This window comes from Collinsella sp. 4_8_47FAA, from assembly GCF_000763055.1.
Taxonomy (GTDB): domain Bacteria; phylum Actinomycetota; class Coriobacteriia; order Coriobacteriales; family Coriobacteriaceae; genus Collinsella.
Genome location: NZ_KN214139.1, coordinates 1 through 99669, shown reverse-complemented (window position 1 = coordinate 99669; position 99669 = coordinate 1). Strand labels below are relative to the sequence as shown.

The 99669-nt window shown below is 58.7% G+C and carries 86 protein-coding genes, 6 tRNA genes and 2 rRNA genes; 72 read left to right on the top strand and 22 right to left on the bottom strand.

Annotated elements, in window-relative coordinates:
* The 5 genes from HMPREF9463_RS10000 to uvrB form a co-directional block, all read left to right on the top strand.
* Positions 1-210, top strand: a 23S ribosomal RNA gene (locus HMPREF9463_RS10000); the annotation flags it as partial.
* Between the two features lie 150 nt (positions 211-360).
* Positions 361-476, top strand: a 5S ribosomal RNA gene (gene rrf, locus HMPREF9463_RS09995).
* Between the two features lie 190 nt (positions 477-666).
* Positions 667-1308 (top strand): dephospho-CoA kinase, encoded by a 642-nt coding sequence (gene coaE / locus HMPREF9463_RS09990; RefSeq protein ID WP_035138906.1) that lies wholly within the window; start codon positions 667-669, stop codon positions 1306-1308.
* Positions 1301-1882: a lytic transglycosylase domain-containing protein gene (locus HMPREF9463_RS09985; protein ID WP_035138905.1), complete on the top strand. Its 582-nt coding sequence runs from the start codon at positions 1301-1303 to the stop codon at positions 1880-1882. Before coaE ends, HMPREF9463_RS09985 begins: the two co-directional genes overlap by 8 nt.
* A 51-nt stretch (positions 1883-1933) precedes the next feature.
* A complete protein-coding gene (uvrB, locus tag HMPREF9463_RS09980; protein ID WP_035138903.1) occupies positions 1934-4174 on the top strand; it encodes an excinuclease ABC subunit UvrB in 2241 nt (746 codons plus the stop codon).
* A gap of 65 nt (positions 4175-4239) precedes the next feature.
* Here uvrB and HMPREF9463_RS09975 read toward each other — a convergent pair whose 3' ends face one another.
* The 4 genes from HMPREF9463_RS09975 to HMPREF9463_RS09960 all read right to left on the bottom strand — a co-directional run bounded on the left by HMPREF9463_RS09975 (position 4240) and on the right by HMPREF9463_RS09960 (position 10362).
* Positions 4240-5880 (bottom strand): NAD(P)/FAD-dependent oxidoreductase, encoded by a 1641-nt coding sequence (locus HMPREF9463_RS09975; protein WP_035138902.1) that lies wholly within the window; start codon positions 5878-5880, stop codon positions 4240-4242.
* 80 nt (positions 5881-5960) lie between these two features.
* Positions 5961-7232 (bottom strand): NAD(P)/FAD-dependent oxidoreductase, encoded by a 1272-nt coding sequence (locus tag HMPREF9463_RS09970; protein ID WP_035138900.1) that lies wholly within the window; start codon positions 7230-7232, stop codon positions 5961-5963.
* Complete coding sequence (locus HMPREF9463_RS09965; protein WP_022094864.1) at positions 7233-8063, bottom strand: Mrp/NBP35 family ATP-binding protein; 831 nt, start codon at positions 8061-8063, stop codon at positions 7233-7235.
* A 145-nt stretch (positions 8064-8208) separates the two neighbouring features.
* Entirely contained in the window at positions 8209-10362 is a 2154-nt protein-coding gene (locus HMPREF9463_RS09960) for an LTA synthase family protein (protein WP_052044237.1), read from the bottom strand.
* A gap of 193 nt (positions 10363-10555) precedes the next feature.
* Between HMPREF9463_RS09960 and uvrA the strand changes: the two genes are divergently transcribed.
* The 39 genes from uvrA to folB all read left to right on the top strand — a co-directional run bounded on the left by uvrA (position 10556) and on the right by folB (position 54098).
* A complete protein-coding gene (uvrA, locus tag HMPREF9463_RS09955) occupies positions 10556-13435 on the top strand; it encodes an excinuclease ABC subunit UvrA (protein ID WP_035138899.1) in 2880 nt (959 codons plus the stop codon).
* 132 nt (positions 13436-13567) lie between these two features.
* Positions 13568-14068: a Cys-tRNA(Pro) deacylase gene (gene ybaK, locus HMPREF9463_RS09950; protein WP_006236166.1), complete on the top strand. Its 501-nt coding sequence runs from the start codon at positions 13568-13570 to the stop codon at positions 14066-14068.
* Between the two features lie 105 nt (positions 14069-14173).
* Positions 14174-15754, top strand: a complete 1581-nt coding sequence (gene murJ, locus HMPREF9463_RS09945) for a murein biosynthesis integral membrane protein MurJ (RefSeq protein ID WP_035138898.1) — start codon at positions 14174-14176, stop codon at positions 15752-15754.
* Between the two features lie 6 nt (positions 15755-15760).
* A complete protein-coding gene (gene uvrC / locus HMPREF9463_RS09940; RefSeq protein ID WP_369796811.1) occupies positions 15761-17701 on the top strand; it encodes an excinuclease ABC subunit UvrC in 1941 nt (646 codons plus the stop codon).
* A gap of 365 nt (positions 17702-18066) precedes the next feature.
* Entirely contained in the window at positions 18067-19680 is a 1614-nt protein-coding gene (locus tag HMPREF9463_RS09935) for an ABC transporter substrate-binding protein (RefSeq protein WP_035138897.1), read from the top strand.
* A 157-nt stretch (positions 19681-19837) separates the two neighbouring features.
* Positions 19838-20794, top strand: coding sequence for an ABC transporter permease (locus HMPREF9463_RS09930; protein WP_035138896.1), 957 nt, complete (start codon positions 19838-19840; stop codon positions 20792-20794).
* 3 nt (positions 20795-20797) lie between these two features.
* Positions 20798-22813, top strand: coding sequence for a dipeptide/oligopeptide/nickel ABC transporter permease/ATP-binding protein (locus HMPREF9463_RS09925; protein ID WP_035138893.1), 2016 nt, complete (start codon positions 20798-20800; stop codon positions 22811-22813).
* Positions 22814-23641 (top strand): ABC transporter ATP-binding protein, encoded by an 828-nt coding sequence (locus HMPREF9463_RS09920; protein WP_035138891.1) that lies wholly within the window; start codon positions 22814-22816, stop codon positions 23639-23641. It begins immediately after the preceding gene.
* A gap of 80 nt (positions 23642-23721) precedes the next feature.
* Complete coding sequence (locus HMPREF9463_RS09915) at positions 23722-24699, top strand: acetylxylan esterase (RefSeq protein WP_035138890.1); 978 nt, start codon at positions 23722-23724, stop codon at positions 24697-24699.
* Positions 24692-25543, top strand: coding sequence for an acetylxylan esterase (locus tag HMPREF9463_RS09910; protein ID WP_035138889.1), 852 nt, complete (start codon positions 24692-24694; stop codon positions 25541-25543). The genes HMPREF9463_RS09915 and HMPREF9463_RS09910 overlap by 8 nt, the downstream gene beginning before the upstream one ends.
* A 68-nt stretch (positions 25544-25611) precedes the next feature.
* Entirely contained in the window at positions 25612-26532 is a 921-nt protein-coding gene (locus HMPREF9463_RS09905) for a dihydrodipicolinate synthase family protein (protein ID WP_035138887.1), read from the top strand.
* 170 nt (positions 26533-26702) lie between these two features.
* Positions 26703-27668 carry an ROK family protein gene (locus HMPREF9463_RS09900; protein WP_022094876.1) on the top strand — a complete coding sequence of 322 codons (966 nt, stop codon included), beginning with the start codon at positions 26703-26705 and terminating at the stop codon, positions 27666-27668.
* Between the two features lie 140 nt (positions 27669-27808).
* Positions 27809-28495, top strand: coding sequence for an N-acetylmannosamine-6-phosphate 2-epimerase (locus tag HMPREF9463_RS09895; RefSeq protein ID WP_022094877.1), 687 nt, complete (start codon positions 27809-27811; stop codon positions 28493-28495).
* A 98-nt stretch (positions 28496-28593) separates the two neighbouring features.
* Positions 28594-29514 (top strand): RNase adapter RapZ, encoded by a 921-nt coding sequence (gene rapZ, locus HMPREF9463_RS09890; RefSeq protein WP_022094878.1) that lies wholly within the window; start codon positions 28594-28596, stop codon positions 29512-29514.
* Positions 29515-29520: 6 nt separating this feature from the next.
* Positions 29521-30450, top strand: a complete 930-nt coding sequence (gene whiA / locus HMPREF9463_RS09885; RefSeq protein ID WP_035138886.1) for a DNA-binding protein WhiA — start codon at positions 29521-29523, stop codon at positions 30448-30450.
* A gap of 193 nt (positions 30451-30643) precedes the next feature.
* Complete coding sequence (gap, locus tag HMPREF9463_RS09880; protein WP_022094880.1) at positions 30644-31669, top strand: type I glyceraldehyde-3-phosphate dehydrogenase; 1026 nt, start codon at positions 30644-30646, stop codon at positions 31667-31669.
* Positions 31670-31809: 140 nt separating this feature from the next.
* On the top strand, positions 31810-33000 hold the full coding sequence (gene pgk / locus HMPREF9463_RS09875) for a phosphoglycerate kinase (RefSeq protein WP_035138885.1): 1191 nt from the start codon (positions 31810-31812) through the stop codon (positions 32998-33000).
* A complete protein-coding gene (gene tpiA, locus HMPREF9463_RS09870) occupies positions 32993-33760 on the top strand; it encodes a triose-phosphate isomerase (RefSeq protein WP_035138884.1) in 768 nt (255 codons plus the stop codon). The genes pgk and tpiA overlap by 8 nt, the downstream gene beginning before the upstream one ends.
* 5 nt (positions 33761-33765) lie before the next feature.
* The gene (gpmI, locus tag HMPREF9463_RS09865) at positions 33766-35319 is read left to right on the top strand and encodes a 2,3-bisphosphoglycerate-independent phosphoglycerate mutase (protein WP_035138883.1); all 1554 of its coding nucleotides are present in this window, start codon (positions 33766-33768) and stop codon (positions 35317-35319) included.
* 164 nt (positions 35320-35483) lie between these two features.
* Positions 35484-35738, top strand: a complete 255-nt coding sequence (gene secG, locus HMPREF9463_RS09860) for a preprotein translocase subunit SecG (RefSeq protein ID WP_006236144.1) — start codon at positions 35484-35486, stop codon at positions 35736-35738.
* A 291-nt stretch (positions 35739-36029) separates the two neighbouring features.
* Positions 36030-37706, top strand: a complete 1677-nt coding sequence (locus HMPREF9463_RS09855; protein WP_035138882.1) for a peptide ABC transporter substrate-binding protein — start codon at positions 36030-36032, stop codon at positions 37704-37706.
* Positions 37707-37862: 156 nt separating this feature from the next.
* Positions 37863-38900 (top strand): ABC transporter permease, encoded by a 1038-nt coding sequence (locus tag HMPREF9463_RS09850; RefSeq protein ID WP_022094885.1) that lies wholly within the window; start codon positions 37863-37865, stop codon positions 38898-38900.
* 14 nt (positions 38901-38914) lie between these two features.
* The gene (locus HMPREF9463_RS09845; RefSeq protein WP_035138881.1) at positions 38915-39850 is read left to right on the top strand and encodes an ABC transporter permease; all 936 of its coding nucleotides are present in this window, start codon (positions 38915-38917) and stop codon (positions 39848-39850) included.
* Positions 39851-39852: 2 nt separating this feature from the next.
* Positions 39853-40944: an ABC transporter ATP-binding protein gene (locus HMPREF9463_RS09840; protein ID WP_022094887.1), complete on the top strand. Its 1092-nt coding sequence runs from the start codon at positions 39853-39855 to the stop codon at positions 40942-40944.
* Positions 40944-41972 carry an ABC transporter ATP-binding protein gene (locus HMPREF9463_RS09835; protein WP_022094888.1) on the top strand — a complete coding sequence of 343 codons (1029 nt, stop codon included), beginning with the start codon at positions 40944-40946 and terminating at the stop codon, positions 41970-41972. The genes HMPREF9463_RS09840 and HMPREF9463_RS09835 overlap by 1 nt, the downstream gene beginning before the upstream one ends.
* A 593-nt stretch (positions 41973-42565) precedes the next feature.
* Positions 42566-42655: transfer RNA gene (locus HMPREF9463_RS09830), tRNA-Leu, on the top strand.
* A gap of 59 nt (positions 42656-42714) precedes the next feature.
* Positions 42715-45060: a GAF domain-containing SpoIIE family protein phosphatase gene (locus HMPREF9463_RS09825; RefSeq protein WP_035138880.1), complete on the top strand. Its 2346-nt coding sequence runs from the start codon at positions 42715-42717 to the stop codon at positions 45058-45060.
* 77 nt (positions 45061-45137) lie between these two features.
* The gene (locus tag HMPREF9463_RS09820) at positions 45138-45884 is read left to right on the top strand and encodes an anti-sigma factor antagonist (RefSeq protein WP_035138879.1); all 747 of its coding nucleotides are present in this window, start codon (positions 45138-45140) and stop codon (positions 45882-45884) included.
* 105 nt (positions 45885-45989) lie between these two features.
* Positions 45990-46065, top strand: a tRNA-Gly gene (locus HMPREF9463_RS09815).
* Positions 46066-46099: 34 nt separating this feature from the next.
* A tRNA-Cys gene (locus tag HMPREF9463_RS09810) sits at positions 46100-46173 on the top strand.
* A gap of 42 nt (positions 46174-46215) precedes the next feature.
* A tRNA-Gly gene (locus tag HMPREF9463_RS09805) sits at positions 46216-46291 on the top strand.
* 178 nt (positions 46292-46469) lie between these two features.
* A complete protein-coding gene (locus HMPREF9463_RS09800; RefSeq protein WP_148334235.1) occupies positions 46470-48203 on the top strand; it encodes a glycoside hydrolase family 13 protein in 1734 nt (577 codons plus the stop codon).
* 141 nt (positions 48204-48344) lie between these two features.
* Positions 48345-48420 (top strand) — tRNA-Gly (locus tag HMPREF9463_RS09795).
* Between the two features lie 3 nt (positions 48421-48423).
* A tRNA-Val gene (locus HMPREF9463_RS09790) sits at positions 48424-48498 on the top strand.
* Between the two features lie 633 nt (positions 48499-49131).
* Positions 49132-51354 carry an anaerobic ribonucleoside-triphosphate reductase gene (nrdD, locus tag HMPREF9463_RS09785; RefSeq protein ID WP_022094397.1) on the top strand — a complete coding sequence of 741 codons (2223 nt, stop codon included), beginning with the start codon at positions 49132-49134 and terminating at the stop codon, positions 51352-51354.
* Positions 51355-51780: 426 nt separating this feature from the next.
* Positions 51781-52362 carry an anaerobic ribonucleoside-triphosphate reductase activating protein gene (gene nrdG, locus HMPREF9463_RS09780; RefSeq protein WP_035138878.1) on the top strand — a complete coding sequence of 194 codons (582 nt, stop codon included), beginning with the start codon at positions 51781-51783 and terminating at the stop codon, positions 52360-52362.
* A gap of 66 nt (positions 52363-52428) precedes the next feature.
* Positions 52429-52986 carry a GTP cyclohydrolase I FolE gene (gene folE / locus HMPREF9463_RS09775; protein ID WP_035138877.1) on the top strand — a complete coding sequence of 186 codons (558 nt, stop codon included), beginning with the start codon at positions 52429-52431 and terminating at the stop codon, positions 52984-52986.
* A 1-nt stretch (position 52987) separates the two neighbouring features.
* Entirely contained in the window at positions 52988-53569 is a 582-nt protein-coding gene (locus tag HMPREF9463_RS09770; RefSeq protein WP_172676340.1) for an HD domain-containing protein, read from the top strand.
* A gap of 43 nt (positions 53570-53612) precedes the next feature.
* Entirely contained in the window at positions 53613-54098 is a 486-nt protein-coding gene (gene folB, locus HMPREF9463_RS09765) for a dihydroneopterin aldolase (RefSeq protein ID WP_035138876.1), read from the top strand.
* A gap of 6 nt (positions 54099-54104) precedes the next feature.
* Here the strand turns inward: folB and HMPREF9463_RS09760 are convergent, their stop codons facing one another.
* The gene (locus HMPREF9463_RS09760; protein ID WP_232219799.1) at positions 54105-54881 is read right to left on the bottom strand and encodes a M48 family metallopeptidase; all 777 of its coding nucleotides are present in this window, start codon (positions 54879-54881) and stop codon (positions 54105-54107) included.
* A 74-nt stretch (positions 54882-54955) separates the two neighbouring features.
* Positions 54956-55969, bottom strand: coding sequence for a dipeptidase (locus tag HMPREF9463_RS09755; RefSeq protein WP_035138875.1), 1014 nt, complete (start codon positions 55967-55969; stop codon positions 54956-54958).
* Positions 55970-56089: 120 nt separating this feature from the next.
* Between HMPREF9463_RS09755 and HMPREF9463_RS09750 the strand changes: the two genes are divergently transcribed.
* From HMPREF9463_RS09750 to HMPREF9463_RS09740, 3 genes are all read left to right on the top strand, one after another.
* Positions 56090-56518, top strand: a complete 429-nt coding sequence (locus HMPREF9463_RS09750) for an FKBP-type peptidyl-prolyl cis-trans isomerase (protein ID WP_035138874.1) — start codon at positions 56090-56092, stop codon at positions 56516-56518.
* Positions 56519-56521: 3 nt separating this feature from the next.
* Positions 56522-57100 carry an urease accessory protein UreE gene (locus HMPREF9463_RS10570; RefSeq protein WP_052044235.1) on the top strand — a complete coding sequence of 193 codons (579 nt, stop codon included), beginning with the start codon at positions 56522-56524 and terminating at the stop codon, positions 57098-57100.
* A gap of 83 nt (positions 57101-57183) precedes the next feature.
* A complete protein-coding gene (locus tag HMPREF9463_RS09740) occupies positions 57184-57981 on the top strand; it encodes an HAD-IIB family hydrolase (RefSeq protein WP_198019974.1) in 798 nt (265 codons plus the stop codon).
* Positions 57982-58058: 77 nt separating this feature from the next.
* On the opposite strand, the gene HMPREF9463_RS09735 is transcribed toward HMPREF9463_RS09740, so the two are convergent.
* The 5 genes from HMPREF9463_RS09735 to HMPREF9463_RS09715 all read right to left on the bottom strand — a co-directional run bounded on the left by HMPREF9463_RS09735 (position 58059) and on the right by HMPREF9463_RS09715 (position 61583).
* On the bottom strand, positions 58059-58439 hold the full coding sequence (locus HMPREF9463_RS09735) for a Fur family transcriptional regulator (protein WP_192919574.1): 381 nt from the start codon (positions 58437-58439) through the stop codon (positions 58059-58061).
* A 61-nt stretch (positions 58440-58500) separates the two neighbouring features.
* Positions 58501-58911 carry an acylphosphatase gene (locus tag HMPREF9463_RS10565; RefSeq protein ID WP_052044233.1) on the bottom strand — a complete coding sequence of 137 codons (411 nt, stop codon included), beginning with the start codon at positions 58909-58911 and terminating at the stop codon, positions 58501-58503.
* A gap of 2 nt (positions 58912-58913) precedes the next feature.
* Positions 58914-60020 carry a Gfo/Idh/MocA family protein gene (locus HMPREF9463_RS09725; protein WP_035138873.1) on the bottom strand — a complete coding sequence of 369 codons (1107 nt, stop codon included), beginning with the start codon at positions 60018-60020 and terminating at the stop codon, positions 58914-58916.
* Between the two features lie 75 nt (positions 60021-60095).
* Positions 60096-60632, bottom strand: a complete 537-nt coding sequence (gene rnhA / locus HMPREF9463_RS09720; RefSeq protein WP_084591882.1) for a ribonuclease HI — start codon at positions 60630-60632, stop codon at positions 60096-60098.
* A 48-nt stretch (positions 60633-60680) separates the two neighbouring features.
* Positions 60681-61583: a LysR family transcriptional regulator gene (locus HMPREF9463_RS09715; RefSeq protein ID WP_035138871.1), complete on the bottom strand. Its 903-nt coding sequence runs from the start codon at positions 61581-61583 to the stop codon at positions 60681-60683.
* 274 nt (positions 61584-61857) lie between these two features.
* Here HMPREF9463_RS09715 and HMPREF9463_RS09710 point away from each other — a divergent pair, with 274 nt between their 5' ends.
* The 3 genes from HMPREF9463_RS09710 (at position 61858) to HMPREF9463_RS09700 (ending at position 64651) form a co-directional block, all read left to right on the top strand.
* A complete protein-coding gene (locus HMPREF9463_RS09710; protein WP_035138914.1) occupies positions 61858-63168 on the top strand; it encodes an O-acetylhomoserine aminocarboxypropyltransferase/cysteine synthase family protein in 1311 nt (436 codons plus the stop codon).
* 313 nt (positions 63169-63481) lie between these two features.
* Positions 63482-64258, top strand: a complete 777-nt coding sequence (locus tag HMPREF9463_RS10560) for a hypothetical protein (RefSeq protein ID WP_052044232.1) — start codon at positions 63482-63484, stop codon at positions 64256-64258.
* A gap of 186 nt (positions 64259-64444) precedes the next feature.
* Positions 64445-64651: a hypothetical protein gene (locus HMPREF9463_RS09700; RefSeq protein ID WP_035138870.1), complete on the top strand. Its 207-nt coding sequence runs from the start codon at positions 64445-64447 to the stop codon at positions 64649-64651.
* A gap of 108 nt (positions 64652-64759) precedes the next feature.
* Here HMPREF9463_RS09700 and HMPREF9463_RS09695 read toward each other — a convergent pair whose 3' ends face one another.
* Entirely contained in the window at positions 64760-65674 is a 915-nt protein-coding gene (locus HMPREF9463_RS09695; RefSeq protein ID WP_035138869.1) for a ketopantoate reductase family protein, read from the bottom strand.
* 325 nt (positions 65675-65999) lie between these two features.
* Between HMPREF9463_RS09695 and HMPREF9463_RS09690 the strand changes: the two genes are divergently transcribed.
* From HMPREF9463_RS09690 to HMPREF9463_RS09665, 6 genes are all read left to right on the top strand, one after another.
* Positions 66000-67190, top strand: coding sequence for an aldo/keto reductase (locus HMPREF9463_RS09690; RefSeq protein WP_035138911.1), 1191 nt, complete (start codon positions 66000-66002; stop codon positions 67188-67190).
* A gap of 91 nt (positions 67191-67281) precedes the next feature.
* A complete protein-coding gene (locus HMPREF9463_RS09685; protein ID WP_052044231.1) occupies positions 67282-68301 on the top strand; it encodes a Gfo/Idh/MocA family protein in 1020 nt (339 codons plus the stop codon).
* Between the two features lie 152 nt (positions 68302-68453).
* The gene (locus HMPREF9463_RS09680; protein ID WP_035138868.1) at positions 68454-69320 is read left to right on the top strand and encodes a deoxyribonuclease IV; all 867 of its coding nucleotides are present in this window, start codon (positions 68454-68456) and stop codon (positions 69318-69320) included.
* A gap of 147 nt (positions 69321-69467) precedes the next feature.
* Entirely contained in the window at positions 69468-70328 is an 861-nt protein-coding gene (locus tag HMPREF9463_RS09675) for an ABC transporter substrate-binding protein (RefSeq protein ID WP_035138867.1), read from the top strand.
* Positions 70329-70446: 118 nt separating this feature from the next.
* Complete coding sequence (locus HMPREF9463_RS09670; RefSeq protein WP_232219798.1) at positions 70447-71808, top strand: ABC transporter permease subunit; 1362 nt, start codon at positions 70447-70449, stop codon at positions 71806-71808.
* Positions 71809-71820: 12 nt separating this feature from the next.
* A complete protein-coding gene (locus HMPREF9463_RS09665) occupies positions 71821-72573 on the top strand; it encodes an amino acid ABC transporter ATP-binding protein (protein WP_035138865.1) in 753 nt (250 codons plus the stop codon).
* Positions 72574-72690: 117 nt separating this feature from the next.
* Here the strand turns inward: HMPREF9463_RS09665 and HMPREF9463_RS09660 are convergent, their stop codons facing one another.
* A complete protein-coding gene (locus HMPREF9463_RS09660) occupies positions 72691-73110 on the bottom strand; it encodes a flavodoxin (protein WP_035138864.1) in 420 nt (139 codons plus the stop codon).
* A gap of 46 nt (positions 73111-73156) precedes the next feature.
* Positions 73157-73861, bottom strand: a complete 705-nt coding sequence (locus HMPREF9463_RS09655) for a DUF3793 family protein (protein WP_035138863.1) — start codon at positions 73859-73861, stop codon at positions 73157-73159.
* 175 nt (positions 73862-74036) lie between these two features.
* Here HMPREF9463_RS09655 and HMPREF9463_RS09650 point away from each other — a divergent pair, with 175 nt between their 5' ends.
* From HMPREF9463_RS09650 to HMPREF9463_RS11205, 3 genes are all read left to right on the top strand, one after another.
* Positions 74037-74420 (top strand): heavy-metal-associated domain-containing protein, encoded by a 384-nt coding sequence (locus HMPREF9463_RS09650; protein ID WP_035138862.1) that lies wholly within the window; start codon positions 74037-74039, stop codon positions 74418-74420.
* Between the two features lie 272 nt (positions 74421-74692).
* Positions 74693-74959, top strand: coding sequence for a hypothetical protein (locus HMPREF9463_RS10555; RefSeq protein ID WP_148334234.1), 267 nt, complete (start codon positions 74693-74695; stop codon positions 74957-74959).
* A 30-nt stretch (positions 74960-74989) separates the two neighbouring features.
* Positions 74990-77245, top strand: coding sequence for a hypothetical protein (locus tag HMPREF9463_RS11205; RefSeq protein ID WP_052044228.1), 2256 nt, complete (start codon positions 74990-74992; stop codon positions 77243-77245).
* Here HMPREF9463_RS11205 and HMPREF9463_RS09640 read toward each other — a convergent pair.
* On the bottom strand, positions 77242-77667 hold the full coding sequence (locus HMPREF9463_RS09640) for a hypothetical protein (protein WP_227790077.1): 426 nt from the start codon (positions 77665-77667) through the stop codon (positions 77242-77244). The two genes, HMPREF9463_RS11205 and HMPREF9463_RS09640, sit on opposite strands and share 4 nt — an antisense overlap.
* Positions 77660-79165, bottom strand: a complete 1506-nt coding sequence (locus HMPREF9463_RS09635) for a Y-family DNA polymerase (RefSeq protein WP_052044227.1) — start codon at positions 79163-79165, stop codon at positions 77660-77662. The genes HMPREF9463_RS09640 and HMPREF9463_RS09635 overlap by 8 nt, the downstream gene beginning before the upstream one ends.
* A 224-nt stretch (positions 79166-79389) precedes the next feature.
* Between HMPREF9463_RS09635 and HMPREF9463_RS09630 the strand changes: the two genes are divergently transcribed.
* The gene (locus HMPREF9463_RS09630) at positions 79390-79914 is read left to right on the top strand and encodes an iron-containing alcohol dehydrogenase (RefSeq protein WP_035138860.1); all 525 of its coding nucleotides are present in this window, start codon (positions 79390-79392) and stop codon (positions 79912-79914) included.
* Positions 79915-80113: 199 nt separating this feature from the next.
* Positions 80114-81808 (top strand): glucose-6-phosphate isomerase, encoded by a 1695-nt coding sequence (gene pgi, locus HMPREF9463_RS09625; protein WP_035138859.1) that lies wholly within the window; start codon positions 80114-80116, stop codon positions 81806-81808.
* Between the two features lie 141 nt (positions 81809-81949).
* On the opposite strand, the gene HMPREF9463_RS09620 is transcribed toward pgi, so the two are convergent.
* The 3 genes from HMPREF9463_RS09620 to HMPREF9463_RS09610 all read right to left on the bottom strand — a co-directional run bounded on the left by HMPREF9463_RS09620 (position 81950) and on the right by HMPREF9463_RS09610 (position 84974).
* Positions 81950-83254, bottom strand: a complete 1305-nt coding sequence (locus tag HMPREF9463_RS09620) for a VirD4-like conjugal transfer protein, CD1115 family (protein WP_035138858.1) — start codon at positions 83252-83254, stop codon at positions 81950-81952.
* On the bottom strand, positions 83247-83864 hold the full coding sequence (locus HMPREF9463_RS09615; RefSeq protein ID WP_035138857.1) for an ATP-dependent Clp protease proteolytic subunit: 618 nt from the start codon (positions 83862-83864) through the stop codon (positions 83247-83249). Before HMPREF9463_RS09615 ends, HMPREF9463_RS09620 begins: the two co-directional genes overlap by 8 nt.
* Before the next feature lie 63 nt (positions 83865-83927).
* Complete coding sequence (locus tag HMPREF9463_RS09610) at positions 83928-84974, bottom strand: hypothetical protein (protein WP_148334232.1); 1047 nt, start codon at positions 84972-84974, stop codon at positions 83928-83930.
* A 333-nt stretch (positions 84975-85307) separates the two neighbouring features.
* On the opposite strand from HMPREF9463_RS09610, the gene HMPREF9463_RS09605 reads away from it, so the two are divergent.
* The 8 genes from HMPREF9463_RS09605 (at position 85308) to HMPREF9463_RS09570 (ending at position 93804) form a co-directional block, all read left to right on the top strand.
* Positions 85308-86150, top strand: a complete 843-nt coding sequence (locus HMPREF9463_RS09605) for a Cof-type HAD-IIB family hydrolase (RefSeq protein WP_035138855.1) — start codon at positions 85308-85310, stop codon at positions 86148-86150.
* A gap of 63 nt (positions 86151-86213) precedes the next feature.
* The gene (locus HMPREF9463_RS09600) at positions 86214-86873 is read left to right on the top strand and encodes an HAD family hydrolase (RefSeq protein ID WP_035138853.1); all 660 of its coding nucleotides are present in this window, start codon (positions 86214-86216) and stop codon (positions 86871-86873) included.
* Positions 86874-87023: 150 nt separating this feature from the next.
* Positions 87024-87767 carry a GntR family transcriptional regulator gene (locus HMPREF9463_RS09595; RefSeq protein WP_035138851.1) on the top strand — a complete coding sequence of 248 codons (744 nt, stop codon included), beginning with the start codon at positions 87024-87026 and terminating at the stop codon, positions 87765-87767.
* A 218-nt stretch (positions 87768-87985) separates the two neighbouring features.
* Positions 87986-89449: a YfcC family protein gene (locus HMPREF9463_RS09590; protein WP_035138850.1), complete on the top strand. Its 1464-nt coding sequence runs from the start codon at positions 87986-87988 to the stop codon at positions 89447-89449.
* A gap of 9 nt (positions 89450-89458) precedes the next feature.
* The gene (locus tag HMPREF9463_RS09585; protein ID WP_035138849.1) at positions 89459-91042 is read left to right on the top strand and encodes an amidohydrolase; all 1584 of its coding nucleotides are present in this window, start codon (positions 89459-89461) and stop codon (positions 91040-91042) included.
* 1 nt (position 91043) lies between these two features.
* Positions 91044-91895: a sugar phosphate isomerase/epimerase family protein gene (locus HMPREF9463_RS09580; protein WP_035138848.1), complete on the top strand. Its 852-nt coding sequence runs from the start codon at positions 91044-91046 to the stop codon at positions 91893-91895.
* A gap of 62 nt (positions 91896-91957) precedes the next feature.
* A complete protein-coding gene (locus HMPREF9463_RS09575) occupies positions 91958-92926 on the top strand; it encodes an SIS domain-containing protein (RefSeq protein ID WP_022094440.1) in 969 nt (322 codons plus the stop codon).
* 14 nt (positions 92927-92940) lie between these two features.
* Positions 92941-93804, top strand: a complete 864-nt coding sequence (locus tag HMPREF9463_RS09570; protein WP_035138847.1) for a PfkB family carbohydrate kinase — start codon at positions 92941-92943, stop codon at positions 93802-93804.
* 278 nt (positions 93805-94082) lie between these two features.
* Here HMPREF9463_RS09570 and HMPREF9463_RS09565 read toward each other — a convergent pair whose 3' ends face one another.
* Together HMPREF9463_RS09565 and HMPREF9463_RS09560 are read right to left on the bottom strand one after the other, a co-directional pair.
* Positions 94083-94865, bottom strand: coding sequence for a TatD family hydrolase (locus HMPREF9463_RS09565; protein ID WP_035138846.1), 783 nt, complete (start codon positions 94863-94865; stop codon positions 94083-94085).
* Positions 94866-94879: 14 nt separating this feature from the next.
* Entirely contained in the window at positions 94880-95677 is a 798-nt protein-coding gene (locus tag HMPREF9463_RS09560; protein WP_035138845.1) for a tRNA threonylcarbamoyladenosine dehydratase, read from the bottom strand.
* 179 nt (positions 95678-95856) lie between these two features.
* Between HMPREF9463_RS09560 and HMPREF9463_RS09555 the strand changes: the two genes are divergently transcribed.
* From HMPREF9463_RS09555 to ettA, 3 genes are all read left to right on the top strand, one after another.
* A complete protein-coding gene (locus HMPREF9463_RS09555) occupies positions 95857-96135 on the top strand; it encodes an autorepressor SdpR family transcription factor (RefSeq protein WP_035138844.1) in 279 nt (92 codons plus the stop codon).
* Positions 96128-96832 carry an SdpI family protein gene (locus tag HMPREF9463_RS09550; RefSeq protein WP_035138843.1) on the top strand — a complete coding sequence of 235 codons (705 nt, stop codon included), beginning with the start codon at positions 96128-96130 and terminating at the stop codon, positions 96830-96832. The genes HMPREF9463_RS09555 and HMPREF9463_RS09550 overlap by 8 nt, the downstream gene beginning before the upstream one ends.
* 184 nt (positions 96833-97016) lie before the next feature.
* Positions 97017-98696, top strand: a complete 1680-nt coding sequence (gene ettA / locus HMPREF9463_RS09545) for an energy-dependent translational throttle protein EttA (RefSeq protein ID WP_035138842.1) — start codon at positions 97017-97019, stop codon at positions 98694-98696.
* 214 nt (positions 98697-98910) lie between these two features.
* Here the strand turns inward: ettA and HMPREF9463_RS10545 are convergent, their stop codons facing one another.
* On the bottom strand, positions 98911-99339 hold the full coding sequence (locus tag HMPREF9463_RS10545; protein WP_148334231.1) for a hypothetical protein: 429 nt from the start codon (positions 99337-99339) through the stop codon (positions 98911-98913).
* Positions 99340-99669 lie beyond the last annotated feature (330 nt).

The window sequence follows — 99669 nt, the reverse complement described above, 5'->3', positions numbered from 1 at the left end:
CCTCCGGTGAACCGGTTGTCGACCAACGGCACGGCCGGGTAGCCGCGTGCGGCGCGGATAACCGCTGAAGGCATCTAAGCGGGAAGCCGTTCCAGGGATTAGTTCTCCTTCCGGTAAGGGCCCAGGTAGACTACCTGGTCGATAGACGGCAGGTGCAAGGACGGCGACGTCCTCAGCCGAGCCGCACTAATCGCCCGAGCTCTTCCGGAACCGCACCTCGCGGCCCGCGGGACATGCGCTCTTAGGCGCGGTCCGGGCACGAGGATGCCCCCGAGTCAGTTCCCTTTCCTATACGCCATGCGGCCCCCAGGGCACGCGAGAGAGACACCCGGACACCGTAACGGTGGGCGCCGCCCACCGGTCAGCGGCCAGAGCATGGGGGGCACGCCCGGTCCCGTTCCGAACCCGGAAGCTAAGCCCCATCGCGCCGAGAGTACTGCGGGGTCAGCCCGTGGGAGGCCAGGGCGCCGCTGACCGGTGGACGGCACCGAGCCGTCATCGAACTGAGAAGGGGGAGGCCTCGCGGCCTCCCCCTTTTTTGAGTTGTATATACGTTGTACTTTGGGACCTAGCTCCCCCGTATGTGCTCTTACTGTTTGGCTGTATTTTGAGTCCATCTAGTGTATTTGAGCGATAATTACTCGCATTGGCGTTAGGGAGGGCTTGATGTTTACCGTATTTGTCTTGGGCAATATTGCTTCGGGTAAGTCGACTGCCTGCCGCTATTTCGAATCTCGTGGCGCTATGCTTATCGATCTGGATGAGCTTGCAAAATCGCTGTATGTGCCGGGCTCTGATATCGTCAATACACTCGCGGATGAATTCGGTTGGGACATTTTGGATGAGGAAGGCGGCATTCGCCGCGGCATCCTCGCTTCTCGAGCTTTCGCTTCTCCTGATTCGGTCGCACGGCTCAATGACATCGTGCATCCCATTCTGATTGAACAGCTTTCGCTTAGGATTCTCGATCCGGTTTGTTGTACGGTTTCATCTCCCCGTTATCCTTTTGCGGTGGTCGAGGTTTCTGCTCCGACTGGTTTTGAGGATGCATTTGGCTTGGCTGATGAAATTTTGGTCATCAGCGCCCCTTTGTCAGTTCGTCGCGAGCGCGCTATTCAACGTGGCATGGAGCCATCTGATTTCGATGCCCGTTCTGCTTGCCAGCCCGAAGAGTCTGCGCTGTGCAATCTCGCTACAACTGTGATTGACAATGCGGCAGACGATAACTCGCTCTTTGAACAACTGGACGCATGGCTTTCGCGCCATGGGTTCGGGGATGTAGTGGATAAGGAGGAGGCCGATGCTTAAGACACGTTTCCTTACGTGGTATCGCCTTATACCGCTGGCTGCCGTTTTTGCCTTCGGCCTTATCTCATTCGTTTACTCGTATGCTCCTGCCGCTTTCTTTAAGCCGCTGTATCCGATTGACTACGAGGCGTATGTAAAGCAATCCAGCATTTCGCATAATCTGGATCCGTATCTGGTGTGCGCTGTCATTAAGTCTGAATCGAATTGGGATCCCGAGGCCGAGTCGAATCAGGGTGCTCAGGGATTGATGCAGCTGATGCCCGAGACTGCCCAGGATATGATCGCCAAGGGCCTTGTCGACGGTGGCGAGTATTCGGCCGACAATCTTAACGATCCGGCTACGAATATCGAGTTTGGCTGCGCATATCTTTCGTATCTTCTAGCGTATTTTAACGGGTCGACGGATAGCGCCATCGCCGCCTATAACGCCGGCATGGGCAATGTCGACGGATGGGCGCAGCAGGGTACGTCGCTTCATAATGCAATCACCTTTCCCGAGACGCAGGCGTATCTGATTCGTGTCAATAATGCCTGGGCTCGCTACAAGACCATCTATCCCGATCGGTTCGTATAGGACTATGCCTGCCGCCTGCGTATACTGCAGATGTATGAGTTAGGAGTATCCATGGCGGAATTTGAAGTAGAACGCGTTGGTGGTGAACTTAAGCGCTTTGGCGTTGAAGGCTCTGACGTGCCGTTTAAGGTCGTGTCTCCCTATGAGCCTGCCGGTTCCCAGCCTAAGGCCATTGAGTCGCTTGTGCAGGGCGTGAGGGACGGAGACCGCTATCAGGTTTTGCTGGGCGTGACTGGTTCGGGCAAGACCTTCACGATGGCAAAGACTATTGAGGCCCTGGGAAAGCCGACGCTGGTCATGGCTCCGAATAAAACGCTCGCCGCTCAGCTTGCGAGCGAGCTCAAAGAGTTCTTTCCCAACAACGCTGTGGTCTACTTCGTCTCGTACTACGACTACTATCAGCCCGAGGCGTATGTGCCGCAAAGCGATACATATATCGAGAAAGACTCCTCGATTAACGAAGAGGTCGAGATGCTGCGCCATCAGGCGACCGCGTCACTGCTCTCTCGACGCGATGTGATCGTTGTCGCATCGGTCTCGTGTATCTATGGCATTGGCTCTCCTGAGGACTATGCGGGTCTGGCTCCAAACGTCGACAAGAAGGTGCCGCTCGAGCGCGATGACTTTATCCATGCACTTATCGACATTCAATATGATCGCAATGACTATGACCTGGCACGCGGCACGTTCCGCGTGCGCGGCGATGTTGTCGACGTGTATCCGCCTTATGCCGAGCATCCGTTGCGGTTTGAGTTCTTTGGCGACGAGGTCGAGCTGATTGCCGAGATCGATGAGGTCACCGGTGAGATGCTTCGTGAGTACGAGGCCATCCCCGTATGGCCGGCATCGCACTACGTGACCGAGAAGCCGAAGGTCAAGGCGGCTCTGAAATCGATCAGCGAAGAGTGCGAGAAGCGCGTGGCGGAGCTCAAGGCGACCGACAAGTTGCTCGAGGCGCAGCGTCTGCAGCAGCGCACCGATTATGATCTTGAGATGCTCGAGACGATGGGCTTTTGCAACGGCATCGAGAACTACTCGCGTCATCTGGACGGTCGCAAACCGGGTGAGCCGCCGTTTACCTTGATCGACTACTTTCCCAAGGACATGCTTTGCATCATCGACGAGAGCCATGTGACGGTGCCGCAGATTCGCGGCATGCACGAAGGTGACCGTTCGCGTAAGGTGACCCTGGTGGAGCATGGTTTTCGCCTGCCCTCGGCGCTCGACAACCGTCCGCTTCGCTTCGATGAGTTTGAGGCAAGGATTCCGCAGTTCATCTACGTCTCGGCCACGCCGGGCGACTATGAGTTGCGCGTGAGTCAAAACGATGTTGAACAGATTATTCGTCCGACCGGCCTGCTCGACCCCAAGATCGATGTGCGTCCGGTTCGTGGGCAGATTGACGATCTTGAGGATGAGATTCGCGAGCGCGTTGCCCGCAAAGAGCGCGTGCTGGTGACCACGCTCACCAAGCGCATGGCCGAGGACCTGACCGACCACCTGCTTGATGCCGGCATTAAGGTCAACTACATGCACTCCGATACAGCGACGATGGACCGTGTCGAGATCCTGCGAACGCTGCGCGAGGGAAAGATTGATGTTCTCGTTGGCATCAACCTGCTCCGTGAGGGTCTAGACCTTCCTGAGGTCTCGCTGGTGGCAATTCTCGACGCTGACAAGGAAGGCTTCTTGCGCAACCGCCGTTCGTTGATTCAGACGATTGGTCGTGCGGCCCGTAATGCCGACGGCGAGGTCATCATGTATGCAGACGTTGTGACCGATTCGATGAAAGAAGCCATCGAGGAGACGCAACGCCGTCGCGAGATTCAGATGGCATATAACGAAGAGCATGGCATTGTGCCCAAGACAGTGCGCAAGGCCATCAACGACATCTCAAGTTTTATTGCCGAGGCCGAAAAAACCGTGGGTTCCAAGGGGCGCTCGAAGGGCGACTCTCTTGGCCATGGCGCATTCTATACGCCCGATGAGTCGGGCGAGGGCGGCGTGCCGGAAACGGTGGCGCCCGAGCAGACACTTGCGGAGCAGTTGGAAGAACTGCCGCATGACGAGCTTGTGCGGATTGTCGAAACCATGGAAGAGGATATGCGTAACGCTTCTGCCGCCATGGACTTTGAGGAGGCGGCGCGCCTGCGCGATGCCGTCGTTCAGATTCGGGCGATGCTCGAGGGCGCGTCTGAGGACGAGACGATCGAGCGCTTACGTTCACAGGCCCGCAAGGGTTCCACGTTCGCATCGGGCAGAAAACGCCAGGGTGCACGGTTTAAGAAATAGCGAACAGGCCCCGAGTTCCCTGTGGAGCTCGGGGCCTGTGTCTTTTGCGCACTGGAATTCGTGCGTTAGAGGTCTGCAATCAGGGCTTCGGCACAACGGATGCCGTCGGTGGCCGCGCTCATGATGCCGCCAGCATATCCAGCTCCCTCACCACAAGGGTAGAGGCCCGGGGTCGACACGGCATGGCACGTTCGGTCTCGGGTGACAGTGACAGGTGAGCTCGAACGAGTCTCCACGCCGGTAAGAACGGCATCGGGGCGGTCGTAGCCTCGTAGCTTTTTTCCGAGTAGGGGAAGTCCCAGGCGGAGCGACTCGACGATATGCTGCGGCAGGGCTTCGTCAATTGCCGTCCAGGTCACACCGAGCGGATAGGTGGGCTTTACCTTTCCGGGCGCCTTGCTGGCGCGTCCTGCGAGGAAATCTCCGACGAGTTGTGCCGGTGCGTTCCAGTTGGAACCGCCTAGGCGATAGGCGGCCGCCTCGCAGGCGCGCTGGAGCTCGATGCCGGCGAGCGGGTCATCGTTGGGAAGGTCCTCAGGCGTGACGTTAACGAGCAGGGCGGCGTTTGCGTTGCGTCCGTCGCGGGCATTGAGGCTGGCGCCGTTGACGCACAGGTGGCCCTGCTCGGAAGAGGCGGCGACAACCTGCCCGCCGGGGCACATGCAAAACGAGAACACGCTGCGGCCGTTGGGAAGATGGGCGACGAGCTTGTAGGGGGCTGCTCCGAGGGCAGGATGTCCCGCCAAGGCTCCATATTGGGCTCGGTCGATGTCGCGCTGCGGATGCTCGATGCGAACGCCCATGGCAAAGGTCTTTTGTGCGAGGGCCACGTTGTGGTCCTTAAGGAGCTCAAAAATATCGCGAGCAGAATGCCCGCAGGCGAGGATGAGGTGCTTTGTTTCGATTGGCTCGTAAGCGGCGTCTTGGGACGATTGGACATCAATACCGGTGATGGCGCCAGACGCGTCGGTGCGAATGTCGACGAGCTTCGTTCGATAACGGACGACACCTCCGAGCTGCTCGATGCGCTGGGATATAGCGGTGACAACCGTGGGAAGGATGTCGGAGCCAATGTGCGGCTTGGCATCCCACAGAATATCGCGGGGCGCACCTGCCTCGACGAAGGTTTCGAGGATAAGGCGATGGGCGGGATTTTTTGTTCCCGTATTGAGCTTGCCGTCCGAGAAGGTCCCCGCGCCGCCCAGACCAAACTGAATATTGCTCTCGGGGTCGAGGATGCGCTCCTTTAGAAAGAGGTCGATCGCCTGCGAGCGGCGAAATGCCGGGTCGCCGCGCTCGATAAGCAAGGGCTTAAGACCTGCTTCGGCGAGCGTGAGCGCAGCGAAAAGGCCGGCGCATCCGGCGCCGACAACGACGGGGCGCTCTTTGGATGCGTCGGAAATGGGGGAGGGGAATGAAGGCTCATCGTCTTCTATCGCGCGTACGCGCGAGCGGTCACGTTCGGAAACGCTGCCGACCGCTTCTCGCTCGAGGTGGGGACTGGTCAGCTCAACACGAAAGCTCAGGATAAAATGGACGTCTCGTTTTTTGCGAGCGTCGATTGACTTGCGGTGGAGCTCGATGGACTTGATCTCGGAGTCCTTGCAACGTAGGACGCGCTTGGCGACTCGCTTGCCAACAATGAGGCAGGCATTTTCATCGCCGGCTTCATCGAGCGAAGCGTTGACTTGGGTGATTTCGATCATCGAGGTCTCCTTAGAGGCAAGAAAGAGGCCGTCCGGTATCCCAGACGGCCCGAATGCGTTTTTGATTATAGACTGCGCGGCTACAGGCTACTTGCAGCGCGAATGCCCGAGAGCCATGCCCACGCAAGGTTAAAGCCTCCGCAATCGGCGTCGATGTCGAGCGCTTCGCCGCAGACGTAAAGCGGGGCGTCGACAACGCTGCGCGCGCGTAGACTGGGTGTTGAGATACTCTCGACAGATACGCCACCACGCGTGACCTGCGCCGAGCGCTCCTCGGCTGTTCCCTCGACGAGCAACTTAAAGTGCTTGAGGATCGAGACCAGGTGGATGACATCGTTGGAGCCTGGATGGCACTGCTCGAACGCCGTGCAGACGACGCGGGAGAGTTGCGGGGCGAGCATGCCGTCGAGCCAACGGGGACCGCGGGGCGAAAAGCCGCCGAGCAGCTCAACGCGCCGGTTGAGCATATCGAGCAGCTCGTCTTTGGAGAGGTCGGGGAAAACGTCGAGCAGGATCGTATCACCGCGCTGGATACGACGGGAGAGGTTGAAGACAGCGACGCCCGAGATGCCGAAGGCTCGAAACAGTACTTCACCGTCTTCGTGCCAGAGCTCACTATGGTTACGGGTGAGCGTCAAGCGGGCGCGGACGCGCAGACCATCCAACGTCTTGAGTGCCGCCCGATCGCCAACGACCGTTGCCGATACGGGGCAGAGGATGGGGCGCAGCGAGGTGAGGGGGAGGCCAAACGTATCGGCTATACCGGTGGGGTTGCCGCCCGTGGCGATAATTACGGCATGTGCCTCCAGGGCCTCGTTCTTGCGAGGGACATCGGCGAGCGCTTTCCGAAGCGAGCGGAGCTCCGATTTTCGGTCGTCGTGCTTCTTTGCCTTGAGTGCCCGCGCTGGACGGTCTATTTGGAGTGTCCAGCCTTCGGAAGCTTTGTGCGCCGAGGCAACGTTGGCTCCGCAGATTAAGGTGATACCTAGGCGGTCGCAAACGTTGAGAAGCGCGTCGCGCACCGATTCGGCGCGAAGGGAGCGCGGGTACAGCCGGCCTTCCTCGGAGGTTGTCATGATGCCCAGCGAGGAGAAGAAACCCATAAGCTCTTGTTCGGGCCGGGGGCCCATAACGGATTCAACGAATGCGGGGTGGTTATACCGCTGTGGATCAATCGATTCGTTGGAGAGGTTGCAGCGGCCGTTGCCGGTCGCAAGGAGCTTAAGGCCGCAGGCGACATCGCGCTCAACGATGCAGACGCTTTTGCCAGCTCGTGCGGCCGTAATGGCGGCGGCGAGGCCTGAAGCCCCGCCGCCGATTACCAGGACGTCATAGAAGGCGCTCGCGTTCACTTAGGCCTCGTCGGTCTCGTGCGGGGTAATGGCCTCGACGGCAGAGACTGCCTTGGGCAACATGCCATCGGGCAGTGCGGTCTCGACCTCGCCCTTATCGCAGGCCTCGGCGAGTGCCGGATTAATGGGAAGCTGGCCCAAGATGTCGAGGTTATAGCGCTCTGCGACCTCGGGGAGCTTGCTCTTGCCAAAGACCTCGATCTTCTTGCCGCAGTCGGGGCACTCAATATAGCTCATGTTCTCGACAATGCCCAGAATGGGGACGTTCATCTTCTCGGCCATGTTGACCGCCTTGGCGACGATCATCGAGACCAGATCCTGCGGGCTCGTGACGATGACGATGCCGTCGACGGGCAGTGACTGGAAGACGGTGAGAGCGACGTCGCCTGTTCCCGGAGGCATGTCGACCAGCAGGTAGTCGATGGGGCCCCACGAGGTCTCGCTCCAGAACTGCCTAATGGCGCCTGCGATGACCGGACCGCGCCAAAGGACGGGGTCGGTCTCGTTTTGGAGCAGCAGGTTGGAGCTCATGACCTTGACGCCGTGCTCGGAGATTTCGGGCAGCATAAGGTTGCCAAGGGCATGGACGTGGCGTCCGCTCATACCGAACATCTTGGGGATAGAGGGACCGGTGATGTCGGCATCGAGGACGCCGACCTTGTGGCCGTGACGGGCAAGCTCGGTGGCGATGGCACCGGTGACAAACGACTTGCCGACACCGCCCTTGCCGGAAAGCACGGCGATGACGCGTTTGACCTCGGACAGCGTATTCTCCTCAAATTGCGACGGCGACGTTTGTCCGCCGGCGGCCTGTGCGTGCTCGCAACCCATGTATGACTCCTTTGTATATGTTGGGGCCGGGGCCCCGTGATGTGACACGAGCGTCATTGTACCCTCGTTTGCGAGCGGGAGTCATTTACGATGCATTTGGGCCGAGCGTGCTTGCAATACGATGGGTCCAAGCGAATGGGCGGGCTTACTGAACTTTGCTGGCGAACTCAAGGTATTGCATGCGCTGCAGCTTGTCGATCGTCGAGGCGTATGGGCTGTCTTCAGATTCCAAGTCGTAGCGCAGCCCGTCGGCACCAAGGTAGCCGGCGACATTGATGGTGGGCACATCTGACCTTGTTGCAAGCAGAGCCTTTTGATAGTCGGTGAGCGGGGCGCCGATCTTATTAAGGGTAATGGCTGCAATCTCGTTTGCCCCGACGGTGTCGTAGACGTTGAGCTCGGTATTGCCGGCGATTTCATAGTTAGCCCAGACAAAATATGTCGACTGATAGATACGGAAAGCGTGGCTTGCCGTATCTTCCTGAGGGTACAGCTCGTCGTTGAGAGTTGTTGCGGCGCTCGGCTGATGGTCGCCAAAAAAGACAAGGACAACCGGTCTGCCGATATTGCGGAGCTCGTTGATAAAGTACTCGAGGTCCCGGTCGGATGCGTTGATGCAGGTAAGATAGGTGTTGAGCGCGCTATTGGCACCCTCGCTGGCTCCCTCGACCCAATAGTTTGTCAGCTCCTCGGCGGGAACGGTGCCATAGTCGTAGCCGCCGTGATTTTGCATCGTGACGTCAAAGATGAACTGCGGGGCTTCGTCGGTTCTAAGCAGGTCGAGTATCTTGTCGTAGGTGGCGTAGTCGCATACGCCGGCATGGTAACAGGGCGCACCTTCGAAATCGCCGATTGAAAGAAAGTCTCCAAAGCCCAGCTGCTGATAGATTTTATCTCGATGGTAGTTGACGGGGTTTTGCGGGTGCATGGCGGTAGCGGTATACCCAAGCTCCTTAAGGTCCTTTGCCAGGCTGTTGACGCCATTCATCTGATACAGCTGATAGGGGATTTTGCCTAATCCGACAAAGGCCGTTGTCGCTCCGGTCAAAAATTCGAATTCGGAGTTCGCCGTTCCGCCACCGGCGACCGAAGCGAGCATGGTGCCGCGAACAAGTGTGTCGGGAAGCGAGTTGTAGAATGCGGGGCCGGTGTACCCGGCCGCCTGGAGTTGCTCAAAGCACGAAAGATCGCTAAAACTCTCATTCATGACGGCAACAATCGTCGGCTTGATTTCATTGAACTGGGCAACGGCCGCCGCGCGCTGCTCGCTCGAGCCATACGTGCTGTCGTAGGCGGCGGCGAGCTCCTGCTCGATGCTCTGCGCCTCATCGGGCGTATAGTCTTCGGGCTTCTCAATGGGCAACTCGTTGACCATTTCGGTGAACGAAGTGATAAAACCCTGAGACGCATACGTGGTGATGGGCTGCCAACGGTCAAATCCAAAATTCAGCGCCTGCTCCAAGTCGATGCTGGAAAAGCCCGAGAGCCCCACAACGGTCACTAGCAGAAAAGCGCAGAGGTTAGCGGCGATTGCGGGGAAGACATGGGTTGGCGTACGGAGCTTTCTCGGTCGGATAAGCGAAAGAAGCCCTAGGGAAATCTCCAGCAGGGCTAGAGAGGTTACGATTCCGGCGGTAAAGGTAAACTCGTATCCCTCGCTCACTTCCATTGCGGTGCCAAGGGCCAAGATATCGCTTGGCAGGATGGCCTCGCCTTTAAACGTTATGACGAAGTGCTCGGCAATGCCAAGGATGCAACAGGCGACGGGCACGAGGGCCATGACGCCTCCATGACGCTGTCCCAGCAAATAAAGGGAGAGCAGAACCGTCGCGAGCAGCCCGACGGAAAACCCGAATGAGTTGGCGGGAATGCGATAGAACGTTTCGTTACAGGCAATTTCGAGTGAAACGAACGAGAGCGCTGAAACAGCGGCGATGACAAGGATGTCACGGCAAATACAGGCAACCGTTCCCGTCGCAAGATCGGTTTGGTCGATAAGTCCCGAAACCAAGGGCTCGACAAGAAGTATGACGGCGGTAGCACCGAGCGCCGAATAAGAAAGGACCCATAGGGAATTGTCCTCATTTACGAGCAATTGATTCGTAATCCATGCAGCTACCATGCCGAGCGGGATGAGGAGCGTCGCGCACCAAAAGACGCGGGCAATGGGCGGCTTTTCATTGTGTTTGATTGAAAAATATACGCGCACCACGACGATGGCCACGATAAGGACGGCGATGAATATGGGCAGATTGGCCATGTCGCTCGAAGTGATTTCAAGGGGGATATCTTCGGTCATGGACGTTCCTCTGTTACGGCAAATTAAGTTCAGTATTAGATTACTGTAACCTTTCCACGGCATTTCGAGAAACAAAGCGCCCGATACGCAAAGCTAAAGGTCTGCGAATCTTGTATTACGAACATCTGTGCACGTCGAGTGCGCTAAACTCATCGACAGTATGATTCGATGCAATAGGAGGCAAGGAGCTTCCATGTCTGATTCTTCTATCGTTATTCGCGGCGCTCGTGAGCACAACCTCCGTGATATCGATGTTTCCATTCCGCGTGACCAACTCGTGGTCATTACCGGTCTTTCTGGCTCGGGCAAGAGTTCGCTGGCATTTGACACTATCTATGCCGAGGGCCAGCGTCGATACGTCGAGAGTCTTTCGAGCTATGCGCGCCAGTTCTTGGGCCAGATGGACAAGCCCGACTTGGATTCAATCGACGGCCTTTCGCCGGCGGTGTCGATCGACCAAAAGACGACGTCTAAAAACCCTCGCTCGACGGTTGGCACCGTAACCGAGATTTATGACTATCTGCGCCTGCTGTTCGCCCGTGTGGGCACCCCGCACTGTCCCGAATGCGGCCGCGTCATTGAGCGCCAGACGACCGACCAGGTTGCCGACAAGGTCTTGGCGGCGGGGGAGGGCCGCCGCGCGTTTGTGCTGGCGCCGGTGGTGCGCGGGCGAAAAGGCGAGTACACCAAACTGTTTGAGGATCTTCGCGCCGAGGGCTTTAGCCGCGTGCGTGTCGACGGTGAAGTGCGCTCGCTCGACGACCCGATCGATCTGGACAAGAAGTTCAAGCACGATATCGAGGTCGTGGTCGATCGCATCGTGATCCGTGAGAACTCTCTTGGCCGTATCGCCGAGTCTGTTGAGCAGGCGACCGCGCTGGCTCACGGCAATGTAAACGTGTACATGCTGCCCGATCGTGATGCTCCCGAGGGGACCGAGGGCGAGCTTCTGGAGTATTCGTTGGCCTTGGCGTGCCCGGAGCATGGACACTCCATTGACGATCTTCAGCCGCGTGATTTTTCGTTCAACGCTCCCTATGGCGCATGTCCTGAGTGCGACGGCCTGGGCTTTAAGAAAACCGTTGATGCCGAGGCGCTGATTGAGGATCCCTCGAAGTCCATTGCCGACGGAGTCTTTGGTAGCCTGTTTGGCAATTCGAACTACTATCCGCAGATTTTTGCTGCGGTCTGCAAACACTTTAAGGTGAGCGCCGATACGCCGTGGGAGGACTTGCCCCCTCGCGTGCGTCGTGCATTCTTGGATGGCCTGGGCGATACGAAGATCTCGGTCGACTACCAAAAGCTCGACGGACGTCGCAGCCAGTGGGATACCAAGTTTTCGGGCGTTCGCAACATCCTGTACGAACGCTATACCGAGACGACGAACGAGAACACCAAGACGCGCCTGGAGAAGTACATTCGCGAGGAACCGTGCTCGAGCTGCCACGGCGCTCGTTTGCGCCCTGAGATGCTCGCCGTCACCGTGGGCGGCAAGTCCATTTACGAAGTTTGTTGCCTGTCGTGCCGTGAATCGCTCGAGTTTTTTGAGGGCCTGGAACTCACCGAGCGCCAACAGTTTATCGGCGGCCGTATCGTCAAGGAAATTCTGGAGCGCCTGCGTTTTCTGGTCGATGTTGGACTCGACTATCTGACACTCGATCGCGCCTCGGCGACGCTTTCCGGTGGCGAGGCACAGCGTATTCGCTTGGCAACGCAGATCGGCGCGGGTCTCATGGGCGTGCTCTATATTCTGGACGAGCCCTCGATCGGTCTTCATCAGCGTGACAACGAGCGCCTGATCAAGACGCTCGAGCGCCTGCGCGATATCGGCAATACCGTTATCGTTGTCGAACACGACGAGGATACAATCCGTGCCGCCGACTACGTGATCGACATGGGGCCCGGCGCCGGTGTCAACGGCGGGCACGTAGTCGCGGCGGGAACGCCTGCCGATATCATGGCGTGTCCTGAGTCGATGACGGGCGCTTATCTGACCGGCAAACGAATGATCCGGGTGCCTGATGAACGGCGCAAGCCCGGTCGCGGCTGCCTTAAAATTACGGGCGCTCGAGCCAACAACCTCAAAAACGTTACCGCCAAGATCGAGTTTGGTACGCTTACGGTTGTTACCGGCGTGTCGGGATCGGGCAAGAGCTCCCTGGTTACCGACACCATTGCGCCTGCCCTTACGAATGCCATTCACCGCTCGACGCGCCCCGTGGGTCCGTATAAGAAAATCGAGGGCATCGAGTGTATCGATAAGGTTATCGATATCGACCAGTCGCCGATTGGCCGCACGCCGCGTTCCAACCCTGCTACCTATATCGGCCTGTGGGATGATCTTCGCGCGCTGTTTGCGAGTACGCCGGAGTCGAAGGCGCGCGGCTACTCGCCGGGTCGTTTCTCCTTTAATGTGAGTGGCGGGCGCTGTGAGGCGTGCAAGGGCGACGGGCAGATGAAGATCGAGATGCACTTCCTTCCCGATATCTACGTTCCCTGCGAAGTTTGCGGCGGTAAACGCTACAACCGCGAGACACTCGAGGTCACCTACCGTGGCAAGACCATCTCGGACGTGCTCGACATGAGCGTCACCGAGGCGCTGGCCTTCTTTGGGAATATCCCGCAGATTAAGCGCAAGCTCCAGACGCTGTACGATGTAGGCTTAGGCTACGTGAGCCTGGGCCAGCCCGCCACGACGCTCTCGGGCGGCGAGGCGCAGCGTGTGAAGCTCGCCAAGGAGCTTCATCGACGCCAGACGGGCAAGACGTTCTATATTTTGGACGAGCCGACGACCGGCCTTCATTTTGAGGACGTCCGCCAGCTGCTCGATGTGCTGCAGCGCTTGGTCGATGCGGGCAACACGGTGCTGGTGATTGAGCACAACCTTGATGTCATCAAGGTTGCCGACCGCCTGATCGATATGGGTCCCGAAGGCGGTAACGGCGGCGGAACCGTCGTGGTTTCGGGCACACCGGAGCAGGTTGCGGACTGTCCACAGAGTTATACGGGCAAGTTTTTGGCGCCGTTGCTCAGGCGTGACCGGGAGCGTCAGGCTCAACTTGATGCTCAATAAATAGACGATTCAGTTTATGGGCGCCATCGACTCCTTGTGATTCGATGGCGCTTGCTGTGCCGAAGTGACGTATGCAGCCGAATTGGACATATACTTAATCCTTGCGTCCGAATGCGAGGGAAAGGATATGTCATGGCAAAGGCTGTAAAGACGCCAAAAACCAATGCGATGCGCGAGCTGGAAAGTGCCGGCATTTCCTATGTTCTACATACGTACGAAGACGATGGTGATGAGTCGGTGGGCCTGGGGGTCGCGATTTCGGAGCAGCTTGGCGAGGAGCCCGGTCAAGGATTTAAGACTTTGGTCTGTGTGACGCCGTCCAACGACTATGTCGTGTGCTGCATCCCTGTTGCCGACGAGCTCGATTTAAAGTCCGCCGCGCGTGCCGCGGGGGAAAAGTCCTTGGCCATGATGCATGTGAAGGATTTGCTTGCGGCGACTGGCTACGTTCGCGGCGGCTGCAGCCCGGTCGGTATGAAAAAACGCTACCGGACGCTCATTGATGAGACGTGTGTCCTTTGGGATACCATTTTTATTTCGGGAGGCAAGCGTGGTTATCAGCTCGAGCTTGCACCCGATGATTTAATTGCATTTTGCGGGGCGACGGTTGCCGCGATTACGAGAGAGGACTGAGCGATGCCGCAGGAAGAATTGAAGCGCGGAGCTCATTTTGCAAAAGAATCTGCGCCTCAGACACCCTCATCCGAAGCTCCTTCGTCGCGAGATGACACTGACGACATGGGCTCGTCGGACTACTCCACGGTTGGTCGTTCCGCTGGGCTTATGACCATCCTGACCATCGTGTCTCGCGTTACCGGTTTTATCCGCACGTGGGCAATGGCGGCCGCTATCGGCATGTCGCTACTCTCGTCCTCCTATCAGGTCGCCAACAACCTGCCCAATATGCTCTACGAACTCGTGATGGGCGGCATGCTCGTGACGGCGTTTTTGCCCGTGTACATGGGCGTGAGGCGTGAGCAGGGTCGCGAGGCCTCGAACGAGTACGTGGGCAACCTGCTCGGCATTCTGCTTTTGGTGCTGGGTGGCATTTCGTTGCTGGGGACCGTGTTCGCCCCGGGCTTTATCTGGACGCAATCGTTCCTTTCGGGTGACGGCGGCAGCATGGATACCGCTGCGTTCATGTTCCGTTTCTTTGCCATCCAGATTCTGTTCTATGGTTTGGGCTCGGTGTTTTCGGGCGTTCTCAACGCACACCGCGACTACTTCTGGTCGACGTTTGCCCCGGTCCTCAACAATGTGATCGTCATTGCGAGCTTTATGGGTTTTGCGCCCGTGTCCGCACAGTTTGGCGAACGTGCCGGCATCATCTTAATTGCGGCCGGTACGACCCTCGGTGTCTTTGTTCAGATGGCATGTCAGATCCCCGCGCTTGGCAAGCACGGCGTGCATCCCCATATCCATATCGACTTTAAGGACCCCGCGCTGCGCCAGACGATTGCGCTCGGTATCCCGACGCTGCTCGCCACGGTGTGCATGTTTGTCTCGACTTCTATCACCAACGCTGCCGCGCTGGTGGTCCAGCCCGAGACCGGTCCTTCTGTCATCGCCTATGCGCGCCTGTGGTACACGCTGCCCTACGCGCTGATTGCCGCCTCGCTTTCGACGGCGCTCTATACCGAGCTCTCTCACGACGCACAGGAGAAGGATTACGACAGCGTTCGCACGGGCATTTCGCGTGGCGTCGCCCAGATGCTGTTCTTCCTGATTCCGTTCGCGCTGTACCTGATTGTCTTCGCGCGTCCGCTCAACATGATTTACTGTGCCGGCAAGTTTGATGAGTCCGGCGTGGCGCTGGTGTCCGAGTTCCTTGTCTACCTGGCGTTCTCGCTGCCGCTCTACGGCGTGGTCGTGTTGATGCAGAAGAGCTTCTCTGCCTTGCTCGACATGAAGCCCTATAGCCGCTATTGCCTGTATTCCGCCATCGGCCAGGCCGGCTCGGTTCTGCTGTTTGGCGTTGTGCTGGGCTTCGGTATGCCGGCAATCGCGCTTTCGTATGTCGTCGACTACGTGATCTTGGTCGGTTGTTCGCTGTGGTGGCTGCGTCGTCGTCTGCGTGGTCTTCAGGTCAAATCTATCCTGCATGGCGGTTTCTTTGGCCTTTTGCTCGGTGGCCTGGGTGCTGCCACAGGCGCCGGCGTTATGTGGGCGCTTGAGCACTTTGTCGGCGCACTTGGCGGCTCGATTCTGTTTACTCTTGGCTACGTTTGCGTTGCCGGTGTCGTCTCGCTTGCTGTTACCTTTGGCCTTGCCGTCGTCCTTAAGATGCCCGAGGTCTCGGCGCTGCTTCGTCGCAAGTAGGTGCGTGTGGCCGGTCACGACAACATTCCAACACTCGCCGAGCAGGTTTCGCGCGTTCCCACGCAGCCCGGATGCTACCTTTGGAAGGATGCCAAGGGCGATGTCATCTACGTTGGCAAGGCGAAAAACCTGCGTTCCCGTATGCGCCAGTACGTGACGCTGCAGGATGAGCGTCAAAAGATCCCGCTGATGATGCAGCTGGTGGCGAGCTTTGACTACATCGTTGTCGAAACCGAGCATGAGGCGCTTGTACTCGAGCGCAACCTGATCGGCCAGTACCATCCGTACTTTAACGTCGACCTCAAGGATGACAAGAGCTACCCCTTTATCGCCATTACAAAGGGCGACCTGTATCCCGCTATCAAATACACGCGTGAGCGTCATAAGCCGGGAACGCGCTATTTTGGACCCTATACCGATAGCCGTGCGGCACGTGAGACGATAGATACGCTGCGCAAGGTTATCCCCATCTGCTCTGCATCCTGTGCGGAGTGGCGTCGTTGTCGCCGTATCATCGAGTCCCACAAGGGCGAGGAAGACATCGTCAATATGATTTGCGCGCAAAACGGGCGCCCCTGCTTTGACTACCATGTCGGGCGCGGCCCGGGTGCGTGTGTCGGCGCGATTTCCCCGGCAGACTATGCCAAGAACGTCAAGCGCGTCGAGCGCTTTTTGTCGGGCCATCGCAAGGATGTCGTCGACGAGCTGACTTCCGAGATGGCGGATGCCGCCGAGGCACTCGATTTTGAGCGCGCGGCACGCGTCAAGCGTCGTTTGGAGGTCATCAGGGGTCTGGACGACCGTCAGCAAGTCGTTTTTCCCTCCAGTGTCGATATCGATGTCATCGGTTTCTACCGCGAGGAGACCATCTCTGCCGCTTGCGTCTTTGTCGTGCGTGAGGGCCGAACAGTTCGCACCTGCGAGTTCATTCTCGACAAGGGTCTTGATGTTGACGAGGAAGAGCTCCAGTCGGGCTTTCTTAAGCGCTATTACGACGAGACGGCTGATATTCCAGCTGAGATAAACCTCTCTGTCGAGCTTGAGGATGCGGAGGCGCTGGGGGAGTGGCTTGCAGGCAAGCGCGAGCGTTCCTGCCATCTCCATAGGCCGCAGCGTGGCGAAAAGCACCGTTTGCTCGATATGGCATCCAAAAATGCGCGCCATGCCCTCATGCGCTACATGATGCGAACGGGGTACGCTGACGACCGCACCAATCAAGCGCTCTTGGAGCTCGAAAGCGCGCTGGCGCTGCCGGCGCCGCCGATGCGTATCGAGTGCTTCGATATCTCGACGCTGCACGGAACCTTTACCGTCGCCTCGATGGTGGTGTTTACCAACGGGCGCGCTGACAAGAGCCAGTACCGTCGTTTTAAAATTCAGGCCGAATTGGACGAGGCGAACGACTTCGTATCGATGTCCGAGGTTCTGGGGCGTCGCTATGCTCCCGAGCGCATGGCGGACGAGCGCTTTGGCTCGCGCCCCGATTTGCTCGTTGTCGATGGCGGCAAGCCGCAATTGACCGCTGCAATTAAGCAACTTGAGGCGCTCGGCCTCGATATACCAGTTTGTGGCTTGGCAAAGGCCGATGAGGAGGTTTTCGTGCCGTGGGACGAGACTCCCGTCGTGCTGCCGACCGGCTCCGCTTCGCTTTACCTGATCAAGCAGGTTCGCGATGAATCCCACCGATTTGCGATTACGTTCCACCGCGAGTTGCGCGATAAGGCTATGACGGTTTCGGTGCTTGACGACGTTCCGGGCGTGGGACCCACTAGAAAACGTGCCATCATGCGCCATTTTGGCTCGATGAAGCGCTTGCGCGCGGCAAGCGAGCAGGAGATTGCGGAAGTTCGAGGCGTTCCGGCCGATGTCGCCAAAGCAGTCCACGAGGCGCTCGTTGCGTGGAATGCCGAGCGCGCCGAGGCGGCGGCTGGCCATTCCGATAGCTAAACACGAGCCTAAACTACTGATATACATGATTGCGTGATTTTCAACCATTTATTTCGCCATGATTGCCTGCTGGTTTCGGGTTTTATTAACGCTAAAACGTTTGACTAGTCATGGTGAACAACCCTGCTATCCTGCGGGTTGACGAAGACTGATATCTCACCTCGCCGATACATACTGTCTGGCGAATCGTTTGTCAACGAATTCGGTGAACGGTAGTAAATACCGTTCAAGCGGATGTATGTATCGGTCGCCGAGCGCGGCACCTCAGTTGGGTTCGTCGGTAGGTAAGGTATATATCGTCCGCAAGTTGCGCGGGGGCAAGTCTAGGTGCTCCCGAGTAAGATTCTCTATTGATAGGAGAAGACATGGCCATCATCAACAAGGGTATGTCCAGGCGTTCGTTCCTCGGCCTCACCGGCAGCGTCGCTGCTGTCGCAGGGCTTGGTCTCACCGGCTGCGGTGGCAGCTCTAGCGACGAGGGTTCCGCTTCCGGTTCCACCGATTCCGCCAACCGTGGCGGCGGCGTGATCACCGCTGGTTCCGCTTACGCTCCGTCCAGCTTCGATCCCGCCAGCACCGGCTCTGCTGTGGGCCTGGGTGCTAACTGGCACGTCGTCGAGGGCCTCTACGGCATCGATTACCACGACTACAGCACCTTCAACGAGCTCGCCACCGACGATCCCAAGTCTGTGGACGACACCACTTTCGAGGTCACCATCCGCAAGGGCGCCAAGTTCTCCGATGGCACCGAGGTCACCGCTGACGATGTCGTCGCCTCCTACACCGCTTGCGCCGCTTCCGCTACCTATGCTCCGTTCTTCCAGCCCTTCGAGTCCATCGAGGCCAAGGACGCCAGTACCGTGACGGTCAAGACCAAGGTCCCCAACTTCTCCCTGCTCAAGGATCGTCTGGCCATCGTCCGCGTTACCCCGGCCACTCAGACCGAGGAAGATCGCGCCAAGCAGCCGATCGGCTCCGGCCCCTGGATGTACGACTCTATCTCCGATACCGAGATCACCCTGGTTCCCAACCCCGAGTACAACGGTGAGTATGCTGCCGAGGATAAGAAGATCCAGTACAGCATCCTGACCGACCCCACCGCTCGCGTTACCGCTCAGCAGGAGGGCTCCACGCTCGTTATGGAGCTCGTTACCGCTGACGCCGTCGACCAGCTCGAGAGCGCCGGCTGCAAGATCGATAACGTTCAGGGTTTCGGCACCCGCTTCATCATGTTCAACGTCGCCAAGGAGCCTTGGAACAACGTCAAGGTCCGTCAGGCCGTCATGTATGCGCTCGACACCGAGAAGATGGTCAGCAACACCTTCGCCGGCCTTGCCACCGCTGCCAGCTGCTACCTGCCCAAGAGCTTCACCAACTATCATGAGGCTTCCACGGTGTACAAGACTGACGCCAAGAAGGCTAAGAAGCTCATCGAGGAGTCTGGCATCACCCCGGGTGCCATCACCCTGCGCACCACCGACAACGAGCAGATTAAGGGCATGGCCGCCCAGGTCAAGAACGACCTCGACGCTCTCGGCTTCGATGTGACCATCCAGACCGATACCTCGCCGGCTACCTACGCTGCCATTGACGGCGGCGAGGCCTACGATATCCTCCTTGCCCCTGGCGATCCTTCCTGCTTCGGCGCTGATCCCGACCTGCTGCTCAACTGGTGGTACGGCGACAACGTCTGGATGCAGACCCGTTGCCCGTGGAAGGAGTCCGCTGAGTGGCAGAAGCTCCACGGTCTCATGGACGAGGCTCTTGCCGCCGAGGGCGACGAGCAGCAGAAGAAGTGGAACGAGTGCTTCGACATCATTGCCGACAACGCCGTTCTGTACCCCGTTGTCCACGTCAAGACCGTCTCCGCTTCCTGGGACGATCCGTCCACTGCGCCCAACGGCGAGGCCCTCGATGGCTTCAAGGGCATCGGCACGACGAGCATGTCCTTCAGGGGCGTTGCGACCGTCAAGGCGTAAGACTCGCTTGAGTCTGTATGCAGGATGTCGGTCGTTGGGACCGTATCCTCATAGTTGAAACAAAGACCCGGGCGGCAACAATGTCGCTCGGGTCTTGTAATGAGTATCCGTACTCATATACCAGTTGGTCCTACCGACAAAAGAAAGGGGAGAGAACGTGAACAACTTGCTACGTTTGATTGGAAGGCGTCTTGTGGCGCTGCCGATCATGGCATTGGGCGTCACCGTCCTGGTGTTCTTCCTTATGTCGTTCTCCAAGACCGACCCCGCCTACACGGCGTTGGGTGACGGTGCCTCGCCCGAGGCGGTTGCCGAGTACCATGAGAAGTATGGTCTGGACGACCCCTGGCCCGTGCGCTACGTGCGCTATATGGGCGATTTGATCCATGGCGACATGGGCACCTATGGTGCTGCTCGCAACTCCGTTGCCAAGCGCATCTCCACGGCCCTGCCCGTCACGATGCAGCTGACCTTCATCGGCCTTGCCATCGGTGCGGTCGTTTCGTTTTTGCTCGGCGTCATCGCGGCACTGTATCGCGACAAATGGCCGGACCAAGTGATCCGCGTCTTTTCCATCGCCGGCTTGGCAACCCCGTCGTTCTGGCTTGCCGTTCTGTTGATCCTGCTGTTCTCTTCCTACCTTAAGGTGCTCCCGGCATCGGGTGCTCTGCCTCACTTCACCACGAATCCGGTTGGCTATCTGGGACGTATGATCATGCCCGCTATCGCCTTGGCATTTCCGCTGACGGGCCAGATGACTCGTATCGTGCGTACCGCCATGGTCGAGGAGCTCGACAAGGACTATGTCCGTATGGCTCGCGGCGCCGGCGTTCCCGAGAAGGTCGTCGTCGGCATCAACGTTCTTCGCAATGCGCTGATTACCCCGGTCACCACCCTCGGTCTTAAGATCGGTTACCTCATGGGCGGCGCCGTCGTCATCGAGGTTATCTTCAACCTCCCCGGCATGGGCACCGCGATTCTGCAGGGCGTTCAGGGCAACGAGGCGAACCTGGTTCAGGGCGTCGTTATCGTCGTTGCTCTTGCCTTCATCATCATCAACATCGTGGTTGACATGCTCTACCTGCTCATCAACCCGCGCATCAGGACGGTGTAGATTATGGTAAAGATTCGAGAGAAGCAAACCGAGCAGCTCGAGAAGGCTGCCTCCAAGGGGCTCAAGCTCGGTGGCTGGAAGAAGATGACGTTGTCTTCTAAGATTGCCGCCGTCGTGCTGGTGCTGGTCGCCCTGACTGCGATTCTGGCGCCCCTTCTTGCCCCCTATAGCCCGGTCGAGATCTTTACGGCTCGCCAGGCTCCCGGCAACGGATTTATCTTCGGTACCGACGATAAGGGTCGCGACATTCTGTCGCGTATGCTCTACGGTGGTCGTTACTCGCTGATTATCGGCTTTGGCGCCACTGCCATGGCTCTGGTCTGCGGCTCAGTCGTGGGCGCCCTTGCAGCGGTTTCGCGCAAGGCCGTCTCCGAGACGATCATGCGTATCCTGGACATCATCATGTCCATCCCGGGCATCGCCCTCGCGGCCGTCTTTGTCTCCATCCTGGGCAACTCCGTGCCGTCGATCATCTTCGCCATCGGCTTTATGTACACTCCGCAGATTGCCCGTATCGTGCGCGCCAACATCGTGTCCGAGTACGGCGAGGACTATGTCCGCGCGGTCATCGTTTCCGGCGCCAAGGCTCCGTGGATTTTGATCAAGCATGTTCTGCGTAACTGCATCGCCCCGATCATGGTCTTCACCGTTACCCTGGTCGCCGACGCCATCATCTTCGAGGCCTCGCTGACCTTCATCGGCGCTGGTATCCAGGAGCCCACCGCTACCTGGGGCAACATCCTCGCCGACGCCCGCGGCGGCGTGCTCGCCGGCCGTTGGTGGCAGGCGCTGTTCCCGGGCCTGGCCATCATGATCACCTGCCTGGCGCTCAACATCCTCTCCGAGGGCATTACCGACGCCATGGCCGCCGCTCCCTCCGCTGCCCTGGATCCTACCGATTCCTCCAAGCGTCGCGAGGCCGACCTGCTGGTCTCCGACCCCGTTCGCGCCTACAAGGAGCAGGCCCAGTCCCTCTCCGCTCGCCTTGGCGCCCTGCGCGATGTCGAGCTCAAGCGTGACGATCGCCACGTGCCCGACGAGTCCGTTGAGCCGATTCTCTCGGTCCGTGACTTCTGCATCCAGTTTGAGCATCACGGTGATATCAACGTCGTCGACCATGTCAACTTTGACGTTCGTCCTGGTCAGACCATGGGCCTGGTGGGCGAGTCCGGTTGCGGTAAGTCCATCACCACGCTGGCCATCATGGGCCTGACCGACGATGACGAGCATCTTTCCGGCGAGGTTCTTTGGGAGGGCCGTGACCTGCTCAAGATGAGCAAGAAGGAGTGGTTCGGCCTGCGCGGTACCGATATCGCTATGGTCTATCAGGACGCCCTGTCCTCGCTTAATCCCTCCATGCTCATCTCTGCCCAGATGAAGCAGCTCACCAAGCGCGGCGGAACCCGCAGCGCCGAGGAGCTCCTGGAGCTCGTCGGCCTCGATCCCAAGCGCACGCTCGAGAGCTATCCGCACGAGCTTTCCGGCGGCCAGCGTCAGCGTGTCCTGATCGCTATGGCCCTTACCCGCGACCCCAAGCTGGTCATCTGCGACGAGCCCACGACCGCTCTGGACGTTACCGTCCAGAAGCAGGTCATCAAGCTGCTCAACGATCTTCAGGCCAAGCTCGGCTTTGCCATGATCTTCGTTTCGCATGACCTGGCTCTGGTCGCCGAGGTTGCCCATAACATCACGGTTATGTACGCTGGCCAGGTTATCGAGCAGGCACCCACCAAGGAGCTGCTCACCAACCCGATCCACGAGTACACCCGCGGTCTTCTGGGTTCCGTTCTGTCCATCGAGAGCGGTTCGGGTCGCCTGCACCAGGTGCCCGGCGCCGTTCCGAGCCCGCGCGATTTCCCCAAGGGCGATCGCTTCGCGCCCCGCTCGAGCCATCCGCGTATTGGCCTGGACACCCGTCCGGTCTTCAAGCGCGTGCCCGGTACCGAGCACTTCTATTCCGAGCTCCCCGACGAGGTGCTCAAGGCAAATGGTTTGACCCCTCACGCGGAGGTGATGTAGATGAGCGAGACCGCAGTCAACGGCGTCGAGCCGATCATCTTCCTTGATGACGTCCACGTCACCTTTAGGACCCGTACCGGCTCGATTCTGCACCCCAACCTGGTTCACGCCGTCCAGGGTGTAACGATTAAGCTCATGCCCGGACAGACCATCGGCATCGTCGGCGAGTCCGGTTGCGGTAAGTCCACCACCGCCAACGTCATGTGCGGCCTGCAGGCCCCTACGAGCGGCAAGGTCTACTTTAAGGGCAAGGACGTTACCAAACGTACCGCCGAGGACCGTCGCCACATGGGTCGCGTCATCTCGGTCGTGTTCCAGAACCCGGCCACGGCGCTCAATCCCCGCATGGTCGTTCGCGAGCAGCTGCTCGACCCCATGCGCGTCCACAACCTGGGTACCGAGGCCGAGCAGGAGAAGCGCGTCAAGGAGCTCCTGGAGCTCACCGGTCTGCCCAGCTCCGCCGCCGAGGTTCTTCCCGGTCAGCTTTCGGGCGGCCAGCGTCAGCGCGTCGCAATTGCCCGTGCCCTGTCGCTGAACCCCGATGCCATCATCGCCGACGAGCCCACCTCGGCTCTGGACGTTTCGGTCCGCGCACAGATTCTGAACCTGTTGACCGACCTTAAGAAGGAGCTCGGCCTGGCCATGGTGTTCATCAGCCATGACATCCAGACGGTCCGCTATATCTCTGACGACATCATCGTTATGAATGGCGGCAAGATCGTCGAGCATGGCGAGGCCAAGCAGGTCTTCCAGCACCCTCAGGACCCCTACACCAAGATGCTGCTCGGCGCTGCGCCGTCGCTGCTGCATCCCAAGCTCGGCGAGTAGCCTCGCTTTCCCTCCCGTGCGCCCGGTTCCCTTGCCGGGCGCACCTCCGTTGCGATTTCGAAAGGTTGGGTTCACGAGCCATGCCAAGTGCTCAAGAGCTACAACAGCAATTTGGTGAATATCGAGGCGCTATGCCCCGTCCATCGGATTTCGATCTCTTTTGGAAGGATCGTATGGCCGAGGCCGACACCGTCGAGCTCGACTACGCGATCGAGGCGGCTTCGGTTGCGGATTCCGCGACCTGTCGGTTTTTCGACCTCTGGTATACCGGCATGTGTGGTGCACGCCTGCATGCCAAGTACCTCAAGCCGGTCTCGGAGGAGCCCATGCCGCTGGTGCTTCAGTTCCATGGATATCCGGGTGCGAGCCGCAGCTGGTTTGAGCAGGCGTCGTTTGCGGGCATGGGCATGGCGCTCATTGCTCTCGACTGCCCCGGCCAGGGTGGCCCCTCCGAGGATATTGGTGGATTTGAGGGCACGACGGTCGCGGGCCATATCGCCGCCGGTATCGACGGCGACCCGGCCAATCTCTACTATGTCCGCTTGCACCAGGATATCCGCATTCTGTGCCGTATCGTTCGCGAGCTCGAGGGCATCGATCTTACCCGCGTGTATGTGAACGGCGCATCGCAGGGCGGCGGTTTGGGTATTGCGACCTGCGCGCTCAATAGCGATTTGGTTGACCGCGCGGCCATCCTCTACCCCTTCTTATCGGACTTCCGCCTGGTTTGGGATCTGGACGCCGACGATATTGCCTACGAGGGTCTGCGCTATTGGTCGCGTTGGTTTGACGAGGACTCGACTCGTATCGAGGAAGCCTATGCCAAGCTGGCGTACTTCGATTCCAAGAACTTTGCCCCCATGGTCAAATGCCCCGTTCTGTTTGGCACGGGCACAGCCGATATCGTCTGTCCGCCGGCGACGCAGTTTGCGGTCTACAACAACCTGACCTGTGAAAAGCGTCATGAGTTCTTTGAAGGTTTTGGCCACGAGGAGATTCAGGACTTTGATGATCTGATCATTTCGTTTTTCTGCGAGGGAGGGGAGGATCATGTCTAAGTGCGAGAGCAATGTTGACGAGCTGATAGTCCCCGGGCTCGTGGGAATTCCTGGAACGGTTTCGTCAAGGCTCGCAGAATATCGGGACTGGCACGGTGATGTCCAAGCAGATATTTCTGATTTAGAGACATGCGCTTCGAATCTTGAGATTCAAGGCCTGGCCATTACGGCGATTGACTTTGTTAACCTCTGCGCCCGTTACTCGGAGGTTTCCTTTGAACTCGGTGACGATGCGGTCCACGCTCGTTTGATTGAGCCTGTTGGTCGTGCCCGAGTATCTGAGCGTGTGCCGCTGTGCCTGATGTTCCACGACATCGATCGGCCTGTGCGCGGCTGGCATCACATGACGAGATTTGCCGCCATGGGGTATGCCGTCCTCGCGCTGGATGACGATGTTGCTGGTGCGGACGACCTGCAGCGGGGGATTGCTTCGCCCGCTTTTGTCAGGCGCGTCCGTTGGGGCTGCGCGCTGGCGAAGGTCGCGCGCAATCTTGATGGCATGGACCCCGACCGCATCTTTGCATGGGGCGAGGGCCTTGGCGGTGGAGTCGCGCTGGCGGTTTCTGCTCTGGACGAGCGGGGCCTTGCCTGCACGGCGGTTGCCAATCCAATTCCCGGTGGCCTCGAGGCTCTGTCGTCTCGGGTGCGCGGATCGGTGCTCATGGGCACATCGCTCATGGATGCCGTGAGCGATCCCAAGGGCCAGCTTGCCGTATTCAACGGTCTTGAGTGTGACCGGAGGCATATCATTTATGCCAAATACGCTCATGAGCGCATCAATGCGTTCGAAAACGAAGTCGTCGACTTCTTTAACCAAACGTTCTACCCGTGTTCTTTGGCCTAGACGGCCTGGACACTGCCAACAAGAGTGGGCGGCATAGGGCCGCCCGCCAGACAACTAAGGAGATTCTTGTGGCAACTCAGAAATTCACCGGCGTTATCCCTCCCGTCGTTGTTCCCGATACCGAAGACCACCAGCTCGATGTTGCCTCCTTTGAGCGCAGCATCAACCGCATGATCGATGCCGGCGTCGATGGCCTGTTCTTCCTGGGCTCTTCGGGCGAGGTCGTCTTCTCCACCGACGAGCGCCGCCGTCAGATCATCGCCGAGGCCGTGCGCATCGTCGACCACCGCGTTCCTGTTCTGGTCGGCATCATCGACACCGAGACCGAGCGCATGATCGAGCACGGTAAGGTCGCTCAGGAGCTGGGTGCCGACGCGCTTGTCGCCACCTGCCCGTTCTATGCCCTGCAGGGCATGACCGAGGTCGAGGAGCACTTCCGCATCCTTCACGAGGAGCTCGACCTGCCCATCTTTGCCTATGATATTCCCGTCTGCGTCCACACCAAGCTCCCCTGGAAGCTCCTTGCCAAGCTCGGTGCCGAGGGCGTCCTGGCCGGCGTCAAGGATTCCTCGGGCGATGACATCTCGTTCCGCTACCTCGTTCAGGAGAACGAGAAGAACGGCCATCCGATGAGCATCCTCACCGGTCACGAGGTTGTTGTCGACGGCGCTTACCTCGGTGGCGCCGACGGTTCCGTCCCGGGTCTCGCTAACGTTGAGCCCGAGGGCTACGTGCGTCAGTGGAAGGCCGCTCAGGCTGGTGACTGGGCTACCGTCAAGGCTGAGCAGGATCGTCTCAATGAGATTTCGCACATCTGGGACGTCACCTCGGGCGTCCAGGGCTATGCCGGTGGCGTCGGCGCCTTCAAGACCGCTATGAACCTCATGGGCATCTTCGACAGCCCGACCATGCCGCGCCCGGTGAAGGCCATGACCGGCGAGAATGTCGAGGCGATTAAGAAGGTCCTCCAGGACAACGGTCTCCTGTAAAGATTCCCCAGGCACCCGATCTTGGGGCTCAAGTGGTCGGGCGTGACCCATTAGGTCAACGCCCGACCACTTTCACCCCAACCTCGGGCACCTGGGAAACCTTTATCATGCTGCGGCGATAACACCGCCTTCATTTCCTGTAGTTGTTTTTATCTCCTAAGGAGAACGACATGGAGAACAAGTACGTCTGCTCTGTCGACATCGGCGGAACTAAGATCGCGACCGCCATTATGGAGTACCCGGCTGACGGCAGCGTGCCCCATCCCGTATTTGAGGCCGAGGTTCCTACTGAGGCCCAGGAGGGCGGCGAGGCCGTCTTCCAGCGTATCGAGGCGTCCATCAAGGCCGCTCTTGAGGCGAATCCCGATGTCGAGGTTCTCGGTGTCGGTATCGGTGCCGCAGGCGTCGTCGATCCCAAGACGGGCGCCATCGCGTATGCCAACGAGATCATGCCCGGCTGGTCCGGCGTTCAGTTGGGGCCGCGTCTGCGCGAGGACCTTGGTCTCCCCGTTGCCGTGGTGGGCGACGTGCAGGCTCATGCTCTGGGCGAGGCCCACTGGGGCGTCGGCAAAGGCAAGTTCTCCGTTTTGTGCTTGGGCATCGGCACGGGCATCGGCGGCGCATATGTCGAGAACGGCCGTGTGATGCAGGGCTTCCATGGTGCTGCCGGTCATATGGGCCACATCGAGTGCTCGGCTGCCGCTGGCATTCCCTGCGCCTGTGGACGTTCCGGTCATCTTGAGTCGGTTGCTTCCGGCACTTCCATTGGTCGTATGTACGATGAGCGCTTTGGTCGCGTCGACCCCAGCCGTCCTTCGGTCGGTCGCGACGTGAACGACCTGTGCCGTGCGGGCGACGCAAAGGCGACCGAGGTCATCCATGACGCCGGCTTTGCGCTGGGCGCCAGCTTGGGCTCGCTTGCCAACATCTTGGATCCCGAGGTCATCGTGCTTTCGGGCGGCGTGATTCACCAGGGTCCCGATTGGCGTTCGCAGACGTGGAAGGATTCGGTGCACGAGGGCTATGCCAGCCAGGCGCTCGATCCGCTTCAAGACACGCCGATTCTCATCGGGTCTCTGGAGGGCGACGCGCCGCTCATCGGTGCCGCCGAACACCTTCTTGCGTCGTTGAAGTAAACATAACTACCAAGTGGGCCTTCTGAGGTGCCGCAGATTGACGTGAAAGAGGAGCGAAGCGTAGTTCGGTACGCGAGCGACGGTTTGAACGTCAAGGTGCGGTGTCTCAGAAGGCTGTTTTGAGAAAGGTTGAGTCGAACATGACCGTTGATCCTTTGATCCAGTCCCTGAAGGGCAAGCTCGTCGTGAGCGTTCAGGCCTATATGGGCGAGCCGCTTCGTACGCCCGAGACCATGGCTCAAATGTCTCGCGCCTGCGAGCTTGGCGGCGCCGCCGCCATTCGCTGCCAAGGCCTTGCCGACATTGCCGCCATTAAGGGTCGCTGTGAGGTTCCTGTTATCGGCCTGTGGAAGGATGGGCACGAGGGCGTCTACATCACGCCGACGCTGCGCCATGCTCGCGCCTGCGTTGCCGCCGGTGCCGATATCGTGGCAATTGATGCCACTGATCGCCCACGTCCCGATGGCAAGACCGTCGAGGACACCTTCCGTCCGCTGCACGAGGAGGGCGTGCTCCTGATGGCGGATTGTGCCACCATCGAGGACATTCGCCGTGCGGTTGATATGGGCTTTGACCTGGTATCCACTACGCTTTCTCACGGTGTCGCCGCCATCGACTGCACCATGGCCGATGGCCCTGATCTGCCGCTCCTGCGTCAGGCGACCGAGGAATTCCCCGGTCTTCCCATCATCTGCGAGGGCCGCGTGCACACGCCCGAGGAGGCCCGCGCCGCGATCGATGCGGGCGCCTGGGCAGTTGTCGTAGGCACTGCCATTACGCACCCCACGAGTATTACAAGTTGGTTCAAGGCTGCGCTTGAGGCGTAAGACAGGCCTCGTATCCGCTTGGGGCGGTATACTCAATAAAGGCAATTGATCGCGCGGGATCCGCTGGCCGGGTCCCGCGCTTGTTTTAGGAGGCACACATGCAAAAGGGAGATGCCATGGATGCGGCGGAGCGCTCGGAGCGCATCCCCGATATCGTCATCATCACCGGAATGTCCGGATCGGGCCGAACGCAGGCCATGCATGTGTTTGAGGACATGGGCTACTTTTGCATCGACAACTTGCCTCCACGTCTCATCGCCCAGCTTGCCGAACTCGTCGGCATCAATACGGGCGTGGGCAGACATCTTGCCGTCACCTGCGACCTGCGCAGCCAGGGTTTGTTCGATGAACTGCTCGATGCCGTTGCCGCGCTCGAGGAGCGCGAGATGAGCTGTGACATCGTGTTTCTCGAGGCCTCTGACGAGGTGCTGATCCGTCGTTATAGCGAAAACCGCCGCCGCCACCCCATTGCCAAGCCGGGAGAGACTACGGCCGATGCGATTCAGCGCGAGCGCCTGCAGCTGCAGGGCGTGCGCGATCGAGCCGATATGATCATCGACACGAGCCGCCTGCGCACCTCTGCCCTGCGCAACAAATTGCGCATGGCGTTCTCCGAGCTGTCCGACCAGCAGCTCATGGACGTTCACGTGTTCTCGTTTGGCTTTAAGCACGGCATGCCCGTCGAGGCGGACATTATGATCGACGTCCGCTTCCTGCCCAATCCGTTCTACGATCCCGAGATGCGCACCATGACCGGTCTCGATAAGAAAGTCTCCGACTTTGTTCTGGACCATCCTAAGACCCAGGAGTTCTGGAAGGCCTGGACGCAGCTGCTCGATACGGTCATGCCCGGCTATATCGCGGAGGGCAAGCCACAGCTTTCTATTGCCATCGGCTGCACGGGCGGTCAACACCGCAGCGTTGCCATCGCCGAGGCCACGGCACGTTATTTAGAAGGTGCCCAGTATCACGTGAGTATTTCCCATCGCGACCTGTCGCGCGCCAACACGAAAGCATAGGTCTGCATGTCGTTTACCGCCGAGGTGCGTGACGAGCTCGCGCGCTGCGAACCCGAATGTGAATACTGCGATTTGTCGACGCTTGCCGCCCTGACGCGTGTGAGCGGTACACTTTCGCTGGCCGGCTCCGGGCGGTATCGTTTGACGGTCGCGACCGAGACGGGTGCCGTCGCGCGCACGATGATCACACTGACGCATCGCATCCTTAAGCTCAAAACGGAATTCACCGTTCGTAAATCGGTCTTGCATAAGGTCCGTAACTATCTCATTACCCTGCCCGATCAGCCCGACCTGGACAAGGCTCTGGTGCTGCTGGGCATTCTCGACCGCAGGGGAGGGCTCGTCGCTGGTGTTCCCCGGCACATCGTTGCCCGTCCCTGCTGCAGGCTTGCCTACATCCGCGGCGCGCTCATCGCCGGCGGTTTCGTGGCCGATCCACGCGGCGATTTTCATTTGGAGATTGCGGTGCAGGGCGAGCAGTATGCCCGGGGGCTTTGCGATCTATTGGAGCAGATTGGGGTCCATGCGCGCGTTAACGCGCGGCGCGGATCCTTTGCCGTCTACATTAAGAGCGCCGAGGAGATCGAGCAGCTTCTAAAGCTGGTCGGCGCCAAGCGCAGCGTTGCCGAGATCGAGGAAGCGCGCGCGGTCAAATTGGTTAAGAACGACGTAAACCGTCGCGTGAATGCCGAGCTGGCCAATCAGACCAGAAGTGCGGGTGCCGCCCAGCATCAGCTTGCGTTGATCGATGAGCTCGAACAGCGGGGTTTGCGCGACACGCTTCCGGACGCCTTGGCGGTCTTTTGCGACCTGCGCGAGCGCTATCCTGATCTGTCACTGCGCGATCTGGGGGAGATGGCTGACCCTCCCTTGTCGAAGTCGGCCCTCTACCATCGAGTTTTGAGGCTTGAAAAGCTCATTGAAGCAAACAGGTAGTTGAGCGAAACTGCTTATATAGGGATTGAACTGCTGTTTTACTCTTTAAAACGTTTTAACGTAAATTTGATTTTCAATTTCGAGCATTCTCGTGAAATTCAAGTCAAAAAAAAGGTATATTAGGCGAGTGGTTAGTTTGTGGGCCTCAACGGCGGGCGCTGTAGCTCGCGGGGGCCTTACGAAAGGAGACACAATGGCAGTAAAGGTTGCTATTAACGGCTTCGGTCGCATCGGTCGTCTGGCTTTCCGTCAGATGTTCGGTCATGAGGGCTCCGAGATCGTCGCTATCAACGACCTCACCTCTCCCGATATGCTCGCTTACCTGCTGAAGTACGACTCCACGCAGGGCAACTACGCTCGCGATCACGAGGTCGTTGCTGGCGAGGATTCCATCACCGTTGACGGCAAGGAGATCAAGATCTACAAGGAGGCCGACGCCAACAACCTGCCTTGGGGCGACCTCGACGTCGACGTCGTTCTCGAGTGCACCGGCTTCTACACCAGCAAGGCTAAGGCTCAGGCCCACATCAACGCTGGCGCCAAGAAGGTCGTCATCTCCGCTCCGGCCGGCAGCGATCTGCCCACCATCGTGTACAACGTCAACCATGAGACGCTGACCGCTGAGGACAACATCATCTCCGCTGCTTCCTGCACCACCAACTGCCTCGCCCCGATGGCCAAGGGTCTGAACGACTTCGCTCCCATCGTGTCCGGCATCATGACCACCATTCACGCCTGGACCGGCGACCAGATGCCGCTCGACGGCCCGCAGCGCAAGGGCAACAAGCGTCGTAGCCGCGCCTGCGCCGTCAACATCGTCCCCAACACCACCGGTGCTGCCAAGGCCATCGGCCTGGTTCTCCCCGAGCTCAACGGTAAGCTCATCGGTGCCGCCCAGCGCGTCCCGACGCCGACCGGCTCTATCACCAACCTCTACGCTGTCGTTGACAAGAAGGTCACCGTCGACGAGGTTAACGCCGCTATGAAGGCCTACGCTGCCACCATCTCCGAGACCTTCGGTTACAACGAGGACGACATCGTCTCCACCGACATCATCGGCGAGACCCACGGCTCCATCTTCGACGCCACTCAGACCATGTGCTCTGACCTCGGCAACGGCCAGACCCTCGTTCAGGTCACCTCTTGGTACGACAACGAGAACTCTTACACCTCTCAGATGGTCCGCACCATCAAGTACTTCGAGAAGTTCGTTGCTTAATTTAGCTTTTAGCGAATAGCTCGTTGAGCGTCTAAAGAAGGGCGCGGCCTTATAGGGCTTACACCCTAGGGTCGCGCCCTTTTTATAGGAAATCGTCTGCCGTAATGGGAGGCAGACACGTACGAAAGGTAGAAGCAAACATGGCCTTTACCAAGAAGACCGTCCGCGACATCGATGTCGACGGCAAGCGCGTTCTCGTCCGCGTTGACTTCAACGTGCCTATCAAGGATGGCGTCGTTGGCGACACCACCCGTATCAAGGCTGCCCTGCCCACCATCAACTATCTCGTTGAGCACAACGCCCGCGTCATCCTCATGAGCCACCTCGGCCGTCCCGAGGGCACTGGCTTCCAGCCTGAGCTCTCCCTTGAGCCTGTCGCCAAGAAGCTCGCTGAGCTCTCTGGTCTGGACGTTGCCTTTGTCGCCGACACTTACGGCGAGAAGGCTGCCGAGGCTGTCGCTGCCGTCGAGCCGGGCAAGGTTCTCGTTCTCGAGAACGTCCGTTTCGACAAGCGTGAGAAGAAGAACGATCCCGAGATCGCCAAGAAGCTCGCTTCCTATGGTGACGTCTTCGTTCTCGACGCCTTTGGCACCGCTCACCGCGCCCAGGGTTCCGTCGTGGGCCCCGCCGCTTACCTGCCCGCAGTCGCCGGCTTCCTTCTCGAGAAGGAGGTCGACACGCTGACCGGTATCTTCGCCGAGCCCGAGCGTCCCTTCGTCGCTATCGTCGGCGGTTCCAAGGTTTCCTCCAAGATCGGCGTTCTCGATCACCTCATCGACTCCGCTGACACCCTGATCATCGGTGGCGGCATGGCCTACACCTTCTTCCTGGCTCAGGGCCTGTCCGTTGGTCAGTCCCTCAAGGAAGAGGACTGGGTCGAGCGCGCCGGCGAGATGCTCAAGAAGGCCGAGGAGAAGGGTGTCAAGATCCTACTCCCCATCGACAACCGTGTTGCCGATCACTTTGGCGAGGACGCTGTCCCCGAGGTTGTTGCTTCCGACGCTATCCCCGACGATCGTGAGGGTATGGACATCGGTCCCAAGACCGAGGAGCTCTATGCCGAGGCTGTCAAGGGCGCCAAGACCGTGTTCTGGAACGGCCCCATGGGCGTCTTCGAGTTTGACAACTTTGCTCACGGCACCCAGGCTATCGCCGAGGCTCTCGCCGAGGCTGACTGCACCTCGATCATCGGCGGTGGTGACTCTGTCGCAGCTGTCAACAAGTTCAACCTGGCCGACAAGATGAGCTGGATCTCCACCGGTGGTGGCGCTTCCATGGAGCTCGTCGAGGGTAAGGCCCTGCCCGGAGTGGAGGCGCTTCTCGATGCCTAATCGCACCCTTCTTATCGCTGGTAACTGGAAGATGAACAACGACGTCGCCGAGGCCGCCAAGCTCGCCGACGAGCTGGCTCAGGCTCTGCCCGAGGTTCCGGCTGGCGTCGAGGTGCTCGTCTGCCCTCCGACCATCGACATCACCACGGTTCATGACCGCATTCAGGCTGCCCCCATCGCCCTCGGTGCACAGAACGTGTACTGGGAGGCCAAGGGTGCCTTCACCGGTGAGTCTTCTTGCGACATGCTCAAGTCCGCTGGCTGCACCTACTGCATCATCGGTCACTCCGAGCGTCGCGACTACTTCCACGAGACCGACGAGGATCAGAACAAGAAGGCTAAGGCTCTCGTTTCCGCCGGTCTTGTTCCCGTCTTCTGCTGCGGCGAGTCCCTCGAGGTCCGCGAGGCTGGCACCTATGTCGAGCACGTCGTGAACCAGGTCAAGGCTGGCCTTGCTGGCCTTGAGATCACCTGCCCCAAGCAGGTCGTCGTCGCCTACGAGCCCATCTGGGCCATCGGCACAGGCAAGACCGCTACCGCCGAGGACGCTCAGGAGGTCTGCGGCGCTATCCGTGAGACCCTCAAGGAGATGTTCGGCGAGGAGCTCGCCAACGGCATCCGCGTGCTGTATGGCGGTTCCGCCAAGCCCGGCAACATCGCCGAGCTCGTCGCCAAGCCCGACGTTGACGGCGCCCTCGTGGGCGGCGCTTCGCTCAAGGCTGCCGACTTCGCCTCTATGGTCGTCAAGGCAGGCGAGTAGGACATATGGCACAACGTCATCTTCCTGCACTCCTGATCATCATGGATGGTTGCGGCCTTGCTCCGGCCGATGGCGAGAACGCCGTCGCCGCTGCCAAGACGCCCTTCCTTGATAGCCTGTACGAGAAGTACCCCCACACCACGCTCGGCGCTTCGGGCGAGGACGTGGGCCTTCCCGACGGCCAGATGGGCAACTCCGAGGTGGGTCACCTCAATATCGGTGCCGGCCGCATCGTGTTCCAGGAGCTTTCGCGCATCAACAATGCCATCAAGGACGGCTCCATCGCCAAGAACGAGGTTTTTGTCAAGGCTATGGACGATGTCAAGGCTGACGGCAAGACTCTCCACCTCATGGGCCTTATGAGCCCTGGCGGTGTTCATTCTCATATGAACCACGTTGAGGCTCTGGTCAAGATGGCTGCCGAGCATGGCGTCAAGACCGTTCGTGTCCACGCCTTCATGGATGGCCGCGACGTCGACCCGCAGTCCGGTGCTGGCTACATGAGCGAGTTCTGCGCCTTCCTTGCCAAGATTTCCGAGGAGACCGGTTGCGACGCTCGCGTTGCCACCGTCTCGGGTCGTTATTGGGCGATGGACCGCGACAACCGTTGGGAGCGCATCCAGCGTGCCTACGACGTCATGGTCAATGCGTCCGATGCCGATACCGACCCCGTTGCCGGCATCAAGGCCTACTACGAGAAGGATCCGCGCGGCGACGAGTTCGTCGAGCCCTTCGCTGCCCACAATGAGGGCATCCACGAGGGCGACGCGGCCATCTTCTTCAACTTCCGTCCCGACCGCGCCCGTCAGATGACCCGCGTGTTCACGGACAAGGAGTTCGACGGCTTTGAGCGCGAGCAGATCAAGCTCTCGCACTTTGTGACGATGACTGAGTACGATCCGACGTTTGACGTCGAGGTCGCCTTCCCCAAGACGTTCCCCGAGAACGTCCTGGCCGACGTTATCGCCGCCAATGGCCTGAAGCAGCTGCACACTGCCGAGACCGAGAAGTACGCCCACGTGACGTTCTTCCTCAACGGCGGCATCGAGGAGCCCAAGGAGGGCGAGGAGCGCGTGCTCGTCGCTTCCCCCAAGGTTGCTACCTACGATCTGCAGCCCGAGATGAGCGCTCCCGAGGTTACCGAGAAGCTCGTCGCCGCCATCAACGAGGATCGCGCTGATTTCTACATCGTGAACTTCGCGAACTGCGACATGGTTGGCCACACCGGTGTCTTCGACGCTGCCGTTAAGGCTGTCGAGGCTGTTGACGATGCCCTGTCCAAGGTTGTCCCGGCGATTCTCGCCAAGGGCGGCTTTGCGCTGATTACCGCCGACCACGGCAACGCCGATCACATGTTTGACGTTGCTTCCGACGGTTCCAAGCATCCGTTTACGGCTCACACCACCAACCGCGTGCCGTTCATCATCGTTGATGAGAAGGCACAGCTCACCGGTATCGAGGACGGTCGTCTTTCCGATATCGCCCCGACTATGCTCACCATGGCTGGTCTGGAGCCTTCCGCCGAGATGACGGGCCGCGTGCTCGCCACCGAGGCCTAAGAGAAAACTCCAAGCGTTTTCATGCAAGGGGGTTGCCCATATTCGGGCAACCCCCATTTTGGTATTTCTGCCATTTCTACCCCGTCCCCGAGTGGCAGGTAGGGGAGAGCGGGGGATTGTGGTACAGTACTGGAGTTTGAATTGTTCTATTAAGGAGCTTATCTATGGGTCCGTTCCAGATTCTTCTGTTTGTCGTTTGGGCTGTCTCTGCCGTGGCGCTGACGATTCTCGTCCTGATGCATTCCGGTAAGGGTACCGGCGTTTCGGATATGATTGCCAGCTCGCTGTATAACTCCAGCTCAGCCACAGGCGTTATGGAGCAGAACCTTGACCGCCTGACCGTCATTATGGCTGTCGTGTTTGCCGTGTGCGTCGTGCTGTGCATGTTCTTCTTCCCGCAGGGCATCGTGGGCTACTAAGCTCGAACCACATAAATATTTGAAAAGGGTTCCGCAAGTGCGGAACCCTTTTTGTTTACATATTTGTAACAGAGTCAAAATATCCTCATATACTTCGCCCAACTAAAGAAAATCTCGACCGTTAACCGGAATTAGCCCCAAATCGTGCATAAAATGCGCTACTATATTGCAATACGTTGGCCCGCTTTGTATAACCAGCCAAAACGGCGGACCGCGTTTGAATGGTTCGATTGGGCTGTCTTGACGTTGCCCGACCGAACTTACTTTGTCCTATCTCATAAGGAGGATGGCATGGCTGATTCTATGTTCCACCAGCCCGTTATGGGTCGTCGCGCCTTTGTCGGCGGCACCCTTGCTGCGAGCTCTATGGCTTTTCTTGCCGCATGCGGCAAGAAGGGCGGCGACACTTCCGGTTCTGAGTCCGGTTCGACGCTGAACTTCTACATCAACAACCCGGTCTGCATCGACCCCTACAATGTTCAGGAAGATCAGGGTACTCAGGTCGAGTACCAGCTCTTTGACGCTTTGACCTCTTACGACGCCGAGAAGGGCGAGATCGTTCCGCTGGCTTGCGAGTCCTTCGAGGCCAACGACGACGCCACCGAGTTTACCTTCAAGATCAAGAAGGCCAAGTTCCACAACGGTGACGACGTTACCTCCAAGTCCTTCAAGCTCGGTTGGGAGCGTCTGGTCAACACCAAGTCGGCCATCGCTACCGAGTACGGCCCTTCCGAGGTCTCCTATCACCTTTCTATGGTCGAGGGCTATGACGACCTGCTTGCCGGTAACGCTACCGAGCTCAGCGGTGTTACTTGCCCCGACGATGAGACCCTCGTCGTCAAGCTGTCTTCCGCTTACGCCGACTTCCCCTTCGTCGCCTCTCACCCGGCTCTGGCCCCGGTTCCCGAGTGCGCCGAGTCCGATGTCAAGAGCTTCTACCTTGCACCGGTCGGTAACGGCCCGTTCATGATGGACGGCAAGTGGGAGGATGGTCAGGAGATCAACCTCAAGAAGTTCGACGATTACTATGGCGACAAGGCCAAGATCGATAGCATCCACTTCCAGGTCATCAAGGACATGGAGACTGCTTACAAGGAGTTCCAGGCCGGTAACCTCGATGTCTGCGACGTTCCCGTTGCTCAGATCGATGCCGCCAAGAAGGATCGCGGCGTGTCCAAGGACGGCTACACCATGGGTGACGGCGAGCGCATGCTGCTCGGCGCCGAGCCTTCCACGTACTATCTGACCTGCAACACCACGGCCGAGCCGTTCAACAACGCCGACCTGCGTAGGGGCATCTCCCTGGCCATCAACCGTGAGGCCATCTGCAAGACCATCTTCAAGGGTACCCGTACCCCTGCCGACGGCATTGTTCCTCCGGGCATCGATGGCTACAAGGAGGGCGCATGGGAGTTCTGCGCCTACGATGTCGACAAGGCTAACGAGTACCTCGACAAGGTTGCTCCCGCTGGCGCTAACGGGGATCGTGGCATTAGCGTGACCCTTTCCTACAACCAGGACGGCGGTCACAAGGAGATCATGGAGTCCATCATCGGCGACCTCGCCAAGGTTGGCGTTACCGCTGTCTCCGATACCCCTGAGTGGTCTGCCCTGCTCGAGCAGTATCAGAACTTTAACTATCAGTTCGGTCGTCTGGGTTGGATTGCCGACTACCCGATCATGGACAACTTCCTGTATCCGCTGTTCCATTCCGACTCCCTCGGTGGCGACAACCGCTCTGGTTACAGCAACCCCGAGTTCGACGCCAAGGTCGACGAGGCTCGTGCTATTGTTGACGACAAGGAGCGCGTCGCTAAGATGCAGGAGGCCGACGCAATGGTCGCTGCCGACTGCCCGGTCATCCCTGTGATGTTCTACACGCACACCATCGTCGGTTCCGATCGCATCAAGCACCTCTATGTCGATCCGCAGAAGCATGCCGAGCTGGGTACCGCTGAGCTCGCCTAAGAGTTTGCAGCTTCCGTGAGGGTCAAGTATTTACGTAGACCTCATGGGAAACATACAGTTCTCCCTAACCTGGGGTAAACTGGCTGATGGTAATTTTGGGATGCCGGTCTGGCGATCGGCATCCCATTTAGGTTAATCCCTAGATAGGGGAGTGGTATGGGTAAGTACATCGTTAAACGTGTGCTTCAGTTCATCCCGGTGTTTTTGGGCGTTACGCTGATTCTGTTCGCCCTCCAGAATATCGTGCCGGGAGATCCGATCAAGCTGATCGGTGGAGACAAGGCTCTGTCCCCCGAGGTGGAGCTTCAGCTTCGCGTCCGCTATCACCTAGTCCAGTCGGACGAGGACGGCAACGCGATTCTTGACGAGAACGGCGATCCCGTTCAAACGTCGCTCGTGGACCGTTACTTGTATTACATGAACGGCCTGCTTCATGGCGATCTGGGCAATTCGTATCAGCGCAAGCTGCCGGTTACGGAAATCTTTGCCCAGAAGTATCCGTATACGGTCAAACTTGCCGCGTGCGCCATCGTGCTCGAGGCAATTATGGGTATCGGTGCGGGTATCATTTCGGCGGTAAAGCGGTATTCCTTCTGGGATATTTTGGTAACGCTTACCACGTCGATCCTCGTTGCGGTCCCGGCCTTCTGGCTCGGTATGTTGCTGCAGCTGTTCTTTGGCGTCATCCTCAAGGACGCCACGGGCGGTGCAATCTCCATGCCGATCTCGGGTGCCGGCGGTTCCAGCTCTCAGTATCAGGATTGGATGCACTATGTGCTTCCGACCATTACGCTGGCTTCGGTTTCGACCGCTTACGCCGCCCGCATTATGCGCTCGCAGCTGCTTGACGTCATGAACCAGGATTACATCCGTACGGCAAAGGCCAAGGGTCTCTCCAATCGCGCGATCATCGTCAAGCATGCGCTTAAGAATGCACTCATCCCCGTCGTTACCTATATTGGTGTCGACTTTGGTGGCATGCTTTCGGGCGCCATCCTGACCGAGACGGTCTTTAACTGGCCCGGTATCGGCTATGAGGTCTATCGCGCCATTAGCATGCGTGACTGGCCCATCGTTATGGGCGGCGTTACGCTCATCGTTGTCGTCGTCATGGTGATCAACCTGCTCGTCGACATTAGCTATGCATTCCTCGACCCGCGCATCCGCCTTGGCGGTCCGTCGGATAAGGCCTAAGGGAGGTACGTCTCATGCAGGAAACTGATTCTCAGTCTCAGGAGCAGGCTACCGCCACCAAGGCCGCATCTGCTCCCGCCAAGTCCCGCACGCTGTGGGGCGACGCTTTTAAGCGTCTTCGTAAGAACAAACTCGCCGTTATCGGTGTCTGTTGGATCATCATCGTCGTTGTGGTTGCCCTGACCGCAGATCTGTGGGCTAAGCCCTGGCTCGGTTCTCCGACGGCTTCCGACTCGACCACCATGGCCGAGACGTCGCTGCTGGCTCCGTGTGCCGAGCACCCGTTTGGCACCGACGCCCTTGGTCGTGACATTCTCGTCCGCGTTATCTACGGTGCGCGCGTTTCGCTGTCTGTCGGAATTATGGCCACCGCGATCTCCACGCTGATCGGTCTGGTCATGGGTGCTCTGGCCGGTTTCTACGGCGGCATCTGGGATACGATCATCATGCGCTGTGCGGACATCTTCCTGGCGTTCCCGTACGTGCTGTTCGTTGTCGCCATGATCGCCGTTATCGGCCGTGGTCTTCAGAACGTCTTTATCGCCATCGGCATTCTTGGCTGGCCTTCGATTGCGCGCGTCTTTCGCTCTGCAATCTTGACGGTCAAGGAAAACGATTATGTTGACGCTGCGCGCGCGATGGGTGCATCTGATGCTCGTATCGTCGTGCGTCACATCTTCCCGAACTCCGTCGCCTCCATTGTGGTCTACGCGACCATGAACATTGGTGGCGCCATTCTGACCGAGTCCGCTCTGTCCTTCCTCGGCATGGGCGTTATTCCGCCTACGCCTTCGTGGGGCTCCATGATTCAGGACGGTCAGCAGTATCTTCTGACTGCTCCCTGGATGATGATCATGCCCGGTCTGGCAATTCTCTCGACGGTGCTCGCCTTCACCCTGCTGGGTGACGGTCTGCGCGACGCCCTCGACGTCAAGATGAAGGACGCATAAGGATGAAGAAGAACAAGAACTATGTGGACCTGAAGGACCAGCCGGTTCCCGAGGGCCAGCATCTGCTCGAGGTCGATGACCTTAAGATGTATTTCCACACCGAGGATGGCGTTGTTCGCGCTGTCGACGGTGTCTCCTACACGCTCGATCGCGGCGAGACCCTGGGTGTCGTCGGTGAGTCCGGCTCCGGTAAGTCCGTGACCGCCATGACCATCATGGGTCTTATCTCGATGCCTCCGGGAAAGATCGAGGGCGGCGACGTTCGCTATCGCGGTCGTTCTATCCTCGAGATGACCGAGGAAGAGATGCAGCACATTCGCGGTAACGACATCGCGATGATCTTCCAGGATCCTATGACCTCCTTGAACCCGGTCTATAAGATCGGCAAGCAGGTGGGCGAGGGTCTTCGTCTGCACCGCGGCTACTCCAAGCAGGAGGCGCTCAAGCGTGCCACCGAGCTTTTGGACCTCGTTGGTATTCCCGAGCCCGAGAAGCGCGTCAATGAGTATCCGCACCAGTTCTCTGGCGGTATGCGTCAGCGCGTCATGATCGCTATGGCTCTTGCCTGCGATCCCGATATCCTGATTGCCGACGAGCCCACGACGGCTCTGGACGTTACCATTCAGGCTCAGATTATCGAGCTCATGCAGGAGATGCAGGAGAAGAACGGCAACGCCATTATCATGATTACCCATGACCTGGGCGTCGTTGCCGATATGGCCGATAAGATCATGGTTATGTATGCAGGCCGTCCCGTCGAGTTCGGTACTGCTGAGGAAATCTTCTACGAGAGCCGCCACCCCTACACCTGGGGCCTTATCCGCTCCATCCCGGAGCAGGCCATCGAAGAGAAGAAGCCGCTTACGCCGATTCACGGCAACCCGCCTTCGCTCATGAACCTGCCTGAGGGCTGCGTCTTCTCGCCTCGTTGTCCCTATGCGACGGACAAGTGCCGCAAGCAGCGCCCCGAGCGCGTTGTCACCGAGTCTGGTCATTACTCTGCGTGCCACTACTCCGGTGACCCCGAGTTCCTCAAGAACGCTCCTGAGACGTCCCGTACGCGCAAGGATTCCAAGAAGGGAGGCGAGGCGTAATGGCAGATACCAACGAGCGCACTCCGCTGCTGAAGGTCGAGCACCTCTCTAAGGAGTTTCCCGCTGAGTCCGGCATGTTCGCCAAGCGCTTCTCCAAGCGTGTCGTCTCTGCTGTGAATGACATTTCATTCGAGATTTATCCGGGGGAGACCTTTGGTCTGGTTGGTGAGTCTGGTTGCGGTAAGTCCACGACGGGTCGCACCATCATGCGCCTGACCAAGCCGACCGCCGGTAAGGTGTTCTTCCAGGGTAAAGATGTTGCCGAGATGAGCAAGCATGAGATCAAGGACATGCGTCGCGAGATGCAGTTCATCTTCCAGGATCCCTATGCTTCGCTCAATCCCCGTATGACCATCGGCGAGATCGTCTCCGAGCCCATGACCATTCATGGCGTGGGTACCAAGGAGGAGCGTATCGAGCGCGTCCGCGAGCTGCTGGACGTCGTCGGTCTGAATCCCGAGCACATCAACCGTTATCCGCACGAGTTCTCGGGCGGCCAGCGCCAGCGTGTCGGCATCGCCCGCGCGTTCGCTCTGAAGCCCAAGCTGATTATCTGCGACGAGCCTGTCTCTGCACTTGACGTATCCATTCAGGCCCAGGTTCTGAACCTTCTTAAGGAGCTCCAGGACAAGTTCGGTACCGCGTATCTGTTTATCGCTCACGACCTGTCCGTCGTGCAGCACATCTCCGATCGCGTTGCCGTTATGTATCTGGGTAAGATGGTTGAGGTTTCGGACTGGAAGACGCTCTATAGCGAGCCTCACCATCCGTACACGCAGTCGCTGCTGTCTGCCGTGCCGGTTCCCGATCCGGATATCCAGAAGACCCGTAAGCGCATCATCCTCGCCGGCGATCCGCCGTCACCGCTGGATCCGCCGACCGGCTGCCGTTTCCACACTCGCTGCCCGATCGCGCAGGGCATCTGCTCTGAGAAGCTTCCCGAGTTTAAGGAAGTCGCACCGGGTCACTGCTGCGCGTGCCACTTCGCGGAGCCGTTCCCGATCAAGGAATCGCACATCGACCTGTAGTCGGTTGTTATCGTCCGGGCCCGCCCTGAAGTTACTTTTCAGAACGTCCTCGGACATGCAAGAAACCCCCGCTGCGCACTTCGTGCGGCGGGGGTTTCTTGCGTCCTGTGGAGTGTTCTGAAAAGTAACTTCAGGGCGGGCCCTGCGGTAACTCGGCAGGGGGAGTGCGATTCCTCGATCGCTCACTTAATCTGATGAGAAATTGAGTGAGGCCGGAGCTTTGGCTCCGGCCTCCTTATATAAGGGCTCGGCTTTGCCGAGCCACCAAATTTGCATCAGCCCCCAGAACATGTTTGAGAACTGTGCCTGAAGTATGTATTTGCAGGCCCCGAATCGGTGTTGCCTCCCGGCGCATTCCGCAGGGGGAGCGATATTTTGCAGCACGAAGTGCGCAGCAAAATATCGCTCATGCCCGAGGACGCGCCGGGAGGCAACACCGATTCGGGGCCGGACACACGGATTTACCTGCGCATTTACAAATTCGTAAACTTTTTTGAAAAAAGTGCTTGCACAGTTCTCGAATCATAGGTTATTATCTTCCTCGTTGAACGCGCGGGTCCAACAAAACGAACTGCGAATCAACAACATAGCATGTCGGAGTGGCGGAATTGGCAGACGCGCTAGCTTGAGGTGCTAGTGACCGCTTTTTGGTCATGCGGGTTCAAGTCCCGCCTCCGACACCATCGCATTTGAGAAGCCTCTTCGGAGGCTTTTTTGTTACCGATAGACGGTGGGGTCCACGATGGAAACGCTTGAACGCAACGAGTGGGCAGACGTTGCCCAACTAGTCGAGATCACGAGCGATGCTGTCATCATCTGTGAGCTCGACGGAACCATTCTGCATGTGAATAATCGCTTACTTGGTTTGATGTGCGAGGAACGCGCCGACGTCATCGGTGGAGATGTTAAAGACGTCCTGTACTCATCAGCTTTTGAACGTGCGACGGAACATCGTCTGCCATTTGAAACTGATGGCTCCGAGAACGAACTGATGCTCAAGCTGAGTGACGGCTCCTTTATGCCCGTCTTGGTTCGTGCGGGCTCCGTAACGCCTCCACGCATCTTTGGGCGCCGCGCGCCACGTGTCCTGGTGGCGCTCCATAGCATCGAAGAACAGTATTCGCACGACCGTCAGCTCAAGCGTGCGTTATCGGAGCTTAGAGTGGCGAACAAGCGCCTCTCTGGCACGCTCTCGGTCATTATGAGTACCGTGGGCTCCGATGAGCTGCCCAGCCTACTTGATACCGTTTTGAACCAGCTTGTAGGAACGCTCGATGCTTCGGGTGCCGCTATCTATTTTTCTGAGAGCGGCGGTTTTAAGCTACGCGGTGTTTCCAAGGAGCTGTACGACAGCTACCTGCCCGAGTTTTTGCCGTATGGCGCTGGCATTCCGACGTATGTTCTTCGCGAGTCGCGTGCCTGTCGCTTGTCGATTCAACAGGTCCTTGAGGGTGATAAGGCCGCCTCCGGTATGTTTATGGACCTGGACAATCGTTCTAAGCACCTGTTGCGCATGCAGGATATGCCTCCGTACCGCAACGAGATCTGTCTTCCCGTTTTTTACGGTACGCAGATTCTTGGCGTGCTGGAAGTTGGTTGGAAACGCCCCCAGGCACCGCTCGCCTATGACGTTAATGTGCTCGAGGTCATTTGCGATTACCTGTCTATCCAGCTGGTCGGCATGGCATCGAGCCTTCGCTCCCGTCGCACGGCCGAGCTTGGCCGCTCGCTCAATGTCTTGCGTGATGAGTTGTTTGCCTTTCTAGACGATTCCGCCGCGGCTACCCAGGCGGTATCGTCCGAGATCTGCAATATGCTTAACTGCCATTTTTGCCCTGTTGAGTATGACGCCAGTCTGGATTCCTACGTCATAGATTTTGAAGGTGGCAGTCGCGTTGCTTTGCCGGACGATCCCGAGAAGCTTTTCTTTTCCACGACGGCGCCAGCGGCACGTCTGGGGGCTGGCCCTGATGGCTTTGAGGCATCTGTTTTGGGCGGTACGAGTGCCGAGGACCTTAAACACGTCCGTATAACTCGCGTTGACGAATCGATGCCTATGGGAGGCTGGCTTAGGGCGCACGGTCTGCCTTGTCAAGGTCTCTACGTTGACTCCGGCATCGAGGCGGGGCGCCCGCGCTCTGAGGGTGATGGCAGGCACAGTAACGACGCGATTGTTCCTGCTTCTGTTGCGAAGAGCCCGACGACGCGCGCGCTGCTGCTTCGTGATGGTAGCCAAGAGCCGATTGATGATCTTGAATATGACTACTTGGTGCACTTGGCGCATGACTTTGAACTGATCTACGAAGGCGAATCTCAAAAGCGCGAGGAGCGCCATATCGCTCAGACCCTTCAGATCGGCATGAGAAATTCCCTGGGGGATGTTCCGGGTATCGCAACCGATTCGGTGTACCTGTCGGCCACGAACTCGGCGTTGGTCGGCGGCGATTTCTATACGCTCATCCGTCTTCCCGACGACTGCGCCGTCATGATTCTGGGTGATGTGTCTGGCAAAGGCATTGAGGCCGCATCGATGTCCGCGCTCGTCAAGACGGCCCTGACGGCATATGCCTGGGAGGGCGCTGGACCGGCCCGCATGGCACGCTCCCTTAACAGCATGCTCATGGGCTTTTCGAGGGTCGAGACGTTCGTGACGGCCTTTATCGCCAAGATTGACCTTAAGGCCGGACGCGCAACGTATTGTTCGGCGGGCCATCCTCCGACCATGGTCATCAGGCCAGAGTCGATGCCGCTGGGTGGCGGTGAGGCACGTGGGGGAGAGGTTGAGCTGCTTGGATGCCAATCGGGCGTAATCGGTGCCTTTGAGAGCATGGTGTACGAGACAGGCGTGTTTACGTTCGCCCCCGGCGACATGCTCTTCATGTATACGGATGGAACGATTGAGGCCCGCGACCGCACCGGAGCGTTCTTTGGCGAGCAGCGCTTGCGCGACCTTCTGCTTTCTGTTTCGGGGGAGGGCGTGTCGGGCATTTGCGGCAAGGTCTTGGGCGAGCTTGACCGATTTACCGAATCGGCGCTGGACGATGACATTGCATTGGTGTCCCTTGAGTTTTTACGGGGTCGTTCATAGACGACGCTGGGCGGGCTGAATCCGCACGGTTGGGGAAACGAATGCATCGAGTGGGCTTTTTTGGGAACCATGGTCGTATGAATGAGTGGAATGACATAGCGGTTTTGACGCCACCGGGCGATATCGACATCGCCACGGTGCCTGCGCTGCGTCGGCGGCTGGATGCTTTGATTGGCCGCGGCGTGCGTCGTGTCGTCATCAACTGTCAGGCTGTTAGCTTTATCGATTCGACGGGCTTGGCATTCCTGCTTACGCGCGCTCGTGAGCTCATGAGGCGAGAAGGCCTGCTTTCGCTCGTCAATGCATCAGGTGAAGTTGTTCGCTTTTTGGAGATTGCTCGTCTTGTCGATATCCTTCATGTCGCGGGGCCGGCACGGGAGTCTATTCCCGCCATTCCGGTGGGGGAGCTGCCTCGCTGGAGTAAGAGTGTCGAGGTCCGTCAGGGTATCGAGAATCTTCCATACTACCGACATCGCATCGCTGAACTCCTTGAATCGCTTCCGTTGCGCCGTGACGAGCGCTACGATGTCGCATTGGCGTCGGGGGAGGCGCTGGGTAATGCCTATGACCATGCGGGCGGTATCGGGTGCGTCCTGACGGTTCAGGCCTATGGCGATCGCGTTGTGGTTGAGGTGCTTGATCGAGGTGTCGGCTATTCTATCGATGAAACGAGCGAACCGGTCGCATCTGAGGAGCGCGGCCGTGGCATCAAGCTTATGCGTATGCTCGTCGATAACGTGGAGGTTGCTCGTCGTACGGACGGCGCCGGCACGCGCGTGCAGATGGTGAAGCTGTTTAGCGGAGCGCTGGAATCGTGTGCCTAGCCAATCGCTTTAGCGCGTTTAGCTACTAAGAACATGCGGCAGACAAGTTTTTTGAAAAAAGTACTTGCGTCTTTTGGACAACTCGCGTAAATTAATAACCCGCAAGCGGACATGGCTCAGTTGGTAGAGCACAACCTTGCCAAGGTTGGGGTCGCGGGTTCGAGCCCCGTTGTCCGCTCCATTGCATTTCCGGACCGTTTAGGCGGTCCTTTTTCGGCGAAGTGGCCAAGTGGTAAGGCAGAGGCCTGCAAAGCCTTTACCCCCGGTTCGAATCCGGGCTTCGCCTCCAGGCAACATCCGGGCGCTCCGGCGCCCGTTTTGTTTTACATATGCGGACATGGCTCAGTTGGTAGAGCACAACCTTGCCAAGGTTGGGGTCGCGGGTTCGAGCCCCGTTGTCCGCTCCAAACGCAACAACCCGGCTACTACGGTAGCCGGGCTTTTTTGTATCCATCGCATGGGCTCGAACCCGAGAGGGAGCGAGCGTTTTGGGGCGTGGCTGTGGCGTTGTTTGCTGCGAATGTGCGCTTTGGGCGTATCATCGTGGGCATCTCGCATAACCTCGTTGCAAGGGAGATACGCCCCGTGGCTACAGAAAAGTCTTCTTCGCGCTCATGGATGTCCGATGCCGCGATCTATCAGATCTACCCGCGCTCGTTTAAGGATTCGACTGGTTCGGGTCTGGGCGATATCGCGGGCATTACCCAGCAGATGGACTATCTTGAGCGGCTGGGTATCGAGGCCATCTGGCTGAGCCCGTTTTACCCATCGCCTCTTGTCGATGGTGGCTATGATGTGGCGGACTACTGCGATGTCGATCCACGTCTCGGCTCGCTTGACGACTTCGATGATATGATCGCTGCGGCTCACGCGCGCGGCATCAAGGTCATCGTCGACATCGTGCCCAACCATTCATCCAGCCAGCACCCCTGGTTCAAAGCCGCTCTTGCCGCCGGCCCCGGATCGCCCGAGCGCGCCCGTTATATCTTCCGCGATGGTCGCGGCGAGCATGGCGAGCTGCCTCCCACCAATTGGAATGCCAACTTTGGCGGCCCCGCATGGACGCGTGTTGCGGACGGTCAGTGGTATCTGCACATGTTTACGCCCGAGCAGCCGGACTTTGACTGGTCATGCCCTGAGGTTCACGCGCTCTTTTGCGACGTCCTGGCGTTTTGGAGCGATCGAGGCGTCGACGGCTTTCGCATTGATGTGGCGCAGGGTCTCGCCAAGGATCTCGACCGCGATGACCTCGACCGGTGGCATCTCGCCGAGGGCGATGACATGGTTGACGACGGCACCCATCCGCTGTGGGACCGCAACGAGGTCCACGAGATCTATCGAGAGTGGCGCCGCGTGTTCGACCGCTATAATCCGCCACGCAGCGCCGTTGCCGAGGCGTGGGTGCTGCCCGAGCGCCAGTATCTCTACGCGCGTCCCAGCGAGCTTGGCCAGACATTCAACTTTGAGTTTGCCAAGGCCACTTGGACCTATGATGACATGCACACTGCAATCGAGAAGGGCTTGAAGGCAGCCGTCGAATCCGATTCCGCCTCGACCTGGGTACTCTCCAACCACGACGTGCCGCGCGTGGCGACACGCTATGCCCTGCCGCAAATCAAGGCGACGCGCTACCACCAGATTGCGCTCGACTGGCTCTTGCGCGACGGGTCGTCTTATGATGAGGACCGTGAACTCGGCGAGCGCCGCGCGCGGGCGGCCCTTTTGCTTGAGCTGGCGCTTCCGGGCTCGGCATACGTGTATCAGGGTGAGGAGCTCGGCCTTTTTGAGGTGGCTGATATTCCGTGGGATGCACTCGAAGATCCCACTGCAACCAATACGCACGGACCGAAGCGTGAGAAGGGGCGCGACGGCTGTCGTGTGCCCCTGCCGTGGGTGGCGGCGGACGATCCCGCGCAGGGCGGATCGTTTGGGTTTTCGCCGGCGGACGCCGATGCGGCGCCCCATCTGCCGCAACCTGCATGGTTTTCCGATTACGCTGTCGATAGGGAAGAAGCGGACCCGACATCGATGCTTGCGCTCTATCGTGACGCCCTCTGGCTGCGGCGCAAGCTGCGCGGGTGCGCCAACGATCTTGCGTGGCTCGATCTTGACGGGCGCACCGGTCTTGCGGATGGCGCCGAGGGCGCCGAGGGCGGCGTCATCGCCTATCGCCGCGACAACGGCTGGGCGTGTGTGACGAACTTCGGTGCAGCACCCGTGGAGTTGCCGGCGGGCAGGGTCCTGCTCACCTCATCACCGCTTGCAGACGGCAGGCTCGCGCAGGACAGCTCTGCCTGGATCATGCTCGGTGAGATGTAAGGGCCTCTTGCGGCGAGTTTGCGTTTGCCTACACCTTCCGTGGCGGCTGATGTCTTCGCGAGGTTCGCGAGGGCGTTGCAAAACTTTTCAAAAAAAGTTCTTGCATAGGATGCGGGCATCACGTAAGATTAATCCCCGTAAGCGGACATGGCTCAGTTGGTAGAGCACAACCTTGCCAAGGTTGGGGTCGCGGGTTCGAGCCCCGTTGTCCGCTCCATTTGGGCGTTTAGCTCAGGGGGAGAGCGCTTCCCTGACACGGAAGAGGTCAGAAGTTCAAATCTTCTAACGCCCACCAAATGTTCGCAGCTCAGAGGCTATGTCCTCTGGGCTGTTTTGTTTTGCCACCAAGCACGCCGCCAAATAAGCCACCAAATATTGATCCAAGGTCTGTACGCGATGGTCTTCGCATCCCGTAGAGGTGCCGGCAGATTGCATACGTCCTGGCCGATCGTGACCGCAACATGTTGGTCAAGCATAATCTTTTGGATTCTTTTGGCGTGAGCGGCTTGGTTTTGGTAGGATTTGTCAGCGGCTTGACTAAGGGGGTTTTATAACTGCCATGCAGGTAGCCGTGTTGGTAACGTTTTACCGACTTGCCAAGAACCCCTCATAATTAATGCGTCTGGAAAATGACCAATTGCTTTGACCTGCTGAAACACTATATGTTGTGTTTGAACTAAAAAAAGAATACAGGATATAGATGTGTCTTTGTCGTATGATAGATGGCGGACAGAGAACGAAGACCTTAACTGCCTCTTTCGAACGTGTCCTTGAGCCGCTTGATTGGCTCTAGGGAATGTCCGCATGGAGGCTTATGGTTTATCGAGAACACAGATTGCGCGACGGCGCCGCAAGACAGGGGCAAGCCCTGCCGGGCATCGTTTGGCTCTGAAGCGCAATGAGGCTACGACGCGAAAGAGGCAAGAGGATGAAGATCATCAAGCGCAGCGGCACCGAGGTTGTCTTTGACATCGATAAGATCGTCAATGCCATCCGCGCCGCCAACTTGGAGGTCGAGGAGAGCTCTCGTCTAACCGACCGCCAGGTGGTTTATGCGGCGCAAAACGTCGCCGAGGCATGCGAGAACGCGGGCCACACCGTTTCGGTCGAGGAGATCCAGGATTTGGTCGAGGACGAGATCATGCGTCTCGACTGCTACGAGGTTGCCCGCCACTACATCATCTATCGCTATGTTCAGAGCCTGAAGCGCCAGAAGAACACGACCGATGACAAGATCCTGTCGTTGATTGAGTGCAATAACGAAGAGGTCAAGCAGGAGAACTCCAACAAGAACCCGACCGTCAACTCCGTTCAGCGCGACTATATGGCCGGCGAGATTTCCAAGGACCTGACCCAGCGCGTGCTGCTGCCCCAGGAGATCGTGGACGCCCATAATGAGGGCCTGATCCACTTCCATGATTCGGATTACTTTGCTCAGCACATGCACAACTGCGACCTGGTGAACCTGGAGGACATGCTCCAGAACGGCACCGTTATCTCGGGCACGCTGATCGAGAAGCCGCACAGCTTCTCGACCGCCTGCAACATCGCGACGCAGATTATCGCTCAGGTTGCTTCCTCCCAGTACGGCGGCCAGTCGATTTCGCTGACCCATCTTGCTCCGTTTGTTGAGGTGAGCCGTCAGAAGATTCGCGGCGAGGTCGCCCGCGAGCTCGAGGAGCTCGGCGTTTCCGCATCTCCCGAAAAGGTCCGCGAGGTTGTTGAGGACCGCCTGCGTGACGAGATCCGTCGCGGCGTTCAGACGATTCAGTATCAGGTCGTAACTCTTATGACCACCAACGGCCAGGCGCCGTTCGTGACGGTCTTTATGTATCTTAACGAGGCCCGTACGCCTCAGGAGAAGCACGACCTTGCCATGATCGTGGAGGAGACGCTTCGCCAGCGCTACGAGGGCGTTAAGAACGAGGCCGGCGTATGGATTACCCCGGCATTCCCCAAGCTCATCTATGTGCTCGAGGACGATAACGTTCACGAGAATTCCCCGTACTTCTACCTGACCCAGCTGGCCGCTAAGTGCACCGCCAAGCGCATGGTGCCCGACTACATCTCCGAGAAGAAGATGCGCGAGCTCAAGCTGTCGAAGGGCGAGACCGCGGGCAACGGCGACTGCTATACCTGCATGGGCTGCCGCAGCTTCCTGACGCCCGACCGCTCCGGTAACGGATTTAACAACGTGGCCAACGCGCTGAACTATGACCCAAACAAGCCCAAGTACTATGGCCGCTTTAACCAGGGCGTTGTGACCATTAACCTGCCTGATGTCGCGCTGAGCTCGCATCAGGACATGGACAAGTTCTGGAAGATCTTCGACGAGCGCCTTGAGCTATGCCACCGCGCCCTGCTGTGCCGTCATGAGCGTCTGATGGGTACGCTTTCGGATGCCGCGCCGATTCTTTGGCAGTACGGTGCCCTCGCCCGCCTGAAGAAGGGCGAGACGATCGACAAGCTGCTCGTGGGCGGTTACTCCACCATTAGTCTGGGTTATGCCGGCCTGTATGAGTGCGTCAAGTACATGACGGGCCACAGCCACACCGAGAAGGAGGGCACGCCCTTTGCCATGGCCGTCATGCAGCGCATGAACGACAAGTGCGCGGAGTGGAAGGCCGAAAGCGATATTGACTTCTCGCTGTACGGTACCCCGCTTGAGTCGACGACCTACAAGTTCGCCAAGTGCCTGCAGCGTCGTTTTGGCATCATCCCGGGCGTGACGGACAAGGGCTACATCACCAACAGCTACCACGTCCACGTGTCCGAGGAGATCGACGCATTCGACAAGCTCAAATTCGAGGGTATGTTCCAGCAGCTTTCGCCGGGCGGTGCCATCTCCTACGTCGAGGTTCCCAACATGCAGGACAACCTCAAGGCTGTCATCCGCGTGATGCAGTACATCTACGACAACATCATGTACGCCGAGCTCAACACCAAGAGCGATTACTGCCAGGTGTGCGGCTACGACGGTGAGATCAAGATTGTCGAGGATGACGGCAAGCTGGTGTGGGAGTGCCCCAACTGTGGCAATCGTGACCAGGAGAAGATGAACGTCGCCCGTCGTACGTGCGGCTACATCGGTACCCAGTTCTGGAACCAGGGTCGAACCGAGGAGATCCGCGACCGCGTGCTGCATCTCTAATAACCATCCCAGGCCGCCCCGTAGCGAGGCCCCGGACCTTTACTCGCTATTTCGGACAGTCCTGGCTCACGACGGAGGCGCCACTGGCGCCTCCTGTTCGTGCGGAACTCATATCGAGCAAAGGTCCGGGGCCTCGCTACGGGGCGGCCAAGTTGACGTAGCTGAGATGCAGCTCGCGGTCTGCTCACTCCTCGAAGTTTTTAGCGGAAATAATTCGAGCTGCAGCAGCGATTGATTTGCAATGGCGGTTGAGCTGCAACAAAGTTTTTATTGGACCTCGAACCCTATACTCGATGTTCGCTTCGTTCATTGAGTTACCCTTTGCATGAGGTCGGGACATATCGTCCCGCCCGCAGTTTCGCAGGCCGAAGGCCGAGAATGTTTGAGGACGGGATGATATGTCCCGACCTCCCGGGAGAGTTACCTATGAACTACGCGAACATTAAGTATTTCGACATTGCTGATGGGGAAGGCGTTCGTACTTCTCTGTTTGTGAGCGGGTGCCGTCGTGGGTGCAAGAATTGCTTTAACTCTGTCGCGTGGGACTTTGCTGCGGGTGAGCCGTTCGATCGTGCCGTCGAGGACAAGATTATCGAGAGCCTCGACCACCCCTTTATCGATGGTCTGACGATTCTGGGCGGCGAGCCTATGGAGCCCGAGAATCAGGTGGGGCTTGTTGACTTTATCGAACGCGTGCGTGCGGCCTATCCCGCGGGGTCGGGCAAGACCATTTGGTGCTTTACCGGCGACGTGCTCGAGGAGCTTATGCCGGGTGGCCGTCATCATACCGAGGTGACGAACCGTATCCTGGCCCGCCTCGACATGTTGGTGGACGGCCCGTTTGTTCAGGATCTGTACGATATCTCATTGCGTTTTAGAGGCTCGAGTAACCAGCGTGTGATCGATATGAACGCTACGCGCGACCGTGCTGAGCGCGAGGGTGTTGCGCTTTGTGATGCGGTTGAACTTTGGCGGGACGATCCAGTCTATTCGACCCATACTATGTAGCTTGTGGCCGATGCCAAAGGGCGTGGTACCATAGCGCGAACGCAAAATCGGAAAAGTGAGGCCCAGATGATCGATCAGGAAAAAGTCGAGGCCGCCATTAAGCTGTTGCTTGAGGGCATAGGCGAGGACCCAACTCGTGAGGGCCTGCTGGAGACCCCGGCGCGCGTTGCCCGTATGTATGGTGAGATCGCCGGCGGTATGGACCAGAGTGCCGAGGAGCACCTGTCCAAAACCTTTGCCGTCGCTTCGAACGATTTGGTTATCGAGCGCGACATCACGTTCTACTCGCTGTGCGAACATCATCTGCTGCCGTTTTATGGCAAGGCCGCCATTGGTTATATCCCCAACGGCCGTGTCGCAGGGCTCTCTAAGCTTGCCCGCACGGTTGAGGTCTACGCCCGTCGTCTGCAGCTGCAGGAGCAGCTGTGCGCACAGGTTGCCGATGCCCTCCTGGAGTATCTCGCTCCCCAGGGAGCGATTGTGCTCATGGAGGCTGAGCATATGTGCATGACCATGCGCGGCGTGCAAAAGCCTGGCACCAAGACCGTGACGCTCGCTCGCCGCGGCGTCTTTGAGACCGATCCGTCGCTCGAGGAGCGGTTCTTTAGGATGCTGGGCCGTTAGCATGAGGGTCGTCAATGACTTTACATCGAAGACCGATGGGGGGACGCCGCGTCGCGGCTTCATGGCTTCGGGCCTGGCCCCCTTTGATGCCATGCCTCGCATTGATTACATCTGTGCCAACGGTCTGTTCCGGCGGCACCTGGGCAACATTGCACAGTTGGAATCGGGGCGCATCTTCTGCCGCCACGGTATTGACCACCTGCTGGATGTCGCTCGCATTATGTGGATCAAGAATCTCGAGGAACAGCTCGAATTTGACCGCGAGGTCATCTACGCCACGGCACTTCTTCACGATATCGGCAAAGATGAACAGTATGAATCGGGTATATCCCATGATGTTGCAAGCGAACGCGTCGCTGATGCAATTCTCGGCGGTATGCCCGATGACGTAGCGTTTGAGCCGGCCGATGCCGCAGCCATTAAGACGGCCATTCTGGGCCATCGAAAGCTGCGCGTGAACAGCCAACCGCTCGAGCGCCTGCTCTATGCAGCCGACAAAGCGTCGCGCGCCTGCTTTGCATGCCCCGCGCGCAATGCTTGCAACTGGAGCGATGATAAAAAGAACCTGTCGATTCGCGTGTAGTTAGTTTACGCGGTCGGGGTTCTAAACGAAGGAGACGATCGCGATGAGCAACAAGAAACTGCCCGAGAATGCAACCAAGACTGAAGTCGCCGAGCTCGCCCGCCGTGGAAGGGGCGAAATATCCACCGCAACGGCGGTGCCCCACGTGAACTATGACGATCTGCGCCATGCCGACCGCATCACCGTTGAAGGTCTTGAGGTTTTTGCTAACCACGGCGTGTATCCCGAAGAGAACGCGCTGGGCCAGAAATTCATCGTGTCCTTGGTACTCTATGCTGACCTGCGTGCAGCGGGAGAGCACGATAACTTGGACGCCTCGATTGACTACGGCTCGGTGTGCCACGATGTCGATGGCTATCTGCGCGAGCATACGTTTAAGCTCATCGAGGCGGCAGCTGAAGGTACGGCCCAGATGCTGCTGCGCCGTTATCCCTCGCTGCTTGGTGTGCGCATCAAGCTCGATAAGCCGTGGGCGCCTGTTGGCCTGCCCTTGGCAAGCTGTGGCGTCGAGATCGAGCGTGTGCGCTAACCGGTTCTAATACGTCTCTATGGGTGGCTGCTTGAGCCGCTGCGACAGAGCCCTGTTGTTGGGGCAGTACGTGTCGAGCAGCGCGTGAAACCGATGATTGTGGCTCGGCTCGAGCAGGTGGACGAGCTCGTGGGCGACAACCATGTCAAGGCACTCGACGGGGTAGGCGGCAAGTTCTCGTGCGATGCGAATGGCGCCGGTTTTGGGCGTGCATGATCCCCAGCGCGTTTTCATGCTGCGCACGGAAACGCGGGAAACGGCGACACCCATTGCGATTTCGTATGCGTGCACCATATCACGCAGCGCCGATGTGACTTCGGACGTATAGAGCTGGTCAATATGGGCTTGGATCTCACTGGGCGTTAAGCCGTCGAGGGTCGCATTCCACTTGGCCTGCGGACGTTCGTCTGGCTCGTCGGCACCCATAAAACTTGCGAAGGTGGCCTGCTTGGGCCGCGGTGCGGGTGATGCAAAGTTGTGATCGAGTGCGTCCTGTACCGTGATGGGCTTGCCCCAAAGCGCAATGATGGACGAGGGGCTGAGCGGCTCTCGTGCCGTCGCCTGACGTTGCTCGCGCTGGGCAAGCCGGCTGATAATCCAGGCGCTGTTGCGCTTCACAAACGCTTCGATGCGCTCGCGACTGGCGCCGAGCGGTGCGCTGGCGTGGACCTCACCGCTCGATGTGACGCGTAGGTTGAAGTTCTTGACGCGCTTTTTGGTAACGACGACGGGGATGGGCGTCCCATCCGGTCGGGATACGGAAATCGTAAACTGCTGCGTCAAAAGCGGTCCTTCAGATTGGGGACGGGCCGGCATGTCAACCGTTCGGCATGCCGACCTGCTCAAGGAATGTGAAATTAATAACGCTCAAAGAAGGCAAGCGCGTTGTCGCTGCAGAGCTTTTGCATCACGGTCTTGCCAAAATGCTTGGAAAGCATGTTCTGGAACTCGGGCATCTTGCTGGCATCGGAGAGGAAAGCGGGCACCGTGGCACCGTCCCAGTCGCCGCCGAGTGCGATGACGTCCTCGCCGCCCAGGTCGAGCCAGTGCTCGATATGTGCCGCTAGCTGGTCGAAGGTGACGTCTGCGGCGGTCTTGTCGGTTGCGTCGTTGGAAAGGAACTCGCTGCAGTAGTTGAGGCCGACGATACCGCCCATGTCGCGAATGGTGCGGAACTGGTCGTCGGTAAGGTTGCGTTTGACGCCGCAAACCGCACGGGAGTTGGAGTGGCTGGCGACGAAGGGACGCGTGGCGTGGGCGACAACCTCGTCAAAGCACTCATCGTTGAGGTGGGAGACGTCGAGTACCATGCCGGCGTGCTCCATCTGCGTAAGTGCCTCGATGCCGGCGCCGGTGAGGCCGGCGTGGGTGTCGTGGCCGCTCGCGAGCGGCCCCTGCGCATTCCAGCTGAGTGACGACATAAGCACGCCCAAGCTCTTGAGCACTTCGATCAGCGCGGGGTCCTCGGCAAAGAACGTGGCGTTTTCGATGGTGTGGATGCAAGCGACCTTGCCGTCCTTGAGCGCGGGGCGAATGTCTGCGGCGCTGCGCACGTTGACCATACGGTCGTGGTTGAGCATTGCCTGGCCGCTCATATGCGCCATGATCTGCGCCTGGAAGCGCGCGGCGTGGGCGGTGGGAATCTCGTCGGGGACAAACGTGGCGAAGCACTGTGCCCACGGCGTGTTGCCGATCTTTGCGAGCGAGATGGCACAGGCGTTACCCTCGATGAGGTCGAAATCTTGCGGATGCGTTTCGTCGCCGGGGAAATAACCGTCGGTGCCGGCGGTAAAGCGCAGGTCGAGATCGAGCGTGGCCCAGCCGATGCGGTCGGCGGTGTCGCAGTGTAGGTCAAATACGGGATATGCCATGGTTCCTCCGGTTGCAGCGTTTCTTTGCAAACTGTCTTCAAATTGTATGACTAGGGTATAGTTAACGCCATATGTTCATGGCGGCCCGTGTTGTGCGCCGCCCTTATCACGGAGGTTTCCATGTCCAACCAGGGCAAGAAGGTCAAGACTCATTATCGCGGCACGCTCGACGACGGCACGCAGTTCGATAGCTCCTACGATCGCGGTGAGCCGCTGGAGTTCACCTGCGGCGCCGGCCAGATGATCAAGGGCTTCGACGCCGCTGTTGTCGACATGCAGGTGGGTGAGAAGAAGACCGTGCACATTCCTGCTGCCGATGCCTACGGCGAGCACAATCCCGAGATGGTTCTGACCTTCCCGGCCGAACAGGTTCCCAACATCGAGCAGATTGAGAAGGGCATGAAGCTCTTCTTGTCCACGCCGAGCGGTATGCCCGTCCCCGCCGTGGTCATCGATGTAACGCCCGAGGCCGTGACGCTCGACGCCAACCACGAGCTGGCCGGTAAGGACCTCAACTTTGATATCGAGCTCGTCGAGGTCGAGGGTTAGAGTATGCCTGAACGCTTGGTTTCGACGACATGCTTGGGAAATCTCAACGATCCGTCCTATGAACTCCTGCTTCGCCGGAAGTTGGGCGGCGTCTTTGAAGTTGACGATCTGCTGCTCGATTGGGACCAGGCTGATGTATACGCGTTTGTGGGCGTGACGGAGCTGGGGCGCACGGTCGATGTTCGGCTGGATACTGCCGACGGCGGTCGTCTTGCCGACGGCGACGTGCTCGCCATTGACCGTTCGGGCATGGTGCCCGTGGCGGTTGTCGTGCGCTTGCGCAGCGCCGAGGTTTATTTGGTCGAAGTTGACCGCATGGACCCGATTGCGCTCGCGCATTCGTGCTGGGAGATCGGCAACATGCATGCGCCGCTCTTCCGGGGCGACTCGGACGAGCATACTGTGCGCATGTATACGCCGGTGCAGCCTGTTTTGGGCCGCATGCTCCGGGGTGTCGAGGGTGTTCGGCTCTCGCTGGTTACCCGTGAACTCGATGCGGACCGGCGCTTTGCGTCGAGTGCGGCGGAGGTCGTCGTGAGCATGGCTCCCGACTTTACCATCGTAAAAAAGGCGCGCGGCTAAGCGCGCGTATGCGCAAGACGGGCTTTGAGGGGCGACCGATCAAGGTCCGTCTTGCTGTTGATATGAGGCTTTGGGGGAAGCATATGGGTCTTGAGGGAATCAAACTGATTGCATGCGATTTGGACGGCACGTTGCTGCATCCGGGGGAGCGCGAGCTGCGTTCCGAGGCCTTTGAGCTTATCGATGAGCTGCATCGTCGTGGTATCGTGTTTATGCCGGCGAGTGGCCGTCAATATGCGAGCTTGCGCTACCTGTTTGCCCCGGTGGCCGATGAGCTCGCCTATGTATGCGAAAACGGAACCCTGGTGATGAGCGAGGGGCGTGCCGTCGTCAAGCGTTCCATGGAGCGTAGCCTTGCTATGGTTATCGCGAATACCGTGGTTGCGTATCCCCATACCGACATGACCCTTTCGTGTGAGGGGCACATCTACACCATGAGCGGCAACGATGCGTTCGTCGACCATTTGCGCTATGTGGTCCACTGCGATGTGGCGGTGGTCGACCGTCCCGAGGACATCGACGAGGATGTCATTAAGATTGGCTTCCAGACGCCCGAGGTGGATTATCCGGCGGCCCGGGAGTATTTCGAGCGCCTCTTTGGCGACCGTGTCGATGTGATGACGTCAGGAACCGCATGGACGGACCTTATCGGTTTCGGTTCGGGCAAGGGCTCCGCGCTTGTCGATTACGGTCGTATCCTGGGGATTTCGCCCGATGAGATGATGGCATTTGGCGACAATGAGAACGATCGCGACATGCTCAACGTCGTGGGCCATCCCTATCTGATGGAGAGCTGCAACCCCACCATGCGCGGTATCAACGATCGCGTCCGTTACGTGCACACGGTCGAAGAAGAACTGCACCGCCTGCTCGCCGAGTAGGTTTTCGGGACATGCCTAGAAATGTACTGTTTGCTGCAAAGCGCGGAAAGGTGGATTTTAAGGCATGTCCCGAACATCTACCGGCAGTCGGGGCAGAGACCCTCGAAGATGGTGTAGTGCGACGTGACGTGCCAGCCGATTTGCTCGGACGCTTTGGCGTCGAGCTGGGCATCGAAGGGGAGCGGTACGTCGATGACGCGGCTGCACGAGGTGCAGATGATATGCGCATGCGGCTCGATCGTGCGATCGAAGCGGCTGCCGCCCGGCGTCTTGATGGAGAGGATCTCGCCGGCGTCGGCCAAGAGATTGAGATTGCGGTAGACCGTACCGCGGCTGATTTTGTCATCCTGCGCGCGCACGGCGTTGTAGATTTCGTCGGCGGTGGGATGGTTATAGCTTTGGCGCACGGCGTCAAGAACCAGCTTTCGCTGCCTGGTATTCCTTCTTTGCACCGCCATGCGCCTCGCCTCTTTTCTATCAACGGTCGTAGGTAAATGATACCGTATTTAGCACACAATACTAATAATGAGGACTGAAACCGTCTTCATTGGCAAGTGGGGCTCGGGCCTGAGCGTCTACGAGGCGAAAACGCGTTCCCATGCGCTCGTAGGAGGCATGAAGCGCCTCGAGATGAGATAGGATATTTGCCGGAGCTCCCTGTATCTCCATCTCGACTGAACCGTCTTCCATGTTACGTACCCAGCCGGTGAGTGCGCGTGCCTGCGCGAGGTTGGTGTTGGTGAAGCGGAAGCCGACGCCCTGGACCTGCCCCTCCCACCGCAGGAAATAGCGCTGCGGGGCGCCTTGAGTGGCCTCGTCGCTTGCGAGCACAGTAAGCCTGCGGCGCAGCTCGAGCTCGACGTTTGACGGTTTTTGAGGCTCTCGACTGCCGCCGGTGACGCTGGAGAAGAACGTATCGAAGAGGCCCATCGCTATGCCTGCTTGTCTGCGTCGGCCGGGAAGGTTATGCCGGCCTGCTGACGCACGGCATCCATGATGCGCAGTGAGACGAGCGTGACATCGCGGTAGTGGCCAAGCTCGTGACGTCCCGCCGGGGTCTCCCAAATCTCTTCCTTGACGTTATCGATGCCGCCGATGGCGGTGATAAAGTCTGCGAGTTCGTATTCCATGGTGTTGCTTGATCTGGGCAGGTCGAGCACGCGGCCGTTGTCGCTCTGTTCGCGCGGCGCCTCGGTCGCCGAGCCGTGTACGACGTCGCCGCGATAGTCGATGCGGACGTTGCGGGGCGTGGACAGATGGTCAATCTGGATAGTGCCACGCTCGCCTTCGATCTGCGAGGGCAGTAGGTCATTCGTAATTTTGGAGTGCGCGAGCTCGACGGAGATACGGCCACCGCCGTAGCTGGCGAGGATGGAACCGCAGCCATCGATGGGGCCGTGCGTGAGCTGTCGCGTGGTGGGGTCGAGCAGAGTAGCCATGCTCGTAAGGCCGGAGGGCATGCCGAAAATCTCGACCATGGGCTCGACGGTGTAGACGCCAATGTCCATGAGGGAGCCCGATGCCATATTGCAGTCGAAGATATTGGTGGTGCGTCCCGCGAGAATTTCGTTGTAGCGCGAAGAATATTTGCCAAAGCGCAATGAGGCGCGGCGGATGGGGGCGATCTCACCCAGGGCGTCCTCGATGGCGTGGAAAGCGGGGTCATGGAGGGGGCGCATGGCCTCGAGGGCTACGACACCTGCTGCCTCGGCAGCGCGGAAGACTTCCAGCGCCTGCGCTTCGGTGGCGCAGAAGGGCTTCTCGACGATGACGTGCTTGCCGCCGGCGATACAGGCGAGCGCCTGCTCGCAGTGGAGCGCATTGGGGCTGCCGATGTAGACGGCGTCGACGTCGGCAGCGGACGCAAGCTCGTCAAGCGCGGTGAAGTTACGCTCGCCACCATGCTTAGCGGTGAAGGCGGCGCCGCGATCTGCATCGCGCGAGAGCGTGCCCACAAACGCAGCTTGGTCGCTGGCGTTGACGACCTGGATAAAGTCGTCGGTAATCATGGATGTGCCGATGGTCGCTATACGCAGCATGTATCCCCCTCGTGCCGTTCGGTTTACAGGATGAGTGTAGCGCGAGGGGACAGGAAATAGCGTGCGAAAACGCCGTTACAGGTCGCTCTCGTTAAAGCCGGCGTCGATATCGAGGTTGCTGCCGTCGGCCGCCGTGGTGGCAAGCTCGTCGCAGCGCTCGTTGAGCTCATGGCCGGCGTGGCCCTTAACCCAGATGAACTCCACTTTGTGCTTGCTCTTTGCGGTGAGCAGACGCTCCCACAGATCGCGGTTCTTGACAGGCTGCTTGTTGGCGGTCTTCCATCCGCGCTTTTTCCAGCCGTCGATCCAGTGTTTGTTAAAGGCGTTGACGACGTACTGCGAATCGGAATGGACTTCGACGTCGCAGGGGCGGTTGAGCGCCTCGAGTGCTACGATGACCGCCATGAGCTCCATGCGGTTGTTGGTGGTCTTGGCGTAACCGCGCGAAAGCTCGGAGGTAAAGGTCTTGCCGGCGGGGTTGGTGTATTTGAGCACGGCGCCGTAGCCGCCGCGTCCCGGATTTGATCGGGCCGAGCCGTCGGTATAGATGATGACCTTCACATGGTTCCTTTCGTTGGGTACGTTTCGTGCGAGTGACCATTGTAGCGCCATGCCCGCCGGGGGCTAGCAATCTATGATTTCTACCCCGTCTTCCGACAGTTAGTTGGCATGGATGATGCGGTTGAGCTCATCGAGGTATTGCTGCAAGAGGGGAGAGGGCTTGCGCTCGTCGTGCATGATATAGCCTACGTGCATCGTTGGGGCGTCTGCTAACGGGATCGATGCCATACCCCATTGCATTTCATTGGAGAGGACGCCGGTCGACAGGGTGTAACCGTTCGACGTGATAAGTAAGTTGGTAAGTGTTCCGCGGTCCGAGATTCGTATGTTGCGGTCGCAAGGGATATAGCTAAAAGGTTCCTCGGCGTAATAGAAGGAGTTTGAGGTTCCCTGCTCAAAGCTGTAGCGCGTATAGGGCGTGAGGTCGGCAAGGGACAGCTGAGGGCGGCGTGCGAGCGGGTGGCGCTCGCTAACGAAGACGTGGACCGTCGCGTCGAATAGGGGATGGAAGCTTGCACGGGCATCGGCGAAGGCCTTCTGCAGAACGCGGGCGTTAAAGTCATCCAGATACAGAATGCCGATATCGCTGCGAAACGCACGGACGTCATCAATGATCTGCGATGTGGTGGTCTCGCGCATGATGAACTCGAACTTGCTGTCGCGGCAGCGCTCGACCACGTTGACAAAGGCCTCGACCGAAAAGGCGTAGTGCTGGGCGGAAATGGCGAGGCGGGCTTGCGGGGTGCCGCCGTCCTCGTAGCGTGCCTCGAGCATGTCGGCCTGCTCTACGACCTGGCGCGCATAACCCAAAAGCTCGGTGCCGTCGTTGGTGAGTGCAACACCGCGGCTAGAGCGCGTAAAAATTTCGATATGAAGTTCCTGCTCCAGGCTTTTGACGGCGTTTGAGATGTTGGACTGAGCAGTATAGAGGCGCTGAGCTGCGGCGTTGATTGAGCCGGACTCTGCCACGGCGATCAGAAAACGAAGCTGTTGGAGGGTCATCGGCGCTCGTCCTTTCGATTGTTATCTATAAAACAGATAACATGTTAGCGCTTTTAAGTGATTGACCGAGGGAAACAATGCTCGTACTATTCAAAACACACAAAGGCAGTAGGTAATTAAGCCAACTACGGAATCGGGATGCGAAAGGAGGCCCGCATATGAATTGCTTACCAAGACGAATGCCGGGCTCCTGTTTGCGCCCGTCGGCGTGATCAGGAGACAGCGACTTACTTCTCTCTTATTTATTTACTTTTATTTGATCAAGGAGATCATCATGAGCCAGTTCATCAACAACTCCGAGCACACCTTTGGTTTCGATACCCTGCAGCTGCACGTTGGTCAGGAGAGCGCCGATCCTGCATCCGACTCCCGTGCCGTGCCTATCTACCAGACCACGAGCTATGTGTTCCGCAACTCCCAGCACGCCGCCGACCGCTTTGGTCTTGCAGACGCCGGTAACATCTACGGCCGTCTGACCAACTCCACCCAGGGCGTCTTCGAGGATCGTATCGCCGCACTCGAGGGCGGCGTTGCTGGCCTTGCCGTCGCCTCCGGTGCTGCTGCCATCACCTATACCCTGCAGGCTCTTGCCCAGGCCGGTGACCACGTGGTGGCTCAGAAGACCATTTACGGTGGCTCCTACAACCTGCTGGAGCATACGCTCTCCCAGTTTGGCGTCGAGACCACGTTTGTCGATGCCCATAACCTGGAAGAGGTCGAGGGTGCCATCAAGGACAACACCACGGTCATCTATCTCGAGACGCTCGGCAACCCCAACTCCGACATCCCCAACATCGACGCCATCTCCGAGATCGCCAAGAAGCACGGTCTGCCGGTTGTCGTCGACAACACCTTCGGCACCCCGTATCTGTTCCGTCCGCTGGAGCATGGTGCCAACATCGTCGTCCACTCCGCAACCAAGTTCATCGGCGGCCACGGCACCTCGCTGGGCGGTGTGATCGTCGACGGCGGTAACTTCGATTGGAAGGCGAGCGGAAAGTACGCCCAGATCGCTGAGCCCAACCCCTCCTACCACGGTGTTTCGTTTGCCGAGGCTGCCGGTCCCGCCGCCTTCGCGACCTTTGTCCGCGCTATCCTGCTGCGTGACGAGGGCGCCTGCATCAGCCCGTTCAACGCCTGGGTCTTGCTCCAGGGCACCGAGACCCTGTCGCTGCGCGTTGACCGTCATGTCGAGAACACCAAGAAGGTCGTTGAGTTCCTGGCTGGTGACAGCCACGTCGCCAAGGTGAACCACCCGAGCCTGCCTGAGCACCCCGACCATGAGCTTTACAAGCAGTATTTCCCCAACGGCGGTGCCTCGATCTTTACCTTTGAGATTAAGGGTGGCCAGGAGGCAGCTTGGAAGTTCATCGATCATCTGCAGGTGTTCTCGCTGCTCGCCAACGTGGCCGACGTCAAGTCGCTCGTCGTGCACCCGGCTACCACCACGCACTCCCAGCTCTCTGCCGAGGAGCTCGCTGAGCAGAACATCACGCCCTCCACGATTCGTCTTTCCATCGGTACCGAGAACGCCGAGGACATCATTTGGGATCTGAAGCAGGCCTTCGCCGCGCTGGACGAGTAAGGCGACTTGTGCAAGGACCCCTTGCGACTCGATAGGTATAACTGCATAAAATGCCTGCTCAAGGCGCCTGTGCGAACAATGGTTGCACAGGCGCCTTTTTTGCATAGGAAGGGCGCTGTTACAGGGTTTTTGGCATGCTTTATGCAATCGAGATGTGGAAAACTCCTGTTGAGAGGATGTGAGTTTTACGCAATTGACGTGCGCCTTTTGAGTAAAACCGCAGGTCGCGATTTGCTCGGGGTACTATGCAGCGCGATCGAATCACACGCAGCTCAAACGCAGCAAAAAACGCACTACGGAGGTTTCCAGCTACATGAGGATCGATTCACGAAAACCGAAAGCCGCCGCCCTTTCCGCCGCTCTGACCGTGGCACTTTTGGCGGGCGCCGGCGCAACTGATGCCCACGCGGCAACACTATCCGATACGGTTGGATCTACGCCGTCCGAGGCGACGCTGGTGCAGCCCGTCGACTACCGCGGCGACGGTTATGGCTCTATGCAGGAGTGGAACGCCTCGATGGGGGCAAAGCGCGATTCCCTGGAGATGCGCGCTCAGATTATTATGAATATGTATGGCGACTATGTTACCGATGACGAGCGCGCTGTGCTGCAGAGCTGCATCGACGGTGCGGGTAGCCTGTTGACGATGGGGGAGGTCGACGCCAAGTCGACCGAGCTCGACGAGCTTCGCTCCACGCTTGAGGATGCCAAGCGCGAGGCGCTCGAGGCTGCCGCAGCCGAAGCCGAGGCCGCTGAGGCCGTTCAGGCTTCGTATTACAACGCCGGCTCCGGCTCGTCTTACGCGTCTGCTGCGTATTACGCGAACGGCTCGGGCCTGACGCGCTCGAGCGGCGTCAATAACTATAACGGCCGCCGCGAGACTTATTACAGCAGCAACGTGTTGTATCACCACCGCACGGGCGAATGGACGCAGGATTCCGAGGGCTTTTGGCGCGATTCCGATGGCTACTACGTCGTGGCCGCGGGTGATAAAGCTCAGGGCTCCACGTTTACCGGTTCCAAGGGCGAGTGCAAGGTCTATGACTCCGGCTGCGCAGCCGGAACCACCGACTACTACACTGGCTGGTAATTTTTCTGCATCACGGATATTTGGCGGATGGGCGTCTTTACCGAGCTTTAGGGCAACGTAAGGACGCCCGTTCTATGTATGCGTTTGAGCTAACAGAGCCCTTACCGTGACGGTACGTCGCGCATATGGGCGCGGGGCACACTAGTTCATGAGAAATAAGGTCTTTCTCGTGGAGGAAGTGGTCTTGTGAACGCTCGAGATATTGCCATTGCCGCCGTCGCATTGGTGCTTGGCTGCCTTGGTCCTACGGCCGCGCTCGTTGCGGGCATGCAGGGGTCTTGTGGGGCTGCCTCTATCGTGGTCAGTGCGTTGGTCGCGGCCGCACTGCTGGGAAGTGCGGGTGTAGTCCTTTGTCGCGACGATGAGGACCAGGCGTCGGAGTCGCAGCTCTAACCGTCGGGACATCGACTACTGGTTATAGATGAAGATGAAAGCCGCCGTAAGGGGAGTGCTCCTTGTGGCGGCTTTGCTGTTGAGCCTGTTGACGTGGTGAGCCGGGCGCTACCAGCTTTTCTCGATATCGCGGATGCGCTGATAGAGCCAATCGTTTTGCGGCACTTGGATATCGTGTTTGACGGCCAGGCGGCAAATGGTGCCCGCGAACTCCTCGACTTCGGTTTTTCGTTGCGCGATGCGGTCCTGCGCCATCGAGGGCATACCGGTGGGGTCGATTCCCTCGATGAGGTGCACCATCTGCGTCAGGTCTGCCTCGGTGAGTTCGATGCCTTCGGCATTGGCGACCGCAAGCGTCTCGCGCATGGCGGAGACAAAACAGCGGCGCTGCTCGGAGCCCGGCTCCGTGGCGCTTCCGTAGGTCCCGCCGTAGGCCATGCAGGTCTGGTTGATGCCGTCGTTGAGCATGAGTTTGGCCCACATGCGGTGCGCAATGTCGCTCTCGACGGTATGGGCGATGCCGCAGCGCGTATAGAGCTCGTCGATAGCGGCGACGGTCGCGGGGTCCGTGCCGGCCGCCGCGCCAAAGCGGATCTCGCCCGCATTGGTAAAGGTGAGCGCGCCGTTGAGGAACACGGCGTCCATGCCCTGGCAGATACCAAGAACGGTATGCTCCCAGCCAAAGCGTTCGGCAATCTTTTGCTCGCTCGTAATGCCGTTGCATAGCGAGGCGATGAGCGTGTTGGGTCCCACGACGCGCTCCATAGTCTTGAGTGCTTGGTCGAGACCGGTGGTCTTGACTGTCAGGATGACCAGATCGGCGGGCGTCGCCTCGCTGGCGCGGACGGACGTGAGATCGCAGGGCTTGCCGTTGACAGTGAGCGCATCGCCCGCGTGACGCTCAAAACGGGTGTCATCCATAACGTATTCGACGGCGTCATTGCCGAGGGCCCTGGCAATCATGCTGCCATAGAGCAGGCCGACGCCGCCCTTGCCGATAAAAGCGACCTTGTTGATCTGCATGTGAATCATCTCCCCATGTAAAAGGCGCCCGCGTAAGGGGCGCCTGATGGATTGTATGCTGCCAGGGTGATTGGTGGGTGCGCGGGGCGGCTGTTATAAAAAAGAAACGTTTGCCTGGACGCTACGCTGCAGGGCAGACCGCAAAGACATGCGCGTGGTCATGCCCGGCTCCTTTCATCGGGCTTTTTGCTGATGTTAAAGCGGTGCCGTGACGGCTCGATTTCTGCTGCGTTACGATACGTTCTCGATTGCGATTCCACGATGTTTCGGCTGCGTGACCATTGTGTTTCGCCTTGCCGGGGCGCTGATGGCGAAGGGAGGGGCCGTGCAATACCGTGTTGACCCCAAAAGTGGTAACCGAATATCCGCTCTGGGTCTGGGCTGCATGAGGTTTCCCGGTGCGCCGGGACACCCCGATGCGAAGACCGCCGACGCTATCATCTCCCGTGCGGTGGAGCAGGGGATTAACTACCTGGACACGGCCTATCTCTATCCCGGCAACGAGGCGTGCATGGGCGCTTCGCTTGAACGATTGGGGCTGCGTGACCGGGTGTTGCTGGCGACCAAGTTGCCGCATGCTTCGTGCAAGTGTGCGGAGGATTTCGACCGGTTCTTCGATGAGCAATTGCGCCGCCTGCGGACCGACCATATCGACTATTACCTCATGCACAACATTACCTCGCCCGCCCAGTGGGAACGTGTGGTGGCGTTGGGCATCGAGGACTGGATTGCGCGCCAAAAGGCTTCGGGGCGCATTCGCCAGATCGGTTTTTCGTACCACGGCAGTGCGGCGGACTTCCTCACGATGCTCGATGCGTATGTGTGGGACTTTTGCCAGATCCAGTACAACTACGCTGGAGAGCGATATCAGGCGGGAACGGCGGGGCTCATGGCCGCCGCCGAGCGAGGTCTCGCGGTGTTTGTGATGGAGCCGCTTTTGGGCGGACGCTTGGCAGGCAAATTGCCTCCGCGGGCGCGCGCTGTTCTCGATGGTGCATGCGATCGGCATTTGCATACGCCTGCCGCTTGGGGGCTCTCGTGGGTGTGGAATCATCCCCAGGTGACCATGTTGCTTTCTGGTATGACCGATACCGCGCAAGTGGACGAGAATTCGTCACTGGCAGACCTCGCGTTGCCGAATTCGATGACGGCCAACCAGCTCGACACGATTGCGCGCGTGTTGATGGAGTTTGAGAAATCGAACCGTGTGCCCTGCACGGGATGCGGCTACTGCATGCCATGTCCCAAGGGTATTAACATTCCCGGCTGCTTTGCCGCTTACAACGCGAGCTACGCGCACAGCTGGTTTACGGGGCTGTCTCAATACTTTACGGCGAGCGCGGTGCGCACGAGCGAGCCCAAGCTGGTGAGCAATTGCGTCAAGTGCGGTAAATGCGCACGTCACTGCCCGCAGCACATCGATATTCCCGAGCGTCTCGATGACGTGCGCCGACGTTTCCAGCCTGGCCCCGTAACGGCTGTGCTTAAAGCCTTCCGCACAACGCGCTCCTCATGATCCTTTTATATCTTGTGATGGAATAGTTCCTGTTTACGGCAGAATAGGGCAACAGCAGGAACTATTTCGCCGCAACTAATGGGAGACTATCGTGGGTGACCGAGGTTTACGTAATGATTCGCGTGAGGTTCGTTGGGGCATTTTGGGCGCCGGGCACATTTCTCATCGATTTGCATCGTCGCTCAAGAAGGTCGACGGGGCACGGCTGGTGGCTGCGGCCGGCCGCACTCCTGCACATGTCGAGGAATTTTGCCGAGTGTTTTCGATCGATGCTGCGCATGGCCATGTCTCGGTCGACGATAACGGCAATGCGGCTTATGACGCGCTGATTGCCGACCCCGATGTCGACGCAATCTACTTGGCTCTTCCGCATGGCATGCATACGCGTTGGGCCTGTCGCGCGCTGCGCGCCGGAAAGGCCGTGCTGTGCGAAAAGCCGGCCGTTTTGAGTGAGGAAGAGGCTCTCTCGATTGCCTCCACCTCTCGTGAGCGCGGCGTGCTGTTAATGGAGGCGATGAAGAATCGGTTTTGCCCGATGCGCACTCGCGTGAAGGACTTGCTTGCGTCGGGTGAGCTTGGCCGTATTGTCTCGATTGAAAGCGTGCAAAAGCTCGATTACGGCGAGCCTCCTTCGGGCTATCTGCTTGATCCGTTGCAGGGCGGCTGTCTATATGACATGGGCTGTTATGCGGTCGGTTGGTTTGAGGATTTGCTCGCGGGCGCGTGCGAGGTTTCGTCCCGTGAAGTTCGCTGGCGTGACGTATCGAGCGGCCGCGTCGATTGGGCCGACGAGATCCATATGAGCGTCGGCGGTATACCCATTCATATGGCGTGCGACGGCAAAGCAACATATGAAAGCCGCTTAACGATTGCCTGTGAGCGGGGCTCGTTGGAAATCGAGCGTCTCCATCGCCCCGAGCTCGCCCATGTGAAGTATTCCGACGGTCGAACGCTAGAAATAAATGCCCCGTTTGAGATCGATGATTTCTACGGCGAAATCCAGCATGCGACCCAGCTCATCTGGGCGGGGAAACTCGAGAGTCCCGTCATGCCCCTTGCCGCCACGCAGCGCTGTGCGCACATCATCGATGCGATTCGCTTAAAACTTTAGGGCGCGGGGGCATGGCGCCAGCGCCTGGAATGCCTTGGAGGCCTTTGCCCCTGATGCCCCTTTTATAACTTGCGGTGGAATACGGTCTGTTTGCGCCAAAATAAGGCACCAATAGACCGTATTTTTCCGCAACTGATGAGGGGGAGTTGGAGATGCTGACGATCGGGTGTCATCTTTCGACGACGAAGGGCTATCGGGCGATGGGGGAGACGGCGTTGTCCATTGGCGCCAATACCTTTGCGTTCTTTACGCGCAACCCGCGAGGTGGCAAGGCAAAAGACCTTGACATGGATGACGTGGCGGCCCTGCGCGAGCTTATGGAGCAAAACGACTTTGGCCCGCTCGTGGCTCATGCCCCGTATACCTATAACCCCTGCTCCGCTAAGGAGCGGGCGCGCGAGTTTGCCCTGGAGGCCATGGCCGAGGATCTGCAGCGTATGGAAGCACTGCCCGGCAACTACTACAACTTCCATCCCGGTGCGCATGTGGGGCAGGGCTCCGACGCCGGCATTCAGATGATTGTTGATACGCTGTGCCAGGTGATGTTTGAGGGCCAGCAGACGACGGTGCTGCTCGAGACCATGGCCGGCAAGGGCACCGAGGTGGGCCGCAGCTTTGAGGAGCTGGCGCTAATCATCGAGGGCGTTGCCGACAAGCGCCCCGAGCTGTCGGCCAAGTTGGGCGTTTGCCTAGATACCTGCCATGTGAATGACGCCGGCTATGACATCGTCCGCGATCTTGACGGTGTGCTTGACGAGTTCGATCGCGTGGTGGGTATCGAGCGCCTGCGCGCCGTGCACATCAATGACTCCAAGAATCCTTGCGGCGCCCATAAGGATCGCCACGAGTGCATCGGCAAGGGCTACCTGGGTAGTGAAGAGTTTGGCGGCGGTATGCAGGTTATACAGAATATTGTATCGAATGGCCGCTTGCGCGCATTGCCATTCATCTTGGAGACACCGAACGAACTTGCAGGTTATGCGGCTGAAATCAAACTGTTAAGGTCGTTGCAGCAGTAATGGCTGCCATAAAGTGGAGCGCTCCATTCACGTTATGGGTTTGTTTCAATCAGTTTTCTAATTGCAGATTCTTCCAAGCGGGTGCATAATAACCCTCAGTTTTTGCAGACCTCTGAATCACGTGGGGTCATTGGAAGGAGACTGATTATGAAGCTGAAGAAGCTTGGCGCATTTGCCGCCACGGGTGCTATGGCGCTCGCCCTCGCTCTGACGGGCTGCGGCTCGTCCAACGCCACCTCTGGTTCTGATGCCGGTTCCAGCAGCTCTGACGACGCTAAGGTCGAGAAGGTCGACGGCTCCAAGGAGTACGCGCTCGTCAAGGACGGTACGCTGACCGTCGGCACCTCTGCCGAGTACGCTCCGTTTGAGTACAAGGATGACAACGGCGATTATCAGGGCTTTGACCTTGAGCTCATCAAGGCTATCGGCGACAAGCTGGGCCTGGATGTCGAGTATGTCAACAATGACTTTGACACGCTGGTTCCGGGCGTCGCTTCGGGTGCCAAATATGACGTCTCCATCGCGGCTATCACCGACACGCCCGAGCGTGAGAAGGAAGTCACTTTCTCCGATTCCTACTACATGGACGATCAGGCTATCGTGACCAAGGTCGATAACACCGACATCACGGCCGACAACTACAGCGAGAAGCTCAACAACGCCGATGCTACCATCATCGTCCAGTCTGGCTCGACCGCCGAGTCCTTTGCCCAGGAGAACTTCCCCAAGGCCAAGATTGTCCCCTACAAGGACGCCACCGAGTGCTTCAGCGCCCTGCAGTCCGATAAGGGCGACGCCGTAGTCACCAACCGCTCTGTTGCCAGCCAGCTGACCGCCGAGCAGTTCAACACCTGCCAGACCATTAAGCAGATTAGCACCGGCGAGGAGTACGCCATCGCCATCAACCAGGGCAACACCAAGCTCAAGGACGACATCAACCAGGCCATCAAGGACCTGACCGACGACGGTACCGTTGACGCCCTCATGGCTAAGTACAACATCAAGTAAAATAGCTACTTGATTGCTCGCGGGCCCTTTCCGTTTTGGCGGAGAGGGCCTTTGCGCTTCTCTTGACGGAGAGTATTTCCGTCTCGTTTTGCCGGCAACTTCTACGATAGGAGCCACCTTGTCTCGACTGAACAAAGGAGCCGCGGAGCAGCGTTTTCCACTGCCCGCCTTGCTTCAAAAGCTAGCCTGCGCCATGGCCGTGACGCTCGCGCTGGTGTGCGCAGGGGCATATGCGCCCACGACCGCCCAGGCGCTTGAGGCCGCAAAGATTACCGCCCGACCCAACACTGGTTCGGGCAGCGCTGTGGTCGGCGGTACCGAGACGCGCATTACCTGGGAGGTCCAGGCCGATGCCGATGAGGAGCTGAGCGGTCTTTCGCTGACGTTTGTCGACGGCACGACGTTTGGTACCGATGACACGCGATTGACGATGCTCTCGGGCGAGGACCTCATGGATCGTACGCCCATGAAGCCCACGTGCAAGGCTGACGGCCAGACGCTCAAGATTGATTTTGGCGAGACGGCGCCTGCCGGCGGCTATTTCCGAGTCGAGGTTTACGGCGTGACGTTTCCCGTCGAGGGCGGCGATGAGGCCTTTAGTGGCACCTATACGCTCGCCGACGGTTCGACCAAGAAGATTTCAAAAATTCCTTCCGTCGAGATCAAGGGCGTGACGGCCTTCGATAACTTCCTGGCCGATCTTAAGGAGCAGCCGTGGGTCGAGGCCTGGAACTCCAATATGTTCCTGCGCCTGTTCTTGAACCCGGTCATTTTGGTCCAAAGCCTGCCGATCGTCTTTAAGGGCTTCCTTATGTCGCTTTCGATCGTGCTTGTGGCGTTTCCGCTGGCAATTCCCTTCGGTTTTGCCCTGTCGCTCATGCGCATCTCCAAGTCGCGCATCCTGCGTTGCCTCGCCGGCATCTACGTGAATATCATTCGCGGTACGCCGGCGTTCCTGCAGATCTATATCGCGTTCTTCGGTCTGCCGTTGGCCGGCGTCAAGGTGGACGACTATGTCTTGGGCGTTATCGTCATGGCCATGAACTCGTCTGCGTACCTATGCGAGATCTTCCGTGCCGGTATTCAATCGATCCCCAAGGGCCAAAACGAAGCTGCTCGCTCTCTGGGCATGAATGCCTTCCAGACGCTGCTCTACGTTATGATTCCGCAGACGTTCCGCAATGTTTTGCCTACGCTGACCAGCGAGTTTATCTTGCTTTACAAGGATACGTCGCTGCTTGCGGCCGTGGGCGTGGTCGAGATCGTCATGAACGCCCGTACCATCGTGGCCACGACGGGCTCCATTACACCGTACGTGGTTGCCGCCCTGTTCTATCTGGTCATCACCCTGCCGCTTGCTCGCTTGGTGAGCGGTCTTGAGGCGAGGCTTTTGGGCACGGCCGAAACCAAAAAGAAGCGTCCCACCAAGAGTGCCGGACAGGTTGTCGCGACGCCCGCCGATCACATCGCCGGTCTGTAAGGAGGTCCTATTATGAGCGAAACCAATAACGCGAACGAGGTCGTCGTCAGCATCAAGAACCTCCAGAAGGCCTTTGGCGATAACGTGGTCCTGCGCGATATCGATCTGGATGTGCACAAGGGCGAGGTCGTCGTAGTCCTGGGTCCTTCGGGCTCGGGCAAGTCGACGATGCTTCGCTGCATCAATCGTCTGGAGCATCCCACGAGCGGCTCGATTGTCGTTGAGGGCGTGGACGTGTGCGCCAAGGGCGTCGACCTTAACAAAGTACGTACGCATCTGGGTATGGTGTTCCAGCAGTTCAATTTGTTCCCGCACCTGTCAGTCAAAAAGAACGTCATGCTCGCGCAGCAGAAGGTGCTCAAGCGCAGCAAGGAAGAGGCCGAGAAGATTGCCGTCGAGGAGCTGACCAAGGTCGGCCTGGCCGAGCGCATCGACTTTATGCCGAGCCAGCTCTCGGGCGGCCAGCAGCAGCGCGTGGCCATCGCCCGCGCCCTGTCGATGAACCCGCACGTGATGCTCTTTGACGAGGCCACGTCGGCGCTCGACCCTGAGCTCGTGCGCGACGTTCTGGGCGTCATGCGCGACCTGGCGCACGACGGTATGACCATGATCGTCGTGACGCACGAGATGGGCTTTGCCCGCGATGTCGCCGACCGCGTCGTCTTTATGGACGGCGGCGTCATTGTGGAAGAGGGTACGCCGAGCGAGGTCTTCGACCACCCCAAGAGCGAGCGCACCAAGGCGTTCTTGGGCAATATCTCGTAGCCGCTTTATATGACTGACATAGCAGAAAACGGGAGCCGGATGTGATCCGGCTCCCGTTTTTGTTGGGACGCGAATGTGTTTTGTTGCAATGCGCGTTGCGGGCGGAGCTCATTGCCGCTAGGCGAGCTCGGCTCCAAGGGCGCGGCAGGCCGCTTCGCTCTCATCATCGGGGGCGTCGTAGCAGATGACGGAATCGACGACGTTGACGCCCTCCTCGTCGGCGTCCGCCTTCCAGTTGTCCATCCATTCGCCCTCGGCCCACGAATAAGAGCCAAAGAGGACGACCTTCTTATCGCCGAGGGTCTCCTTGACCTCGTCCCACATCGGCTGGAACTCGTCATACTCAAGCTCCTCGGAACCCATGGCGGGGCAGCCGAAGGCAATGGCGTCATAGCTGGCGGCCTTGTCTGCGGAGAAGTCGGCGCAGGAAATGACCTCTGCCTCGGCGCCGGCACCGGTTGCGCCCTCGGCAACGAAGTTTGCCATGGCCTCGGTGTTGCCTGTACCGCTCCAGTAGACGACGGCGATCTTGCTCATATGTTTTCCTTTCGGTTGTGCGGCGTGCGGCCGCGTTTTGTATGCTCTATCGGGTTGCCTGGACAAGTTGTCCCAGGGTGCAGCCCTGTTGATAGATGTAGGTTAGGTATTGCGTGCATGCGCGATAGGAATCGAAGGTCGTGAGCGCCTGCTCAACGTTTGTGTATACCTTCCATGCGCCAAAGACCTTATAGTTTTCGCCGTGCTGGACGATAAACTGATGGACATCTTCGTAGGGATAGCCCAAAAAATAGCCAATTTCGTGGGGGAACTCGCATATGCACCCCGTATCGCAGTGTCTATTTCGCGCGAGCGCGCAGACGCTGCCGTCATAGGCGCTTTCTGCGGCATTGCTGCTTGCCAGCGTGATGCGCGCGGCGAGATACACCAGGGATGCGGGCAGGTTGTGGACATCGTAACCTTCGGCGGCTAGCGCCGTCGTGGCACGGGGGTCGGAGAGGTATCGCATGAGGTCCGCAGGGCGGTACACATAGATGAGCGCTCCGCAGGGGCGCCAGACCAAAACGCTCATATGGATCCCGAGTGGCTGGAGCTCGCGGTTGCATTGGGTTATGACGGCGAGCAGGCGAGAGCGTCGCTCTTCGATATGGGCGGCGCTGGGTTTTCCGTTTTGGTTGGCGTAAACGCCGGGATAGGTAAAGAGCGAAGCCGGCTTGATGCCTGCGAGCGTAGGGGAGCAGTTGCGCACGACAGCCGTTTGGTATGTTGGGATGTCAATGGTTCGAGTCACGATGCTCCTTTCGGGTCCTCAGTTGTTAGCCTAGGAAAACCTATACACGAAAGTAAGCCATGGTCAACAAAAAAGTTTGAAGAGGGAAACTAATTGACCGAACGGACATGATTTTGGGTTAAGATGGGGACACCCCATGGGGGTATCTAGATAGCGCTACTTGAAAGGGGAACGCATGAGCGACTTGCTCAACCCTGCGAATCTCATCGTGCTGGCCGTCATTGCCGTCGGCATGTTTTTTGGACTGCGTCGTATTGCCGCTTCGACACACGGAAAGAGCTGCTGCAGCGATGGCGCGAGCGGTAAGAAGGCCAAGAAGGTAGTGGTTGCGGATACCGATCCGTCCCACTACCCCTATAGCGATGAGTTGCTCATCGGCGGCATGAGCTGCGATGGCTGCGCTCAGAATGTGGCCAATGCCCTCAATGCGCTGAATGGTGTGTGGGCAACGGTAACGTACGCGGACCACACGGCACGCGTACGCTCGAAGCGCCCGGTTGATCGCGACACACTCGAGACGGCGGTGAGGGGTGCGGGCTATTACGTTATGAAAATGTAGGCGTTGCCCTCTCCGGTGGGTACCAGCCTCCTGCCCATTGTGACTATCGGCATCCAAAAATTTGCGCAAAAATAACCTTTAGATGCGGCAAAAGTGGAGTTTGGTGACGGTTTGCGCGGAATTCACTACCAATCGAGCATCTATTAACCCGTCCAAAAAATTACAGGTGTATACTTATACACTGATTATTGCTGTGCTCAGATTGCAATTAACCGTGGACAGAAATGAAGAATGCTAAAGCTGGGCTTTAGGACAGGGGAGGCTATAACCTTATGAGACGAGTGGGAACACTTGGCTTGGTGGCAGCGCTTGCCGCTATCTTGGTATCGCCGCTGCCGGCGCACGCCGAAGACGCATCGGGTGCCGTTACCTACAATGCGGGAAATGGGTATTCCTTTGAGAAGCTCTCGCATCCTACGGTAGGAACGTCGCAGCCGGATGGCATCGTCGACTACCAGGGTAACGGTGCCGTTGCCGTTCCGGGCGCCGATGGTAATACGGCCAACAACGAAGGCGATCGCGGCCAGAGCTACACTTAGGCGGCTGCGAGCTATGGTGACTGGCTTTATGTGGGCACCTGCTATGCGGCGATGGGCAACACGCTGACGCTCATGAACAGCACGCTGGGCGATTCCTTTGATGCTGAAACCATGCGCCTGACGCTGGAGGCCATGTTTAACGGTACCTTCTTCTATGGACAGCAGAAGGAGGACGGCACGGCCGACAAGGACAGCGGCGGCATCTTGGTCAAGATCAATACCAAGACCGGTGAGACCAAGCTGCTACTCTCTGAATCGCTCAACGGCGTCGCTCCTTTGTTCCGCAATGCCGTGAGCTATAAGGGTAAGCTCTATTTCTGCGGCAGCGTCAGGGCCAATGGCGGCAAAAGCGGCCTGCCTGCTGTATATGAGATTGATCCTAAGACGGATGAGTACAAAGTTGTCTATCAGGGCCTTTCGAGCATGCAGGATTACGGTGCTGCCTACAAGCAGGGCATTTCTACCGGTATCCGCGGCATGTGTGTCCATGATGGCCAGCTCGTCATCAGTAATGTGGGTAAAGACGCGGCCGGTAAGTTTGTGTCGACAATCCTGACGTCGCCTGACCCGTCGAAGGGCCAGGACAGCTTCATCGAGATTGCTAACTCGGACACGTTGTTTAACTATCCGGCGATTCGCTATCAGGACAGCATCTACGGCGGCGCCATTTGGGATATGGTCTCGTACAATGGCCATCTCTATGCGACCATCTGCACCGGTACGCCCGAGAACGCTCCCGATGATAATTCCATGCAGTCGTTTGCCATGGTCCGTGGCGACAAGAATGCCGACGGCAGCTATTCGTGGACTCCCATTGTCGGCGATCAGAAGACGGACGGTGCAAAGTACTGCTTTGGCATCGATCCTGCCCGTACCCGTTCTGGCGCTGCCAACCTCATCGTCTACAACGACTACCTCTATATCGGTGAATACAACGACGAGGAGATTGCCCTCGAGCGCATCCTGTTCAACAAATCCAACACCGAAGAGGGCGGCAAGAGCAGCATGGGTGGCGTTGACTGCTCGTTTGTGAATGCCAATCTTGAGCAGTCGGTTAACATCTATCGCATGGACAAGGACGAGAACATGGAGCTCGTCGTTGGCGATCGCACCGACATGTTCCCCGAGGGCGGTATTTCCGGCCTGACTTCGGGCTTTGGCCGAAACGAGAACCAGTACATTTGGCGCATGCAGAAGTTCGACGGCAAGCTGTATATCGGTACCTTTGATACCGCGAGCCTGCTTGAGCCGATCGGCCAGTTCTCCAATGGCGACATTATCGATATGACGCCCGAGGAGTGGGACTCTCAGGTTCAGCGCCTTAGGGACCTGCTCGATCACCTGCTCGACAAGAAATCGCCTGACGACCCCATCGTTCCCGTGAACACGCTTGCGGACGATGATTCAAACGAGGCCGTCGAGGTCGATGATTCGAACGAAGCTGCTGAGGTTGATGATTCAAACAAGGCCGTCGATGTCGATGACGAGAAGACCGAGGTTGCTAAGGGCTTTGGCGATCTGAGCGATGCGCTGGAGGATGCCGCGGGCGGTCTTTGCGATCAGGCCGCGACGATGTCCCAGGACTTTGAGGACGACGCCGCTTATGTCCAGAAGATCGATGGCGAGATCGCGTACTTCAAGTCCTTTGCCGACCAGTATCAGGACATGCTCGATAGCTATGAGAGCCTTAAGCGGCAGTACGAGGATGCCTATGGCACCGAGCTGCCGAGCGATATTCAGGATGCGCTCGATAAGCTGCTGAGCGAGGAGAACCTCAAGAAGTTGCAGAGTGTCCTTACGTGCATGTGTTACCTGCGCGATGCCGAGCGCGGCTTTGATATGTATGTGACCGAGGACGGCGTGAACTTTACGACGCTGACGACCAATGGCTTTAACGATCCGTATAACCATGGTCTGCGCACCTTTGCGGTGACCAACCAGGGTCTGTGCCTTGGTACCGCCAACCCGTTCTATGGTTGCCAGGTCTGGATCCAGCGCAAGGAGAATTCGGAGAATCCGGTTGATCCCGGTACTCCGGATCCGACGGAACCCACCGATCCTTCGCAGCCGGGTGGCGGCGATCAGCCTGGCGGCAGCCAGACGGGTGGCAACGACCAGTCGAACAGCACCACGACCACCGTCACGACGACCGCTAAGAAGACTCCGAAGGACGGCTCGCTGCCTCGCGCTGGCGACTCGACCCTCACGCTGGTCTTGGGATTGCTGGTTGCAGCTGCCGCAGTGCTTGGCATTGCTCTCGTCTTGCGCAAGCGTTCTCGTCGCTAGGCTCGTCCGCGTAGCTCAATGTCCTGGATATCGTCGAAGTTGATGGCGATATCCCTGAGTTTGAGCAGCTTGAATGCGGGTAACGCTTCGTCGAGAATGCCCGTGCGGCTACGATAGCCGTACGTATCGTAATAGGTGACGCGCACCAAGTCGCCGCGTTTGAGGCCCTCGAGCTTTTGCGAAAGCTCGAGGGCTTTTTCTTCCGTGAGCTCACGTTTTTGCTCGACGGTGATTTCCTGCTTGCGCACGAGTTCGTAGTATCCCGTGAGGGCGGCAAAGGGCATAAACTGTGCGGCGCGGTTGGCGCGCACGGCACCGTTGGCAGTGAGGTTGGGGTCGGCTGCGCGGCGTCTGCCCTCGGGGTCCGCCAGGCGCTCGAAGGCGGTCGGCGGGCGCATGGGCTGTTGTTTGGGTTTAGGCACGGTGTCCTCCAACTTGATCGTTGCGCTCGCGCGCGGTGGCGCCGGCGGTAAAGCTTAATCCCTTGACGAGCGCGTTCTTGCCGTACTTGCCTTTCACGGCCAGGACGGCGCGCGCCAGGTCGCGCTCGCGCTCATCGGCCTCGATATCGCTGAACAGATCGATGGTGGCAAATTCCTCGGGCACAAGATTGCTAAAGCCCAGGTTGATGCGCTTGACCGGTCGTTTGGGATCGACAGTCTGCGCCCAGAGCTCATCGAAATAGCCCATGATCTTCTTAAACGAATTGGTACGCTCGGGCAGCTTGCGCGAGGCGTTGGAGTGCGCAAAGAGCGCGGCATAGCCACCACGCGGTTTGCCACCATGCTCTCCCACAAAGATGCCATCGATTGCCTGCGCTTCGCGCACCAGGCGGCGCCGTTCGTCATCGCGCTGGACGGGCTTGGGAGCACGGGGCGCGAGCTCGGGGCCGGCGGTTGCGGTGGGTTCGATGCTCGACGTACTCGAGCGCAGGTGTCCGCATCCGTCCACATATTGTGCAGTACCGCTGGCATCAAGCCTGCGTATGTCGGCGCGCTCGCTCGCGTAGCCCACAAAGAGCGAGATGCTGTCGCAGACCACGTGCTTATCGATCAAGTCCAACACGGCGTTGTCGACCATCTCGCGCAAGACGGTGTAGGCCTGCTCGTAGGCATAGCCCTTCGAGAGCACCTGTCCTGTGGTGGTCGAAGTTGCTTGCGGGCGATAGGCTTGGATATCGGCGATGGTTGTCGGCTCGCGTCCGAAGGCGTGGTCGATGAGATACTCGGCATTGACGCCGAGCTCGTCGTAAAGCAGGTTTTCGTCGAGCGCCGCGACGCCCATCAGATCGTAGACGCCGTATTTTTCGAGTCGTGCTGCCACGCCGGGGCCGATGCCCCAGATATCGGTGATGGGACGATGGGGCCAGATTTCCTTGCGAAAGGTCTCATCGTCGAGTATGCCGATGCGGCTGGGTACGTGCTTGGCGGTGATATCGAGTGCAACCTTGGCCTGGAATAGGTTGGGGCCGATGCCGACCGTCGCCGTGATGCCGGTGCGCGCCAGGACCTCGTCGCGCAACATGCAGGCGAAGCCTTCCGCATCGGTGTGATAGAGGTCCAGATAGGGTGTCACGTCGATAAAGCACTCGTCAATTGAGTAGACGTGCACGTCCTGGGGGCTGACGTATTCCAGATAAATGCCGTAGATTTGCGCCGACACCTCCATGTAGTGCTGCATGCGCGGCACTGCTTTGATGCAGTCGATGCCGTCGGGAATCTCGAACAGACGGCAGCGGTTGTGAATACCTAAGTCCTTCATGGCCTGCGTGATAGCGAGGCAGATGGTCGTGCGTCCGCGCGATTCGTCGGCAACGACTAGGTTGGTGGTGAGCGGATCGAGCCCACGGTCGACGCACTCGACGCTGGCATAAAACGTCTTGAGGTCGATGCAGATATAGGTGTGCTGCTCGTGCGCCATCCGTGCCCTTCCATCAAACACATGTTCTTATCGAATACCTGTTCGATAATACCCGCTTGCACGGACACCGTCAAAATCTGTCCCTTTTTGGCAAGTATGGTCGTGCGGCTTCATCGGGGTTTTAACGCAGCCCTAAAGAGCGCGAAACAGCTCGGAAAAGCTCGCTTCGTAGCATGAGCCTAACGATCGATACCACCATAAAGCACGGAAGGGTTGTGGGGATAATGGTCAACTATGGGTTTGGTATGCCGACGCGCTTGGTTGCGGATGGGGATGTGGCTCGCTGGTGCGGGCGATTGGTTGCCCACTATGGCGGCACCAAGGCACTGGTCGTGCTGGGAGGCGACAAGCACACGCGCGATGAGCTCGTTTCGGCGGCGCTGGGCTCGCTCGATCGTGCCCTGCTCGAACGCGTACTCTTTCGTTGCGGTTCGGCCGGGGGCGACGGGGGAGACGATTTGGTCGATGAGGCCGTAGCCCTGGCAACCGATGAGGGCGTGGACTTTGTCCTGGCGATTGGCGATGCCGATACTGCTGGCTTTGCGCGCGAGCTCGCGCGTCGCATGGCGGCGCTCGATGCCGGCGAAGACGGTTTTGTCCCTTATGGATGCATTCTCTCGGAGGGCAAGGCGCCTGCTGTCGTGGGCACCGGTGAGGTTCCCGTTTTTGCCATTATCGCGCCCGAACTGCTGGAGGGCATCGGGTCTCCTCTGCGTGAGTTGCTCGGTAGCATCTGCGCCGCGGCCTAATATTTGCCATAAAAGGACGGGTTATTTTTGGTTGGTAAAGCGTTTGACCTGCCAAAATAAGCCTGTCCCTTTTTAATCGGTTGCCGTTTGGGGGCCGATTGGCAACGCTCGCTGATTGTAGTCTTGACCTGCGCTAGAATAGTGGCATCTGAATGTCCGGGCGCATGGAGGCGTGCGCCCGTATGCTGAGGAGGACTCTATGGCAACTGTTGCCGCACCTATCGATGCTACGTCGACTGCCGCTTGGAAGGCGCTCGAGGCTCATCAGGAGAAGCTCGAGGCCGAAGGTATCGACCTCAAGGCCTGGTTCGCTGCTGACGCCGACCGCGTGAACAAGCTGAGCTTTGACGCCGGTGACCTGCACTTCGATCTGTCGAAGAACCTGGTGACCGATGAGACCGTCAAGCTGCTGTGCGATCTTGCCCGCGAGGTGAAGCTCGAGGAGCGCCGCGACGCCATGTTCTCTGGCGAGCACATCAACACTACCGAGGACCGCGCTGTCCTGCACACCGCGCTGCGCCGCCCGGCAAGCGAGAAGGGCCAGCTCATCGTCGACGGCCAGGACGTCGTCGCCGACGTGCACGAGGTCCTCGACCGCATGTATGCCTTCGCCGAGCGCGTGCGCTCCGGTGAGTGGAAGGGCGTTACCGGCAAGAAGATCGAGCATCTGGTGTCCATCGGCATCGGCGGCTCCGACCTGGGCCCGGTCATGGCCTACGAGGCTCTGCGTCCCTATGCCGACGCCGGTATCGACTGCCGCTACATCTCCAACATCGACCCCAACGACCAGGCCGAGAAGCTCAAGGGCCTGGATCCCGAGACCACGCTCGTAATCATCGTCTCCAAGACCTTCACCACGCTCGAGACCCTCACCAACGCCCGCGAGGTCAAGACCTGGATGCTCGAGCAGCTCAAGGCTCAGGGCGCCATCGACGGCTCCGATGAGCAGAACGCCGAGGCCGTGGCAAAGCACTTCGTCGCCGTTTCCACCGCACTCGAGAAGGTCGAGGCCTTCGGTATCGACCCCGCCAACGCCTTCGGTTTCTGGAACTGGGTCGGTGGCCGCTATTCCGTTGACTCCGCCGTGGGCCTGTCGCTGATCGTCGTGCTCGGCCCCGAGCGCTTCCAGCAGTTCCTCGAGGGCTTCCACGCCATCGACGAGTACTTCTGCAACACCCCGCTCGAGAACAACGCCGTCGCGCTGATGGGCCTGCTCAATGTCTGGTACGTCAACTTCTTCGGTTCCAAGAGCCACGCCGTGCTGCCGTACTGCCAGTACCTGCACCGCTTCCCGGCCTACCTGCAGCAGCTCACCATGGAGTCCAACGGCAAGCATGTCCGCTGGGACGGCAGCGCCGTGACCTCCGACACCGGTGAGATCTTCTGGGGCGAGCCCGGCACCAACGGCCAGCATGCCTTCTATCAGCTGCTGCACCAGGGCACTGTGGTGGTTCCGGCCGACTTCATCGCCTTCGCCAATACCGCCAACCCTGCGACCGACGGCGGCCAGGATGTCCACGAGCTGTTCCTGGGCAACTTCCTGGCCCAGACCAAGGCGCTCGCCTTTGGTAAGACGGCCGATGAGGTTCGTGCCGAGGGCACGCCCGAGCAGATCGTCCCGGCCCGTTGCTTTGAGGGCAATCGCCCGACGACCTCGATCTTCGGCGACACGCTGACCCCGTTCGCACTCGGCGAGCTCATCGCCCTGTACGAGCACATCACGTTTGTCGAGGGCACGGTCTGGGGCATCGACTCCTACGACCAGTGGGGCGTCGAGCTGGGCAAGCAGCTTGCCAAGCAGATTACCCCGGCCTTCCACGATGACGCCGCCAAGGCCGAGCAGGACGCTTCGACCCAGGCGCTCATCGAGTTCTATCGCGCGCATCGCAAGTAGTCGCTGCTGTTAACGCATCGCGCCTTATAGTCAGGGGCCCGTATCCTATCGGATGCGGGCCCCTTTGCTTTGCCGTAGTCCCGGGGCGCACGGCCTTTGTGGAACATCGCTGGGGCGCCGCGCGCCGCGAGAACCCTGCGCCTAGATCTCGGCCTCCGCATGGTCTCGCTGCGCCTCGGGCAGCTCCCCGTAGAGCGGATGGTCTTCGAGCCTAAAGCGCTCGACCTGTTCGGGAGTGCGACCGCGCACAAAGAGCCACGAGCGATCGATCGGCGTCGCCATGAGCGTGCTGGGCAGCGCGTCGGCGCGGTCGGAAAACACCCGGGCACTCTCGGGATCCTGGAACGCCAGCACCAGATGCGTGTCGCAGTTGCCCATGATGGAGCGTGCGCGTGCCTCGCCATAGAGCGCATCGAGCTGATTGGTCGACTGCAATAGCAGCGTTGCCCAGATGTTGCGGCTTCGGATAATCGAGAGCACGTTGTCGATCTGAGGGATCTGCAGATTTGCGAAGTCATCGAGCATAAAGCGCACGGGCACGGGCAGGCTGCCGTCGTGCTGCCTATCGGCTTCGCGAATGAGGCCCATAAACGCCTGCGTAATAAAGAGGCCGGTCAGCGGATCGAGATTGCGGTCAATATCGCTCACGGTTACAAACAGGGCGCAGGGGGTGTGTCCCATGGAAGCGAAGTCCACCTGATGGCGCTCACGATAGAGCTGTGCCGCACCGTCGAATCCCAGACACATGACCTTTTCGGCAAGGATGCCGACGATGCTCGCGTGCATGCGCTCGGCATTTTGCGTAATGGCGTAGCGCCGCCATAGCGAGAGGGCATAGCTTTGGGGGTCGGTCGTGATCAGATCGTCAAACAATCGACCCGTGGCACCGTCCTGCAGGTGCTCGATCAGCTTGATGACCGAGCTGATCGTCTGCTCGTCGGCGGGTAGCTGTTCGGTGACGTAGGCGATAAGACACGACAGCAGGTTTGCCGCCGCATGATCCCAAAAAGGCTGGTTGTTGTCCTCGATGGGGCAGATGGCCTTTGCCACCGAGAGGATGTCCTGCTGGTTGGGCCTGCCGTCCGCCTTGCGGCGAATGTGCCTCAGGGGGTTGTAGCCGCAGCGCTCGATGCCGGGCGCAAGGGCCGGGACGGTGTTGAGGTCGGCGAAGTTGAGACATTGCACGCGGTAGCCGTGGGCTGCCAGCACGGGTCCCACTTCGCGACAGAGCGTGCCTTTGGTGTCGAGCACGATGTAGCTTGCGTTCATTTGCAGCAGGTTGGGCTTGAGGACGTTTCGGGTCTTGCCGGCTCCCGAGGGGCCGATCACAAGTGCGTTGTTGTTGAGTCCCGTTTGGCGGGTGTCGCAGGAAAGCGTTCGATCCTTGGCGAGGATGGTGGACGATGCGGACTCAGATGCGGCGAGGCGGCTGGTGAGGTTAGACATGGGCGACCTCCTTGGTGGTCGAGAGGATTTCGTGGGCAAAGCCGAGCTCGACGGCGCGCTCGGCCGAAAGGTAGGTGTCTTTTGCAGTGAGGGACTGGATGCGCTTGGGCGTGAGGCCGCTGCGGTCCGAGAGGATTTGCGTGAGGGTCTTGCGGGTCTGCATGAGACGCCGGCTGGTTTCCTGCAGCGCAAGTGCCGAGCCGCCTGCCCCCTGGGGGATCAGTGGGTCGTGAATCATGAGCTCTGCATGGGGCGCCATACGGCGATCGTCGCCGCCCATAAAGATCACAGCGCCCATGGACGCGGCGAATTCCAGGCAGACAGTGCGGATGGGGCACGATGCGAGGCGCATGGCGTCATAGATCGCAAGACCCGATCGCACGCTTCCGCCGGCGCTGGCGACAAATATGGTGATGGGGCGGCTGGGGTCGGTGGCATCGAGCAGGCGGATCTGCTGGCATAGGTCGTGGGCCATCGGGGTTTTGATGTTTCCCATGACGGAGAGCTCGCGACGGGCGAGCATCTCATCGTAAATGCTGGTGAGCGTGATACCTCGGGCGGATTCACGCATGGTGAGGGGGCTGATGATGGGGGAGTGATTGGTGTCCATGAGGACTCCTTTCTGTTGGTTGTGTTGTGGAATAGGATTGTTGCCCGCGGAGGGGCTGGCGGGCTACAGGGTTCGTCCAAGCCTGAGATCGAGCTCGGTTGTGGGACAGGCTGCCTGTTCGTGCGGCTCGCAAGCGCCAAGGGCTCCAAAGCGATGGAGCGTTGCGGTGGGCGTGGTGTAGGCGAGCCGCAGCTGATGCTCGACAGGGGCACATCCGTCATTTTTGTAATGAGCCGCGTAGTACTGCGCGATGCTGGCGTTCATCTCGCTGCCATTGCGATGGCGCTCAAACTGGCGTCTGCAGGTCTCGATGATCTTTGCTACCGACTTGGGCGCCGTCGCGGGAACAAGGGCGAGATAGCCCTCAAATAGCTCGTTGATGCTCAGGAGGCACAGCAGGTCGACCAGCGTCCTTATGGCTGCTCCCTCGGCGGAAAAGTGCGCGGTCATGTGGTTATATCGGTTGCGGTCGACGATGGCCGCATGGGGTCTTGGAGTTTTCTGCCCCGTGGTCCCGGGCTTTTGCCGCGCCTGTGTATTGAGCTCGACGTTGCAGCGCTTGAGGCCGTCCAACGGAAGGAACAGTGCGGTGCGCAGGGTGTTCCGCTTGCTTTCGAGTTCATGACGCTCGTCGGGTTCCCATTCGAGCTTGAGTTTCGTGTCGAGCGCCGTAAGCATATGGGCTAGGCAGCCTACGGTAAGAACGTGCGAATCGTTGTCGCGTTTTGGGGCATAGGGGTCTGTCAGCTTGCGAATGTCGGGGTCGCCCATGATCTTTGTGCAGCGCTTCAGCAGTTGAGGGTGATCGGCCAAGATCGTCGCGAGCGGTAGCGACGCGTAGTTCTTGATGGTCGCGGCGGCAAAGGCGGCGTCATATTCGTTTGCATATGCTCGCTCAATGCGGGCATCCAGAATGCTTTTCTTATCGCCGTCTTCAGCGTGGTGGTTTGTCATAGCTTCTCCAATCGGTTGATGTTCGTGCTGTTTGTTGATGTGTTGGTTGTCGTGAGTGATGTGCTTGCCGTGGGTGATGTGCTGACGTTGGGGTGCTATGCGGTTTTCAATGAGCCCGTGAGGCAGTTGCTGCAGGGGCGGGATGGAACGGCCCATGCAAGGCGGAAGGCATCGTGCTCAAAATCGAGACAGCAATGCCCTGGGTGCCTCACATGTGGCAGTTACCTCATTAAGTTGTCATTGCGTTTGGGGTTGTACTTTGCCGATCTTCCTTCTCTTACACGCTAAAACTCAAACTTCATATGCTCGATCTACTTAAAACCGCAACGGCGGTCTTTTATCAACTTATATGTCGGAACGCGTCTTTGCAAGTACTTTTTTGTCTTTGTTTCAAATGGGGTGGTTTTGCAACCGTCATACGCGCGCCGTGCGAACGTGCCCCGGCTCGGATAAGATAGTGCGCGATAAAAACGATGCAAGGAGGCACATATGGCAATTAAAGCCATCGCAATGGATATCGATGGTACGCTCACCAACGATCAGAAGGTGATCAGCCCGCGTACGCGCGAAAAGCTGCTCGCGGCGCAGGAGTCGGGCATTAAGCTCATTTTGGCTTCTGGCCGTCCCGCATGGGGACTACATGCTCTGGCGCAGGAGCTCGACCTTCAAAACCATGATGGTCTGCTAGTCGCTTTCAATGGCGCGCATGTGGTCGACGCTCAGACCGATGAGGTTCTTTTTGACCAGGCCATGCCGGCTGACGAGCTGCACCGTCTGATTGATCATCTGCAAAACTATGATGTGATCCCCATGATCTCGCTCGGGCGTGACCTGCATGTAGAGGACTCGTATCGCTGCATGATTACACTGCCGGACGGCTCGCAGAAGAATATCGTCAAATACGAGCGCGATGCCTGCGACCTTAAGATTCGCGAGGTGGAGAGCCTGCATGAGGTCGCTGATGCTTATCCCGTGGACAAGCTACTCACTGCGGGCGACCCGGCATACCTGCAGGCGCATTACGAGGAGATGTATACGCCCTTTAAGCAGACGCTTTCGGGCATGTTTACGGCCGACTGGTACTTTGAGTACACGGCGCCTGGTATCGACAAGGCCCGCGCGCTCGAGGGTGCCCTGCCCAAGCTCGGCATCGATGCCAGCGAGGTCGTCTCGTTTGGCGACGGCCAGAACGACAAGTCCATGATTGAGTGGGCCGGCACCGGTGTTGCCATGGGCAACGCCGTCGATGAGGTTAAGGCTGTAGCCCAGATGGTGACCGCCAATAACAACGAAGACGGCATTGCGGTGGCGCTGGATAAGCTGCTGGGTTAGAATCGCCGATAGTGCATGGTTCGGGCGTCTGCTTGCGGGCGCCCTTTTGTTAGGGAGGGTGCCGTGTCCGCATTTCCGTTCGACGCCGTTATCTTTGACATGGACGGCGTGATTGTCGATACCGAGTATTACTACCTGGGCGAGACTGCCGCGTTTGCCAAGGAGCTTGGGCTTAACCTGACTCAAGAGGAGTTGAACGGGCAGGTTGGTACCTCGCATCAGTTCTTCCTGCGTATGCTGGTCGATTGGTTTGAGCGCGCCGGTAAGGGGCATTTAACTGGCGAGGAAGCGTTGGCCCGTTGGGATGAGTGGGCGCATAAGCGTCCGCGCGACTATCAGGCTTTGATTAACCCAGGCGCCGTGGATACGATTCGAGAGCTGCCGCGCCGCGGCGTTCGCGTGGCGCTTGCCAGCTCGTCTCCCATGAATAGCATCGAGGAAGTGCTCAATGCGTGCGGGTTGTCGGATGCCTTTGAGTATGTGGTGAGCGGCGAGCAGTTTAAGGAGAGCAAGCCCGAGCCCGACATCTACCTGCATGCGCTGGACCTGCTGGGGCTGCCCGCGAATCGCTGCTGCTGCGTCGAGGATTCGGTGCCTGGCATCACTGCCGGCAAGCGAGCCGGCCTGACAGTCATTGCCAAGCGCGAGGAGCGCTTTGGTTTTAGCCAGGATGCCGCGGACAAGATTATCGACCAGCTGCCGGAGCTGCTCGCGCTTTCTTAGGAGCGCGGTAGTTGCGCGTTTTTCGGGTCTGATGAGTAAATACCCGACATTTTGGTGCGGCAGCAAGCATACTTTATGCTAATGCGGGCTTAAGGACTTGCTGAATGCCCTTAAGCCCGTTTTAGACTTAATTGTGCTGGGAGAGGGTATATGCCACCGACTGAAGGGCTAACTGATGGTAAAGCAGCGATACCGCTGTACCAACAGGTTATTGATATCATTAAAAACGAAATCAACTCCGGTGCCTACAAGGCGGGCGCGCGGATACCCAACGAATTCGAATTGGCTGAGAGCTATAAAGTTGGCCGCGTTACCGTGCGACGCGCTATTGAGGAGCTCGTCCAGCAGGGCTATCTAACGAAGCGGCAGGGGAAAGGCACGTTTGTCAATGCCCCCAAGCTTAAGCGCAAGATTCGCCAGAAGGATGACGTCCAGAGTTTTTCGGACGCATGCCGCGTTAACGGAATGGAGCCGGGGGCGTGCGTCATTTCGAGAAAGATACTGCCGGCAGATTCTACCGAAGCGCAGTTCTTTGGTGTTCCCGTTGGAACTGATTTGATTTGCGTTGAGCGTGTACGTACTGCCGATGGAGTCCCCGTCATGCTCGAGAACAACATATACGTTTACGAGGACAACGCCTATCTATCAACGGCACCTCTATCTAACCAATCAATTTTTGAGTTCGTGCGCAACCGAACGGGCCGCACGCCCGCGTTTACCGACCCGTGCACGCTCGAGATCGCGTGCGCGTCGCCCGAGGTCGCTCGGCTGTTGGCAGTTCCCGTTGGCGAACCCTTGTTTTATATGGAAGCCTTCTTTTTCGATGAGCAGCGGCGGCCGTTTATCATCGGTCGTCAGCGGATCGTTGGGTCTCGCTACGTTTTTGACATCTAGGACATTGCGAATGGAAGCGCCCGGTGGATCATCTCACCGGGCGTTTCCATACCGTTCACGGCGCGAACGCAACCGTTCAACCGTGTTGCGGCAATCAGTTTGAAATTATCTTGATGAAGGAAAAAGCTGCTGGTAATCTATGGGACGTCATAGAACGTTTGCATTGTGCAAACGTTGAAGCGAGATGCGATGCAGTCTCGAGTTCTTTGGAGGTATCTATGTCAGATACGAAGGCGAAGAAGACAAACAGACGTTTAAAGTTCAAATTACCGCATGTCTATACGATCATGTTCTTGCTGATCGTTGTCTTTGCGGTCCTGACTTGGATCGTTCCCTCTGGTCAGTATCAGCGCAAGACGATTTCGACAGCAGCGGGCGAGCGTGAAGTCGCCGTTGCTGGAACCTATGAACAGGTCGATAAGAACTACACCGATTCCGAGACCGGCGAGACCATCAATCTGGGCCAGGATATCTTCGCGGTTCTGCAAGCGCCCACCAAGGGTATCCAAGAGGCTGCCGACGTCGTTGCGTTCGTCTTATTGATTGGCGGATCGTTCGCGATCATCACCAAGACCAACGCTTTGAATGCCGGCATGAGCCGTGTGATTAAAAAGCTCAAGAACAAGGACATCCTCATCATTCCCATCACGATGACATTGCTGTCCATTTGTGGCACTACGTTTGGCATGTCTGAGGAAGCCCTGCCGTTCTATGCCATCTTCATTCCCATCATGATGGGTATCGGTTATGACTCGATGACGGCATTCATCATCTGCTTCCTTGGTCCTAACCTGGGATATTGTGCTTCGACCATCGACCCGTTTAATGTTTTGATCGCCCAAGGCATCATTGGCATCGAGGGTAATCCGCAACTGTGGCTGCGCGCCGTTTCTTGGGTCATCTTCACTGCCGTCGGTATCGCATGGGCCATGCGCTACGCCATGCGCGTCAAGAAAAACCCCGAGTCGTCCATTGTGTACGAGGACGATAAGCTCAAGCGTATTGAGTTTTCCGTGACCGATGCCTCCATCGAGGAAGAGTTCACTATCCGTCAGAAGCTCGTGCTTATCGATTTTGCTTGCGGTATGGGCATTATCGTCTGGGGTCTTGTTACCCAGGGCTGGTACATGAATGAGATTTCCGCCGTGTTCCTTGGCATGGGCTTGCTTGCCGGTATCCTGGGCGGCCTTGACCAGCAGACGATCGCAGAGGAGTTCGTTAAGGGTCTCGCCGACTTTGCGTACGCTGCCATCGTTATCGGTATCGCTCGCGGTATTCTGGTCATCGCCGAGGGCGGCATGATCATCGACACCATCCTCCAGGCGCTCGCTACCGCGCTTGCCGGTGCACCCGCCGCCGTCTACACCACGTTTATGTATATCGTCCTTGGCCTGCTCTCTTTGCTGGTTCCCTCGAGTTCTGGCCTGGCGGCGCTCACCATGCCCGTTATGGGCCCCCTGACCGAGCTCATGGGCCTCAATCCCGAGGCGGCCGTCACCGCGCTTCAGTTTGCTAACCAGACCATCAACACCATCAGCCCCGTGGCGGGCATGACGGTCGCCGGCCTTGCCGTGGCTAGGATTTCGTTTGGCCAATGGTGGAAGACCATTTGGAAGTTCTTCATTTTCATGGTCGTCTTTGGCCTGATCGTAACGGCAATCTCTGGCATGCTTCCGGTGTAGGTGGTTGTGATGTCTGATCGTTTGACGGTCCTGACGTCTAAGAGCGTCTTTACCGGTACGGGGGACCTGCCGTTTGAAGGTTTCGTAGCGGTCCGTGGCAATCGAATTGAGGCTGTTGGCACCAAGTGTGAGGTAGCTTCGTATTTGACCCAGGCGGACGAGGTAGTTGACCTGGGCGACCGCACTGTCATGCCCGGCCTGATCGATGTGCATACCTTCTATACAGGTTGGGCGCTGCGGACGTTGGGGTCTGATCTGTCCGGCATCGATGATGCCAAAGAGGCCGTGTCGCTCTTGCGTGCATGGAAAGAAGATCATCCGGATTGCGCGGCGGCTTTTGGCCACAACCTACCCGAAACGTTGGCATCGGATGCCGAGAACGCAAATACGGCAGCTGTGTTTGACGATTGTTTTGGCGATATCCCCGTCGTCTGCTTTACACCGGGAGCGGAGACCTGCGTTCTCAATGCTGCCGCCAGTGCGCGATACGGCTTTACACCCCAGGCGTGCTATGCCGAGAAGATCTGGCGCATGATAAGCGATTTCCTCGCGCTGCCCGAGGTGCGTGCCGGGTATTCGGACTACATGAGCATGCTTAACGAGCGCGGCGTTACCGCCATCAAGGAAATGGCGTTTGATGACTACTACGGCTTTGCCGACGAAATGGCTCGCCGTGAGGAATCTGGTGAGCTGACGGTTCGCGTCTCTATGATGTCGCAGCCGGTGGGCGCCGGTGCAAATCTGGCATATGCCCGCGAGGCGCGAGAGCGCTTCCGGGGACCGTTCGTTCGTTTTTCTGGCTTCAACCGTATGACCGATCGCGGCGTATGGGTGGGGCTTGCCGAGATGATAGACCCCTATGAGGACACGGCCGCTGCGGGCGCTGCCGGCAAGACGGTCGTCGAGGAGCCAGAGTGGGATCTGATTGAGAACGAGTTGCGTGCAATTGATGCTGGCGGCTTCCGATATTCCTTGCATTGCCAGGGCGATGGCGCCGTTCGTCGCACCGTGGCACTCTATGCCTCGCTGCCTCGAGACGAGCATGGACGGATGCTTCGCCGCCATGCGATTACCGATCTCGAGAACTCTGACCCGACCGATCTTGTCGAGTTTGGCAAGTTAGGTGGAATTTGCGAGGTCTATCCGCAGATTCTGACGCTGGACCGGCGCGAGGATTGCCTGTCGATGATGCGTCGACAAATTGGCGAGACGCGACTTTTGCACAGCTGGAATCGCCGCGGCATGGAAGATTCCGGATGCACAGTGTGCTGCGGCACGGATCTGCCGCTGCTGATTCCGAGCCTGGGCGAGTCAATCTACAGCGCGTGCGGCGGATTCTTCGCCGACGGACTGCCCGTGAATGAGGTCAACACGCTGACGCTTGTCGAGCTCTTGCGCGCTTGGACTGCCGGGGGCGCGTACGATCTGATGCGCGAAGACGAGCTGGGTACGCTTGAGGTTGGCAAGCTTGCCGATATCTGCGTGCTCGATCGGGATGTGTTCGACCTCGATTATCGCGACGCACGCGATCTTGCGGTTGATATGACGATGTCGGACGGACAAATCGTGTTCGATCGAAATAAGGAGGCATAAGATGTCTGAATCCAAACCGACGCTGCACCGCGAACAGATTGCGGGCATGAATATCCACTACATCATGTGGTCGTTCGATTACTTCCTTGATGTGCAGCAGCGCTTGGGCTTTGAGTCCATTGAGCTGTGGTGTGCAGAGCCGCATGTGACGCTCGACCATACGGGCTACTTTGAGGCTGAGGTCTTGGCGAAAAAGGCTGCAGACCGTGGGCTTAGGTATCGTACTCTGTGCCCCGAGAATGTTGTCTATCCTTGGCAGTATTGCGCACGCAAACCGCTGCATGAACAGCGCAGCCTGGCGTACTTTAAGCACGGCATTGAGCTTGCCGAGGTACTTGGGTGCGACCGTATGTCCATCAACTCGGGCTGGGGCGACTGGGACGAGGACCGCGAGGAAGCCTGGAAGCGCAGCCGCGAGCACTTGTCCATTCTGGCGGAGTATGCCGGCGAGCACGGTCTGGTGCTTACGATGGAAAGCCTGCGTCCCGAGGAGAGCAACCTTGTGACGACGGTTTCCGATGCGAAGCGCATGATTGACGAGGTCGCGAGCCCGTACTTACAGCCCATGGTTGATACAACCGCGATGGGCGTTGCAGGCGAGACGCTCGAGGACTGGTTTGCCGCCTTTGGTGATGGGGCAATTCACGAGATGCACTTTATCGACGGTGACCCGTATGGCCATCTGGTGTGGGGCGATGGCAAGCACGATATGGACGCCTTCGTCGCCACGCTCAACGCCCATGGTTTCGACGGCATGCTGGGCCAGGAAATCACGGACGGTCGTTACTACGATGACCCGGCGGCGGCAGATGCCAAGAACATGGCCGCATTCGAGAAATATCTGATTGACTAAAACAACCATCGGCCACGCAACCAACGTCATTGATTGCGGGCCAAATAAGAAAGGAACTGGATATGAACGCACACGATCTGATCAAAGAGGCAATTGCCGAGAAGGGCAAGTTCGACAGCGTCTACTGGATTGCTTGCGGTGGCTCCATGATCGATTTGATTCCGGCTCATGAGCTTCTGCAGCGCGAGGCAACCACCTTCACTTCGTATATCTATACGGCTCGCGAGTTTGATATCATGCGTCCGCGTCGTCTGGGCGAGAAGTCCCTGGTCATCGCTTGCAGCCACAGTGGCAATACCCCGGAGGTCGTCGAGGGCTGCGAGATTGCCCTTGCCGCCGGCGCTACTGTGATCGCCCAGACCGACAACGCTGGATCCAAGATCGACTCCGGCAAGTGGACCACGTGGGTCTACCCATGGGGCGAGGGTGTGCCGCAGGCCGAGGTCCCCGCTGGCATTTCGCTGTCTCTTGCGGCAGAGCTGCTCGATCAGCAGGAGGGCTACGCCGATCTTGCCGATATGTATGCAGGTATCGCCGAGATGGATAAGATTCTTCCCCCGGCACGCGAGAAGGTAAATGCCGAGCTGGGCGATCGCTTTGCCAAGCTTTGCCAGGAGCACGAGTTCTTCTATATTCTGGGCAGCGGTCCCAACTTTAGCCAGACCTACGGTTTCGCTATCTGCTCTCTTATGGAGATGCAGTGGCAGCACTGCAGCTACATCCACTCTGCCGAGTACTTCCATGGCCCCTTCGAGGCTACTCAGGATGGCGTTTTTTACTTCCTGCAGATGGGCTCCAGCGAGTGCCGTGCTATGGACGAGCGCGCCCTGGCGTTCCTTAAGACGCATACCGATACGCTGATGGTGCTCGATGCCAAGGAGTACGGTATGGAAGCCGTGCCGGCGAGCGTCCGTGCCTATCTGGACCCGGTGCTGTTCTACGCCATGAACTGCGAGCTGCGTGCCGCACGCGGCAAGGTGTTTGATCACGATCCCGATTTCCGTCGCTATATGGGTGTTGTCGAGTACTAGAAGGGACAAAGGCCATGGCATTTAACGTTAACGCGCTCGGATTTGGCGACAACGTCGTCGATCGCTACGAGCATATCCACACCATGTATCCTGGCGGCAACGCGGTTAACTTCGCCGTTTATGCCAAGAAATGCGGTGCCGCACGTTCTGCATACATGGGCATTTTTGGCAATGACGCCGCTGCCGAGCATGTCATTGCAAGCCTCGAGGATGAGGGTATCGAGCTTGACAAGTGCGAGCAGATGATTGGCGAGAACGGAGCGGCTCGCGTGACCGTCGTTGACGGTGACCGTGTCTTCCTCGGCTCCAACGAGGGCGGTATCCGTGGCGATGCGCGCTATGTCCTCGATCGCTTTGACCTTTCGTACATGAAGCAGTTCGATGTGGTTCATTCGGGAAACTATTGCTTTACCGAGCGCGAGTTGCCCAAGTTGAAGGCTGCGGGCGTCACGGTCTCTTTTGACTTTTCGGACGACTCTACCGACGAGTACTACGAGCAGATTGCGCCCTACGTCGATTTCGCTTTCTTTAGTGCGGCGGATGCCGCGAGTGAGGACGAGATTCGCGAGCGTCTGGCATGGGTGAAGGGCCTGGGTCCGCGTTTTGTGTCGGCTACGGCGGGCGCCGAGGGCTGCATTGCTTACGACGGCGAGCGTTATTACCGCCAGCTGGCTAAACCGGTAACGGACATGAAGGACACCATGGGGGCGGGCGACTCGTTCCTCACCTCGTTTTTGATGTGCTATCTCGATTCCGCCAAGCGCGGTGAGGATGGCGCCGAGGCCATCGAGCGCGCGCTCGACTTTGCTGCCGGGTTTGCCTCGACCGTGTGCGGCATGGAAGGTTCTTGGGGCCACGGAGCACCAATCGTCGAATAGCCGAGCTGTCCCGGGGAGCTGTATTGGTGCCTTCCCGTGACTCGGTGGTCAAAAAAGCCAAATATGAGTACTGTGACTAATTTAGTCGCAGCAAAATCGACCCCTTCAGACGTGATTTGAGCGTTTGGAGGGGTTTAAGATTGCGAAAATGCAGGATGAGTGACTGTAAAAGTGTTAGTTAATGGACAATCGTAGATTATTCTGGTGGTCGGAAAGCTCAGAGTAATGTATCCATTTCGCTAGCAGTACTCATATTTGACGTTTTTTGACCACAGGGGTTAGCGAAGGCTAAAAACAGAGTGTGCATTCGCTAAAACCGCCGACTCAATATGCTTTGCGTCGCATTTTTTGAGCGAGGCGACGTGTTCTGAGGCGCTTTCGAGCGATCTGATGAGTGACTGTGCGCTTATTTCTGCGTTTGCCTCCGCTGGTGCATCGGTCTCGAGCAGTAAACGATCGAGTGGAATTTGTCGTACGTATTCGCGTCCTCGTTTAGATGCGAGCATGCGTTCGTTGACGGAAAAATAACAGCCCGCATTACGCGCGCGGACGAGTTCGTCCGAAGTACCGCTAAACCAGTGGAAGATGATAACGGGGGAGTCGGGGTTTGGGATGAGTAGTCCATGCGATTCGAGGACGTCCAGTACGGCTCCTGCCGAACGAACGGCGTGAATTGATATCACGCGCCCGGTAAGAGGATGCTGCACGAGCGCATCGCAGAGCCGGTTAAGTGCCTGTATTTGTAGCGGCTCACTTCCAGCAAAGCGCGCGGAAAAGTCGAGTCCGACTTCGCCGATGTAGCGTTCTTGGGCAGCAACTTCGCAAAGCAGATTGACTTCGACAAAACCGCAGTGGCCATCGGCGAGCCACCAGGGGTGAAGCCCAACGCCGGCGATGATGCCTGGTTGGCGACAGGCGCGCTCGTTTGCGGCCGAAAAGTCGCGCGGATTGACGCCGCAGTCAAATAGACCCAAGCCCAGCGCCGTCGCCTCATCGGCAACGGCGTCCGGGTGAGCCATTAAATCAAGATGGCAGTGTGCATCAAATAACCGGGGCTCCATCTCGGTGCGCTCCGCTAGTCCAGACGTTGGCCATCGGAGCGTACGCGCTCAGTGCCGCGGCCGCCGATCTGGCGGATAATCTCGCCGGCAATCATCTGGCCCATGATGGGCGGCATAAAGCTGGCGGTTCCCAGCTCGGTGCGCTCGTGGATGTTGGAAGGGTCGCGGGGCTGTGTCTTAACCGATTCCTCGCAGCTAAACAGTACATGCAGGCTCTTGATTCCGCGCTTCTTGCATTCTTTGCGCATGATGCGGCTCATGGGGTCGCGTACCGTATCGAAAATGTCGGCAAAGCGGAGGCACTCGGGATGGAGCTTGTTGGCCCCGCCCATGGAGCTAACCAAACGAATGTCGTGGTCCTGAGCATATTTGGCAATGGTGAGCTTGGCCGAGATGGTGTCGATGGCGTCGACGACGTAGTCGATCTTGCCTTCCGTCTGCTCCAAAACGCTCGCGAAGAAATCATCGATGTTGTCGCTCAGCAGGTATTCGGTGCGTTTGATGACGGTAGCGGTAGGGTTGATGTCGTGAATCATAGCCTCCATGACGTCGACTTTGCGCTTTCCGATGGTGCTGTGAAAGGCGATGGCCTGGCGATTGATATTACTGGGCGCGATGATGTCCTTATCCAGAATGACGAAATGACCGATGCCGCCGCGGGCGAGTGCCTCGCAGCAGTTGGAGCCCACGCCTCCGCAGCCGAGCACTAGCACCGTAGCATCGGCGAGCTTATCGAGTGCCTCGCGGCCCATGATAATCTCGAGCTTGGTGTCGCGTGTCTCGATGGGAGTTGCGGCTGTGGTTTCGGTCATAGATATCCTCCGATGGGGAAGCGAATCGTGTTTTAGCTATCGTCATTATAGGTAATCGCCCATAGGTTGCGATGGCGTTTGCTTTGATGTGGTTTGAAGCATTGCGATTAGATAGTTAGACAAACATCTAAATATTGAGTATAGTGTGCACGTCATGAGAGATGATGAGAGGAGGTCTTATGCCGGGAGAGGGTTTTAAGGCGCTTGCCGATCCAACGCGACGGCGCATTTTGGAGTTGCTGCGCGAGGGCAATTGCACGGCGGGGGAGCTTGCCGAGCATTTCGATATCAGTAAGCCGTCGCTGAGCCGTCACTTGGCGACGCTCAAAAACGCCGGGTTGGTGACCGACGAGCGCCATGGCCAAAACATCGTTTACAGCTTAAACACCACCGTCATGCAGGACTTGATCGGTTGGTTTATGGGCTTTACAAACACGGAAGGTGATAAGGATGAATAACGAAAACAAGGGCATTCACGCCACGGGGGTATCGTCGCGCGTGTGGGCCATGTTTGTTGTGGTCTGCGCTATTAATGTTGTAGCGCACCTCATGGTGATGCCGAGCCTGCCTGCACAGATTCCCACGCACTGGGGCGCGAACGGCGCCGTCGACGGTTGGGGTCCTAGCTGGATGGCCTCCGCGCTCGGCGTGCTGCCTCTGGCGCTTCTCGCAATGTTCCGCATGGTGCCGCGCATCGACCCCAAAGGTGAGGCATATCGAACCTCGGGCAAGTTCTACCAGGGCTTCGTAATCGCCTTCACCTTGTTCATGTGCGCCATAAGCTGGCTGGGAGAGCTTACGGTCTGGGGCGTGGTGCCGTCGGTCGGTTCGGTTAACGTGCTGATTTCCGGTGTTGTCGGTTTGCTATTCATCGGCGTAGGCAACTACTTGCCGCGTGTGAAGCAGAACTATACGCTCGGTATCAAGACACCTTGGGCGCTTGCCGATCCCGAGAACTGGCGCCGTACTCAGCGTTTTGGCGGCGCCTGCTTTATGGTGCTGGGTATTGGCCTGATTGTGATGGGCGTGGCAGGCAGCGTGCTTTCGAGTGAAGTCGTCGCCGCGGTGATTGCGGTTCTGGCGTTTGGTTCGGTTGGAGCCGTCTACGTCTACTCGTATCTGTTGTGGCGCAAATCGCAGCGAGCCGCTCGTTAAGGTTGCGGAAAACTAGCGTACGCAGTTCATAGTATGTTCCGGGGGACTTTTCCCAGGTAGTATTAGGGGGTGTGGGCAACCATGCCCCTTTTTCGTTACGTTTCAGAGCTGGTTCCCTCATTTCGTTTCCACTAAAGCGAATCAAGAATAGGGAAACAGCAGGTAGAAAGGATAGAACAGACATATGGCGGAGTTTATCTACCAGATGTATCAGGCTCGCAAGGCCCATGGCGACAAGGTAATCCTTGACGACGTGATCCTGAGCTTCTACCCCGGTGCCAAGATCGGCGTCGTGGGTCCCAACGGCATGGGCAAGTCGACCCTGCTCAAGATTATGGCCGGCATCGAGGAGGTCTCCAACGGCGATGCCAGGCTCACTCCCGGCTACACCGTGGGCATCCTGCAGCAGGAGCCGCCGCTCGACGATGACAAGACCGTCATCGAGAACGTGCGCATGGCGTTTGGCGACATGATTGCCAAGGTCGATCGCTTCAACAAGATCGGCGAGGAGATGTGCGACCCGGATTGCGACATGGACGCCCTCATGGCCGAGATGGGCAAGCTCCAGGACGAGATCGACGCCGCCGACGGCTGGGATATCGATTCCAAGCTCGGCCAGGCCATGGACGCCCTGCAGCTGCCCGATTCCGACATGCCGGTCAACGTGCTTTCCGGCGGCGAGCGCCGTCGCGTGGCCCTGTGCAAGCTGCTGCTCGAGGCTCCCGACCTGCTGCTGCTCGACGAGCCCACGAACCACCTGGACGCTGAGTCGATCCTGTGGCTCGAGCACTTCCTGCACAACTACCAGGGCGCGGTGCTTGCCGTCACGCACGATCGCTACTTCCTGGACAACGTTGCCGAGTGGATCTGCGAGGTCGACCGCGGTCACCTTTATCCCTACAAGGGCAACTACTCCACGTATCTGGAGACCAAGGCCGCCCGTATCGAGGCGCAGGGCAACCGCGACGCCAAGCTCGCCAAGCGCATGGAGGCCGAGCTCGAGTGGGTACGCAGCTCGCCCAAGGCTCGCCAGGCCAAGAACAAGGCCCGTCTGGCTCGTTACGAGGAGATGGAGGCCGAGGCCCGCGCAAGCCAGAAGCTCGACTGGACCGACATCCGCATCCCCGTGGGCCCGCGTCTGGGCAACAAGGTGCTCGAGGCTCATCACCTGCACAAGGAGTTCGATGGCCGTGTGCTCATCGACGACCTATCGTTCACCCTGCCGCGCAACGGTATCGTGGGCGTCATCGGCCCCAACGGTGTCGGTAAGACCACACTGTTCAAGACGATTGTGGGTCTGGAGCCGCTGACTTCGGGCGAGCTCGAGGTGGGCGAGACCGTCAAGATTTCTTACGTCGACCAGAACCGTTCTGGCATCGACCCCGATAAGAACCTGTGGGAGGTAGTCTCGGATGGCCTGGACCACATGATGGTCGGCGAGACCGAGGTCCCCAGCCGCGCGTACGTGGCGAGCTTTGGCTTTAAGGGCCAGGACCAGCAGAAGCGCGCTGGCGTACTCTCCGGTGGCGAGCGCAACCGTCTGAACTTGGCGCTTACGCTCAAGCAGGGCGGCAACCTGCTGCTCCTCGACGAGCCCACGAACGACCTCGACGTCGAGACGCTGTCCTCGCTCGAAGCGGCACTGCTCGAGTTCCCGGGCTGCTCGGTGGTCATTAGCCACGACCGTATGTTCCTGGACCGCGTCGCCACGCACATTCTGGCGTGGGAGGGCACCGACGAGAATCCGGGCAACTGGTATTGGTTCGAGGGCAACTTCGAGGCCTATCAGGCCAACCGCATCGAGCGCCTGGGCGAGGATGCAGCCCAGCCGCATCGTATTCACCGCAAGCTGACGCGCGACTAGATCGTTACGCGGTTTTCCAAACCGCGTAACTGCTCGACGCTGCGCGGATCGCAAGCACCCCATCTTGCCGTTCAAGCCGTCGCTCGCGTACCGAAGTACGCGTCGCTCCTCTTTCACGGCAACCTGGGGCACTTGCGGCCCGCTCGCTGTTGGTTACGCAACATCAACAAATAAAAACGGCTCAAATCCTGATTTGGATTTGAGCCGTTTGTCGTTACTGCTCGGGTTCTTCGACTTTATCGATGGTCCAGGCGGCTCCGAGACCGCCGGTGGTGTTGCGGCGGATGCGCACGGTAACCTCGCGGCGCTCGCCGGCCTGCGTATAGTGCAGGGGGAAGCTTGCGCGGTTTCGCGCGGCCTCGATGGTGCCGCGCTCGCGGGCGATCCAGTAGTACTCGCCGACAATGCCGAGGGTATCGGCGCCGTAGGGGAGATAGGTCGACAGCTGGTGTAGCAACGGGCCGGGGCAGAAGACCTCGGTTGCGAAATCGATGGGGAAGTCCTCGGGGATGGTCGGTGCTGCGGGTGCGGGGGCCGGTGCCATCGCCGGTGCGGAGGCCTGCTCATTGACGGGCGTCACCTCGATGACGGGCGCGGGTTCGGTGCCGAGTACTGATTCGGTGTGGTTGATTTTCAATCTCAACGCAACAGCCTGAACGGACCCCGCGTTTCCGCAGCTAGCGCAACGCGGAAATAGCTCCCGGCACCTGGCCATCACTTCGTTTCCGCAGGTGGAGGGGCTGTGGAGTCCGGTGCCCCCATGCCGCCGCCGCATGCTCCGCCAGCCCGCCGCGCAGCCGTTCCGGACTCAGCGCAACGGGCCCTCCGGCCCATGTCCCGGCCCGCCGCCTATCCCGCCAGCGGCCCCTCGCCCCTCGCGGCCCTGGCCCTTTCGATGCAGCCGGGCGTGAGGTCGAGCTCGCCGGGCGCCAGCTCCTCTATCCCGAACGCGTCCATGAGGGCGGAGGCGTCC

What these genes read in the sequence shown, in the direction of transcription:
- coaE (WP_035138906.1), top strand. Translation starts at nt 667, where the DNA reads ATGTTTACCGTATTTGTCTTGGGCAATATTGCTTCGGGTAAGTCGACT.
- HMPREF9463_RS09985 (WP_035138905.1), top strand. Translation starts at nt 1,301, where the DNA reads ATGCTTAAGACACGTTTCCTTACGTGGTATCGCCTTATACCGCTGGCT.
- uvrB (WP_035138903.1), top strand. Translation starts at nt 1,934, where the DNA reads ATGGCGGAATTTGAAGTAGAACGCGTTGGTGGTGAACTTAAGCGCTTT.
- HMPREF9463_RS09975 (WP_035138902.1), bottom strand. Translation starts at nt 5,880, where the DNA reads ATGATCGAAATCACCCAAGTCAACGCTTCGCTCGATGAAGCCGGCGAT.
- HMPREF9463_RS09965 (WP_022094864.1), bottom strand. Translation starts at nt 8,063, where the DNA reads ATGGGTTGCGAGCACGCACAGGCCGCCGGCGGACAAACGTCGCCGTCG.
- HMPREF9463_RS09960 (WP_052044237.1), bottom strand. Translation starts at nt 10,362, where the DNA reads ATGACCGAAGATATCCCCCTTGAAATCACTTCGAGCGACATGGCCAAT.
- uvrA (WP_035138899.1), top strand. Translation starts at nt 10,556, where the DNA reads ATGTCTGATTCTTCTATCGTTATTCGCGGCGCTCGTGAGCACAACCTC.
- ybaK (WP_006236166.1), top strand. Translation starts at nt 13,568, where the DNA reads ATGGCAAAGGCTGTAAAGACGCCAAAAACCAATGCGATGCGCGAGCTG.
- murJ (WP_035138898.1), top strand. Translation starts at nt 14,174, where the DNA reads ATGGGCTCGTCGGACTACTCCACGGTTGGTCGTTCCGCTGGGCTTATG.
- HMPREF9463_RS09935 (WP_035138897.1), top strand. Translation starts at nt 18,067, where the DNA reads ATGGCCATCATCAACAAGGGTATGTCCAGGCGTTCGTTCCTCGGCCTC.
- HMPREF9463_RS09925 (WP_035138893.1), top strand. Translation starts at nt 20,798, where the DNA reads ATGGTAAAGATTCGAGAGAAGCAAACCGAGCAGCTCGAGAAGGCTGCC.
- HMPREF9463_RS09920 (WP_035138891.1), top strand. Translation starts at nt 22,814, where the DNA reads ATGAGCGAGACCGCAGTCAACGGCGTCGAGCCGATCATCTTCCTTGAT.
- HMPREF9463_RS09915 (WP_035138890.1), top strand. Translation starts at nt 23,722, where the DNA reads ATGCCAAGTGCTCAAGAGCTACAACAGCAATTTGGTGAATATCGAGGC.
- HMPREF9463_RS09910 (WP_035138889.1), top strand. Translation starts at nt 24,692, where the DNA reads ATGTCTAAGTGCGAGAGCAATGTTGACGAGCTGATAGTCCCCGGGCTC.
- HMPREF9463_RS09900 (WP_022094876.1), top strand. Translation starts at nt 26,703, where the DNA reads ATGGAGAACAAGTACGTCTGCTCTGTCGACATCGGCGGAACTAAGATC.
- HMPREF9463_RS09895 (WP_022094877.1), top strand. Translation starts at nt 27,809, where the DNA reads ATGACCGTTGATCCTTTGATCCAGTCCCTGAAGGGCAAGCTCGTCGTG.
- rapZ (WP_022094878.1), top strand. Translation starts at nt 28,594, where the DNA reads ATGCAAAAGGGAGATGCCATGGATGCGGCGGAGCGCTCGGAGCGCATC.
- whiA (WP_035138886.1), top strand. Translation starts at nt 29,521, where the DNA reads ATGTCGTTTACCGCCGAGGTGCGTGACGAGCTCGCGCGCTGCGAACCC.
- gap (WP_022094880.1), top strand. Translation starts at nt 30,644, where the DNA reads ATGGCAGTAAAGGTTGCTATTAACGGCTTCGGTCGCATCGGTCGTCTG.
- pgk (WP_035138885.1), top strand. Translation starts at nt 31,810, where the DNA reads ATGGCCTTTACCAAGAAGACCGTCCGCGACATCGATGTCGACGGCAAG.
- tpiA (WP_035138884.1), top strand. Translation starts at nt 32,993, where the DNA reads ATGCCTAATCGCACCCTTCTTATCGCTGGTAACTGGAAGATGAACAAC.
- gpmI (WP_035138883.1), top strand. Translation starts at nt 33,766, where the DNA reads ATGGCACAACGTCATCTTCCTGCACTCCTGATCATCATGGATGGTTGC.
- secG (WP_006236144.1), top strand. Translation starts at nt 35,484, where the DNA reads ATGGGTCCGTTCCAGATTCTTCTGTTTGTCGTTTGGGCTGTCTCTGCC.
- HMPREF9463_RS09855 (WP_035138882.1), top strand. Translation starts at nt 36,030, where the DNA reads ATGGCTGATTCTATGTTCCACCAGCCCGTTATGGGTCGTCGCGCCTTT.
- HMPREF9463_RS09850 (WP_022094885.1), top strand. Translation starts at nt 37,863, where the DNA reads ATGGGTAAGTACATCGTTAAACGTGTGCTTCAGTTCATCCCGGTGTTT.
- HMPREF9463_RS09845 (WP_035138881.1), top strand. Translation starts at nt 38,915, where the DNA reads ATGCAGGAAACTGATTCTCAGTCTCAGGAGCAGGCTACCGCCACCAAG.
- HMPREF9463_RS09840 (WP_022094887.1), top strand. Translation starts at nt 39,853, where the DNA reads ATGAAGAAGAACAAGAACTATGTGGACCTGAAGGACCAGCCGGTTCCC.
- HMPREF9463_RS09835 (WP_022094888.1), top strand. Translation starts at nt 40,944, where the DNA reads ATGGCAGATACCAACGAGCGCACTCCGCTGCTGAAGGTCGAGCACCTC.
- HMPREF9463_RS09825 (WP_035138880.1), top strand. Translation starts at nt 42,715, where the DNA reads ATGGAAACGCTTGAACGCAACGAGTGGGCAGACGTTGCCCAACTAGTC.
- HMPREF9463_RS09820 (WP_035138879.1), top strand. Translation starts at nt 45,138, where the DNA reads ATGAATGAGTGGAATGACATAGCGGTTTTGACGCCACCGGGCGATATC.
- nrdD (WP_022094397.1), top strand. Translation starts at nt 49,132, where the DNA reads ATGAAGATCATCAAGCGCAGCGGCACCGAGGTTGTCTTTGACATCGAT.
- nrdG (WP_035138878.1), top strand. Translation starts at nt 51,781, where the DNA reads ATGAACTACGCGAACATTAAGTATTTCGACATTGCTGATGGGGAAGGC.
- folE (WP_035138877.1), top strand. Translation starts at nt 52,429, where the DNA reads ATGATCGATCAGGAAAAAGTCGAGGCCGCCATTAAGCTGTTGCTTGAG.
- HMPREF9463_RS09770 (WP_172676340.1), top strand. Translation starts at nt 52,988, where the DNA reads ATGAGGGTCGTCAATGACTTTACATCGAAGACCGATGGGGGGACGCCG.
- folB (WP_035138876.1), top strand. Translation starts at nt 53,613, where the DNA reads ATGAGCAACAAGAAACTGCCCGAGAATGCAACCAAGACTGAAGTCGCC.
- HMPREF9463_RS09755 (WP_035138875.1), bottom strand. Translation starts at nt 55,969, where the DNA reads ATGGCATATCCCGTATTTGACCTACACTGCGACACCGCCGACCGCATC.
- HMPREF9463_RS09750 (WP_035138874.1), top strand. Translation starts at nt 56,090, where the DNA reads ATGTCCAACCAGGGCAAGAAGGTCAAGACTCATTATCGCGGCACGCTC.
- HMPREF9463_RS10570 (WP_052044235.1), top strand. Translation starts at nt 56,522, where the DNA reads ATGCCTGAACGCTTGGTTTCGACGACATGCTTGGGAAATCTCAACGAT.
- HMPREF9463_RS09740 (WP_198019974.1), top strand. Translation starts at nt 57,184, where the DNA reads ATGGGTCTTGAGGGAATCAAACTGATTGCATGCGATTTGGACGGCACG.
- HMPREF9463_RS09735 (WP_192919574.1), bottom strand. Translation starts at nt 58,439, where the DNA reads ATGGCGGTGCAAAGAAGGAATACCAGGCAGCGAAAGCTGGTTCTTGAC.
- HMPREF9463_RS10565 (WP_052044233.1), bottom strand. Translation starts at nt 58,911, where the DNA reads ATGGGCCTCTTCGATACGTTCTTCTCCAGCGTCACCGGCGGCAGTCGA.
- HMPREF9463_RS09725 (WP_035138873.1), bottom strand. Translation starts at nt 60,020, where the DNA reads ATGCTGCGTATAGCGACCATCGGCACATCCATGATTACCGACGACTTT.
- rnhA (WP_084591882.1), bottom strand. Translation starts at nt 60,632, where the DNA reads ATGGCGCTACAATGGTCACTCGCACGAAACGTACCCAACGAAAGGAAC.
- HMPREF9463_RS09715 (WP_035138871.1), bottom strand. Translation starts at nt 61,583, where the DNA reads ATGACCCTCCAACAGCTTCGTTTTCTGATCGCCGTGGCAGAGTCCGGC.
- HMPREF9463_RS09710 (WP_035138914.1), top strand. Translation starts at nt 61,858, where the DNA reads ATGAGCCAGTTCATCAACAACTCCGAGCACACCTTTGGTTTCGATACC.
- HMPREF9463_RS10560 (WP_052044232.1), top strand. Translation starts at nt 63,482, where the DNA reads ATGAGGATCGATTCACGAAAACCGAAAGCCGCCGCCCTTTCCGCCGCT.
- HMPREF9463_RS09695 (WP_035138869.1), bottom strand. Translation starts at nt 65,674, where the DNA reads ATGCAGATCAACAAGGTCGCTTTTATCGGCAAGGGCGGCGTCGGCCTG.
- HMPREF9463_RS09680 (WP_035138868.1), top strand. Translation starts at nt 68,454, where the DNA reads ATGCTGACGATCGGGTGTCATCTTTCGACGACGAAGGGCTATCGGGCG.
- HMPREF9463_RS09675 (WP_035138867.1), top strand. Translation starts at nt 69,468, where the DNA reads ATGAAGCTGAAGAAGCTTGGCGCATTTGCCGCCACGGGTGCTATGGCG.
- HMPREF9463_RS09665 (WP_035138865.1), top strand. Translation starts at nt 71,821, where the DNA reads ATGAGCGAAACCAATAACGCGAACGAGGTCGTCGTCAGCATCAAGAAC.
- HMPREF9463_RS09660 (WP_035138864.1), bottom strand. Translation starts at nt 73,110, where the DNA reads ATGAGCAAGATCGCCGTCGTCTACTGGAGCGGTACAGGCAACACCGAG.
- HMPREF9463_RS09650 (WP_035138862.1), top strand. Translation starts at nt 74,037, where the DNA reads ATGAGCGACTTGCTCAACCCTGCGAATCTCATCGTGCTGGCCGTCATT.
- HMPREF9463_RS10555 (WP_148334234.1), top strand. Translation starts at nt 74,693, where the DNA reads ATGAGACGAGTGGGAACACTTGGCTTGGTGGCAGCGCTTGCCGCTATC.
- HMPREF9463_RS09635 (WP_052044227.1), bottom strand. Translation starts at nt 79,165, where the DNA reads ATGGCGCACGAGCAGCACACCTATATCTGCATCGACCTCAAGACGTTT.
- HMPREF9463_RS09630 (WP_035138860.1), top strand. Translation starts at nt 79,390, where the DNA reads ATGGTCAACTATGGGTTTGGTATGCCGACGCGCTTGGTTGCGGATGGG.
- pgi (WP_035138859.1), top strand. Translation starts at nt 80,114, where the DNA reads ATGGCAACTGTTGCCGCACCTATCGATGCTACGTCGACTGCCGCTTGG.
- HMPREF9463_RS09620 (WP_035138858.1), bottom strand. Translation starts at nt 83,254, where the DNA reads ATGTCTAACCTCACCAGCCGCCTCGCCGCATCTGAGTCCGCATCGTCC.
- HMPREF9463_RS09615 (WP_035138857.1), bottom strand. Translation starts at nt 83,864, where the DNA reads ATGGACACCAATCACTCCCCCATCATCAGCCCCCTCACCATGCGTGAA.
- HMPREF9463_RS09610 (WP_148334232.1), bottom strand. Translation starts at nt 84,974, where the DNA reads ATGGGCCGTTCCATCCCGCCCCTGCAGCAACTGCCTCACGGGCTCATT.
- HMPREF9463_RS09605 (WP_035138855.1), top strand. Translation starts at nt 85,308, where the DNA reads ATGGCAATTAAAGCCATCGCAATGGATATCGATGGTACGCTCACCAAC.
- HMPREF9463_RS09595 (WP_035138851.1), top strand. Translation starts at nt 87,024, where the DNA reads ATGCCACCGACTGAAGGGCTAACTGATGGTAAAGCAGCGATACCGCTG.
- HMPREF9463_RS09590 (WP_035138850.1), top strand. Translation starts at nt 87,986, where the DNA reads ATGTCAGATACGAAGGCGAAGAAGACAAACAGACGTTTAAAGTTCAAA.
- HMPREF9463_RS09585 (WP_035138849.1), top strand. Translation starts at nt 89,459, where the DNA reads ATGTCTGATCGTTTGACGGTCCTGACGTCTAAGAGCGTCTTTACCGGT.
- HMPREF9463_RS09580 (WP_035138848.1), top strand. Translation starts at nt 91,044, where the DNA reads ATGTCTGAATCCAAACCGACGCTGCACCGCGAACAGATTGCGGGCATG.
- HMPREF9463_RS09575 (WP_022094440.1), top strand. Translation starts at nt 91,958, where the DNA reads ATGAACGCACACGATCTGATCAAAGAGGCAATTGCCGAGAAGGGCAAG.
- HMPREF9463_RS09570 (WP_035138847.1), top strand. Translation starts at nt 92,941, where the DNA reads ATGGCATTTAACGTTAACGCGCTCGGATTTGGCGACAACGTCGTCGAT.
- HMPREF9463_RS09565 (WP_035138846.1), bottom strand. Translation starts at nt 94,865, where the DNA reads ATGGAGCCCCGGTTATTTGATGCACACTGCCATCTTGATTTAATGGCT.
- HMPREF9463_RS09560 (WP_035138845.1), bottom strand. Translation starts at nt 95,677, where the DNA reads ATGACCGAAACCACAGCCGCAACTCCCATCGAGACACGCGACACCAAG.
- HMPREF9463_RS09555 (WP_035138844.1), top strand. Translation starts at nt 95,857, where the DNA reads ATGCCGGGAGAGGGTTTTAAGGCGCTTGCCGATCCAACGCGACGGCGC.
- HMPREF9463_RS09550 (WP_035138843.1), top strand. Translation starts at nt 96,128, where the DNA reads ATGAATAACGAAAACAAGGGCATTCACGCCACGGGGGTATCGTCGCGC.
- ettA (WP_035138842.1), top strand. Translation starts at nt 97,017, where the DNA reads ATGGCGGAGTTTATCTACCAGATGTATCAGGCTCGCAAGGCCCATGGC.